We start from the raw sequence: 115,343 nt of genomic DNA on the forward strand, positions 1-115,343 counted from the left end.
TCAAATTATAAAAAAACGTCCCCCAGCCTTGCAACAGGGCAGGCATAAAGGACGTTTATTAAAGAAAACTCAGGGTTTCTTATTTTGCATTTGCGGAATTGCCCGACGAACGTGCGGCATTCGACGTAGAGTCCGGATTGAGACTCGAAGTAAAGCTTTCTTCCGTCGCCTGTTTAACGCGTTCGAGATAGCGGTTTACCTGCTTGTTGCCGAAGCGCTCCATTTCGATGGCTTGGCGTTTCTTTTCGCGCGCGCCGACAATGCCCCACAGATCTTCGTCGGCGATATCGCGTTCGGACGTCAACACGGCTTTGTCGTAGATGATTTTAACATCTTTGAAATAGCCGATATAGTCTCCGCCGATGTGAGCGGCGTCGCGCGTAATCTGGAAGCCTGCGAATTTTACGTATGGAATACCGCGCGGATAAATCGGGTACACGCGGATTTCGCGGTTACGGATATCGGCGATGTACTGCGGGTTATTCCACACAAGCTCTTTCCAGCCGTCGAATCCGAGATAGCCCATAAAATAGCGGCGTTCGATTCCGTCGTTGTCTTTGAGCAAAACGTACAGACCTTCGGGATAGTTCATGCCCATCGTCGTAACGGCGATCGATTTGATTGCGCCGACGTTTCTGACGACGCCGTAGCCGTCTTCAAAGAGGGTTTTGCCGCCCGCTTTTTCTTCAGCGGTCTGCGCCTGGCGGTTGCCGTCGGCATCCGCTCCCGCAAGCGGTTCAAACGCGGGAATGTCGAACGGCGGCTGAATACGCGCGTTTGCGTTCGAATTCCATTCGGGGAAAAGAATGCGCACGCCCATGACGTTCGAACCTGCGAACGGCACATCGGCTTCGCTGCGTACCGGAGCTGCGACGACCGTCGAAACTCCTACCGCTTCTACGTTCTGGGCCGAAGAATTGAGTATGACTTCCCATTCGGGGAGAGCGAGAGATGTTTTCATAAGATCCCGCTGCTCTGCGGTGAACGTAGCGCCTGCAGCCGCAGCGTAATTCATTACAGTACGGCTGTTCTGCGTCGGATTGCCGTTAGCATCGGCGACGATGTCCGCATCGAGCTGCGTAAAATCGATAACCATCGATTCGGCAGCAAAAAGCCCCGCGCCTCCTGCAAGCAGCATACCCGCCGCAATCACAAAAAAAGTCTTCTTCATTTTGGAAGCTCCTTATACTATTCGATGTAGCCTTGTACCGTTTATCACGATATTACAAAAAAATCCGTTTGTCAAGGATTTTCTTTACGCAAATCCCCGACGGCGTTTTTTTCGTACGCATGATTGCCGGCAACAAACACTTCGATAGTATGAATATTTTTAAAATTATACAGGATATTTTTCCTGAATAATTCCATCCCTTGTCGTATTTCGGATGCACCGTCCGCTTCGGAAATGAGCGCGTCCGAAAGATCGACATACAGAACGCCGCCGCGCACAAAACACGATTGCGCACGGGTACCCCGCGTAAACAGCGGGCGGTATTCCGCAGTCAAAGGCCCGAGCAAAAGTTCGTCCACGTAACAGTTCACCTTGCCCTGCACGGGATGCCGCGGTAAATACCTCGACTCCATGCAGATTTTGCCGGTTGCAGCCGACTTGAACATAAACACGTAGCGAATGCCCGGAAAGCGGATCATCCACAGCACAAGAGACAGAACGAAAGAAGCCGACACGATCGCGATAAACGCCGTTGTTTTTCTTTTCATAGCGCCATCGTACAAAATCATTTTGATGATGTAAAGCCTCTCGACCGCTCAAAGTGCGTGATAAAATCGCTTATACCGTTATATATGCCGAACGCGGCTTTTTGCAGATATTGCGTATCGCTTAAATTCCGCGCTTCGGTATAATTCGTTAAAAACCCCAGTTCGACGAGTACGCTCGGCATGTTCGCGTTTCGAACGACAAACCACTCTTCCGCCTTTATGCCGCGCGCTTTCGACTTGTCGCCTATCTGCGTCTGCAAGCCGTCCATGATAAATTTTGCGATGAGGACGCTTTCGGTCGTATACTCTTCTTCAGTCAGTGCGTTCAAAATCGGAAAGAGCGTTTTATCTTCTCCCGCAGCAGCCTTGTCGATAACGGTACGCCGATACCCCGGCGACAGATACCACACTTCATAGCCGCTCGCTTTTTTGTCCAAAGAAGCGTTTACATGAACGGAAACATACAGCACCGCTTCGTTTTTTTTCAGCTGCACGGAATTCGCGATATCGGTCCGCTCGCCGAGCGAAAGAAAGGTATCGCTGTTCCTCGTCAATATAATTTTTTTGTCGGGAAACGCCGTTTTGAGTTTTGCATACAGCATTTTTCCGACGGCAAGCGTTACGTCTTTTTCCCGAATGACGAGCGTCTCTCCGTTTTGCCGGAACACTTGGCTCGCCCCCGGATCTTTTCCGCCGTGTCCCGGATCGATTAAAATCGCGCCGACGCGGTAGTGCGCTTCTTCGCTTTCCGTTTTAAAAAACGATTCAGCCGTATCTATAAAAGCCTGCGACACGAAAAGGGCGCCCGACTTCGCGACGGGGGCATCGGTTACCGAAAGCTTTCGGTTATCGAGCAGCACGACGCTGTCGCCCGCACGGAAACTGATTTGGTGTCCGTTTTTTTCCATAAGGCCGGTTTCGGATAGGCTGTCCCAATACAGGAGAATGCCGGACGCTTCGGCTTTTTTCAGCAGTTCGATCGATTCCGCCGCATAGCTTTGCGCCGCCGCTGCAAAAAGCAAAACAAGAGAAGCGAATATAATCGTATGTCGTTTCGGCATGTTCATAGCCTTTTTCATTCTCCGATAATTTTTTTCCAACCGTTCCGCGAATCAAGTGAATAGCGGCTGGCGTATACTTTCAAAAGTCGGTATTTACCCTATCTATAGTATCGGCAAAATACAGCATTCCCTGCACCCCCCCCCGCAGTCCCGCGCGCCAAAATTTTTTCGCGTCGAGGTCGGGATGATCGGGACAGAGTTCGTCGAAAAGTGCACAGCTTTCGGCAAAGCTTCGATAATTCCAGTCGCGCTCATCCGATTCGTAAAGTCTGCGTAAAACTTGCGGCACGCGATCGGAAACGCGAACGCCTTTCGGTATGACGCCCCTTATGGACGCCGTATCGTCTAAAAGCGTTTTTCCGGCGATCGTATCGCCCGTATCTGAAAACGGTTTTTCGCCGAGGTCGGCCTCTGTCCCCTCTCGGTTTGCGGTACGTGCCGCATTATCCTGCCGCAAAAGTGCGGCGCATGCCGCTCCGTAAGCATCGGGCGGAAAGTGCGTATCGGCAAAAAACGCATCCGTTTCGGGGACGCAGGGTTCCAAGCGCAGCACGATTTCAGAAACCGCTTTTTCCGCGGCGGCGATCGAATCTTTACGCGACGGAGACGATGAAATCACATTGCCGCATTTTTGCACGTTGTTGTGCGGAAAGACGACCGCATCTCCCGCACCGCTTCGCGGAAATACGTCTTTGACGAAGGGAACGGAATGCGCCTTTTCCAAGCCCGATACTTCTTTAACGATTCCCGGAATTGAAATCCACGCGCGCTCCGCGCTCGTATCAACACACGGAAGTTCGTACAGTTCGTAGGGCGCTCGACAGTTTCCGCACGAAGGGGGCGGCGTAAACGGAATGCGTTTCCGATGCGCTTCGAGAAACAAAGGCTTTTTTCCGCACGCGATGAGGAGCGCTTCTTCGGTGAGATTGCAGTGCGACGCGTAAGGGTATGTCCAGCCCGACATAAAGCCGCCGGAAAGACGAGCGGCCACTTCGCCTATCATCGGCCCCTTTTCCGTATATTTGATGTCGGCCTTTGCCGCCCCGCAGCTGAGACCGAGCGCTTTTGCCGCAAGCGCAAAGACCGCAATGAGTTCGTTTTTTTTCGCATCGGATATCGCAGTCGGCATCGTGTGCCCCGTTTCGATAAAGTACGGCGGGAAAAAAATGTGTCGGTCGGCAAAGCCCGTGATCGTCATCGTCCCGTCATATATGAGCGCGTCGATCGAATATTCATCACCGCTCATGTATTCTTCGAGGATAGCGTTTTCAGTCCGTGAAGACGCAAGGGCCGTCTGCAAAGCACCTTCGGCTTCGGCTTCGCTCCTTATCATGCGGCAGCCACGGCCTCCCATATTGTCTACGGGTTTTACGACACACGGAAAGCCGAGTTCTCGCACGCATTTTTTAATAAAATCGAAATCGCTCTCTTTTTTCGTTACGCCGAAAAATTTCGGCGAGGGTACGCCCGCTTCCGAAAACTTTTGCCGCATACGCACTTTACCGCTCGCGTTGCACGCAGCTTCATAGGAGTGGCAGGAAAGTCCGAGCTTTTCTCCCGCGTATGAAACCGAAGCAGAAAAATCGGTTCCCGCCGTAAAGATTGCCCGAAGCTCTCCTTCCCTTTGCAATTTTTTTGCGAACTCGTAAATTCCTTCTTTATCTTTTAAATCGATGCGTTCGAATCTATCGGCAAGTCCGACACAGACGGCGCTTTCGTTACCGTCGACGACGACCGCGCGGCAGCCGATTTTTTTCGCCGCTTCGATTGCGGGTTTTTGCAAAAAGCCCGCGCCGAGTATAAGTATGTTTTTATCCATGCGATTTTTCTCCCTCTCCCGCCCCGCCCGTTTTTCTGCAGTACACTTCGAAAGTATCGCCGAGCCGCTCAATGCGGCTTCGGAAAGCGTAGAACGAATACATAAGCGAATCTTTTTTCCAGCCGTGTTTTTTCGCTTGCGGAAAACGCTCGGGATGATGTCCCGTCGAAATTATCTTTTCAACCGTAAAACCGAATCTTTTGAGTATGTGTTTTGCTTTGGACGGTTCCCACAAAGTATAGTGATCGGCGGGGCTTTGCGCGTAAAAATCGTCCGTATTCATAAGAGCGGAAACGCCTTCTGCTGACGGCGTCGAAAACGCAAAGATACCGCCGTCTTTTACCAAAGCGCGGGCGCTTTCGAGGACACGATCAAGATTTTGAAAGTGTTCTATAACATACCACATCGTAAGCGCGTCGAATTGCCGAACGCCGAATTCCGACGCGGGATCGAAATCGGGAAAAGAAGCGCAGGATGCGGGAAAGAGAAGCGAAGACTGCACATAGGATACTGCGTCTTTCGATATGTCGGTACCGAATGCCTGCCATCCGTCTTCCGATGCGGCCGCAAGGAAGGGACCGTAGGCACAGCCGACGTCGAGTACGGAAAGTTTCGATGCAAAGCGTTTTTTATTTTTGACCAGCGAATCGATTTCGCAGATGCGGCGCTCTCCTTGCGCCTTTATCGCATCGAAATCTTCGAGATAAGTTTTGCCGTACTGCGCTTTATACTCTTCGGCAAAATAAGTTTTGCCGTAATCGGGTGCCGCATTTGAATCCGTCCACGACATATAAATCATGCCGCACGAAGAGCATCTCCTGAAGGTCCGGTGCAGCGTGCGCGAAACGACGGCATTTTTTTCGGGATCGCTTTGTCCGCAGACGGGACAAGAAAAACGCTTGCCCTTTGCAAGGGATGAGATAAAAGCGCCGAGCGAAGCGTGCCGATTTACGCGTTCGATATGCGGATAGAGTTTTTCGCTTTCGCTTAAAACCGCATGCAGTTTTTTTCCCGCCGCATCTTTTTTTTCGAGACAGGTAAAGCCGTATTTTTTTGCAAGGGATGCGTGCAGCTTTGTCGGCGAAAACAAAAGCACGGCGCAACCTGCATAGGCGGCTTCGTATGCGGTAAGCCCGTAATGGGTTACGACGAGATCGTAGGATGAAAGCATTTCGCGCAAAACGGGAACGGGGCGCATACATATCACACCGGCTTCTTCCGCTTCAGACGAGTCGATGCCTTCGGGGACGACTGCGCTCACAGAGAGACCTTCGCGCCGAAGCGATATCGATACGGGAACGGTAAGGGATGCGGGATCTTCGCCTCCGAAACACACGAGGGCGGTTTTTATATCGGAGCGCGTTTTGCTTTCTTCCCCGCTCCTCGTACGGGAGGGCATCGTCATAAATGCGCTTTCGCTTATATTCGATTTCCGCGAAAGATTCGACGGAATGATATCGATGAGATAATCGCAAAAGCACGTATTGTCCGACCCTTCGTCGATCGCGGCAAGAGGGGCGGCGGCATACAGGGAAGATGCCGTATGTTTATCGAGCGAAAAAAAATCCGAAACGATGAGCGAATATTCTCCGGGAAGCGGGTATTCCGTGACGATCTGCCAATCCGAAAGCCCCCTTCCTTTCGCCTGTTCGATAAGTTCGCCGCATTCGCGAAGCGACGCATCTTTCGGAATATAGACGAGGGCGCCCGACTCGATCGCGGCGTCAAGACACCGCCTCACATGTCCCGTCCCTCCCCCTTCTTTTACCGACGGCATAAAAAGCACGGGATGCGTAACGCCCGGCTCGGAAAAGGCCGATAAAATCTGTTCCGTCGTATAGGGCTCATCTCCCGCTTTTCCCCTGGAAAGAAAGCGAAGGGCAGCGAGCGCTCTTCGATAATCTGAAGGCGTATCGATCGTCGTGCGGTAATCGGGATAATAAAAACGAGCAGGCGCTTTTTGCATCACAGCCGAAAAGCGATTTCGGTGATTATAGAGAGCAGGCGCCACGTGTTCACGGTCGTAGGGTATGCTTGTCGATTTTTCGGCCGCGACGAGAGCTTTGCCGCTGAACACTTCGACGCCCGAACCGTGCGGCAGCCCCGTCCACGTCATATAATCGCACGGAGAAAGCGCAATGCGGCGCATATATTCGTCGAGGAGAGATTCCGCCGCTTCGTAAAATAAAAAGGGATTGTCGGCGGTCGCACGCAGAACGACGTCGGCATCGATTTTTTCGATCAACAGGCAAAAGCGCTTTAAAACGTCGTCGAGCGGACCTGAAAAAATTTCCCAGCCGCACGAGCGCGCGACCGGCTCGAGTTCGGAAAAGGACGCTTCATCCGTTGCGACGTAATACGCGTCGGCTTTTACTTTTTTCATCGCCGAAAGCGTCCACGCGAGTACCGGTTTTCCGCCCAAATCTTTGAGCGCTTTTCCGGGAAAGCGAGTCGAAGACATTCTGCACTGAACGATTACCGCCGTCATCATTCTCTCCATTCTTCTATCAAATGCCTGACATCCGTGTGAAATCTCGCGCGGTTCGTATACACCCATTTTTTCGCATCCGAAAACCGCCGCTTCGCTTCGAAAAAGCCGCACGACGAATGTGCAAGAAAATTGAAAAACGAAAGAGGCGCGATAGCTCCTCCCGAATCGGATTTAAAACGCGGCGCCAGATTTTTGAGATAAAACTGCAGATAAGTTAAGTCCGCCGTCGTGTCTTCGATCGGAACACTCTCGTCGTAGGAAAAGAGCATCGACGTCGAAAGGCAGATCTCCTCTCCCCACAGCCACGAACGCAGCGCCAAATCGAGATTTTGATAATACGGCGACGTGATCGTATAGTCGAAGCCGCCGAGGCGGATGAATTTCATTTTATTGTACAGGCCGATATAATCGAAAGGATACAATGTATACATACCGTCTTTGACGACTGCGGATTGAGAAACGGAAAACTTTCCGCGAAAAGCTTCGGGCGTAAAGCGCACCGGAAGCGCTTTTTTTTCCGCATCCAAGAGACGCGGTACAATGCAGTATTTTTCGGTTTTTACGAGATTTTCGGCGAGGTGCGGCGGCAAAATCCCCTGCGGGATGTAAAGCGAATCGCGCAGCACGAGCACGTAAGAAGAAGGCGCTTCCCCGATGCCGATATTGATCATATCTCCGTCAGTCACCGATTCGAGGGGAACTACGAATTGCACGGACGGTATGCGCCTGGAAAGCTCTTCGATATTGCAGCTGCCCGAATTCGGTTCGATCGAAACGACGGAAGCGAAGCCGCATTTCGAAAGCGTTTCAAGCGTCTGCGCGTGAAAGCGGCTCGCGTTCGAATTGAGGAGGACGGCGGAAACGTCCATCTTTTTTTCCGACGGCGCTCTCCCGCCGATAACGGTGCGGTTGATCTGCCGTTCGTTAAAAATTAAAGGTATAGTATTCATCGCATTTCCTGCAGACTTCCCCGTATTCGCACTTCATATCCTTTTCGGCATAAGAGGTCATCCTCTCCCAAATCGACTCAAGGCTTTCCGTAAACGCATTGCCTATGATATTGTTAAAAACGTATTCGCGGCACGGCGGTACATTTCCGTCGGAGAGGATCGTCATGTCGCGCCGCAAATGCCAGCACGGATTGCGTTCGAGGGGCGAAAGGTCTGCGGGTTTACACTCGGGAAGAAGACCTGAAAACCAATCGTATTTTTGGATTATCACTTTGCCGCCGTTTTTATCGTCTCTCCAAAATCGGTAAAAGGCTTCGAGTTCCGCTTCGTTGTCGTTCGTCCGGACAAACTGCGGATAGGTCGTATCGGGAAAGGCGCGCTGCAAAAGAGCGACGGCTTTATGAGCTTTTGAAAGCGAGCCTTCAGAGCCGCGCATCTTTTTATACGCCGCTTCGCTTACCGCGTCGAGCAGCACGATCCAAATGATTTTCCCGCCTGAAGCCTTTTTGACTTTTTCACACAGTTCTTCGGTTAGGTGCAGACCGTTCGTTTCGACAAGGAGCGAAAGTCCGTCGTAAGAAGCGACCTCTTTAACAAAATCCGTAAAATCGGGATGTAAAAGCGGCTCACCCCACGCCGAAAGCGAAACGACGGCGCTTTCCGAAAGGGATGCCATTTGCGACACGAGAGGCCGGAATTCGGCGATCGTCATATCGCGCGGATTTTTTTCTCCGTACGTTTTTTTATATGCTTCACTATACGGCGAATAAATGCACTCCCCCTCTTCCCTGCCTGAAATCTGCACGTTGTAAAAGGCGGGTACGGTTTTCAAAACCGACACGAGGGTCACCGCTTTTTCAGAAAGGCTTGCCGCGTCTTTTCCCTCTCCGCACGCATCGTAGAGCGCACGAGAAGCGATATAGCCCGCCTTCGTCGAACATTCGAATGAAAGTCGGTAGAGACGCCAGTCCTTCGGCGCGAGTACGGTTTCGATTTCAAACGAATTGATATCGGTTTTTAAAATCTTCATGACGGCATCCCGTGTGACGGCTTCGTCTCCGAGATTTTTTTGCCGCGAAAGAGAAGCTATGATGGCGGCCGCTCCCGTATCGATCGCTTCGGGAGCCAAGCCGTAGGGATAGCCGTCGGCAAAAGTATATTCTGCGGCGTAGGTTTTATGCACGCGAAGAATTTCATCGCTGAGCGCTTTGTCGAAAAAAGGACAGTCGGCGGCGGCGTAGAGCGCGGTTTCCGCTTTTTCACTCATACCTGCAATTTCGTCGAGTACATCGGCCGCCGTCCACACTTCCTTTTCTTTTACGGAAACGGGAATGAAAACGGCTTCTCTTTTACACCTTTCGGCATTATCGGATGCGGCAAGGACGACGACGGGAGCACCTCCCGAAACGGAAGCCGCCCACGAAAGCGCCCTGTCGTATGCGGAACGTCCGCCGAAAACTTTTTCGAACATATACCGAGCGCCGAATGCGGCATTTAAAATAACGACGGTTTTCATCATTACAATATCGGCAGATTTTTATGCGGGTATAAACGGTTCGACCGAAACAGAATTAAGGGCTTGACAGATTTCCCTAAAGCGGGTATAAACATTAGTTTATTTTCGATATAAAATTATAATTGACTAAAAAAAATCCTTTTGTTATAATAAAACGTGCAGCTATGAAAATTCAAACGGAAGCCGGGCTCAAAAAAGTCATCGCCTGCATGGAACGCGCAGATCCCGCAGAAGCACAGAAAATACTTGAAAACCTGTTCGAAGACGAATTCGAATGCGGCGAGCTCGTATTTACCGCCGACTGCTGCAATTTTTGGATTCCGCACATACGGCAGATCGACGCGCTGGAAAACGCGTTTGAACGCGGTGAAAGCATCCTTGCCGATTGGAAACGCTTCCGCTCCTTTCTTTCGCGAAAAGCGAATGTGTATACCCCTGCAGTCGAAGCGATAGAGCGCGGCGTTTTTTTGCGCGCCCTTGAAAATTACCGGCAGCTGTTGGACGAGCGGGATACCGCACAAAAAGCGGAAATCTACCGCAAAGCGGGCTTGTGCTGTAAAAAGCTCGGCAAATTCGAAGAGGCCAAGGAATTTCTTACCGCCTCAAATACTGCGCAGCCGGGGATTCCTTCGGTGCTCGCCGAACTTGCCGACTGTTTTGCGCTGTGCGGACACGAGCGGAACGCAAAAGTCCTTTTCCGCGAAGCGTTTTTTATCGATCCGGCAAAAATCGACGCGAGCTTTCTCGACTCCGAACTGATTCGGGTATTATTCGAAAAGACGGCTGAAAAAGGCTACACGGGTATGACGCTCTTGCAGTGGCTTCCGGTATACGGAGTGCTTTACGGCGTTTTTAACGTGCGGCGCGAACTCAAGCTGCAGGAGATCAGCAAATTAAAACAGGAAATCTACGCGATCGAAACGGAGATGAAAGATCCTTCATGCGATTCGGTGAATCTTACGCCGCGTCTCATCAATCTGTATTTTTGGCTCATCGACTACTACCTCGCTTCGAACGACAATTCGAAACCGGTGAACGATACGCTGCTGAAGATAAAAATACTCGATTCGGCCGTTTACGAACAGTATATGAAGTGAGTGCAAAAGATGTAAATCCGTCGGAAAATAAAAATCGGCCGGAACAAGAGGCTGTAAACTTTATTTATAAATTAACAACAATTTACAATTATTAAACAAGGAGTATCGTATGGCAGATGAAAATCTCGTAACGCAGGTTCAAAGCATGCTCAAAGAGGAGACGTGGACACGCGCGGCGATCAGCAATTATACAAAGAACAATCTTACGGAGCTTGCCGACATCGTGGAAAAATCGCGGGAAGCCGGATGTGCCGACGAAGTCCAGCAAATCTGCGACGAACACCTCGCCCATACGAAAGACAGCATTATCGCGCTGTACCTGTCGGGCATGGTGTCGCTCGGCAAAGGCGCGCTCGACAATTCCGCGCTCGAAAACCTTGTCGATATTTTTCAAAAAAATCACAAAGAAAATATCGTCGTCTATCTCTGCGAAACGATTCTCGCCGACGATCCGAACAATAAATTCGCTCTCCGTACGCTTGCCGACTGCCTGCGTGCGGATAACAGCGATAAAGTGTGGGACCTTTACGAAAAGATCGTAAAGCTCGATTTTGAAGAAGCGGATTTGGCAAAACTGCTCGCCGAACACGCCGAAGCGGCAAACGACACGGAAACGGCAATCGACTATTATAAAAAAGCGCACTTGCGCTACATCACCGCAAAAAACATGAACGCGGTAAAAGAAACATGGTCCCGCCTCGTCGAACTCATCCCCGAAGAAATCGATTTTTTTATGCTCGCCAAACGGAAAATCGCAAAAACGATCAGCGAAGAGCGGAGCGCAGTCCTCATGCAGGAATTGTACACGTGGTACAAAGACAATAAAAAATGGGATACTTCGATCGATATCTTAAAGCAGATCCTCGAAATCGACCAGCACGATACGTGGGCGCGTAAAGAGCTCGTCGACTGCTATCGCGGAAAATACGAAGGGAGAGCGCATCTTGAAGATTATATCCGCTCGTCGAACCTGTCCCAGAGTTTCCGTAACGTATTCGAAGCGATAAACGATTTTGAAAAGCACATCGCATTCGATGCCAAAAGCTACGTATTTCACCGTTCGTGGGGCGTCGGCATAATCCGCTCGGTCGAAGACGATACGCTGAAAATCAATTTCGGAAAAAAATACGGCGTGCGTTCCATGTCGCTCAAAATGGCGGTAAGCGCGCTCCAGCCGCTTGCAAAAGATCACATTTGGGTACTGAAAGCGACGAAAAAGCGCGAAGATCTTGCAAAAGAAGTAAAGAGCGATAAAACGCAGGCGCTTAAAACGATCATCAAAAGTTTTGACAACAGCTGCGACCTCAAGCGCATCAAAGCCGAACTCGTTCCGGCCGTCCTCACTCCGGGCGAATGGACGTCGTGGAACAGTGCGGCAAAAAAGATTCTCGAATCGAATCCTCAATTCGGCGTGGACACGAACGACGTCAATATGTATACGGTGCGCGATCACGACGTAAGCAAAGATATAAAGCTCGCAAACGAATTCAAAGCGCAAAAGCAATTTTTCCCGCGAGTCGATATGTTTTTGCGTTTTATCGAAGACGACGAAACGGATAAAAGCGGCGAAACGTTCAACGAAATGCTCTCCTACTTTATCGGGTTCGTAAAATCGGTTTCGCACATAAACGAACAGGTTGTCGCTTCCTTTTTGACCGTTCAAAAGGTAAATATGCTCGTTCCGTCGTCCGCTTATCAAATCAAATTTACATTTAAAGAATTGTACGACAAAATCGAAGAGCCGCGCAAAATGTATCTTTCGCTCAAAGACACGAAAAACACGACGCTCCGTGAAGATTTTATTAAAAATGTAAAGCTCCTTCCCGATTGGGACAAACAATACGTACGTCTGTTTCCGACGGTACTGAACCGCGCCATGCTCACCTCTCTTATCAACGCCGGAAAAACGGATATGGTTCGGCGCCTTGCAGCCGATTCGTTCGACAATTTCAAAGACAACCGCCAAGCCGTTTTGTTTTTTTTCCGCGAATGCAAAGACGACGATTGGTTTAAAAACGCCGGCATCGCCTACGAAAAGCAGCTTATCGCGCTGATCAATATCGTCGAACTCACGTTCCGTGAAATCAGTAATCACGTAAATACGACGGAAAATAAAAAAATCAATAAAGCTGCAATCGATTTGCTGTTCACGGACGACACGCTCATAAGCTATATGCTCGAAAACAACGAAGATACGGTAAAACGTATGTATACGCTCGTCGCCGACATTGCGGATCTCGATCCGGCAAAAAAGGCGCAGCTGCGTAACAGAATTCTCGAAAAATATCCGGACTTCAAATTTCAAGCATCGGAAGAAAAATCTTCCATGCAGCAGCGCGGTATGCTCGTTACGGCGAAAATGCTTGAAGAAAAGAAAGCGCAGGAAGAGCAAATACGCACGGTCGAAATTCCGAAAAACGCCGAAGAAATCGGTGAAGCCCGCTCTCAGGGCGACTTGAAAGAAAACGCCGAATATAAAGCCGCGCGCGAACACCAGCACTTTTTAAACGAACGGCTTACAAAACTGCAGGAAGAGCTTTCACGGGCGGTCGTCTTCGATCCGACGACGATCACGACGGCCTTCATTTCGTTTTCGACGACGGCAACGCTGCACAACAACGACTCGAACGAAGACGAAACCTACACGATACTCGGTCCGTGGGAATCGGATCCCGACAACAATATCATCTCGTATATGTCGCCGTTCGGAAACGCGCTTATGGATAAAAAAATCGGCGAGCGCGTCGCCTTTACGATCAACGACCACAACTACGATTACACCGTAAAAGAGATAAAAGCCACAAAACCGTAAAAACTTGCGTTTGAAACTCGGCGGGCTGTCGAAAAAGCAACGGCTTTTGAGACGGCCGCTTCGAGCTTTTTAGAATTCGAAAGGCGCGGCGCTGTCGAAGAGCGCGTAAAAATCGTTTATTTTAAGCGTATGAAATATCGAAAAATACTTTTGACCTCCGCTATCCCCCTCGCGGGTGCGCTTATCTTTTTTTTATGCGGCAAAAAAATAATCGGAGCACACATGACGGAAAACACTTCTACGGCCAATACGGCGGACGCAAAAAGACGGGCGTTTTCGGAAAGCGATATAAACGGAAACCTTCCCAAGCACGTTTTCGTCGCTACGCTCACGCAGACTTTTTCGCGCGGCTGGGAGTTTTGCCTCTCGGACGGAAAAATCATGATAAAAAAAGCGGGCAGCGAAAATTGGGCGCTCTTTCAGGGGACGGGCCTTCCCTTTCCGAAAAAAAAGCGCATAGCCCCCGGCGACCGTTTCGACATACCGAAAAAGATCGTCGAAATCGCGGCCGACGACGATATGCTGCTCGTATTCGACGACGAAAAAAAAATGTTCGTCTGTCCGCTCGCATCGAACCGCGTCGACAAAAAATTCGTGTGGACGAACGGTTTCGGCTGGCCGGAAAAAAAGCAGCTCGTGCAAAACGATCTCGTCGCACATAAGCGCGGCTGGGCGACCGGCACGAGGAGAGCGAGCATCCAATGGTATACCGACCGCTTCGGCAACGAACACAATTGGGGAACGATGGGCGTTACGACCGTCTACTTTCTCACCGAAAACGGACGGGAAATACGCTTTACCGATTCGGGGCTTCCGACCGATTTGAGCGATACAATCCTCGGTCCCGAGCGCGGCGCCTTTAGCGCGCAAAACATCAGCGCAAGCGGTTCGACGCTTTTTCTCATCGGAGACGACGGCACGATGTACACGCGCCTCATCGATTACGACACGATGGGATGTGATCCGATGTTTTTCAAATACACCTATGTCGCCGAAAAACAGCGCTACAAAGGCAGCGACTATCGTTCCAATTTTACGCGCTGGGGACTGCCGAACGAAGATTGGTATAAACAGCCGGACATAGAGCTTTCGGGCAATGCACGCCTTTCAAAATACATCTGCATATTTCAAAACGGCAAAGGAAACGATGCCCGCGTCCTTCGCGTTGCAGGTACCGATCCCGCGGGAAAAACAGGTTTTTATTATAAAAACCTGATCGATACCGAATGGAGTTTCGAGCCTTATCACCTCGTCCTCTCGCCTTCGGCTTTTCTTTCAGGCGCAAAAGCGGAAGCCGAAAAGAAAAACGAATACGCCTATGTCGGCACCGTCGCGCTAAACGGAAAAACGATAAACGGCGTCACCTGTTCCGTAAGCGATATGACGCTCACAAGCGAAGGTTCCTGTACGCTCGCGCTGCACTGCGGAGATGAAACGAAATCGATTCCGCTCTACCTCGTCACGATGTGGACGTATATGACGCGTTACAATCCGGTATTCGACGGAACGCCGAAAAGTTTTTTTGCCACTCCTCATTTTTCCGAAGCCGATATTTCATCGCAAAACGAAACCTTCGATGCCCTCCTTCACGGCGCCTTCGGAGGAAAGAATCTCGATCTCTTTTCGGCGACCGCGACGGCATGGGGTCCCTACCTCATATTTACGTTCGGAAAAAAACCGAACGAATACACGATATCGCTCAGAGCGACAAAAGATTCCGAGTCAGAATTTAAAAAAGAAATGGCGGCAAGCTCCGTACAAAACGAAGCGCTCCGCACCCTCGATACGGCAAAAACGTATACGGCAAGCGACGTGTCGCTTCTCGACAATATCAGACAAGAAAACGAAAACGCAATCGCAGAAGCCGACGCTCAGATGAAAACCTATCTCAAAAACGCCGCGCGATCCGAGCTTTCCCGCTGGGGCTACAATATCTTCGATACGATTACAGCGGTGACGATGCTGAACCGCGTCGATGTGCCGAAAATCAAAACGATGACCTCGTTCGGCGGACAGCTTATGGCACAGAATGCGGACAATTTCAAATTCATTTCCATGTTCGAACTGTATGCCACCCCGTATAAAATCTCCGCGGCGAAAAACATCATCGACGAATGCGATTCGCTCAAAAACCGCATAGCGGAAACGGGCAGCGCGAAAACCGATGAGTTTTTCAAAAACACTTACGGCGAATATTTCGACGCGCTGCATATCCCCGACTTAACCTACGGTACCGTCACATATAAAAAGAAACGCTATGAAACGACGATCAGGAGGATAAGCGCATCGCTTCCCGCTTTGCGTATGGAATACGCCGACGAAACGAATGCACAATCCGTCATCATCGAATTCCCGTCGCTCATCGACGATATAAAAAAAGGACAGGATCCTTTTACCGCCTCCGTCGTATTCCGAACGATTTCCGGAAGCGGTTCGGCCTTTATTAAAACCGGTATCCGCTCATACATCATGAGCAGAACGGGCACCTATACGTGGGACGGAAAAGAAGCGAAAATCGAAGTCAATAAATCTTTAACAAAACGGCTCCCGCTCTTTGCAAGCGGAAAAGACAGATGATATCGCACGGCACAACGAACTATGTGCGATAAAAGCGCCGAATCCGAAAGAAAGCGGTTTCGAACATACTGACGCCGAATCTTTTATCTGATATACTTTTATGCGTTATGGCTGACATACAGGAACTCATCCCCGACGTCTACGTGATCCCCGGCGGAACGAACGTCGGCGTCGTACGCATAAAAAGCGAAAGCGGATGCGCTCTCTATCTTATCGATTCGGGCGGAAGCGAAAAAGACGCGCGCAAAATCGAAACGATTCTCAACGCTCATTTTACCGACTGGCAGCTCCGAGCGGTCATCAACACACATTCGCACGCCGATCATAGCGGCGGAAACGCCTATTTTGCCGAAAAAACGAAGTGCGGCATCTGGATGCCCTACCTTGAAAAAGGAAGCGTCGAAAACACGCTTTTGCAGCCTTCCATCGCATGGGGCGGCTTTCCGCTTCCCGAACTGCGCGTACCCTATTACGTGCCTGCGTATGCGGAACCTACGCACATCATACGCGCCGAAGACTGCGTCGAATTCTCCGACGGAAAAAAAATACGCTTTATCGCCCTGCCCGGCCACTATTTTGAAATGCTCGGCCTTATGTGTACACTCCCCGACGGGAAGTGCGCATTCTTTGCAGGAGACGCCGTATTCGGCAAAAAATTTATCGCGAAATTTTCGATCCCGTTTATGTTCGATGTCGCTTCTTTTTTGGATACGCTCAAAAAACTCTGTTCCATAAGCGCGGACTGGTATGTGCCGAGCCACGGGGACGCCGTCACGCGGATCGACGAAACGGCGGAGATGAATCAAATTGCCGTTTTACAGACGATAAGCTGCATTATAAAGATATTGAAAAAAAAGCCGCATACGGCCGAAGAATTGTTAACCGAAGTCGCAAACGCAAACGGCATTTCGATGAAGCTCGCTCAATACGTACTCATCGGCTGTACGCTGCGCTCTTTTCTCACCTGCTTGTATGAAAAAGGACACATAACGTACGAAATCGCCGATAACAAAATGCTTTGGAAAGCGGTTGACTGAAAAGTCGATTCTTTTTTCAGACAGCTGACGAGTTTAAAATTAAGTCTTTAGGTTCAATTTCGAGTTTTTTAAAACTCGAAATTTTCCATCAGTTTCGTGTAATACCGGAATGGCGAGTTTTGAAAAACGAATAAAAGTGTGCGAAGGCGGGGTTCCGGCTGCGTGCCGTTTCGAGCGTTAGGCTTGCGGAAGCCTGCTCTAAAAGCTCGACCGCGGCTAAGCGGACGGGTTCTCGCCGAAAGCATAGCTTTATTCACGCATACTTTCAAAACTCGACATTCGACTCTTTATATTACCGATGACTTAATTTTAAACATCGCCGCCATGCAATTTTTTACAAAACGCAGATCGGAACGAAAGTGTCGGCTTTCAGCGCCGCCCCTCCGATGAGCCCTCCGTCGATATCCTTTTGAGAAAGCAGTTCGGCTGCATTTGCCGCTTTCATCGAACCGCCGTACTGGATGATCGTTTCGTCGGCGACTTTTTTGTCGTAGAGCTTTTCGATATGAGCTCTGCAAAACGCGTGGATCGCCTCGGCGTCTTCGGGCGTCGCGGTTTTTCCCGTACCGATCGCCCACACCGGCTCGTATGCGATCGTAACGCGCGCCATTTCGGCGGCCGTTACGCCTGAAAGTCCCGCATCGAGCTGGAACGCGCACACGCTTTCCGCCTTTCCTTCTTCGCGTTCGAAAAGCAGCTCTCCGATACACAGAACGACATCGAGACCCGATGCGAGCGCTTTGCGCACTTTTGCGTTGATGAGCATATCGCTTTCGCCGATTTCATGCCGCCTCTCCGAATGCCCGATGATCACCGCTTGCACTCCGATGTCTTTGAGCATTTCCGCCGACACTTCGCCCGTGTGCGCTCCGTTTCCGGTAGCGGCGACATCCTGAGCACCTAAAATAATATTGCTCCCTTTTACAACCTGCGCGACCGCGTCGAGGTAAACGAAAGGCGGAGCGATCATATACTTATTCGGTTTTCCTTTCAGCTGCAGAACCAAATCCTTTGCGAGCGCGACCGCTTCGGCTTTGCTCGTATTCATTTTCCAGTTTCCCGCAATATAATGTGTCCGTGCCATAAAAACTCCTATAAAAACTTTTGCAGGAAGTTGCAACTTCCGAAAAAGTTTTTAGTCGTGCGCAAAAGCGCACACGTTCAATAATCGAGTTTGCGAAACTATACTGTATCGTATTCATTCGATTTTCATTAAAACAATACGTATACATAGATTCCGCAAACACCCGTGCAAACTCGAGATAAAAAGCGACGACGATATTTCAGACGGCGCTTTTTATCGTATCTCCTATAAAAAATTAATAATTTTCAAAACTCGCCGTTTATCGATAATTTATTTTTGCGCCAAAATCGCGATGCCCGGAAGCGTTTTTCCTTCAAGGAATTCGAGAGACGCGCCGCCGCCCGTGGAAACGTGGCTCATCTTATCGGCAAGGTGAAATTTGTTGACCGCAGCGACCGAATCGCCGCCGCCGACTACCGTCATAGCTCCGCGTGACGTTGCTTCGGCGACCATACGCGCAACCGCTTCCGTTCCTTTCGAAAAGGATTCGAATTCGAACACGCCGACAGGTCCGTTCCAAATGATCGACTTCGCTTCTCCGATCGCCTTTTTGTACAGTTCGAGGGTTTTCGGTCCCACGTCGAGCGCCATGAGATTGTCGGGGATATCGGTACCGTCGATCGAAACGGCAGAAGCGTTCGCATCGAAAGACTCGGCGCCTCTGTGATCGACCGGCAAAAGGATGTTTACGCCTTTTGCTTTCGCATCGTTTAATAATTTTTTCGCCGTATCGATAAAATCGTCTTCGACGAGCGATTTTCCGACGCTGTGTCCCTGCGCTTTCAAAAACGTGTACGACATACCGCCGCCGATGACGAGCGTCGATGCGTTTTTCAAAAGACTTTCGAGTACGGCGATTTTCGAAGAAACTTTCGCGCCTCCGATAATCGCAACCATCGGTTTCGGAGGATTGTGCAGCATCGGATCGAGATACTTCACTTCTTTTTCCATGAGAAAACCGCCGACGCATTCCGTTTTCATAAACTTTGCAATCGTCGCAGTCGATGCCTGATCGCGGTGCGCGGTGCCGAACGCATCGTTGACGAAGATGTCGCCGTAAGTCGAAAGCTCTTTGGCCATTCCCTCGCGCTCTTCGGCCGTCTTTGCCGTCTCTTCTTTATGAAAGCGGACGTTTTCAAGCATCATAACTCCGCCCTCAGGCAGAGCGTCGACGGCGGCTTTTTGACCGAGCGCATCGGGCGCAAACGCGACGTGCGTACCGAGCTTTTTTTCCAAATACGCGGCGACGGGTGCCATGCGGTTTTTCCCCGCGATGAATTTTTCTTTGTCCTCTTCGGTAAACGGCTTTCCCGCCTTTTCCGCTTTTTCGGCGGCTTTTTTTACGTCTTTCGCAGGATCGCCGAGATGGCTCATCAAAACGAGGCTCCGCGGTTTTTGTTCGAGGATATATTTGATCGTCGGCAGCGCCGCCATAATGCGCGTATCGTCCTGAACGACGCCGTCTTTCATCGGAACGTTGAAATCGACTCTCATGACGATGCGCTTGCCTTTTAAATCCACATCTTTTACGGTTTTAATCATAATGCCCCCTGCTGTATTGTTTCAAAAAAATTTTGCGATTCTATTTTTTTATTATATATTTTCCGACCGCAATATGCAATCGCAAAAACGCGGATTGTGGGGATTACGCAAAACGCATATTTGCATACCTTGTCTTTTTTCAGCCGATTCATTATTTTTTATATGAAATGAAACGAATTCGAATAACGCTTGTATGTATTTTAGCGCTGACGCTCCCCCTCCCCTTTCTTTTTTCGGAAGCGATTTCCGCCGAAGCGCAAAAGGAAATCGACGGCTTTATGACGCTGCGCATGAACCTCGCTTCCTGCGCTTCCCCCGAAACTGCGCTTTCGGAAATCGAAGCGTATACAGCGGAACATTTTTCAGAAAACGCGCTTGCATCTTTTACCGATGAAGAAAAATTGATTTTCGAGAATTTTAAAATCCTCGAACAGTATAATTATATGCGGCAAATTCCGTCTATGGAAGGTTCTCTCAAATCGCTCATACGTACTCAGTACGATAAAAACGACGCATATTTTTCGGCGCACAAAAACGGCGAGATAAACAAATGGCTGTGGTCTACGGCGGCCGATATGCTTTCGTGCAATTTGAGCTATGCGACGGTCGGCGTCATCATGCGAGACGGCATCGCCGTAAAAAAATATTATGAAAAAGCTCTAAACGAAGATCCCGCCATGTCGTATGCGCTCACGAACATCGCGCAATGGTATTATTTCGCACCGTCCATCGGCGGCGGGAGCAAAACGAAAGCGGGAGAGTATTTCGAACGCGCGGTAAGGGATGCGCGCACTGATGCGGAAACGTATTTTGCGAAGATTTTCCTTTCGCAGTTTTTGTTCGACGACAAAGCGCAAAAAGCCGAAAGCGCAAAGCTGCTCGACGAAGCGGACGCGCTTCAAAGAGGCGGAAGCTATATCGCGTGGATCAAAAAAGTCAATAAAGCCGGGTATTCGCTTTTGCAGTACAACGCCAAAAAAATGACACCCGACGATATCGAAAAAAAACTTGCAAAACAAAACGACAGTTTCTAAAAATAGAAGCTCTCAGAGATTTGAAAAAGCGTTTTTCAGCGGTATACAAAAAATTTTAAGGGACCGTCCTCCTTGCGGCCCCTTTTTTTTATTCGCGCGGAAAAGCATATCGATTGAAATCGTTTAAAACAAAAATCCGCTATCGTATCTTTGTAAGGCTCGCGTTGAATTCGGCACCCGACACTTTTCCTTCGGGACAAAAATTGACTCCGTCGCGGAGCGTCATAAGTTCGTTTTCAACGCAGCCGAGCACCGCATCGAAATCGGAAGAATCCAGCGGCACATCCCGTATGGGACTTGCAAGCATTCTGCTGCGGTAGCGCTCGGAATATCTCAGCGGATTCGGATTTTTTCCGGCAGCCGTCCGTAAGTTCCACAAAAAGCGCGCGCAAAGAATACGGCTCGCTTCCGAAGACGAGCGAAGCTGAGCGTCGTCCGAAGCGCCTGAAACGCTTTTCAGCAAACCCGTACCCCGTACAACGGAGAATAATTTTTCACCGCCGTACTTTTTTCCGCCCGTGTAGATATCCAATAGCTGCGTCGAGACTTGCGTTATTTCGATCATCTGCAAAAGCGAAAGCGACTCGAGCGGCAAAAATTTCGAAAGCGCTTTGTCGCCGGAAACGGCATCTTTAAGACGCCACGCTTTTTCGCGGAGCGGCGAGTACGCGCTTTTATAAAAAGGAGCAAGGAGCAAAAAAGCCGTATCGAAGAGACCCGCCGCTTCATCGTACTTTCCGGCTTTATATGCGCCGAGCGCGGATTCGAGGACGAGAACGCCGTCTCCGCTTCGAAGCGAAAGCGCTTCTTTTAAATTAACAATTCCCAAGCGATGACCGAGCACGATCGCTTCGCTGTCGTCGGCATAGCGGCGGACAGCCTGATCATAGCATTTTCTTGCTTCGTTCGTATTTCCGCCGATAAAATACGCACGGCCCAGAAGCGCATAGAGGCGGGAGGCCGTCCGTTTTTCAAGTTCGGGAAACGCGAGACGCTTTTGTATCTCCGAAATAATATGCGCCCTTTCAGCCGCATACGTTTCAGGATTGTCTCCGCTGAAAAAAGCGGCATCGAGAGGGACAAGACGTGACTGCATCGAAAGCGAAAAACCGCCGTCGGTCGTTTCATCCGAAGAGACGAGTACGTCTTTTTGAAACGTCATACAGGAAACAAGAGCTAACGTGAACGCCGCAAAAATAATAATTATTAATTTTTTCATTGTATATCCCAGGCATATAAGTTTTTATCGAACGAAAGAACGATACATTCGCCCTTTTTATCGCCGTTGACATCCGCTATGACGGGTACGCCCCTGCCCGCGACGGGAAATCCGGGTACGAGTTCGAGAGACTGCATAAAACCGTAGAGTACGTTTTCATCGGCGCACGCATACACGGCATCTCCCGAAGCGGAACGTACGGAAGCGATTTTCCCTTGCCGCGCAGAGGATGCGCCGGGAATCTTTACCGTCGTAAAGGTTCCGTCAAGGGCGAAGCGATACACTTCCGCATCCTCCGAAAGCGCAAAGAAAAAAGTTCCGCATGAAACGACGTTCGTATAAAATACGTCGTTCGTCTCTATCGGAAAACCTTCTTCGAGCTTTGCGTCTTTGAAAAGGTAAAACCTGCCCGATTGGGTTATAAAGGCCGTATAGAGCGATCCTCCCGTTTCCAACAGCGCAGGCGAATCAAAACCTATGCCGTCTATTTCCATCGGCTCGGAAGAATTAATAATTTTTTGATTTTTCATAAGATAGATCGAGCCTGCAAACGACTTTTCGTAGACTGCAGCCGTGTCGCCCGAAAGAGAAGGCGCAGAAAGGATTTCGCCGTCATCCGGAAACTGCACTTCATCGTAAGTACCGTCGTCTTTTACGACGACGATAACCGAACCTCGCGACGGAATCAAAAGCGTTTTACCGAATGCCGCAGGCCGCGCGGACGGAGCGGCGCCCGTGAGGATCGGAAAGTTTCCGACGTTTTCAAGAGTGCGGTTCAGCAAATGTACCGCACCGTTCGCACCGACGGCCCAAAGCACGCCTCCGTCTCTGCACTTTTCCGCAGCCGGAACGATCGACGCGGTTTCGGTCAAACCGAGCTCCGTCTTCTTCATGGACGCAAGTTCGAGAGAGCGTATCTTTTTTCCGTTTTCAAGCCAAAACACCGCACCGGGATTTTTTTCCGCTTCGGCGTGCAGCAAAAAGTCAGTCGCCCCTTCGATCGCGATCGGAAATCCCGGAACGAGACGCATATCCGATACGGAAGAAGCGACCGCATGCAGCTGACAGGTGAGCACGGAATTTTTTAAGCGGAAATCGCAGCGGCCGACCGTATATAATTTGAGCACGTCGGCAAGCAGCGTACCGTTTCGGATAAAAAACGGAATGCTCCGTTTCAAATCGTAATACACGCTCACCGTCGCTTCCGCCGACTGATTGCCGGACACCGTTTTCCAATTTTCGTTTCGCGCAAGCATTTTGCGATCTTTCAGATCATTGTACACTGTCGAAAGATTTTGCGGCGACTCGGAAAAATAAATATATTCTCCCTGCACGAAATAATACGGACGAGGCAGATCGACGCCGAACGACGAAAGCAGCTCGCGAAGCAGCGGCGGCATATCGATGCGGGGAAGGCGCACGCCCCCGATTATTAAATTCGTATTGTTTTCGATCGCAAACGACGAAAATATGGAATCGAATATTGTTTCTCTCTGACGCGCATCGCGTATTTGCAGCACAAAAACGGGATCGGTATTGCCTTCGATACCGAGGACTGCGCACTCGCTTCCCGTCCATGAAAAAACGATATCGTCGAGGGATACCGAAAAAAGCCGCTTACACCAAGCGTTCGCTCTTTGCCATGTGCGCTCGATATCGCTCGTCTTTTGCAAAAGCGGAAAAAGAGCATCTTTCAATTCAGTGAACTGTCCCGCATTCAGCAGCGTATAGTACTGCACGCTCTCTCCGAGCTGCGAAAGAAGCGCGGGCATTTTCGAATTTTTTATTAAAAGAGGCGCGAGCGGAGATACGCTCGTATCCGAAATCGCAAAAGGGAATTCGGCTTTGACCGTAATATCCGCATCGGTGATACCGAATGAAACGACGCTGAGAGCCGTTTCATCGAGCAGAGAGGAAAGAGCCTCAGTAACATCGTTTCCGGCGGTAAACTGTTCGGCAAGCCGCTTTCCGTTAGCAATAATGCGGATGGGATCGTTCGTTTTTTGCAGCAAAACCGCCTTTTCTTCTTTTTTGTACGCATGAGCGTTATCGTCCGAAATCGCACGGGAAAGAGAAGAAAGCGAATCGGATGCTACGACGAGATTTCGCTTTTGAGCGATATAATACGCGCTGTTCTTTTCGGCAGCGTATTTGAAATACGGAAAATCGTAATCTTTCACATACTCCAAATTATTAATATTCAAATGGGGCGCGACAAGAGGAGCAAGACGCGTAAGCGCGGAAAGAAAACTCATATCGATGAGGGCGATATACGACGAAGTCCCCTTCCCCGCATAAAACGCCGCATACACGCTTCGGGAAGCGGCGAAGCGCAGATATTTGTTGCCGCGCAGAGCCGACGAGCGGAACTCCATAAACGGGGCGCGGTAATTCGAAAGCAGCGGATCGGCAAGCAGCACGTCGGCGGCTTTCAAATCGATTATCGGAGAGACGGCATCCCACACGGAATCGGTATGTACGAAAACCGAATAATCGGACGGAATCACGTCGAGAGGCGACATTCTGTCGAGAGCGGAAAAACCGATCCATCCGAAGAGAGAGACGAGGATAATACAGAAAAAAATTAAAATTCCTTTGAAAAGCCGAATAATGAACGGCGATTTTTTCTTTTCATTCATAGCGTACAGTATAGCAGATATGTAATATTTTTTCAGTATCTGTTATAGTTATTTTTATATGAATGAAGAACGAAAACAATTTTTTATCGAACTCGAAAAAAAAATCGGCGACGCCGTCGAAGAGCTGGAATTCGTATGCATCAATGCCGATAAAAAAACATACGCGGCTCTCTCGCTTGTTTCTTCCCGCAGCGAACTTTGGGGGCTCCTCGTCTTTTGTGCACACGGACTGTATTTTTACGTTTCCCCGTCCGAAAATTTCATGGCTCAGATGTTTCGCGAAATGACGCACGGAAAAAAGCCTTCCGAACAGCTCATCGATTTCGGCCGAATCGAAGCGTTCGAAACCGAACTCCCTCCGAAAAAATGGTACAATATATTTTTTACCGATGTAAAACACCGCGTCGACGCATCGTTCGCTCTTGAAAAAAACCGATATTATTTTACGATGACGACGCTCGCTCCCGCCGCCGGCGTACAAGAGCGGATTCAAAAAAAACTGCGCGGAATATCGGCGTCTACATAAACAAACTCGCCGCAAAGCAGCAGACTTTCAAGCGGAATCGCGCATAAAAAAAACCGGCCGACATGCATCACGCACCGGCCGGTTTTTTTCGATTAATAATTATTAAAAATAATCGGAACGACAGACTAAGCCCTTACTTGCTGATCACGCGGATCATTTCGCAGAGCTTGTTCGAGTAGCCCCACTCGTTGTCGTACCCACGGTCGAAGCAAGTGCGTACGACCGTGCACAACACTTACTTGCTGATTACGCGGATCATTTCGCAGAGCTTGTTCGAGTAGCCCCACTCGTTGTCGTACCACGCGATCAGTTTTACGAAATCGTTTTCGAGCGCGAGACCCGCGTTCGCATCGAAGATCGACGTGCGGCTGTCGCCGGTAAAGTCGGTCGAAACGACTTGATCGTCGGTGTATGCAAGGATGCCCTTGAGCGCGCCGTCAGCGGCTTTTTTTATCGTTTCGCAGATATTTTTGTAGGCTTCGTCTTTGTCTTTGCCGGCAGGTTTTTCAAGCTGGCAGGTAAGATCGACGACCGATACGTCGGGAGACGGAATGCGCATAGAAATACCGGTGAGTTTGCCGTTGAGCGCGGGGATAACTTTACCGACCGCTTTTGCAGCGCCCGTCGTCGACGGAATGATATTGTTGTATACGGAGCGGCCGCCTCTCCAGTCCTTTCCGCCCTTTGACGGACCGTCGACCGTAAGCTGCGTACCCGTAGATGCGTGCACCGTCGTCATAAGACCGCGTTTAATGCCGTATTCGTCGTGAATCGCTTTTGCAAGGGGAGCAAGACAGTTCGTCGTGCAGGACGCATTCGAAATGATCGTCTGTCCCGCATAGGTCGTGTCGTTGACGCCGTAAACGAACATCGGCGTGTCGTCCTTTGAAGGCGCCGACATGACGACTTTTTTTGCGCCGCCTTTGATGTGCGCTTCGCACGCTTCTTTCGTAAGGAAAAAGCCGGTCGATTCAACGACGACATCGGCTCCGCATTCGCCCCATTTGATATTCGCGGGATCTTTTTCCGCGAAAACGCGGATTTTGTTGCCGTTTACGATGAGGTGCTGATCGTCGAATTCGACTTTGCCTTCAAAGCGGCCGTGAACCGAATCGTATTTGAGCAGATATGCAAGATAATCGATCAGCATTTTCGAAGGATCGGCTTTATTGAAAGCGAGCAAATCGTTAATGCCGACAATTTGAATGTCGTTAAAGTTTGAAACCGCAGCGCGGAATACCATGCGCCCGATGCGACCGAAACCGTTGATACCGACTTTAATCATACTAATAACCCCTTATTAATAAAAATCATTTTACGGCAATAATTTTACGCTTTATAAATGGCAGTGTCAAGGCGGCACATTATACGGTATCACATTCGGTTTTTCATATTCCTTGACAGCATGCGGTGAACCTGTTAAAATGTATTACTATATTCGATGCTTGAAATCGTTCGGGCGGTTAACTCAGGGGTAGAGTGCTACCTTCACACGGTAGAAGCCATTGGTTCAAATCCAATACCGCCTAATATGCCGGGACATACGCTTTCCGTCACTTTTCCGTCAGGCAAAACCTTGTGTGTGCCTTCCGGTACGCCGATCAACACGCTGCTTTCGCACTTTTCCGAAAAGAGCGAGCACATTCTTGCCGTAAAAGTGAATAACGGAATCGAGCCGTTCGACAAACCGCTCGAAATAAATTCCTATCTCGAACCCGTCCTCGACTCGAGCAAAGACGGCGCGCAAGTGTATCGACGCTCGCTCTGTCTCCTGCTCGCCGCAGCCGCGCACAAGCTCTTTCCGCTGTCGAGGCTTTTGTGCGGACACAGTCTCGGAAGCGGTTATTATTATACGCTCGAAACGGGAAATCCTATAAACAAAGAGCAGATCGCCGCGCTCGAAAAGGAGATGCTTCTCCTCGTCGCAAAAAATCTTCCGATAACCGTACAGTTTCTTTCCTACACCGACGCGGTTTCGCTTTTTGAAGCGCTCGGGCGCGTCGAAACCCGGCTGCAGCTGAACTATTTTTGTCCGCCGCGCGTTAAAATCAATTCTCTCGACAATTTTTCCGATCTCTATTTCGGTCCTCTCGTTCCGTCTACGGGCTTTTTGAAAACGTTCGGCCTCCTTCCCTACGGTAAAGGCTTTTTGCTGCGCTTTCCTCAGCCGTCGGATCCCGACGAGCTCCCCGAATTCGTCGATCAGCCGCAGCTTTTCGAAATCTACAGCCGCTACAAAGAATGGGGAAAACGCATCGGCGTAACATCGGCGGCAACTCTCAACAAACTCGTCAACGAACGCAAGATAAACGATTTTATCGATATAGCCGAAACCTTTCAGCAGCGGCAGTTCGCCGACGTCGCCGATCAGATCGCAAAACGCGAACAGGTGCGCGCCGTATTGATAGCAGGTCCGTCGAGTTCAGGCAAAACGACGTCTGCAAAAAAACTTGCGCTCGAACTCGAAGCGATCGGCTACTTGCCGCACGTGCTCAGTCTCGACAGCTATTACGTCGGCCGTGAAAAAAATCCGAAAGACGAAAACGGCGATTACGATTACGAATGCCTCGAAGCGCTCGACATCGATTTGCTCAACGACAATCTGCTCGATCTCTTTGCCGGAAAAGAAGTGCGCATCCCGTCGTATAACTTTATACGCGGAGAACGCTATTATGAAGACAAAAATACGATAAAGCTCGCCGACAACGAAATTTTAATAATCGAAGGAATCCACGGCTTAAACGATAAACTGACCTCTCGCATTCCGCACGAACTCAAATTTAAAATCTACCTGTCGGCGCTCACGCAGCTGAACCTCGACGACCATAACCGCATTTCGACGAGCGACAACCGTCTCATCCGCAGAATCGTGCGCGACTCGCAGTTCCGAGGCAAAAGCGCCGCCGAAACGATTTCCATGTGGCCGAGCGTTCAAGCGGGAGAACAAAAACACATATTCCCCTTTCAAATCAACGCCGACGCGATGCTCAACACCGCTCTTGACTACGAGCTTGCAGTTCTCAAAGTCTACGCCGATCCGCTTTTGAGATGCGTCAACCCGACGCAAAAAGAATACGGAGAAGCGTGCCGCCTTTTGAGCTTTTTATACAACTTTTCGCCGATTCCGCCGACTGCCGTTCCCGCGCGATCGATCATGCGCGAATTTATCGGCGGCAGCGCATTCCATTATTAATTAAACTCTTCCCCTAGCAGCGCGTGCGTTTGTCACGTCGTCGGCGATATCGTTCGCTTCGTTCATCTCCGCGTCTTTGTACTCATCGAACTGACGCTCGCGCAGCTTATGGAGGCCTTCTGTTTTTTGCATCGCATCCTGCATTTCTTTGCGCCTTTGCTCGGAAACAAGTTTCGCTTCCGCCATCTTTTCCAAAAGGTAATCTTTTTGCTGATCGAGGAGAACGTAAAAATCGTTTGCTCGCGCTATATCGTTGAAATCGGTAGAGCCGCGCATATTTTCGGCGAGAGCGGCATATTGAGAAGCGACTTCGTCGAGGCGCATTTGAATATCGTGTTCGACCGCCATCGCTTTACCGAGCGCGAGTTCCGCTTCGTTTTGCAGATACTCGCGGTATTTCATCACGTCTTCGAGAGGAAACGTAAATTTTTTCATTCGGACTCTTCGGCGATTTCCGCGGCACCGAGAGAAGGAACGACGGGAGCTTCTCCGTATTCTTCGGGCGGGATCGCAACCCCTGAAAGCTCAGAAAGTTTTTTAAGCGTTTCGTCGAGCGGACACTTTTCGTATTCTTCCTGCATTAAAAAATCTTCGATAGCGGCATGCTTTTCGAGAGCCGCATCGATTTCAGCCGAATTGCCTTTTTGGTAGATACCCGTCGTGATCATCATTTCGTTATTCGCATAAGAGGCCATAAGCGTGCGCAGTATGCCGACGGCTTTTTGCGTTTGGCGTCCGGTAACGCGTTTGGAGAGACGGCTTATCGACTGCAGTACGTCGATCGCGGGGTAATGGTAGACTTGAGCGAGGCGGCGGTTCAATATGATGTGCCCGTCGAGCGTTCCGCGCACTTTGTCGGTGATCGGTTCGTTGAGATCGTCTCCGTCGACGAGTACGGTGTAAAACGCCGTGATGGACCCCTTGTTGTTTGTACCGGCTCTTTCGAGCAGCTTCGGGATCATATCGAATACGCTCGGCGGATAGCCGCGCTGTGCCGGCGGTTCGCCGTTTGCAAGTCCTATTTCCCGCTGAGCTTGAGCAAATCGAGTGACGGAATCGAACATGAGCATGACGTCTTTGCCTTTGTCGCGGAAATATTCGGCGACGGCGGTCGTCACGTAAGCTGCGCGCAGGCGGCAGATCGACGGCTGATCGCTTGTCGCCATAACAACGACCGAACGAGCCAAACCTTCTTTTCCCAAATCGCGGTTTATAAAATCGAGCACTTCGCGGCCACGCTCTCCGATCAAACCGATAACGTTGATGTCGGCGTCGGTATTGCGCGCTATCATACTGATGAGCGTCGATTTTCCGACACCGCTTCCGGCAAAAATACCGAGCCGCTGCCCCTTACCGACGGTGAGCATCGCGTCGATCGCGCGCACTCCGGTCGCTACACGGCGCACGACGGGAAGACGCTTCATAGGATCGGGAGGAGATGCGACTGCAGGATAATAAGTTTCCGGCACGATTTCACCGAGCCCGTCGCAGGGTTTTCCCGTCGCATCGATGACGCGTCCCAAAAGCGATGAGCCGACGGGAACGCGCAGTACGGAACCCGAAGCGACGACTTCACAGCCGACTTCGAGCCCCTTCGTGTCGCCGTATGCGGTAAGCTTTACCGTCGTACCGTCAAGAGCGACGACTTCGGCCGCAAGCGTTTCGGCGGAATCGGGCATGCGGATCGTACACATTTCGCCGATGACCGAACGCGGACCCCGGCTTTCGATTTCGAGACCGTTGACCGCCGTCACGTGTCCGATGTATAAAATCGGATCGATCCCTTCCGCCGTTTTGAGGTATTTTGAAAAATCGAATTCTCCCGTATACGATGAACGCATGTCCCCACCCGTACCGATTTTATCAATTTAAGAAGACGGTTCGATCACGTCTGATTTTGCAAGCGTCTTTACCGGCGAGATTTCCATGACGCGGTTTTCGAGTTCGCTGAGTTGGCTCGAAATGCGCGCATCGATCGCGCCGAAGTCGGTTTCGACGATACAGCCGCCCTTTTCCACAGTCGAATCTTCGACGACCGTAATGCCTCGTATATTTTCGACCCGCTTGATAAAATCGTCTATGTGTTCCGTCGTGAGTTTGACGTCTTCGAGATTGACGCGCAGCGTCACTTCGCATCTGCCTTTTACCTTTTTCAGAGCAGCGAGCACGTTGCTCATGATGACGCTCTTTTGATTTTCGGAAATGATTTTGACCACTTTGCGCGTCATCAAAATGACGAGTTCTACGATCTGCGTTTCGGTATCGCGCAAAATCTCTTCGCGGCGGCGCATGACGGCTTCGAGCATCGCATGCATACGCTCGATGAGGCGGTTCGCTTCCGCTTCCCCGTCGCGGTAGCCGCTTTCGTGCCCTTCGTCAAAACCTTTTTTATACGCGTCCGATTCGACTTTTTGCTGCTGAGATTCGGCATCGCGGATAATTTCCTGTGCCGATTCCTGTGCTTTTTTTACGATCTCTTCCGCGTTTTTTTGAGCATCGGCTTTAATAATATTCGCTTCGTCGGTTTGACGCTTTACTTCGGCAAAAGCCGCCTGTTCCGCTTTCCGGACGATTTCATCCGCAGACGCCTGCGCTTCGTCGAGCATCCGCTTTTTTTCCGCTTCCCAGTTTTTTTTGTACTCTTCCGCTTCGCGCCGTAAATCGTCGGCCGTCGGCCCGTCGTATTCCGGTGCTTTTTCGACTTTTTTTTCTTCTACGGGCTTAAAGTCGTGGACGAGCTTCAACATAACTTCGCCCTTTTGAGCTTTGACTTCATTCGGGCGGAAAACGGTTTTTGCCATCTGCTTCCTCTATAGTGCCGTCAAGTTACGAGTTCGTCTTCACCGGAACGGGCGATGACGATTTCACCGGAATCTTCAAGACGGCGGATCGTCGAAACGATTTTTTGCTGCGATTCTTCAACGTCTTTGAGACGCACCGGCCCCATGAATTCCATATCCTCTTTTAACATACTCGCCGCGCGCTTGGACATATTGCGGAAAATTTTATCCTGCACTTCCGTATCGACGGATTTGAGCGCTTTTGCGAGTTCCTGCGTATCGACTTCGCGCAGCACTTTTTGAATGGCGCGGTCGTCGAGCATAACGATATCTTCGAAGACGAACATTTTCTTTTTGATCTCTTCGGCCAAATCGGGATCTTCTTCTTCAAGCGATTCGATGATCGCCTTTTCGGAAGAGCGGTCGACGAGGTTCAAAATTTCTACGATGCTGTCGACACCGCCGGCTGCAGTGTAATCTTCGCTTGAAAGCGTCGAAAGTTTTTTTTCGAGCACGCGTTCGACTTCGCGCAAAACATCGGGGGAAGTTCTGTCCATCGTCGCAAGACGCTTCGAAACTTCCGGCTGCATTTCTTCCGGCAGATTTTGGAGTATAACGGCGGCTTTGCCCGGTTCGAGATATGCGAGGATGAGCGCGATCGTCTGCGGGTATTCCTGCTGAATAAAGTTCAGCAAGTGCGCGGGATCGGTACGCCGTATAAAATCGAAGGGACGCACTTGGAGCGAACTCGTGAGACGGTTGATGATGTCGATCGCTTTTTGGCTTCCGAGCGATTTTTCGAGGAGTTCGCGCGCATAGTCGATACCGCCGGTCGTGATGAAATTCTGCGCGTTCATCAGCTCTTGGAATTCTTCAAGAACGGCGTCTTTAAATTCCGCATCGATCGTTTCCAAACGCGCTATTTCAAACGTCAGCGTTTCGACTTCGTCTTCGCGAAGATGCTTCATGATTTCGGCGGAAACGTCGCTGCCGAGCGATACGAGGAATATGGCGGCCTTTTGCCGTCCGGTTAAACTTTTGTAATCTTTTATGCCTTTTTTACCGCCCGCCGACGTCGGCGTTTTTAAACTGCCGGGCTTCGGAATGGGCTTGGGATTATTCGATTTTGCAGCTGCGCCCTTCGCTTCTTCTGCCATACTGTCACTCCTCCATCAGCCACGTGCGTATGAGCATCGCAACGTCTTCCGGATGCTCTTTTGCCATCGCGATCGCGTTTTCCTGAAGCTCCGCCCTACGCGACTCTTCGACGGACATCGTAACGCCCATGCCCTCCTCTTTCGCGTCCCACAGCGCCTGCTCGCGGGCAGCCTGCTGCTGGCGCAAAAGCTCTTCTTCGCGAAGACGGCGCCTCCGTTCGCGCTCCCGCATGATAAGACGGATGACGATGAACAGCACGAGAACAAGCGCGATCGCGCCGAGAGAAAGCATAAAGGCAAGACGCCGCCTGATGCCCGCAAAATACGCTTCGTCTTCTGCGGCAAACTGCGCGGTTCTGTCGTACGGAATATTCGTCACCGTTACGATATAATTTTTGCTGACATCGTAGCCGACAGCTCCTTGAATATAGTTCGCCGTCTGCACGAGCGTATCCGTCGGAACGGGCGTATACACGCGCCGGATCCTGCCCGTTTCCGGATCGATAACCGGCTGATGGGTTTTCGGGTCGAGCTGCGTCGTCCACGTACCATCGACGTTCGCCGCAACCGAAACACGATCTATCTGCGGACTCGTCTCTTTATGCTCCTGAGTAGTATTGACGACATTGTTTTGTATAACGCCCGTTTCTGTAGAACGCCCGATGACGTTCGACATATCCGAATACACGGGCGGCGTCTGGCCTTCGGTGCCCGCGGGCCCTTCGGGATTAAAGCCCGTACCCTGCCACTCTTTCGTAACGGTCTGCTGCGCAATCGTGAGCGAATCGCGGAGCTCGGAATCGTCCCAGGGAGTACGCGGATTGTCGGCGCGGATTTGAATCGGCGTGTAGATCGTGGAATCGCTTGTGCGCTTCGACATATCCATATCGATTTTGATATTCAAATCGCGCATGCGGTCTTCGGTATACGTGCTTTGCAGCGATTTTAAAATCTGCGCGCGGTAGTAGGCTTCGAGCTTTTGAATTTCTCGCTGCTGGCGTGCGACGAGATTGACGGTATCGATCGCGTCCATCGCGGCGAAATCGTTCAAGACATTGCCGTCGGCGTCGGTGATCGTGATGTTTTCGGGACGCAATCCTTCGACGGCCGTCTGCACGAGGCTTTGGATACCGCGTATGCGCCTGGGATCCTGCAGCAGAGAACTCATAGGTTTTACGCGCAAAATGATGCTCGCAGTTACCGGATTTTGTTCGGAGATAAACAGAGAGTTGTCGGGCAAAACGATGTTGACGTCGGCCTTCGTTATGTCGTCGATCGCTTCGAGGTGCTGTTTGACCGTCTGCGTGATCGCGTTTTTAAGGCGCACGTTTTGTTCGGCGTCCGTCGTCGACCAGCTTCGATTGTAAAACGATGCGAACGGATCGATATTCGACGGGACAAGCCCCTCGCCGATGAGCACGTCCCTCATGCACCGCGCGGTGCGTTCGTCTCCGACGGAAATATAACCGTCGTCGGTCACGTAGGCTTCGACGTTTTGTTCGCTCAGTTTGTCGAGGATTCTCGTCCGCGCCGTTTGATCGGTAACCGGCGAATTGAAAAGCCTGACCGTCGTCGGACGCGACGAAAGAGATGCCGCAAGTACGACGGCAACGATGACGAGCGCAACAAGGGCAAAGAACACGATCTTTTGCACGACCGTTCCTTTCGCCCACAAATTTCGTACGGATTCAGTAAGCTTTTTGAGCCATTCGTTCATCTACCCCTCCCGTGAACGAATACGTAAAACGGTAAATCGCACCGTTAAAGTATAGGGAATTATACCATATTATTATATTTTTGAAAAGCGAAAGTTTTATAAAACGGCCGATGCCTCATACCGCCTCACGGTATGCGAACCGATACGAGGAGCCTCAGCTTACCGCGTGGTCGTGATTTCGTTCCAACCGGAGACGATACGATCGATCACGTTTTGCGCAAGGCTGAGCGACATCCGCGCTTTCGCCATCGCGATCGTCACGTCCTGCGGATCGACCGATTCGGGTTCGGTAAGAATCTTTTGTTCGAGCACGTTGACGTCGAGCTGATCGGCGTTCATCGATTTTACCGCGTCGATGAGGTAGGATTCGAAATCGATTCGCTTTTTTTCAAACGCATTTTTTGCAGCGGACGGAATGTCGTTCAGCGGAGCACCCGCTATATCCGAAAGATTTACGCGGCCCGTGTGAGCGGAGAGCGTGCGGTTCATTTGCAATGTGCCGAATTCCGGTATTTTCATAATTTTCCCCTGCGCTCAAATCGTCCGAGCGCTTTTACCCGCCGTCATTATAAAGCTTTTACCGTCCTATTTCCAGTGCGGAAGCAAACATATCTTTTGCCCCTTCGATGACTGTCGAATTGGCTTCATAGGCGCGCGAAGCTGCGATCAAGTCTACCATTTCGTTGACGATGTTGACGTTCGGATATTCGACATATCCCTTGTTCGGACCAGACTGTATCGCATCGGGATGCGTCGGATCATAGACGAGACGGTTTTTAGTATCGGTATCTTTTACGATCTGCAAAACGCGCACGCCCTTTCCCGGACCCTCGTCCAAGTCTTCGGGACAAAACGGCATACGCCACTGCACCGACTTTTCACCGATCGCCTGAAGTATGACGCGCGAGCGTTTGAAAGGACCGCCTTCTTGCGTCCTCGTCGTAGAAGCGTTCGCGATATTGTTTGCGATGACATCGCTTCGAAGACGTTCGGCTGCCATCCCCGTCGCGGCAACATTTATACTTGAAAAAAGTCCCATACAATACTCCCGTAAAGTGCACGCCTTTTACGCGCAGTTTAAGCTATAGTTTAGAAATGCCTATCAGCCTTTTTGCATCGCAGTGTTCACTTGCGAAAATTCGAAATTGATGAGAGAAGCCATCATGCGATACTGCATCTGCGACTGCAAAACGATCATCGCTTCGGTTTCCGCATCGACGTTGTTGCCGTTCGGCTTCGCAGTCGTCGTATAATCGAGGACGCGCCTCGGCTCGACGTCGCGGTAATCGTAGAGCTCGTTGAGCGCAAAATGTCTCTCGTCGGTTCGCGTCAGCTGAAAACCGTTTTTCGCCTTTTCTTCCGATTCGAACGCGCGTTTGAGTTCGCTTTCAAAATTGACGACGCTGCGTTTGAAATTCGGAACGCCGCTTGCGGCCATATTGTTCGCCGACACTTGATAGCGCAGCGTATTGACATCCATGCCGCGGTGCAGTAAATCGACCGCCCTCGTAAAGGTACTCATACTACAAATTTCGGCAGATAGCGGAAAGGGGTTTAGCGGAAAAAGAGCGATTCGTACGCACGCGAAAGAGCTTTATAGCCTGCGACGGAAAAGGGCAAAGCGGAATCGTTTTCAATTTTTTTCAAAGCGTATACCGGATAATATTCGTCTGCAATCGCTTTCAAAATATCGTATTGAGAAGCCGAACCGCACACGAAAACATCGAAATGTGCGTCACCTATCGCCGCATGAAGTGCTTGCAGTACGCCGCCGTTCAACACGCCTTCAAGATAACTTCGCCGATCGACGTCCGTCGACTCGGTGAAAAGATGAAGCGCTCTCGTTATATAAATCGCACGGTTGAAACCGTAAGTGATGAGATTTTTATAACCCAGCCGTACCATGGACGCATCGATGCCGGAAGAACTTCCTTCAAGGCTCGCACTCAATATCGTCCCACTCTTTATCGCTTTAAAAAGCTCGCCCGTAATCGTCGAAACGATATTCGTAATTTCATGATTTTTAACAACGGCGATCTGCGTATGAGATCCGGGCAAAATAAAAACACAGGTATCGGGAACGGTAATGCGGCTCATGATCCCCATAATTTCGGTTTCTTCGCCGCGCATATTATTTATCGCATCGACGTTCGAAAAAGTGATTTCCGTTTCGAAAGGAACGCTCTTTACGCCGGGAATAAATAAAATCGTGCGTTTGAAAAATCGGTTTTCGTCGTACGCATAGACGTTCTCTGCGAGTTTTTGTACGCCTGCAGGCACACAGATGTGCGGAATCTCAACGATACCGCTCGGACATGAAACCATTCCCGACATCCACACATCTCGTATATCCGCATCGCTGAGTCCTTTTTCGGCAAGCATGGAGACGTAAAGCGCATAAAGCTCGCGAGCAAGCAGCGAGCGGTCGTTCGCTAAAGCCGCATCTTTGGAACCGACGGCTTTTTCGGTTTTAAAAACGACGCGTCCCGCTTCGTCGACAATATATACCCGCGTATTCGTCGTTCCCGAATCGAAATATACGTCATACATAGGCTTTACAGGATTTAACAAATTTTTCGGCAAGTAAAGTAAGCGCTTCGTATGAACCCGCTTCAATCAACGCATTTTTCATAATATTCGATCCGATACCGCAGCTGCAGTACCCCACTTCGAAAAAAGACGCGACATTCGTTTCGTCTATACCGCCGACCGCCATGAGCGGCACGTGATTGATCGGAGCACGTACGGCTTTATAATAATCGATACCGAGAAAACCTGCCGGAAACAATTTAACGATATCGGCACCCGAATTATAGGCACTCATTATTTCCGTCGGCGTCATCGCTCCCGGCACGGAAACCATACCGAGCTTTTTCGTTTCGGCAATGACAAGAGGATCGGTGTCCGGCGAAAGTATAAAGTCGGCGCCCGCCTCGTACGCGGCTTTTACCTGTTCGATCGTAACGACAGTCCCTGCGCCGACGCACACATCATCTCCGAGCGCCTTTTTTATCGATGCAATCGAAAATGAAGTATCTTCGATACACGACGGAGAAGCTTGGTCGAACGTGATTTCCAGACAGCGGATACCGCCCGTCCGTACCGCCTCCGCCGCACGGACGACAACATCCGGAGCGATTTTCCGCGCAATCGCAACGAGTTTATATTTTTTAATAAAATCGAGCGCATTCATATGGTCACCACTCCGCTATCGTTCCGTCATAATTGCGCCACACGGGATTCCGCCATGCGTGTCCTACAATATATAGCGCGACATATCGCCGTCAGTGACGATATCTTTAAGCTTATCGTCGACGTATGCCGCATCGATATCGATCGTTTCACCTGCGTGTTCATCCGCGGTGAACGAAATATCGTCGAGCACTTTTTCCATGATCGTGTGGAGCCGCCTCGCACCGATGTTTTCGCTCTTTGCGTTTACGTCTTCGGCGAGAAAACTCATACGGTCGATCGCATCCTCGGCAAAACGCACCGTAACTCCTTCCGTCTGGAGGAGCGCGACGTACTGTTTTGTGAGCGCGTTTTTCGGCTCGGTGAGGATTTTTTTGAAATCGTCTTTTTTGAGCGCGTCGAGTTCAACGCGCAGCGGAAAGCGTCCCTGCAGTTCGGGAATCAAATCGCTCGGAGCCGAAACGCTGAACGCTCCGGCCGCAATAAACAAAATATGAGAGGTATCGACGACGCCGTACTTCGTATTTACATTGCTGCCTTCGACGATCGGAAGGATATCGCGCTGCACGCCTTCGCGGGAAACGTCCTGTCCGCGGGACTCGCCGTTTTTCGTCGCAATCTTATCGATTTCGTCGATAAAGATGATGCCGTTTTGTTCGACCCTCTTTTTCGCTTCGGCTGCGACTTTATCGCGGTCGATCATCGTGTCGAGCACTTCTCCGCTTATGATTTTCCGCGCTTCGTGAATCGTCACGGTTCTCCGCTTTGCTTTGTTTCCGCCCGAAAACATACCGGCGATGCTCTGCATACTGTTTTCGAGATCTTCCATATTGCCGCCGGCAATGATCTCCATGCTCGGCATTTGAAACTGAGGATGCACCGTAAGCTCCACTTCTCTCTCTTCGAGCTTTCCTTCGCGCAGCATCGTGCGGAACTTTTCCCGCGTCGAGCTTTCTTTTTGCCGGCTTGCACTCTGCGCTTCCGCATCGGATACGGCACTCCCTTCCGATGACGCATTCTGCGCAGCATCTTTTTCCGAAGTGCTGAGCGACGGATCAGGAAGAGATGATATCTTCGATTCCGCATCGCCCGCTCTATTTCCGTTTATAAACGTAAAAATATTTCCGAGGACAGCCGCATCTTTTTTTTCGTTCGCTTTTGCAGCCCTGTCTTTTTCGGCGGAGCCGGGAAGCAGGAGATCGAGCAGACGGTCTTCGACGAGGGGCACGCTTTTTTCGCGCAAACGTTCTTCCATTTCCGCTTTGACATCGTTGAAGCCGACCGCCATCAAATCGCGTATCATCGATTCGACGTCGCGTCCGACATAGCCTACTTCGGTGTACTTCGTCGCTTCGACTTTTAAAAACGGTGCCGAACACAATTTTGCAAGCCGCCGCGCGATTTCCGTTTTGCCGACGCCGGTCGGTCCTATCATGAGGATATTTTTCGGCGCAACTTCGTCTCGGATATCTTCGGGAAGTTTCAAACGGCGGTAGCGGTTACGCAGCGCAATGGCGACCGCTCGCTTCGCCTTTTCCTGTCCGATGATGTATTGATCGAGCCTGAGGACTATTTCCTTCGGCGTCAAATCCGTGTGTACTTCTGCCGGTACGTCGCTCATGCGTTTATGCCTCCCATAAAAACTTTTGCAGGAAATATCAATTTCCGAAAAAGTTTTTAGCCGTGCGCGTGTGCGCACACGTTCAATAGTCGAGTTTGCAAAACAAAACGTATCGTATTCATGCGATTTTCATTGAAATAACACGTATACACGTCTTCTGCAAACATCCAAGCAAACTCGAGATAAAAAGTGTCGGCGATATTTCAGACGGCGCTTTTTATCGTACCTCCTCTACCGTCAAATTGCCGTTCGTATAGATGCAGATCTTACCCGCAATTTTAAGACTCTTTTCCGCAATTTCGACAGCGCTCATATCGGAGCTTTCGAGATAGGCGAGAGCCGCCGAATACGCATAGTTTCCTCCGCTTCCGATCGCGCACACGTCGTTTTCCGGTTCGATTACGTTGCCGTCGCCTGAAATGAGCAGTATTTTCGTTCCGTCGGCGACGAGGAGCTCGGCTTCGAGCTTTTGCAGAGAACGTTCGGTACGCCACATTTTGGCAAGCGCGACGGCGCTGCGCATGATATCGCCCGAATACTCTTTTAATTTTTCTTCGAATTTATCGAACAGCGTAAACGCGTCCGCAACGGAACCTGCGAATCCGGTGAGCACTTTGCCGTCGTATATTTTGCGCACTTTGCGCGCGTTGCCCTTTACGACCGTATTGCCTGCGGTCACCTGTCCGTCGCCCGCCATCGCAACCTTTCCGTTCCGGCGGACGGCGATAACCGTCGTACTGTGAATTTTTCTTGCAGCCATATACACTCCAATCAACACCCCGACGCAACCTCGCAGCGAAGCTTCAAGCGGCGTCGGGGTATGTTGTTCTCATAAGGTGGTTGCAGTCGGCTTTAATACCCTTTTTTACGACGCAAGCGTCGGAGTATTAAACCCTCCGCACGAATAAAAACAAAAAAATAAACGGCGATTCCGTTTTACACCGGCGCTTTTGCCGCCGCTTCACAATCGATTCGATTTCTACAATTAACAATTACACATCATCAATTATTAATTATCTCATCCTTTTCCGTGCGGATGCGCTTTTTCATACAATTCGATAAGGCGTTCCGTCGTGATATGCGTATAGCGCTGCGTCGTCGAAATGCTCGCGTGTCCCAAAAGCTCCTGCACGACGCGCACGTCCGCGCCTTGTGAAATCATCGCGGTCGCAAAGGTGTGGCGGAGCGCGTGCGGCGAAATATGGCGAGCCGTCCCCTCCGCACCCGAATAGCGCGACAGTATCCAGCGGATGCCGTGCGCGCCGAGAGCGGTGCCTCTCCTGTTGACGAATATTTCGATCACGTTGTCCGTCATGCGTTTTTTTGCAAAAAACTTTTTCCTGTCGGCAAGATACGCTTTGAACGCTTTTTGCGCATCTTCTCCGAAATACACGCGGCGGTCTTTACTGCCCTTTCCGGTGACGAGAGCGGAAGAAAAATCTTCCGACATATCGCTTAAGCGAACGGAAGCAAGCTCCGAAACGCGGCATCCCGACGAATAGAGCATTTCCAAAATAGCGCTGTCGCGAGCTGCCCACAGAATTTTTTTTTCTTTCGGCACGGCGCACAGCTCGTCGACTTCCGCGCCGGTTAAAAAACGCGGCACGTGGCGCGGCATCTTTACCGTTTTGATTTCCTCCGCGGGATCTGTATTAATATACTCAAATTTTTTGCAATAGGCAAAAAAAGTTCTGCACGCGGCGATAAAGCGGTTTACGGTTGCGCTTGATTTTTTTTCTTTTGAAAGGGCTCCGATACAGCTTCTGATATCTTCGGCACTCGCTTCCTTCACGTCTTTTTCCGCGCCTAAAAAAGCCGAAAGGCGTCGCAAATCGTTTCGATACGCACAAACGGAATTGAGCGAAAGTCCGCGCACGGCTTCGAGGTAGAGCAAAAATTCGTCTATCGCATCCGAAAGGCGCACCGGTTTACCCTGCGCTATTGCCGAGAGTCGGGAGCGTCTTCCGACTCTTTTTCGAAAGCCGCCGCGTCGTCTGCGGAGTGCAAAAAGGTGCAATCGGGATTGATGCACGATTTATACGTGCCGTTTTTTTTGTCGTATTTTTCGACGAGGAACCATCCGCACTTCGGACAATACTGATCGATCGGTTTGAAATGCGAAATAAAATTGCACTTCGGGTAATTCGTACAGCCGTAGAATTCTTTGCCTCTTCCCTTCGTTTTCCGCGCGACGATCTCTCCGTCACAGCCGGGCATCGGGCACTTCGCAAGCGGGATCGAACGCGTATTGCGGCATTCGGGAAATCCCGAACAGGCGAGAAAATATCCGAAGCGGCCGAGTTTTTTGACCATGGGCTTTCCGCATTTTTCGCACACGATATCGGTTTTTTCATCGAGAAAGCCTTTGACGCTTTCCTGCGTTTCCATCACGTCGTCGACGCGTTTTTTGAACGGGCCGTAAAAATCTTTTATCATCCCGTTCCACACGAGAGCGCCCTGCTCCACTTTATCGAGATCGTTTTCGACTTCCGCGGTAAAATGTTCGTTGATGACGTTCGGAAACGATTCGACGAGGATTTTGCATATCATGCGGCCGAGGACAGTCGGCACGAGCTGACGATTCGTCCGCGTCACATAATAGCGGTCGAGCAAAACCGAAATGATCGGCGCATAAGTCGAAGGTCTGCCTATCCCCTTTTCTTCGAGCGTTCGAACGATGGACGCATCGGTGTAGCGCGCGGGCCCTTGAGTAAAGTGCTGTTCGGGATAAAATTTTTCGCACGCGATTTTTTCGCCTTCTTTCAGCGACGGGAGATTTCCGGTTTTATCTTCTTTCGATGAAAGGAGTTTGATGACATGATAAAAACCCTTGTCGACTATTTTGCTTGCGGATGCGCGGAAAACCGCATCGCCCGAAGCAATTTCGACGCTCGTCGTCCGCGTCTTCGCGTTGTTCATCTGACTCGAAACGAAGCGCTCCCAAATGATCGAATAGAGGCGAAGCTGATCGCGCGTCAAATATTCTTTTATCGAATCGGGCGTATACGACACGTAGGTCGGGCGGATGCCTTCGTGCGCGTCCTGAGCCGCTTTTCCGACTTCATACTTTACGGGCTCTTCGGGAAGATCGTCGGGATAATTTTTTGAAAGCCACGAGCGCACTTCGTCGAGAGCGGTTTGCGAAATGCGCACGGAATCGGTACGCATATACGTAATGAGACCTACGCGGCTTTCGCCGACGTTGACGCCTTCGTAGAGCTGCTGCGCAATCTGCATGGTTTTCCTCGACGTGTAGCCGAGGCGGTTTGCGGCCGCCTGCTGCAATTTCGACGTCGTAAACGGCGCTTTCGGTTTTACCGTTTTGTCGGTCGTTTTTACGCTCGCGACAGTACAGTCGGAATTTTTTATCAAGTCGATGATTTTATTGACTTCGGTTTCGTTTTTCAATTCGGCCTTTTCGCCCTTGTAGGAAACGAGCTGAGCGGTAAACGTCGTTTTGCCTTTTACAAAATCCGCATCGAGCGTCCAATATTCTTCGGGCAGAAAATTTTCCACTTCTTCTTCGCGCTCGCAGATGAGACGAAGCGCAACCGACTGCACGCGGCCGGCCGAAAGACCGTTTTTCACTTTACTCCACAAAAGCGGACTTAAATTGTAGCCGACGAGACGGTCGAGCACGCGCCGCGCTTTTTGCGCATTCACTTTGCTTTCCACGATTTCGTCGGGATGCTTGACCGCTTCTTTGATCGCGATCGGCGTAATTTCGTTGAATACGATGCGGCTGATCGGAGCGCTCGTCTTTTCTTTCAGCGCCTTATTCAAATGCCATGCGATCGCTTCTCCTTCGCGGTCGTTATCGCTTGCAAGCAGAACGGCAGTCGATTTTTTCGCATCTTTTTGCAGCTCTTTTAATAATTTTGCCCTGCCGCGCACGGTGATGTATTCGGGCTGAAAATCGTGCTCGACGTCGATCGCGAGGCGCGACTTCGGTAAATCGATCAAATGCCCCATGGACGCTTTTACCGTATAGCCCGGGCCGAGATATTTTTCGATCGTATTCGCTTTTGCCGGAGATTCGACAATCACGAGCGTCGATTCTTTTGTTTTTGAAGCACGTTTTTTTGCTGCATCAGCCATAGCTTTCTCCCATAAAAATTTTAACGCGCCGGCACGGCGTTCCGCACCGCACTTGTATAAGGGCAGCTTAAAAAACTTGCCCTCGCAATTTTTCAAAATTCCGCCCTCTTAAAAAAGAGAGGGCTCGCCGCTTCGCGCACCGGGGGATTCCGAGCGGCAGCGGCGGTAATCGGCATAATCTTTTATAACCGGAGCGCCGTCGGCGACGTATTTTTCCGCCGTCCGCTCGGCTTTTCCTTTTGCGGCTTCTCCCCTCTCGATCTTTTTTTCAAGCTCGAGCCGCCCCTGCCGCGAAACCGCCTTAGCAGGAACTGAAAACGCCGCTTCGTGAATCATCACGTCGCGGTTATAATCGAGGGCGTACTGCGCCGTAATGAGCGCGCCGCTTCCCGGGGGCGATTCGACGACGACGGTCGCAGGCGACAGAGCCGCGATAATGCGGTTTCTGTGCACGAATCTCCACGCTTCGGCAGGGACTCCCGGAAGATATTCGCTTACGAGAACCCCGCCCGTTTTAATAATTTTTTCCGCAAGCCTTTTATGCGAAGACGGAACGATCATATCCGCTCCGCATGGAAGGATCGCCGCGGTCTTTCCGCAATTTTTTTCAGTCCCCGCTTCCATCGCATCGAAACAGGCATCGACGGCTCCCGCGTGAGCCGATGCGTCGATTCCGTACGCGAGACCCGACACGACCGTAACTCCGTTTCGAGCGGCATCGCGCGAAAACGAAAAAGCAGCTTCTTTTCCTTCTCTCGTCATGCGCCGCGTTCCGACGACGGAAACCGTTTCGCCTGAAAGACAGGATGCGTTCCCGCGGCAAAAAAGCATAAAGGGCGCATTTTCCGCTTCCGAAAGAAGGGCGGGATATGCGGCTTCCCCGTTTAAAATCGTTTCGATGCCGAACGCTTTAATAATTTTCTCGGCCTTTTCCGCTTCGCGCACGCACGAAGGGCCGTTCCACACGGCGGATCGAAAAGTTCTTCCGACAAGCATTGCGATATCGTCTATAGACAGTAGCGCAAGGGCGGCGGCGCTGTCAAGCTTCTTCAGTAAAATATTTTTTTCGCGCAGCGTCAAAAAGGATACGCCTGCGAGACACAGAGAAAGAAAATATTTTTCCCTCTCAACGCCCATAGGCCGCATCCAAAGCGACTTTTTTATTTTCTTCCGCGAGCGCTTTTTTCTCTTTATCTTTCGTCGTTTTAATAATCGAATCGTACATGGCCGCCGACGCTTGGAAATCTCCGATACGGTAATACGCGTTCGCAAGCACGGATTTCGCATCGGTATGTCCCGTGTCGATAGTCAAAAGCGTTTTGAGATAGGGGATCGCTTTTTTACTTTCGCCGAGTTCGAACACGTAGAGCACGCCGAGCCCGTAGAGCGCGCGGACATAGCGGCTTTCGATCGCTATCGCGCGGAGATATGCCGACTCCGACAATTTCAAATAATTATATTTTTTTGCCGTGCTGCCCGTCGCATCGTAATCGAGCGCCGAATGCGCCATATAACCTGCGCACACGCCGACATAGTAATAGAGGTTTTGATTTGTCGGATAATATTCGATAGCCTTTTGATAACACGAAAGCGCTTCGCCCCACATTTTCAAATCGATATAACGCGAGCCGAGTATCTTATACCAAATGCCGATCTGCTCGTTCGCAAGCGTTATATCCGCGACGCGCTTTTCGTATTTTGCGATAGCCTCTTTGTATTCGTCGATCGTCGTCGGAGACGAAACGCCTTCTTCCGTCTGCTGCAGACGTTTGACCGCCGCGTTAGACAATCCGCATGAAACGAACATTAAAATTAATAATAATAAACTTGCCGTTATATGTATTTTTTTCATAGCAACCTCTATTTTCGGATTCTTCCGTTTACTATATCAATATATACTAAAATTGCAAAAACAAGGCAATCGAAGAGCAAAGATACGCACATCGCGCACGGATGCGTTTTATTTTGCCGAACGCATGTACACCCGGCGGCAGACGCAGATTAGGGCGCGGATACGTCGTCTTTTACCGCATGGCCCGGAAAATATTTTTCGTGATTTTTCCGAAGCTGCTCGTCATCGACGTGCGTATAAATCTGTGTCGTCGAAAGATCCGCGTGTCCGAGCAATTCCTGAACGGAACGCAGATCAGCCCCGCCTGCGAGCAAGTGCGTCGCAAACGAATGACGCAGCGTGTGCACTTTTGCACGAACGCCGCTTTTCACTTCGTATCCGCAAAATCGCTTCCACAAACCCTTTCGCGAAAGAGGATTGCCGCGGTAATTGACAAAAACTTCGGCGACCGTTTTTTTTCCGACAAGAAGCGGGCGCGCTTCGGAAAGATATGCGGAAAGCTTTTCCTTCGCCGCATCTCCGAAGGGTACGATTCGCTCTTTATCGCCCTTGCCTCGCACGAGGATGATACGTTCGTTCAAATGCACGTTTTGCATGAGAAGAGAAGCCGCTTCGCTCGCGCGAAGTCCGCACGAATAGATAAGTTCGAACAGCGCGGCATCGCGAAGTCCCAAGGGATCCGACGTATCGATGGACGAAAGGAAGGATTCTATCTGCGTGACGGAAAGGACACGCGGCAGCGGACGGGCGGCTTTCGGACGGTCGAGCGCGAGCGCGAAATTCTCGCTCCATATACCGATTCTGACAAGGTAGGATCCGAAAGCGCGCAGAGCCGAAATATCTTTTGCGATCGTCAGCTCCGTATCGCCTTTGGTCTTTTTCCACACGAGATAATACGTAAGTTCGCGGGAAGCGACATCGTGCAGTTTTATTTTTTTTTCGACGCACCACGATAAAAACTCACCCGCAGAAAGCCGATAGGTTTCCGCCGTTTTCTGCGAGCGCCGCAAAACAAGCACGATGTCCGTATAAAAGCGGGAGAGTATGACCGGAATCGTCAACTTTTCAGCCATACGGGTCCCGCTCTAATCCTGCAGTCTGATCGTCCGCGACAATTCTCCCCGTCCGCTCGTCCGCCAGCACGCCGGCTGTGCGATGTCGTTGCTTCCGGTAAATCCCGCAGGCGGTTTTATGCCGCTCGCCGAATATCGGGGGACGGAAGCCGAAAGCGCTTTTCCGAGCGAGCCGATTTTTTGATTCGCCTGTTCGCGGACGGAAGGTGCGCCGACCGCAACGGGAACTTTTTCGGCATCCGCATCGACTGAATCGAAAAGGCTCGTTTCAGCGGCGGACGAAAGCTTTTTCCGCATGCTCTCGAAACCGCGTCCGCCGAGTATGTCCGAAAATTCATCGCTCGTAACGACGGACGAATCGCGCAAAACGGAAGCGGATGAAGATGCGTCTTCGTCGGCTCCTCTTTCAAAGCTTGTATGAAATCCGGTTGCAATGACGGTAACGCTGACGCTTTCGCCGAGAGAAGGATCGATGGCTTGTCCCCACAAAATATTGGCACCGGGATCGATGGAGGCTCTGACAACTTTCATGATTTCCGACACTTCGAGCATGGATATGTCGCCGCTTGAGCAGATATTGATGAGAACGCTCTTCGCTCCGTCTATGCTCGTATCTTCGAGCAGCGGATTTTTAATCGCCTTTGTCGCAGCGTCGACGGCGCGGTTTTCGCCAGTGGCATGACCGACGCCGAGAATCGCCTCTCCCTGTCCGAGCATCGTATTTTTGACGTCGGTAAAATCGCGGTTCACGTCGCCCGGCTTTGTGATGATATTCGAAATGCCTTCGACGCCCTGACGCAAAACGTCGTCCGCGACGAGGAAAGCTTGCCGTATGGGCATATTTTTATCGACGACTTTTAAAAGCTGCTGATTCGGAATGACGATGAGAGAATCGACGTTTTCATGCAAACGGTTGATGCCTTCGCGTGCTTGACGCATGCGTACCGGTCCTTCGAATTCGAAGGGAGTCGTAACGACGCCGACGGTGAGTACGCCGAGACTGCGCGCGATGCGTGCGACAACGGGAGCCGATCCCGTGCCCGTGCCTCCTCCCATACCGGCCGTGATAAAAACCATGTCGGTGCCTTGGAGCAAATTGGCGATCGCCTCTTTGTCTTCTTCTGCGGCTTCTTCCCCGACTTTCGGATTGCCTCCGGCGCCGAGTCCCTTTGCAATCTTCCGTCCGATAGCCAGCCGCGTCTCGGCTTTCGATCGGTTCAAATCCTGCACATCGGTATTCAGTACGATAAAGTCGACGTTCGCGATATCCGCATCGATCATACGGTTTACCGCATTCGATCCGCCGCCGCCGCAGCCGATGACTTTGATAACCGCGGGGCTCACCGCATCGAGGGCGGTACCGCTTTCATTGATCACCGAAAAATCCATCATGTTTTCCTCCCAACCCTTTTTCCCCTCAGAAAAATGATTTTTTCAACCTTGTCAACAGATTTTCTTTTTTTCCGCTCTCTTCCGACGAAAAAAGTTTTTTATTTTTACGGCTGTTCTTTTCCTGAACGGCATTTTTATTTGCAATCACAAGCCCTATCACCGTAGCGAATTCGGGGCGCCGGTATTCGGCTTCCGCGCCTCCGAGTTTTTCAGGCGTACCGATCCGCACCGCACTCGTTCCGAAAACCGCCTGCGCGCATTCGACCACGCCTTCCATCTGCGCGCCTCCTCCGGTCAGGATGATATTGCCCGAAAGACGGCGGATATTCGAATTGCTGATGACGGCGCTCCGCACCATTGAAAAAATTTCTTCGACGCGCGGCTGAATGATAGTACACAATTCGGTCTGCGTCGTAAGCTCGGGATCCCTTCCGCCGACGCCCGGGATTATCACTTCGCGGTCGATTTCGATATTGTCGATAAAGCAGCATCCCGATTCGATTTTGATCTTTTCCGCTGCCGACACCGGTATACCCTTTACGATCGCGATATCGTTTGTAACGAGGTTCCCGCCGACGGGGATGGATACCGTGCACACGGGCGCCCCTCCCAAAAGCACGAGTACGTCGGTCGTTCCCGCACCCATATCGATGAGGATCGAACCGAGATCCATTTCGTCGTCGTGAACGACCGCCTGCGTCGCTGCGAGCGTTTTCAGCATAATGCCCGACGATTCGTAGCCCGCGCGGTTCACGCAGCGTTTGATATTTTGTATCGTCGTCTTCGACGCCGTGATCACATGCACGTCCGCTTCGAGACGGGCACACATCATATTCGTCGGATCTTTAATATTTTTCAAATTGTCGACGGTAAAAGACTGCGCGACGACGTGCAGCAATTCTCTGTCTTGAGGAATAAAAACCGCGCGTGCATTATCGATCGCCCGCTCTATGTCGCCCCTCGTCACTTCCCTCGGAGGCCGCCCGGGTTCGGTCACAGGCGTTATGCCCCTCTGATTCAAACCTTCGATCTGCGTGCCGCCGATGCCGATCGCGCACTTGGTCACTTCGGCTCCGGCATTTTGTTCGGCGTTTTCAACCGCTTCTTTTATCGCGGCGGCGGCGTCTTCGATATTGACGATGACTCCGTTTCGGAGTCCCGCCGACTTTCTCGAAGCCGTCCCTGCGATTTCAATGCCGCCCGAATCGTTCAGTTCTCCGATCGCGACGCGTATATGGTTCGTACCGATATCAAGACCGACAATCATACCTGCTCATCCTCGCTTCAGCGCGTCCGGTAAGAAACGGAGCCGTAACGCAAATCGATTTCCGATACGTCAGGCTCGATCGAATTGACGACGTCGAGCACGACCATCATATACTGTAACGCGTCTTCGTTCAATGCGCGGTCGGTCAGTACGCGCATCCTCGTGTGCGCAGGAATGAGAGCGAGTTCGTAGTTTCCGTATTCTTTCGGAACGACGCAGATTTCCGCGAGCGCGGCGAAATAGCGTCTGTCGCGGTTTTGAATTTCCGAAATCTGTTCGATGAGCGTGCGGTACTTTGCAGGGATCCGCATACCTTCCGAAAGGTGTTCTATCGGAAGCCCTGAGATAATCGGAACGGCTCCGCTTTTTCTGTCGACTGCCGCATCGTCGAAGAGCACTCCGTTTTTATCGATGCACACGGGAATGCTTCTTCCCGCAGACGAAACGAAAGTCATCGCGACGCTTTCGCGTTCGGCGATGCGCACGAATATTTTGTCGGGAAAGCGCTTCGTCACGGTAACCGAATCGATCAGCGGCACCGACGATAAAATAGAAACAGCTTCTTCGGCGTTGAATGAAAACCAGTTGGCACCGTACATCGGCTGCAAGAGAGAGCGCACTTGTTCGTCGGAAAGCGATCGTTCCCCGCCGATGACGATCTTCGGAGCGTGCATGCTCGGAAGGGCGAATTTATAGACGGCGATTTCGATCAAAAAAATTACGCAAAAAACAAAAAAGAGTGTGACGACGATTTTCGTCTTTACATCGTTTTTCGTTTCGGTTTTTCCGGCGGCAAAACCCGCCATACTTACATCACTCATCGGTTCCCTCATAAACGGCATCTTCAAATTCGTTTTCGTCTTCTTCCGCCGTACAACGCGACGCGTTGACGATAAAGCCGCACATGCAAAACGTTACGATTATCGACGAACCGCCGAGCGAAAAAAACGGCAGCGGTATGCCGGTCGCCGGAAGTGCCCCGCAGACGACGGCGCAGTTCATCAGCGACTGCAGCGTTACTGCGGCGACGCAGCCGAACGACGCATAGGCGGCAAAACGGTTTTTACAGACGAACGACGACCTCAATCCTCGCCATGCGAAAGCTGCGAGCATGACAAAGTACAAAAGCACGCCGAAAAATCCCATCGCTTCCGCCCAGCCGGCGAATATATAGTCCGCCTGCACTTCGGGAATGCTGTTTATCCACACGAGGCCGCTCCCGATGCCGCTGCCCCAAAATCCGCCGGAACTGATCGCGCGCTTTGCCGCAATGCTTTGATAATTATACGTGCGCACGTGTTCTTCCGGCCGCAAAAATCCGATAATGCGTTCGATGCGGTACGGCTCCTGCAAAATCATAAAGACGAGAGCCGGAATGATGAGCAGGAGCGCAGGCGGAAGCCACGTAAGCTTTGCGCCCGACGCAAAAAACATCAACAGACCTATACAAAAAATAAAAACGCTCGTTGAAAAATCGCGCTGAAAAAACACAAGGAGCGAAAGGAAAGTCAAACCGATGACGGCCGGCAGTACCGATTTTTCATCGGGATTTTCGATACGCGCCTGCTTGTCAAAAAAATTCGCAAGAAAGAGGATGAGTGCAAATTTTGCGAATTCGGACGGCTGCAGGGTAAATGCAAAAGGCATACGTATCCACCGATGCGCGCCGTTCCTTTCAACGGAGATGCCGGGAATGAAAGTCAAAAGACAGAGCACGATCACACCGAGTACGAAAACGGGCAAAATCTTTTTAATAATTTTTATACGCACGCTCGCAAACAAAAAAAATCCCGCAAGAGAAGCGACGATGCTCACGAGCTGCCGCTTTACAAAATAAAACGGATTGCCGAACATACGCTCGGCATAGTTTTGCGAGCATACGAAAAGCGCAAAAATACCGAAACCGCACAAAAGGATAACGCATGCGATAAAAGCGGAATCACTTTTTCGGTACGGCGAAACGGGTCTGTCGGCGAGAAAAAGATAATCACGCATCGCACCCCTCCGCCGCAATGAGCGGAACGATCCGCTCGAGCGCCATACCGCGGGAACCCTTCAAAAGGAGCAAATCCCCGTCGGAAGCGTTTGCAAGGATAAACTCCGCCGCTTCATGCATCGCGTTTTCGGAAGCGCCTGCAATATACAGCGCGCCCGTAAAGCCCGAAGCGAGAGCGGCATCGTAAGCGTATTTCATCTCCGTGCCGATAAATACGATTTTATATGCATTCGCTTTGCACGCATCTCTGCCCGCTTTTTCGTGCACGTCGCGGGACGCCTCTCCGAGTTCGAGCATATCGCCGAGTACGTATATCCTCCGCTCGACGTCTTTTGCGGACGCACAAAACGAGAGAACGCCGGCTGTCGATTCGGCGTTCGCGTTATAGCAGTCTTTGACGAGCGTAACGCGCTTTCCGTTTTTCAATGCGACAACCCCGCTTTCGCTCCTTCCCGAAACGCCGCCGAAAGACGAAAGAGCCGTTTTGATTTCCGCATCGCTTACGCCGAAATATTTTCCGACGGCGACGGCTGCAAGAGCGTTTTCATAATTGTACATGCCCGGAAGCTTGAAATGTACGCGCTCCCCTCCGACGGAAAAAACCGTCCCTGCAAGACCCTCGTCGGACACGAGAGAGACGCCGCTTTTTTCGGCGCTCACGTCCTTTCCGAAATAGACGATTTGTCCTTTGCAGTTTTCGATTAAAAACGGTGCGAAAACGTCCGACGCGGGAACAAAGGCCGCGCCGCTTGAAGGAATATAATCGAATATTTTCCGCTTTTCGGCGGCGATATTTTTTTTGCTGCCGAGTATGCCTATGTGCGCGCTTCCGATATTCGTGATGAGGGCGTACTGCGGTTTTAAAACGCGCGCGATTTCCCCGATTTCGTTCGGTCGATTCATGCCCATTTCGAATACGCCGATTTCATCCGTATCCCTGATTTTAAAAACGGAAAGCGGCAGCCCCGTTTCGGAATTGAAATTGCCGTCGCTCGAAACGACTCGATATTTTTGTTTTAAGACCGCAACGACGAGTTCCTTTGTCGTCGTCTTTCCGCTCGATCCCGTAATGCCGATTTTTTTTAAGCGCGGAAATTTTGCAACGTAGGCTGCCGCCGCATCCTGCAGCGCGTACAGCGTATCGGAGACGATTACAAAAAACACGAGAGGATATTTTTCCGCCAAAAGCGAATACGCGCGTTCGTCGTCTGAATATTCGCTTTCGTTGATAAAGACAGCGGATGCTCCCTTTGCAAGAGACTCGGGAATATAGGCGTGGCCGTTTTGCACGGTACCGACGAGCGGAACGAAAAGACTGCCCGGGACGACGAAGCGGCTGTCGGTCGTAACTGAGGAAAAACAAAATCGGCTTTCGCTTGTGCCGCGTCCGACACTTTTACCTCGGACGGCAGCGACGAGCTCATTTCGTTCCATCAGACTTTGCACTGCCATTCCCCTTCATTTCGACTCGGACGATATCGTCCGTCTGCGCTTTATGCATACCCAGTTCGTTTTCGGCTATCTTTTCAATACGTTCCGTACTCGCCAAAAGGCTTATATCCGTGACGATTTTTTTATTTTCTTCGACGAGCGCTTCCTGTTTTTTTTCAAGCGCCGAAATTTCGTCGGACAAATCTTCGTATTTTCTCGACTGCATGCCGCCCGCGATAAGTAAAAGCGGAATCGAAAGAGCGATGAGGCAGACGACAAGAGTTTCGCGTACTCGGCCGTATTTTCGTTTCATACCCACTCCCATAAAACTTTTGCAGAAAATTGCAATTTCCGAAAAAGTTTTCGCATCGTGCGCAAATGCGCACATATTTATCGGCTCCAGATCATACGGCAGTGCTTAAGCGCCGCGCATCTTCGGCATCGCGCAGTTTTCGTACGACGCGAAGCTTCGCGCTCCGCGACGGCGAATTACTCGAAACTTCTTCCGCCGAGGGTCTTACGGGTTTTTTCGTAAGCACTTCGGCGCACGGCGTCCCTCCGCAGCGGCAAGCAGGTGCTTCCGGCGGACAGACGCAGGCCTTTCCGAGATTCCGGAAATAATTTTTTACGATGCGGTCTTCGAGAGAATGGAACGTAATCACGCCCATCTTTCCCCCCGCCTTCAAATCGTTGAACGCATCGTGCAGCGAGCGCGGAAGCCGCGCAAGCTCTCCGTTTACCGCAATGCGGAGCGCTTGAAAAGTGCGCGTCGCCGGATGTATCGATCCGTGCCGGTATTGCGGAGGCGCCGCATCGTAAATAATATCGGCAAGCGCTTTCGACGAACGGATTTCCCCGCTCGCCCTCGCCTTCACTATCGCACGCGCTATACTGCGGCTCAGTTTTTCTTCGCCCCAGCGGTATATCAAATCGGCAAGCGCCCCTTCTTCCGTACCGTTTACGATATCGGCGGCGCTTTTTCCTCCCGACGGCGTAAGACGCATATCGAGCGCTTCGTCGCAGCGGAACGAAAACCCTCTGCCCGACAGTTCGTAGTGATACATCGATATGCCCAAATCGAACAGAATGATATCGGGCTTCGGAAAATCCGCAGGGTAGGACGCATAAAAATCGTCGAACCAACCGTTGTAAAACATCGTCCGTTCCGCGAAGCATTCGAGCCGCTCTTTTGCGCGCGCTAAAATGCCCGCATCGGCGTCGATGCCGATTATCTTAATATTCGGGAATTGCGAAAGAAATGCGAATGAATGGCCGCCTTCACCGAGCGTCGAGTCGCACATGACCGCTTTTTCGGCGCCGCACGGGGCAAGCAGTTCAAGACATTCCTGCAGCAAAACAGGCGTATGAATCGCTTCCATGCGCTTTCCTCCCCTGCGCTAAAAAAAGATCGAGCCGAGCTCTTCCGCAGCCCCGCGGAACGACGCTTCGCTTTCCTCGATATAGTGCCGATAACTTTCCGCGTCCCACAGCTCGATGTATTTGCTGACGCCGAGCAAAATGCAGTCTTTGGAAAGCGCGGCATATTCGCGCAGACTTTGGGGGATCGAAAGCCGCCCCGATTTATCGAACTCAAGTTCCTGCGCCGGCGCGATAAACCTCCTGAGTACGAGGCGGTTTTTTTCGCTGAACGGAGACGCGGCTTCCATGAGTTTCGAAGAAACGGTTTTCCATTCTTCCGGAGTAAAAAGCCATAGGCAGCGGTCAAGAGCCTGCGTCACGATGAGCACGTTTCCTGCAAGTTCGGAACGCAGTTTGGCGGGAAAGAGAATTCTTCCCTTTTCGTCAAGCGTATTCCGAAATTCCCCTGTCAGCATACTCATGCCACTGCCTACCACTTTTCCCCAGTAATTCCCACTTAGCAACTATTTTATAATAAAAATACCGAATGTCAACGGATAAAACGCCCTTTTTTACAAAGAAATTTGCAATATTCGCCGATTAGCTATATAATTGTATTGTGGAATTCAATAAATAATGATAAATACGCTCAACGAAAGCTCGCTCCACCGCTCTTTAAAATTGCTGTATGCGCTCGAAAAAGGCTGTACAACGGAAGTGAATATCGACGGAAAAATTTACGATGTCGTCGACGCTCTCGGAAACATCACCGAAATACAGACGAAAAACCTTTCGTCGCTGCTCGTAAAAACGCTCGGCGCGATAAAAAGCGGGAGATGCGTTAAAATCGTCTATCCCGTCGTCAGAATCAAATATATCGAAGTGTATGACGAAAAAGGAGTGCTTCTCTCGAAGCGGAAAAGTCCCGTCCGCGCTTCGATCTACAGCATATTCCGCGAACTCACCGGCCTCTATCCCGTGCTTTTAAAAAAACGCTTTTCGCTCGATGTACTCGAAATCGCGATGAGCGAAATCCGCATGCAAAGCGAAACGCCGGTACAGTCGCCGAACGGGCGGCGCCGTTTTTTAAAAAATTGGAACAAAACCGACAAAAAACTCGAAACGATATTCGAAACGCACACATTTACAAAAGCGAGCGACTACCTTTCACTCATCCCCGAATCCTGCCTGCCGCGTTTTTGCACCCGCGATATCGCCTCTTCTCTTGCCGAAAACAAGGATCTTCCCGCTTCCGCAAAAGCGCAAGCCAATCTCATGCTGTGGGTGCTTTCACACATGAAGCTCATCGAAGCCGAAAACGACATTTCCCGCCCGAGATATTATAGAATCAGATAAATAAAAAAGCGGCACCCCGTAAGATGCCGCCGTATAAAAATCGGAATTATTGCACGCGAAAGCGCTTACCAGTTATCGGACATATCGTCTTCGTCGCGGTACTGCAAATCGTACAAGTCGGTGACGACGCGGAGCGCATCGAAATACACATAGTACGAACCTCGCGCTTGCATCGGATTGCAGTCGATTCTGAAACCGACGATGCGCAAACCCGGGCGGCTGTTGTAAAATGCGCTCTGCTGTACGATACCGTGTTCACCGTCCGGAGAAGGCGGAACGACGGCCGTCATCTTTTTCCAGCCGGCAAAACCGAGCGTTCCCATGTACAACTCGTAATTGCGTCCGAACATATCCTGCACGAGTACCGTCAGATGATGATCCTGATTTCGTCCGCACACCCACACGCTGATCGTTTTTGCAATGCCTTCGACCGGCAGCGGACGAACCGACGTGATGTAAAAAGAATTGACGCCGCGGCGGAAAAATTCGACTTTTACGCCGTATACGAACGAATCTTCGTCTTCCTTGCCCTTATCTTCTTCGAGCGTATCTTTCATCGCGGGATTTCCGTCGAAAAGGCGCGACGTAATGACACCGTAATCCGAAGAAATCGTAACGTCCCACGAACCTTCGCGTTCGAATTTGTCGACGTTTATTTCACGGAGCGCCATAGCGGCGGAATCCGCTCCGATCGTTTCGGGCGTCGGTTCCAAGAGGCTCGAATTCTGGGCAAAAACCAAACCGCCTGCAAGTACGGCACAAATCGCCAGTATATTTTTTTTCATTTATTTGCCCTCCGCAGAATTACCGAAATCCGCATCTTTGAGTTCGTAACCGTCAAATATATTCGCAAGCGCCCTCGTAACGTATTTCAACTGATCGAAGAAAATCGTATACGAATCGACGAATTCTTCGGGACTCGTGCGGATTCTGAAACCGAGAAACGACATCGCGTCCCGGCCGCTGCTCGACCTCGAATGCTGCCGTATCCAGCCCGGAACGGAAACGACCATGTTTTTCCATCCGTCGAATGCGAGGTTGCCTGCGGGAAGCGCGTGAACGCGGCCGTCGGCATCTCTGACAAGCAGGTCGAGGAAGTACATATAGTGCGCTCCCCACACCCAAAAATCGATCTGCGTCACCGTTCCGACAAAGGGGATTTCATACGCTTTGCCGTCTTTTACCGGATACACTTCAAACCAGTTGTCGCCCTTCCGTTTAAACGCGATCTGCACACCGAGTACTTTTTGATTGTCCTTGCCGTCTTTGAGCAAGTATTTGAGCGAATTCGGAATACCGTCAAAGTACCCCGTTTTCGGATAGCCGTCGGCGATATAGCGGCTCGCGCTGACGTCCCACGTCCATTCGTTTTCACCTTCGCTGTTGAATTTGTCGATCACAAACGATTCGGTGCTCTTTTGCGTCTGCAGCGTATCTTGGCTGAAAGCCGGCGCCGCAAACACCAAAAGCAGTCCGAAACACATACAGACTACCAAGCCCTTTTTCATGCAAAACTCCTATAAAAACTTTTGCAGGAAGCATCAGCTTCCGAAAACGTTTTAGCCGTGTGCGTACTCGCAACAAGCGCGTCAGCGCGAAGTTTCGAGCGGAGCGCGCACGTTAAATAACCGAGTTTGCAACGCAAACTCGCGGTAAAAAGTGCCGACGCTATTTTGGCGGCACTTTTTATACACTCCTATATCATTCCGTCGGAAATCGTCTGACAATACAGACTACCATACTCTATTATCGGACGATTTTGTAAATTTGATTATACCAGACGATATTATATTTTGAGATACGCGCTTTGTCAAATCGTCGTCAAACAGCGAGAGTCCGGTACATTTTACTTCAAAATCATCCGTGCATTCCAACACAGCCATGATATCCCTACACCCTATTCAATTCCTGCATCATTGCGGGGCGCCGCCGATAGGCGCTGCGGAATTCCGCGATAAGCGTTTGAACCAGGTCTTCGCCGCCCGGATAGCGCTTCATTCTTTTTAACAAATCGGCTATCTCCTGATAGACACCCCGATCCGAAGTATATGCGGCCTTTTTCCGTACGACCTCTTCATATCGCTTCATTCGTATACATTTATCTACATAATATTTTCGGATGTCGCTTAAATCGATATATTTTTTACAATGATCGTTTTTTACAAAAATTCCGACAGCTCGTTATAAAACCCGCGAGATTCATAATACGAAATATACCCGTATTTATCGGCATAACATTTACCAATCCTGTCGATTGCCTGTTTATATATTTTCAAATCATCGCTTGAAATTCCGCAGCGCATTTTTAATTTAAATTGCTGCAAAAGCATCGGATCGTCTGTCAACGCATTGATCAAAAACGCCCTGATATCCTCACTATCGGTATTGTCAACAAGTTCTTTTATCGAAAAAGCCGCACTGGATTCATTACTGCTCGCCGTCTTATTTTCATCATTTTTAAAAGCAGCATTTTCCGTCTTGTTCATAATACTCCTGTCCGCGATCCGATATTTCATCATCGAATAATTTTTTCCGCTCCATAATTACGGTATAGTATACAACAAAAGGAATCGTCAATATATCGTTTCGTTAATATGATCAAGATCGCAAAAACTTTATAAATCCGACAACCAACGAAATACAATAACAAATTATCGCAATGTAAATGGCGGTGTTTTTTTCTTTGATTCTTTTATAAGCCTTTTCATCCTTTACTATTACAAATAATATAAAAATCAATGCCGCCGGTATGATATTCATTTCAATATAGTTCATCAGCACTTTCATATTATTTCCCTAATCAAATATCTTACTGAAATTTCCTTAAATTATTAATAATTATTAATATTACGTACTATACAATCCGCCCTCTTAAAACGGTTCCAGAGGCACAAAACGCTTATACGGTTTTTCATCGGTTATCCTTGCTTCTTGAATAAATATTCTGTCTTTATTGCCGATTGAATCCATAAAAAATTCATATCGCGTATAGGTCTCACCTCCGTATCGGTAATCGTAGAATTCCATATATCTGCTGTATGTTCCGCGCTTATTGGTATAAAATACAAATCCTGCCGTCCCCGCTTGCGGTTTTACTGTCCTGTTATTCGGATACATTTTGTAGATATCAGAAATTTTATAATTATTCGGATCCCATATTATTCCGTTCTGTGCTTTAGGATCAAACCCGTTTTCAAGCGCAGCTTTCCCCGCATAAAAGCCGCATGTCGTATTTGCATCATAAAAAACAAGATTATAGAGCCGAGAAGCGAATATTCCATTGATAATCCATAAAATACAACCAACCGAAAAAATCAAGTCATTGTGATACATTCCACCGAGACACATGACCGACAACGTCGGCAGAGTTACAATAAAATATCCCCATTTTTCTCGTATTCTCATATTCATTTTTTTTATTATAATGGCGGGCGCTCTCTTTTTTTCATTTCCCTTGACAGCCGAGATTATACAGTATATACACTGAATATACGAAGGTACAGTATGCAGAGGATAGTTCAAAAATGGGCAACAGTCTCGGTTTTAGAATTCCTTCTCTTTGGGTAAAAGATAACAATGTAAAGAACGGCAGCAAAATTGAAGTAATTGCTGAAATAAGGAAAAACAGTCATTCTTTCTCAGAAAAAATCGCTTGATAGATGGATTACCTACATTTTATTATTATCATAGTAATTACTTTTTTCTTTTCTTTATATTTTTACAAAACAAACAAGAAAAATTCTAATGTGTATATACCACAGAATAAAAATGATGATGCCGTGAAAGATCAAACACAAAGAATACCTTTTGACGAGAATAAAGCTGAGAATACGGACAAGAAAGAAACTGATGATTATAAAATTGAAATAATATATTATTGGATAACACAAAAAGTTTTTCCAAATAAAAATATAGATTACAATATTTTAAAGGAAAAAATTCTCGAAACAATCGGTTTACTCCCGGAAATTTTAGAAGATAAAACTACATTCATCCAAAAGGAACAAGATGAATTTATAAAGGAAATATTAAGCAGAATAGATTATTCATCTTCATTTAAATATTTTATAATACATAAAGGGCGCAAATTATTTTCAATTTTAAAAAATCTTTTGATTATTATCGGAATCATGTTTTTTATTCTATTTCAGATCGAAATTAGAAAAGAATATGATAATTTTGGTCTTATATATTTTTTATTTTCGGTAATTTCTTTTATGTTCTCATTTTTATTCGGAAAATTTTCAAATAAATTTCTTTCTTCTCTTTTAAAAACATTAAAACCGGGAGACTATATAAAAATAATTTCCGAACCGGATGAACTGATTGAAAAGGAAATCAAAATAAATCAGTTGAGTAAAAACGAAACAATTTTTAATAAAACAACTGTTTTTTTAAGTAAGAAAAAACTGTTATGTGAGGATTTTTTATCTCACAGTTCAAAAATGCCGGACACAATTAATAATAAATTATGTTTATACATAGCTATGGATTATCTGAAAACTTTTTATTCTAAAGAAGCCTACAAAGATTATCTGCTTGAAAAAGAAATCGATGTTTTAGAGTTTATCTGCGGATTCAATCCGAAAGCCGTATCTGTTAATTTTGAACTTGCGCTATTATATTTTGAAAACAAAAGGTTTGACGATTTTTATGAAACATTGATAAAATGTCGAAATATAAACGGATACGATTGGATTATAGAATCATATATCAAATCATATGAATTCTATAAAGCGAATTGTAAAGCCTAACAAAACTTCATAGCCGACATGCGGTCAAGCTGATTTTCGGGTTAAAACAATGATAGACCTATGGCCCTGCAGGCTGGATAAAAGTATAGAAACCGAACGGAAATTAAAATTATGGAAAAAAAATATTTCCCAAAAAACACACACGGAATAATAAGTTTAATAACAGGCATTTTTATGATTTGTCTTGTCCCCTATGCCGTTTATGATTTGATAAAACAATTTTCGATCTTCTATTTTGGAGTTTGTATAGTATATACCGCATTTTCACTAATATTTATTTTTAATTTTTTCGGAAACAGGCTTTTTATAAAAGAAAATACTCTGTATGTAAAAGAATGGTTTAAAATTATATATGTAATTAAAATCGACATGATAAAAGAAGCTGAAATCGGACATTTTTGTAAAGGTTGGTGGAGCCGCGGTCGTACTGTATTATCAATGAAAATAAAAACTGAAAATACAATAATTAAATTTCCGATCGCTCTTTATTCAGGTAAACAGATAAGAGAGATCTTACATTTATTAAATCAACACCCCCGACGCAAGCGTCGGGGTATGTTGTTCTCATAAGGTGGTTGCAGTCGGCTTTAATACCCTTTGTTACGACGCAAGCGTCGGGGTGTTAAACCCTCCGCACGAATAAATAAGATTATGCCCAAGTCGAGGTTCAGGCGGCGATCCGTTTTGCGCGCGGTAACAACCGCATTGCGCTATACAATGCACTTTTTCCCTTGATATATCCTATTACCTGTGCAACCGAATATTTCGGCAGTATCTCGATTAATATACGTATGTGATCGTTCAGCATATGGCCTTCCAAAATTTTACTCTCCTTTTGTCCTGTCAAACGATGCAATTCTTCTAATTTTTTTCTTATCACTCCATACAATTTTTTTCTTCGGTACTTCGATATAAATACTACGTGATATTTATACTCTCCCATCTAAAAAATACAACGGTCAAGCCGGTCTCTTTTTATCTTGACAAATATTCACTTTAGTGCATATAATCAAATCATGTGGGATGTCGGTGCATCAGATGAATATGATGCTTGGTTTCTGACTCTGGACGAAAAATGTAAGGAAGCCGTATTACAGAGAGTGCTTTTACTCCGGCAGTACGGCCATAATCTTCCTCGTCCTTATGCAGATGTTCTTCGTGGTTCAAAAAAATATAAGAACCTCAAAAGAGCTTAGAAATCAAACTCAACAACACATATTACGAGTTTCCTATTATTTTGATTCCGGCAGAAAAGCATTTCTGCTGACTGGTGGAGACAAAAAGAGAAAAGATCAAGATAAATTTTACAAGGAATTTAATCGCTGAATCCGAAGTAATCATCGAAAAACATGAGAAGGAGTTGGAAAAATGAAAGACGCAATCAAAATGATGGAAAGTAATATGTCTCCGGAAGCAGTAAGACGTGCTCATATAAAAGCCGAGCAGGATATTATGTCTATCCGCCTTGCCCAGCTTCGAGAAGAACATAATATAAAACAATCAGAAATGGCAAATTTTACTCAATCTTCTATTTCAAAAATTGAAAAAAGAAAAGATATGAAAATTTCAACTTTAATAGATTATCTTGACAGCCTTGGAATGGGCTTGAAAATCATTACATATTCTAAACTTTCAGTACCAAAAAAACAGGAAAAAGTGTTGTTAAAAGTGTAAAAAAATCTAACAAAGCTTCGTAAGTCGACACGCGGTCAAGCCGTGTGCGACATAAGCAGTTGTTAAGTGAAAAACGAAATAAAGTTTATATTTCAGTTTTTGACTTTCCATTATTGAAAACGGATTTAATTCACTGTATGAAATTTTAGAATAAACACCCAGCACCGTGTTCAAAATCGACATTTTTGCGTATAAACAAAATTATAAGGTTCCGGCGGCAATCCGTTTCGCGCGCGGCAACAGCCGCATTGCGCTTTTAGCTTTCGGGTGCTACACTGTACGTATGAATTACGGATTTTTTCGTACGGCGGCCGCGAGTCCCGAAACCGTCGTTGCGGACTGCACGGCAAATGCAAATCGCATCATAGACGCATGCAAAAAAGCGGACGCACAGGGCGCATCTCTCATCGTATTTCCCGAACTCGCCGTAACGTCATATTCGTGCGGCGATCTCTTTTTGCAAACGACGCTCCAAGAGGCGGCTATCCGCGAAACGGAGCGCATCGCAAAAAAGACGGCTTCCCTTCCGATTCTCATCGCAGTCGGTCTTCCTTTCGCATCCGGCCGATCGCTGTACAACTGTGCGGCCTTTATCTTTGCCGGAAAAATCCTCGCGCTCGTACCGAAAACCTATCTTCCGAACAGCGGAGAATATTCCGAGCGGAGATGGTTTTCGCTCCCAAAAAATGCCGAAGCCGAAACGGTATATTTTTCGAAAGCACATCCGGCCGTTCCGTTCGGATGCGATATCCTCATCTCGGATACGGACGATGAACGCTGTGCGATTGCTTTGGAAATAGGCGAAGACCTTCGGGCGCCCGTCCCGCCCTCTTCATACCATGCGCTTTCGGGCGCCGCGATTATCGCAAATCTTTCGGCGAGCTCCGAAACGGTCGGCAAAGCCGAATACCGCAGGCTCCTCGTCAAAAGTCAGTCGGCACGTACGCTGTGCGCCTATGTCTATGCCGATGCGGGACACGGGGAATCCACGCAGGACGCAGTATTCGCTTCTCACAAGATCATCGCCGAAAACGGAACGATCATCGCCGAATCGAAATCGTTCGACGATACAATTTGTTTTGCCGATATCGACATCGAGCGGCTCGCTTTGGAGCGGCGGAGAGAGACGACGTTTTCTGATTGTGCGGAAAACGAAAATACGCGGCCATACCGGAAAATTTCCGTCGACCTTTTGTCGCGTGCAAAAGCTTTTTCGAAAAACGCACCTCTTTTCCGAACGATCGACGCTTCGCCCTTTGTTCCGAGCGACGAAAGCGGGCAAAGCGAACGGTGGAACGACATACTTACCGTACAGGCCGAAGGGCTTGCAAAACGGATGCGCCACACGGGCGTAAAAAATGCCGTGATCGGTCTTTCGGGAGGACTCGATTCGACGCTCGCCCTCCTCGTCACCGTCCGAGCTTTCGGTCTTTGCGGTTTAAATGCAAGCGGGATCCGCGCAGTTACGATGCCCTGCTTCGGCACGAGCGACAGAACTTACCGCAACGCATGCACACTTGCAAAGGAAACGGGAGTTGCCCTCACGGAGATCAACATCGCCGAAGCGGTGCGCGTCCACTTCCGCGACATCGGTCAGGACGAAAGCCTGCGCGATGCTGCGTACGAAAACGCTCAGGCGCGGGAGCGCACGCAAGTGCTCATGGACATCGCAAACAAAATAAACGGCATCGTCGTCGGCACGGGCGATCTGTCGGAACTCGCGCTCGGCTGGTGTACATACAACGGAGACCACATGTCGATGTACGGCGTCAACGGCTCGGTTCCGAAAACCCTCGTCCGTCGCTTGGTGCGATTTTGCGCGGACAGCACGGACAATAAAAATCTTTCGGCCGTATTGAACGACATCCTCGCAACCCCTGTAAGTCCCGAACTGCTTCCTTCCGAACGGGGCAAAGTTTCGCAAAAAACCGAAGACATACTCGGTCCCTATGAACTGCACGATTTCTTTTTGTACTATATGCTGCGCTTCGGTTTTTCACCTGCAAAAATTTTATTTCTCGCGGACAAAGCCTCTCTCCCGTACACGCACGAAGAAAAACTCCGCACGCTCCGCATATTTTACAGGCGCTTTTTTTCGCAGCAGTTCAAACGTTCCTGCATGCCCGACGGCGCAAAAGTCGGCTCGGTAAGTCTCTCCCCGCGGAGCGACTGGCGCATGCCGAGCGATGCGAGCGCTGCCTTATGGATTTCGGAAATCGATTCGCTGAAATAATATGCTGAGCTACCGGCACGCGTTTCATGCGGGAAATCACGCGGACGTTTTCAAGCATACGCTCCTCGTCATGCTGCTCGAACGCTTCAACGCAAAAGAAACGCCGTACACCGTCATCGACACCCACGCAGGATCCGCGCGCTACGATTTGAATGACGAGCGTGCACGAAAAACGCTCGACGCGCAAAGTGGAATTTTAAAATTGCTCGAATCGATTCCGTACGCAAAGGAATCGCGGCTGCCCGGCAAATCGTCCGACGAAGCGGCTCGATACGTGGAAGCACAGTCCCCCGATCGCGGGCAGCCTGTCCCTGAGTTATCCCTGATATCGCGCATCGATTTGCAGCCGTCACATAAATCGTCCGACGAAACGGCTTTACGGGAATTACGTTCGAAAGAGTGCCGAAACGATTATTTTATTAATTTAAAAAAATATCTTCGCTTTGCAAAAGCCTGCCTCGATGCGGGCTTTTATCCGGGCTCTCCGGAAATAGAACGCGCTTTTATGCGGACAAAAGACTGCCTCATACTCTCCGAACTGCACCCTGATGAAATCGGCGCGCTGCAGCGCAATATGCGCTTAAACGCCGCAACTGCCGAAAACGCACCCGCGGTGCACATTCATCATCGGGACGGATTCGAAGCGCTCCGCGCGCTCACGCCTCCGAAAACGAAGCGCGGCATAGTATTCTGCGATCCGAGTTACGAAGATGCATCCGACTGGGAGCGGACGGCCGCATCGTTTATAGAAACGCATAAACGCTGGGCAGGTGCGACGCTTGCGCTTTGGTATCCGCTCATCGCGGTAAAAAAAATCGAACGGGATGCCATGAAACAAAAGATAATAGCCGGAATAAAAGGCGGAAAAACCGAAAGAGGCGTACTCGATGCGATCTTATGCGTAAACACTGAAAACTCGCACAGGGAATCGGCGTTGAAAGACGTGAATCATTCCGAACCGCCGCGCCTCTACGGAAGCGGTATGCTCGTCGTCAATCCTCCGTGGAAGATAGACGACGAACTCGCAGCCGTACTGCCCCGCCTTGCCGAAGCGCTCGGATGTGGCGGCGCGGGATCATATAAAATTAATAATTATTAATTTAATGAGCTGTCGAAAAACCGCGGTTTTTTAACAGCTCATTGATTTTATATACGGCTTTGCTTTTGTTTAAAACCAAAAGCGCAAACCGACGCTGCTCGGAAAGTACACGGGAACGCCGAACAGACCGCTTGCTTTACCGTCCTCTCCGAACGCAAACTGCAGTTCGGGCTGGATCGCCTGCTGTACGTAGAGTTCCAAAAAACCGTCGGCAAAAAACCAGTTCATGCCGGCAACGGCTCTCGGACCGGTCGAAAAATAAAAGTTTTTCCCGTCGACGCTGAAATCCGTCCTCACCGCTCCTCCGAGACCCCAAAACCAATGCCACAATCCTATGATTTCAGGATTCATAAACCAATAGTCGGCGGTAAGCTGAAGACCGAGCCGCGCGGTCGCAACGGGGGTGCCGTCCGATTTTACGTAAGTATACGGGGCTATAATGTTGAAAGTGCCCGCAAAATAGAGCGGGATGTCGTCGAACTTTGCGGAACATGCAAGTCCCCATGCAGGCGGCGTAAAGCGAGGCGCGGCAACCGGATCGAAGTTCAGCTGCGGACCGATCCCCGTCGCAAACACTCCCGCGCTTGCGGATAAAAGTGCAGCTGCAAAAAGAGCAGTCAATTTCTTTTTCATAGGTTCCTCCATAATTTTTTTCGGAAAGATATATCTTCCGAAAGAGCTTTCGAAAATCATAACAGTTTTTATCAAGCGGGTCAAATATGCCGCTCCCCGTCTGCTTTCCTGCATTATAAATTTCCTCGGAGTATGCAGCCCCCTTTCGCCTGATTCCGGCCGAAGCGGTCTATTGATTTTTATTTTTCAGTTCATCGAACTTTGCGATCATCGTCGGATTTCCTTTTGTGAGTTTTTTTATGGACAGATCGTCGGCTTTGTCGTTTGCGAGACGCAAATTATTTTCACTGCCGATCAGCGCATCTTTAATTTTATTCAAATGCGCAATCGACTTATCAATTTCATCAATCGCGGTTTTGAATTTTTCGCTTGCCAAACGGTAATTTCTGCCGAAACTGTCTTTAAACTCCGTCAGCTGGTCTTCAAAATGAGTGATATCGAGCGATTGATTTTTTGCTATCTGAAGCTGCTTTTGATATTCCAACGAATGCTTCGCCGCATTGCACAAGAGCGTTATCAGAGGGATAAAAAACTGAGGCCTGATCACATACATTTTTTCAAATTTGTGCGAAACGTCAACGATGCCGTTATTATACAGATCGTTATCTTTTTCAAGCAATGACACGAGAACCGCATATTCGCATTTTTTTTCTTTTCTGTCCTTATCGAGTTCTTTAAAAAAGGCTTCGTTCGTGTGCTTTGTCGCAGTTTCATCGGCTTCGTTTTTCATCTCGAACATGATCGATATGTATTCAAAACCGTCCGCAAAATCGCGGAAAATAAAATCGCCTTTCGATCCGGACGATTTCGATACCGCATTGTCTTTTTCAAAATAAGCGCCGGACATGACGGGTCGGAGATATTGTTCGAAAGAATTTTTGCAATGCGCTTCGAGCGTTTCTCCGAGCATCTTCGTCGAAAGCTTCGCTTTCAAATCTTTATAATACGCGATCTGTTCGTCTTTATCTTTCAGCTGAGCTTCGAAAGTCTGCTTCATGCTGTCTTCTTTCAGTTTCGCTTTATCATTCGCTTTTTCAAGCTCATTCGATAATTTTTGAAGCGCGAGAGTTTTTTCGTTTTCAACCTTTTCGATCTTTAACTGATTTTGCGATTCGTTGCTCGCAATTTTTTGTTTCAGTTCGGCGATTTCCGAATCTTTTTTCGCAGTGATTTCGGTTATCGCCGATTTTTTCGACGCTTCGAACGATGAAAGTTTCATCTGTAAATCGGCAATTTGTTTGTTTAACGCGATCTCCAATTCGTGCCGCTCTTTTTGCGAATCCGAAACCGACTGCGCCCTCACCTTTTCAATTTGCGCTTGCAAATCGGCTTTTTCTTTTTGACTTTCAAGTTCGAATTCGGCTTTCGCCTGCCTGAGCTTTTCGAGGTATATTTTATCGGCTCCTTTCGAGAGAGCTTCTTCAAGCGAACTCGTATCGACCGAGTTTATATCCGAAAGATCGATAAAATCGCCTTTTTCAGCGTCTTCATCCAAAACCAATTTGTTTTTGCTTTCAGCCGTTACGCGAATCTTTTTCACCGCTCGCCTCCCTTAAAACCGCCACAGACAGTACGCAAATGTGAGTATATATTCAAAAGCAAATCGCGTCAAAAGAGTTGACCGCTTCGATTTTTTTCGATATAGTAGATAATCGTATCGGTTTTACCGGTACGTTTCGGGCTATAGCGCAGCTGGTTAGCGTACAAGTCTGGGGGACTTGGGGTCCCGGATTCGAATTCCGGTAGCCCGACAAAAAAGGCGGAATCGAAATTTTAACGAATTTCAGATTCCGCCTTTTTCTTTTTTATTGACCGTATTACTTCGTTATAAGCATTACCGAAACGGGAATGGATGATGCAACCTTTTCTCCGTTCATAAGTTTAACGGCAGTCTGGACGGCTGTTTTTCCCATTTTAGCGGGCATCTGCGCGACGGTCGCCGCCATGCGTCCTTCTTTTACGGCGGCAAGAGCATCGTCTATCGCATCGAATCCCACGATAACGATATCTTTACCGGCAGCCGAAACCGCATCGACTGCGCCGAGAGCCATTTCGTCGTTATGTGCGAAAATACCTTTTACATTCGGATTTGCGCGCAAAATATTTTCCGTCGCGATCCTTCCTTCCTCACGTTTGAAATTCGCCGTAACGCTTGCAACGACGTTCGCCTTTCCGTCAACGGCTTCGTGAAAACCTTTGCCGCGATCTGTTGCAGCGGACGTACCCTGGCTCCCCTGAAGCTCGGCGATATCGGCATTTTCACCGACGAGTTTTAAAAGATACGATCCGGCTATCTTTCCTCCGGCGACGTTGTCGGATGCGATCTGAGAAGCTACGCTTTCACCGATAACGCTACGGTCCAGCGAAATGACGGTAATTCCCGCTTTTTTCGCCGCTGCAACGGACGGTGCAATCCCCGCAGAGTCTACGGGATTGACGATAATAACGCTGACCTTTTTCGATATAAAATCTTTGATATCGCTTGCCTGTTTTGCTGCGCTATCACCTGCATCCGCAACGGTAAGCTTGACTCCCTGTGTCTTTGCTTCCTGCTCGGCACCTTGGATAAGCGCAGAGAAAAACGCATTTTGAGCCGATACGGCAAGACCTATCTCACCCTTTTTCATGGCCGACTGTTTCATACCCATCTGCTTTGTACATCCTCCCAGCAAAAGCACGGAAAGTACAGCAGCACTCATAACCTTGTTCATACAACCTCCTGAAGGATATCCGTAAAAATTCGACTTTTGGCAACTGCTTTTATTCTAATCGCTTTTCTCCGATTTTTCTAGTAGCGAAGTATGAAAGGCACGGAAAATTTTCAGTATATTTCGTATTTTGCTTTTCATACGGTTCGAGTACGCCGGAAAATCGCAGTCATACGAAACGATTTTATTTGACGATTTTAAAATATATCGATATAGTATAAGCAAGGGGCAGAGCAATCTGCAAGAATTTTATAAAGATGCGGTACAACGCAATCTTAAGGAGTGTAGCTATGGACAAATACGAATGCACCGTATGCGGGTACGTGTACGACCCGGCAAAAGGCGATCCCGACGGCGGCATAGCGCCGGGTACAAAGTGGGAAGACATCCCCGACGATTGGGTATGCCCGCTGTGCGGAGTCGGAAAAGATTCATTTCAAAAACAATAAATCGCTTTGAAAATCACTGCACGAGAGTATAACGTGCCCGCTCTCCGCCGATAAGACGCGGACGAGTACGCGCGCATACGATGTGTGCGGATCCTATGCTTTTTTGTTCGATGCGGACGGGAACGGCCACATCGCGCAAATGCATACCGATAAGCGTATCGCCGATGTCGATTCCGGCATCGGCTTTTATATGCTCGGTGACGGCGGGCCTTTCAAACATACGGTACGCCGCCGACGCAAACGAGCCGCCGGCGTGAATCCACGGAACGACGGAAACCCTCTCATAACCGTATTTTTCGAGGCAAGCTTCTTCAATGACAAGCGCACGGTTCAAATGTTCACAGCACTGCGCGGCAAGGAATATGCCGCACGGCCGAACTATATCGTATATCGCTTTAAAGACTTCCCTTCCCGTATCTTCGCTCGAAGCCGTTCCGATTTTGTTTCCGAGAATTTCGCTCGAAGAGCATCCGACGACAAGGATACTTCCGGTTTTCAATTCCGCCGCCGAAAGCAATTGATTGACGGTATTTTTTACATCTTCGATAATTCGACTCATATTCATCTTTTTATCCTTGAACTTTTTTTACGGCATACTTGTCCATAAATTCGATTATCTTTTTTTCGTACTCCCTTTGACCGAGTACATAATTGGCCGCGTGAGGAGAACCTTTTACTATGAGCAGCTCTTTCGGAGCCGAGCACGCTTCGTAATTTTTTTCCGACATATACGGAGGCACGAAAGTATCCGCATCCCCGTGTATAAAAAGCACGGGAATTTTATTTTCGGCAAGCGCATCAAGCGTCGAATATTCGCTCAAGCCGAAACCTGCGATCGAGCGGGCAAGCATATCGGAAATCGCGAGCGTCGGAGAAATCGGCAAGCGGTACGAAGTTTTGAGCACGTGAGCGATTTCATCGCGCGCAGAAGTATAGCCGCAGTCTGCGATGATAAACGCAACGTTTTCGGAAAGCTCCGTACCGGAAGCCATGAGTACCGTAGATGCTCCCATTGAAACGCCGTAAAGAATGATCGGCAGCGCCCCGCCGTTTTTTCGATCGGCTGCCGCAGTCCAATCGCGGCAATCGAAGCGCTCTTTTATGCCGAACGTAAGATATGTTCCGCCGCTCTCCCCGTGCGCCCTCTGATACGGGAGCAAAACATTCCAGCCGCGCTCATGAAAAAATCGTACGGCAAGAGAAAAGTTTCCCGAAGGGCTTCCGTGATAGCCGTGCATGCAGACGACCGTTCCTTTCGCATTTTCGGCGCTCACGTAGAGGGCTGCAAGCTTTATACCGTCATAGGACGTGATACACACGGATTCCTTTTCCATCAGGGAAAACGAATCGACGGCGGCACGGAGTTCGCTAAGATACGGTGCAAGTTTTCTCTCGCCTTCAAAAAACTCGGGCGCTTTTTGTTTACGGCGAGAAACCGTCGGGCGGAAAAGCAATGCGTATACGAGCAGCGTCAGAACGGCGAACAAAGCCGCACAGACGCCCAAAGCGATACAAAACATACGTACAGCGCGAGTATACCGCTTTTTTAAAATCATCGCACCACCCCTTAGCGTTTTTCCGCATTACGCCGAACGTTTTCGAAAGCCGAGAGAAAAGCGTATTTTCAAAAAAGACTTCCGAAATTCCACATTTCGATTAACGGTTGAATTTATCGGAAAGTGCAAGGGCGGCCTTTTTTTTCCAATAATCGTCGGGCGCGGATTTTGCCATCGCAGTATAGAGGTCGAATGCAAATCGGTCATTTCCCGCTTTTTGTACGCAGTCGGCAAAATCAGAAAATCCTTTCCACAGCTGCCTCTCGGATGCCCAATCGACTATATCGGAAAATCGCGCAATCTCCGTAAAAAGGGATTCAAGGTTTTGATATTCGAATTCGGGATCCCTCGCTTTTACGGTATTGTGCATTTTCGTAAAAGCGGTAAGAGTTCCGAGCGCGAAGGCTTTCAGCGCTTTATCGGCAAAACCGCGCTCGCCGTAGTACGATGCGAGTTTAAAATACGCATCGAGCGCCGTATAATCTTCGGATCGGAAAAGCGTAAAGAATTTTTCCATCGAACCGGCATCCCCGTTTTGCACGATGAGCATAAAAGCTCTTTCGAAACTTTTATTTTTCAATAAACTCTCACCGCTTACGATGAGAAGCAGATCTTTTTCATAGCCGTCGAAATCTTTTTCAATAAGCGCGATATCGGAAAGCGCGTATAAAATATCGCAGCGTTCGTCGGGAACGTCGAGAAGCGAGGCGCTCTGCCACGCATTTAAAAGATATTGTTTTGCAAGCGCGTACTCGCCTTCCAAAAAGTAAATGCAGCCGATAAGTCTGTCGGCTTCGGGAAAAACGCGGCGCGTCGAAACGTAGGAGACGAGGGCGTCCGCCGAATTATAAAAAAATGCGCTCGTCTTTTTTCCGACATAGCGTTCGACAATTTCGACGGTGTCGTAGTCTTCACGTTTTTTGAGAACTGCGAGCACGTCGGAAAGTACGCCGTTCGCCCTTTGTACTTCCTTTTGCACTTCGCGAGGTTTTAAAGCATACGCAAGCGTATCGGCTTCCCACGCGACCAGTTCCCGCCGAGCGATTTTCGCTTCGTTTGCGAGACGGAGCGCTTCTCCGTACTTTCCGTTATCGAATTCGACGCGCGAAGAACGAAGCAGTTTTATATCGCTCTCAAGATCGCGCGGCTTTTTGGGCCGCACTTGCGCGCACAAAGAGGAATACGAGAGCAATAATACGGAAAAAACAATAACAATCTTTTTCATAGGTCAACCGGTTAGGAATTGAGAAAAACGGTTAAACGAAACACGCTATTTCAGTGTTTCGTTTAATGACCGCACGATCAGTACAACCGATACGTTTTACAGCGTGTCCAATTCTTCTCTGAATACTTTATCGGCATCTTTTGCGTCGACGGTGCGCACTATTTTTCCTTTTTTAAATATGACGACTTTATTGCCCGACCCCGCTATCCCCAAGTCCGCGTGCTTTCCCTCTCCCGGGCCGTTTACGACACAGCCCATAACAGCGACGCTTATGTTTTTATCGAGCGATAAAAGTTCTCTTTGCCATTTTTCGACGAAGGCGTGTACGTCGAATCCGATCCTCCCGCATCTCGGACAGGAAATGAGCTTTACGCCGCCCTCTCTTTTTCCGCATTCTACAAGTATTTCGCGGCCGGCTATCACTTCGTTTTCCGGAGATGATGAAAGGCTTACGCGGATCGTATCTCCTATGCCTTTCGAAAGCAGAGCGCCGAAAGCGAGCGTGCTCTTTACGATGCCGGTGATGAGAGGACCGGCTTCCGTCACTCCGATATGAAGAGGTATATCGTATTTTTTTGCAAATACTTCGTTCGCTTCGATCGTTTCACTTACCGAAGAGGCTTTCATGCTGACGACAAACTGGTTAAAGCCGAGTTCGTCCAATACGGCGGCTTCGCGCGATGCCGTTTCGGAAAGCGCTTCCGCCCTCGACATGGAAGCGGTCTCGACTTTCGCCGCAAGGTCTTTCGGAAAACTTCCCGCATTGACACCGATTCTGATCGCGGCGTTTTTTTCGCGGCACGAGGCGACGACCTTTTCGACGTTTTCACGAGAGCCTATATTGCCGGGGTTTATTCTGATCGCGGCGACGTTGCCGCGGAGACATTCGAGGGCAAGGCGGTAGTCGAAGTGGATATCGGCGACGAGGGGCACCGTGCATTCGGCGGCTATCGCGCAGAGTGCACGCGCGCTTTCCATATCGGGAACGGCAAAACGCACGATATCGCAGCCTATCCCTTTGAGTGCGTGTATTTCTTCTACGAGTAAAGTGCGCTTTTCGGAATCGGCATCCAAACCGACGATGGATTTTTTCCACATCGTCTGTACCGAAACGGGAGCATCGCCTCCGACGGCAATGCGCTCCGTTTTACCGTTTCCGCCGAGGTAAACTTTTTTCGTCATGCGCGCTTTTCGAAAGAACGCTTATCGGCAAAAACCGATGCCGAAGGCCATGACAAAGAGAGCGACCGTTTCGCAAAGACCGACGACCATGATATAGCTCGCAAAGCCTTTGCCCGTTTCCCCGAGCGCATCCGAACCGGCTGCTCCCGCCTGTCCCTGAGCGACGGCAGACGCGCCCATCGCAAGTCCTGCGGCAACGCCGAGTCCGAGTAAAAACAGCGGATTTTTACCCGAATTGAGGATGCTCCTCGTCAAAAGAAATCCGTAAATCGTCTGCGTCAGCGGCGCGCCTGCAAAAACGGTGAGGATAAAAGGTGCGGGCTTATTATTTACGTAACAGCGTTTCCATGCACCGATTGCACCCTGTCCTGCGATACCGATTCCGAACGCGCTTCCGATAGCGGCAAGTCCCATCACGACACCTGCACCAAGCATTCCCAAATTCATAATATCTCCTGATACGCCGCTTCTCTGAACGGCTCATATTTATATCCCGACCACGACATACCGAGGTGGCTCGAAAATTCAAGCGTATTCAATCGCACTCCGTGAACGATAACCGAAAGCACGTTCAATGCGACGTTGAGTCCGTGCCCCGTTACGAGCAGGACGAGGGCGGCGACAAAGAAAATCGCGTGTCCCAAAAGCGGACCCGCCATAGTGTTGACCGTACTCGAAATCGCGCTGCCGGCCAAAGCGACCGCCCACAGACGGATATACGACACGATATCCGAAAACACGTTTACGACACCGAGCACTACCGAAATGATATTTTTACAGCTTTCGAGCACCGCCCTTGCGACGCTGCCGTCGTAATTCGAAAACACGAAGCTCATCAAAAAGCCGCCTCCGACGAGCGCAAGAGAAACGCTGCCGACGGGAACGCCGTACACGACTTTATCGAGCGAAAAGATTTCCCCGCTGATGACGAGCATGAGCACGATGTAAAACATACCCCACAGCATGAGCATGGAACCCAAGTCTCCTATGCACTTCGGAGAGCGTATGTCGTTTATAAAGCACTTGATGTGCGCGACCGTCAGCTGCACGAGCGCGAGCGTAAAGCAAAACACTTGCAGATTTTGATCGGTCGTAAGGAGACTCCGCACGCCGTCGTAGCGGGAAGCGTATGCCGAAGAAATCGGCGGAATCGAAAGAGAAGTAAGCCACGAGGGAAGTTTGTCGGCTGCGATACCGAACCACGTACAAGTGAGCGTTCCCCACACGACCGTCGAAAAAGAAAGGAGTGCAAGGAGGCTCATCATCGGATTCGTTTTTTTACCCGCGGCCTTCGATTTGAGCGTTAGGATGAGCGCAAGAGCGAGCATGATGAGGCCGTAGCCTGCATCGCCGAAAATCATGCCGAAAAAGATCGTAAAGAAAAACAAAAACCATCCGGAAATATCGAATTCGCGGTAGCCGGGAACGGTACCGAGAAAATCGGTGAGCGGATAGATGATGCTTACGAGCGGATTGTTTTTAAGCTTTGTCGGCGGATCGTCGGTCTCTTCGACTTCACTCGAAGAAAGCGCCCAGCCGTTTTGTTTTGCCGCCTCTTCCAAAGCGGAAAAGCCGTCCGACGGAACATAGCCTGAAAGCCACGCGAGATCGCTCGCTTTGCCTTCGCTTTCTTTTCCCATACCCGCATACACGTTTTCGAATTCGATTTCTTTTGCGAGCTTTTTCGCATACGAATCGATCTGACGGCCATACACCGCCTGTGCCGAAAGTTCGGTTTCGATTTCACGGATGCGCTTTATATTGTCTTCGATTTGCACGGAAAGTTTTTCAGTAGCGATTTTCGGAAGCGGCACTTCAAAAGCTTCGGGCGGAAGATTTTCAGGCCGCTCTTTTCCGATAAGCAAAAAGCGCACGTCGCGCTTTCCGGTATTGACGAGCACCGTATCGATGGAATCGTCCAGGGCGGTGTATAAATCGGCCGGCATTTCGTACATCGAAAGCGCTATTCCTTTTTCGGAAAGATATGCGAAATCGTCAGGATCGACGCTGCCCCACTTTGCAAAGCGTTCGAGTTCGACGGTGTCGGCGCCGAGCGCATCGATGAGGGATTTTTTTTCGTCGAAAAGCGATGTAACCGTTTTGCTTTTTTCGGCGATTCCGGCTTCATCGAGATTTTCGGCGCGAACAGACTTAGGCGCTTTTATCTCGGAAAGGATCGCGTATGCGTTTTGCGCGCATGAAAAATCTTCTTTCAAAGCGGAAAGCTTTTCGCTTTCGCCTTCAAGGCTTTCCAAGTGCATGACGCCGAGCTTCCGCAATTTTTCGAGCGCGTCTTTTTTTTCTTTTTCGAGAATGACGACGGAAACTTTTTTCATCGCTACGATCATTTCGCTTCAGCCTCCAGTTTCCGCTTCGATATCTTACTGCGCACGACTGCGGCGACTCTTTCATCGCCGAGGAACACGGATATCTTTCTGATATTTTCTTTCGCTTCGGGAATCTTCACTTTTTCGAAAAGGTTTACGCGCTGCGTCGTCGTGCGAAGCTCTTTCGAAAGGAGACGCACTTGTTCGTCGAGCACTTCCGCTTCCAAATCGAGTTCGAGCGCTCTTTCCATGCGATCGGCCGCCATATCGATCCACACGGGCGTTTCGTAGAGATCGTACTCGGCTCGCGTAAAATCGGCGCCTTCGTAAATCGGAATCTTTACGCCCGCGATATTGCCTGTGCCTTTTCGTATATTGCTCACACGCACCGTATCGCGTCCGAAGGATTCGGCATCGGCGAATACGGCGATCCATTCGTCGAATTCCTTTTCGAGCGCTTTACGCGCATCGCGCACTTCACGCGCTTTTGCATCGATGGCGCGGATTTCGGTTTGGAGCTGCTGCTTTTTGAGCGTAAGCGTCGGAAGATAGCGCTGATACATTTTCAGCGCATCTTTTTGAATCTTTTGCTCGTTTTTCGTCAGCTTGATCTTCGCCATACGTTAATCCCTTTTCGGCCAATACTTATCGAGCAGTCCCGTTTTTATACCCGTTTCCTCTTTTTCGAAACAGTCGGCGAGAATCTTCCAACCCGAATCGAGGGCGTCTTCGAGCGATATGTTTTTAGACAGATCCATCATTTCGTCTTCGAATTCTTTGCCGTATTTGATGAGCTTGTTGTCCCACGCGCTCATCATAAAGCCCATCGATTTTTTTTCAAGCGTATCTTTATACGAAGAATACAGACGTATCATGCCGTCCATGAGAGAACGATGATCGTCCCTCGTCTTTCCGTTGACGTTTTGCTTTAAGCGCGAAAGGCTTCCGAACGGTTCGATGCGGCCGCCTTTGAGATAATACTGCCCTTCGGTGATATAGCCCGTATTGTCGGGCACGGGATGCGTTACGTCGTCTCCGGGCATCGTCGTCACGGCGAGGACGGTTACCGAGCCCGCGCCTTCGAAGTCGACGGCTTTTTCATAGCGGGAAGCGAGCTGACTGTACAAGTCGCCGGGATAACCGCGGTTCGACGGAACCTGTTCCTGTGTGATCGCGATTTCTTTCATCGCATCGGCGAAGTTCGTCATATCGGTCAAAAGGACGAGCACGTCTTTGCCCTGCAGCGCAAACTGTTCGGCGACGGCAAGGCTCAAATCGGGCACTTTCATGCATTCGACCGTCGGGTCGGCGGCCGTGTGGATAAACATAACGGTGCGGCTCATAGCTCCGCCGTTTTCGAGCGTGTTTTTAAAGTACAGGTAATCGTCGTACTTTAAGCCCATACCGCCGAGCACGATGACGTCGACTTCCGCCTGCATCGCAATGCGCGCGAGCAGCTGGTTGTACGGTTCTCCCGAAATGCTGAATATCGGCAGCTTTTGCGAAACGACAAGCGTATTGAACATATCGATCATCGGGATGCCCGTGCGGATCATGCGGTTTGCCATAATGCGCTTGGAAGGATTGACCGAAGGCCCGCCTATCGTTACGAGGTTGTCCGAAAGAGAAGGTCCCGAGTCGCGGGGAGATGCGGATCCGTTGAAAATGCGGCCGAGCAGATTTTCACTGAAACTCACTTCCATCTGGTGACCGAGAAATTTAACGTGATCGCCGGTGGAAATACCGCGGCCGCCTGCGAAAACCTGCAGCGACACGACTTCTCCGTCGATTTTATTGACTTCCGCGAGCGATTTTCCGAACCTCGTTTCGATTTCCGCGAGTTCTCCGTAGCGGACATTGTCGGCTTTTACCGTGATGACGTTGCCGGTGATCGATTCGATTCGCGAATATATTTTATTCATATCATTCACCGTCCTTGAGCAGCGCCGCCGCTTCTTTTTGCAGTTTGCCGTTTTTTTGCGCGTAAAGCTCGTCGATCTTTTTTTCGAGAGAAACGAATGCGTCGTCCTTCCACGTCGAATAGTTCCAGTCGATAAAGAGCTGGCGCAAAGAGTTGAAATAAGAGCGCGCGTCGTCTTTCGAATTCAAATCGAAATCGGATCCGAGTATGCGAAGCACTTTTTCGAGCGTATAGGTTTGGCGCTCGACGCTGACCGAATTGTCGATTTCGTCGAAAGAGTTTTGCTGAAAATACACCGAATCGAGAAAATCGCTTTTCAGATATTCGATATAATCTTCGGTCGTCGTTCCTTCTTCGCCGATGACTTTCATCATCTGGTTGACTTCCTGTCCGCTCTTAAAAAGCGTACGCGCGAAATCCACCCAGTCTTCGCGGATAACGCTTTTGTATTTCGACCACGAATTGAGCGGGTCGATCGCGGGGTATTTTCGGGCGTCGCTCCGCTCGCGTGCAAGACCGTGGAAAGCGCCGACGACTTTGAGCGTCGCCTGCGTAACCGGTTCGTCGAAGTTGCCGCCGGCGGGAGAAACCGTACCGCCGATCGTAACAGAACCCGTTTTCCCGTCGCGCAGGCGCACGATACCCGCACGTTCGTAAAAGGCTGCGATATAGGATTCGAGATAGGCGGGGAACGCTTCTTCGCCCGGAATCTCTTCGAGACGGCCGCTCATTTCGCGCAGCGCCTGCGCCCAGCGAGAAGTGGAATCGGCAAGCAAAAGCACGTTGAGTCCCATCTGGCGATAGTATTCGGCAAGCGTGACGCTCGTGTAAACCGACGCTTCGCGGGAAGCGACGGGCATGGACGATGTATTGCAGATGATGATCGTCCGCTTCATAAGCGATTCTCCGGTGCGCGGATCGATGAGTTTCGGAAAGTCTTTGATCGTTTCGACGACTTCGCCCGCACGCTCGCCGCAAGCCGCGATGATGACGATATCGACTTCGGCGTTGCGGCTCGTCGTATGCTGGATAACCGTTTTACCCGCGCCGAAAGGACCGGGTATGCAATAGGTTCCGCCGAGCGCAACAGGAAAAAACGTATCGATGAGACGTATCTTCGTAACCATCGCGTCAGACGGTGCAAGGCGTTCGGCATAGCAGTCGACGGCGCGTTTTACCGGCCACTTGAACGTCATCGTAATCGTATGCGCTTCGCCCTTTTCGTCTTCGAGGACTGCGATTTCATCTTGAATCGTGTACGATCCCGCAGCTGCGATTTTCTTTACGGTATAGGAGCCGTACATATCGAAGGGTACGAGGATCTTATGCGTAAAGGGACCTTCGGGAACCGAGCCGACGGCATCTCCGCGGTATACGACATCGCCGAGTTTTGCCGACGGCGTAAAGTCCCACTTCGTCGCTTTGGAAAGAGGCGCGACATAGACGCCCCGCTCGAGAAAAAAGCCCGCCTGTTCCGCGACAAGCGGCAGCGGATTTTGCAAACCGTCGTACACTTGACCCAGCAAACCGGGACCGAGTTCGGCACACAAAAGGTCGCCGTCGAATTCGACGGTATCGCCCGAACGTATGCCGTTCGTCATTTCGTAAATCTGCATTTGAGCGCCGTCGCCGCGTATACGGATGACTTCGCCTTTGAGCCGTTTGCCTTCGACGTTTACGTAGCCGACTTCGTTCATCGAAACGTTGCCGTCAAAGGCTATCGAAACCATATTGCCGTTGACGCCGACTACTTTCGCTTTAGTACCCGTCATATTGTTTCTCCCAGTATAGAATCGTACATATTGCGGTATGCCAGAGTACCCGCTTCTTTATTGAATTTTTTCATGCGCACAGTAAGCAAAAGCCGTATGCCGTACTCGTAGACGGCATCGACGGAAAAGTTATCCAAAGGGCGAAGATTATCGAGCACTCCGGTGCGGTATTCGTATAAAAACTTTTCCGCGGAAAGAGGACTGTCCATACCGACTGCGGTGCGGGCAGCCTGCATGATGTCGGCCGTACACGACGGCGGCACTTGCTGCGCATCGCGCTTCATCCTTTGCGCGCGGACTTGCGCAAGTGCAAAGCGGAGACTCCGCTCTCTGTCGTACCACGCATCGAGAAATTTCGAGCCGGTCGGAAAAGGCTCTTTCGGCGGAACAAGCGAAAGAGCGTTTAAAACTTCGACTTCCGCTTTCGAGAGAAAGCGCGAACACAGATCGCGGTAATAGCTTTCCGTTATCGCAAGCGATCGCTCGGCGTTTGAAATGTCGGGCAGCTGCGAAACGAGATAATACTGCTTCACTCGTTTGTCCCTTGAACGGCGCCTTTTAAGATGGCTGCAGTGCGCGGATTGACGTAGGCTGCGAACAATTCGGCAAGGGAATCGGAAGAATAATCGTAAAACGCTCTGCCGTCTTTAACTCCGATCCTGAAACCGGCCGCGAGCGTTTTATCGCTTTTGAGCACGAGCCCCTTTGCGATTTCGTCTTTGAGCGCGGACGTAAGAGCGGATTCGAGTTCTTTCAAATCCTTTTCGGAAAGCAAAACGGAAAGCTCTTTCGCATCGGTATGCTTTGTCCACGCTTTTACCGTTTCGGGAATAAGATTTGCGAGCATATCTTTCGAATATGCTTTCGCCGTTTCAGTCTTAATAATTCTGTCGAGTTCGGCGGTGAGGGAATCGCGGAACGATAAAATCATATTGCGTCCCGCCTGTGCTATAGCGTCTTCGCTCGCTTTTTCCATGCGCTCCGTTTCGGCTTTCGCATTTTTGATGATGCCGTCGGCTTTTTGCTCCGCATCGGAAACGACGGCTCGCGCTTTTTTTTCGGCGTCGGCGAGTATCTCGGCCGCAGAAGCTTCCGCGCTCGCCACTCCGTCTTTTTTTATTTTGTCGATCAATTCCTGCAACTGGACATCCATACAACCCTCGCTGTCTCGGTAAAATAAACGATATATAATCATACCGTCAAAAGCAATTTAATACAATGCCCCGCCCGAGACTTTTGTTCATCATTTCATTTTTATTCGTGCGGAACGTTTACAACCCTCGTTCCGTCCTTTTACCATCGAAATCCGTATACGGTAACCGATTCGTATTTTTTTCCGGGAAGCAAAACGCAGGACGGAAAATGAGCGATGTTCGGCGAATCGGGAAAGCACTCGGTTTCGAGGCAGAGAGCTGCGTGCTTGCCGTAGATGCGCCCGTTTTTGCCGCGCACGGCTTTCAGCATATTGCCGGTATAAAGCTGTATGCCTTTCGCATTCGTGTCGACCGTCACCGTCCTGCCCGATTCGGGATCGCACAATTGTGCAACTCGGATGATTTTTTCAGCAGATTCGGGAACGCCGGAGCTTCCGTTTTTTTCGTCGTAGATCTTCGTAACAAAGCAGTCGTCGTAACCCGTTACCGTTTTTTCGATATCGCGTCCGATGCGTTTTTCTTTCAAAAAATCGTAAGGCGTATCCTTTACGGAAAGAATTTTTCCGGTCGGGATCAAAGCGCTCGTAGTTTCAAGATAAGAGGGGCAGTCGAGTTTTAAAACATGATTTTCGATCGTACCTTTTCCCGCAAGATTAAAATACGAATGATTGGTGAGGTTTACGGGACAGGCTTTATCGCTCGATGCCGTATAACGGCACGTAAGGTTATTTTTTTCGTCGAGGATGTAGCGCACTTTTATGCGCATATTTCCGGGAAAGCCCTGCTCGCCGTCTTTTGAAACGCGCGTAAACTCGACTCCCGCACCTCTTTCGGTCGAAACGATTTTCGCTTTCCACACTTTTTTGTCCCAGCCGTCAAAACCTCCGTGCAGCATATTGCGCCCGTCGTTTTTATCGAGCGTGAAGCGTTTGCCATCAAGCGTAAATGAAGCATTTTTAATTCTGTTTGCAAAACGCCCAACAAAAGCGCCGAAATAGCTCGTATCGTAAATATAGCCTTCGAGCGTCGAATACCCCAGTACGACGTCGGTTTCGATGCCGTCCGAATCGCGCAGCACGATACTCGTAATCCTGCAGCCGTAATCCGTAACGGAAAAGGACATGCGCTTGTTTTTAACGGTAAAAAGCGAAACCTTCGTTCCGTCGGAAAGTACGCCGAAATTTTGCACCGTTGTTTTCATAACTTCTCCCATAAAAACTTTCAGAAGTTCACTATTGCATATCGAGTATCATCTGCACTTCGGTTTTCGAACATGAAAGCTGCTTTGCAATTTGTTCGATCGTAAGTCCCATTTCCGACATTTCGAGCACTTGCTTCGTAAAATTCTTTTTCGGCACCACGGGCGTTTCCGAAAAATATACATCGGGTTTTATAACCGGCACTTTCGCGTACGACGTTCCGTCGCCCATCACGTTCATCTCGGCCTTTGTACTCACTTCTTTTTGTTTGTCATCGAAAAGCGAATGCTGCATTTCCGCAAGCGCTTCCCCTTCTCCCGTTACTGCATAGGACGCGTCGGGGGAAGGCCTGGAGCGAGGAACATTTTTTTTGTAAGTATTCGCGGCGCGGCGGGAAAATTCGGGAACCGTCTTTTTTTCAAGCGTATCGCGGAGAGCGGACAGCGATTCTTTTTTCGCTTCTTCGCTTTGCGCAAGCGCAATTCTTCTGTCGGCTTCTTCGATGAGGCACTTCAGCTGCTTTGTTCTGTCGTCGATGATATCGATCGCGCGGACGGTATGATTGTTGATGTCGCGGATCATTCTGTCCATTTCGGTTCTCGCTTTTTCGATGACGTCGTCAGCCGAAAAGAGACGCTTAAAGCGGACTGTAAAAACGATCCACAGAGCGATATTGATCGCAACGATAGCAAATAATACTGCCGGCACGTTTACCTCGTAATATCTATGTGCTGGCCGATATAGGATTCCCGTACGGCACGCTCGCGCCCTTCGTGTTTTTTTTCGCGCTCTCCGCCTTTACCCTTCTCTTCACTCTCACCGTGAGAAGGAGAAGAGCCGTCGTTTTTTACGGCGCGCGATTGGGCTTCCGATTCGTCTGATGCGGGACGGGAGACGCGTTCGGCTTCTTCCAAATTCTCGCGCACGATATTTTGCTGCTGCATCGCTTCGGCGAATTTACCGCCGTCTTGGGCTTGCGCGGCGTTTTGCGCGATATTCGCCATTTGAGAATACATCGTCTGAAGGTCAATTGGTTGTATAGCCATCGGGCCCCTTTAGTTTGGAAGCGGCTTCGTATTTGCCGCGCTTGACGAAATTGTTATCGAAATAGAACGTTACGCCCGATACTTCGTTATGCACTTCGTCGAGTACGTCGCGCACGTAGATTTTTACACCCGAGTACACCGTTCCCGACGCTTTCACTTTTCCGACCGCTTTCAATTCGCGCAAGTGTTCCTGCAGCGACTGAATCTCTTCGGTCATATCCGCCGATTCCGAATCGATCTGCGCTTTGCGGTCTTTGAGTTTCGTAAGGTTGTCTTCTTTTTCTTTCGGAAGCGAGCGGCGAATCTTTTTTTGATTTTCGAGCGTCGAAATATCGAGTTCGAGATTTTCAAGCTCTTTGACAAGCGCGCTCTGCTTTTCCTGCAGACTGTCGAGGCGCTGCTTTGCCCGCGGATCGAATCCCACTTCGAGTATCGTTTCCGCTCCCCCTCCCGGAGAACCGATGCTCTTTGCGGAAATCTCTTCCGTCGCAAACAAATGTCCGCCCATGATCTGCGCTTTTTTTCCGGTCAAAACGATGTTTTTCATCGCCATAACTTCCGAATTCATAATGCTGTCGATAACGATGACGGATTCGTCGACTTCGACTTTCGCCGCTTGTATGAATTTCGCCCACAGCGATTTTTTACTTTTAAGCGTTCCGCCGTTTTTACCGAATATACCCTGCTGTACGATGATATTGCCGCCTGCGTTGATTTTGCAGTTGCCGACCGTACCGCCGACTTCGATATTGCCCGATGCGTCGACGTTGAAGCCGTCTTCGACGCTCCCGCGGATGATGACGGAGCCGAGGAATTTGATGTTTCCCGTTTTGATGTTGACGCTCATAAGCTGAAGTACGGGTTCCACCGTAATCTTGCCGGCAAAGAGCATAACCTGTCCGTCGGTATCGGCAATGACCGTCATACCGTCGGGAGCGAGAGAAACGTTTTGTCCGAGCGGGATCGGTATATCCTTTCCGTTTTTCGCTTCGGTATAGCGTCCCAAAAGCGTTTTGCCGGGCTTGCCTCGCTCGGCGGGAATTTTTTGTGCAAGGCGTCCGCCTTTGATGACGTTTTGAATGAGGTTCAGCTCTTTAAAATCGACCTGCCCCGTCGCAGATTCCGTCGCACGCAGCTTTTTCGGATCCGTTTCAAAATCGTACGCTATATACGCGTCCCTTCCGTCCTGAGCGGGAGTACCTGCAGCAACTTCGTACGGAGTTTCGTAGACGGGATCGTCGACAAAAGCTTCGATTTTATCTTCTTCAAATCCCGTGACGACGCCTTGAGCGCGGAGCGCACGTTCGATCATCGAATAAGAAACGTCGGCGCCGCTCATCGAAGGGGCGGACGCGACGATTTCCGCTTTCATCTCATCGCTTGAAATGCTCACCGAAACGCTCGCGTCTCCGGCGGCTATGTGCTTGTAGGTGCCGACTTCTTCATAGCGACCGGCCGTACCCTGTCTGATATATTTTTTTACAAGATCGTCTTCCACGGAAACCGTATCCGGCCGCGTAAGCGCCAACATCACGTCTTTGCCGTCGACGGCTTTTCCCGTTCCCGAAGGAAGGAGCACTTTGAGCATGATCCTGTCGCCGAAGTGACGGACATAATACGCGCCGTCTCTGTCGATTATTTTTTCTGCAGCCGATTCCTCATCCTCTCCGAAAAGATCGTCCTTTGCCGACTTCCGTTTTACGTGAACGGTATTCGGATTTTCATAGATGCGAAGCCGCCACGGTTTTTTTCCGAAACCGAGAAAACCGCTGCTTCCCTTTTCGATGACTTCGTATTCGAGATCGGCGGCTTTCGTGTCGAGCTGGACGGCGGCATCGGCGAGCGCTTCATCGATGCTTTCGGCATGGACGTCGACGTTGTGCAGCTGCTTGTCGCGTTCCAAGAGATGCTGCATATCCGCACGTATTTTCTCGAGCGATACCATCACATGATTCCTTTCCTGAGATTCGTCAACTTCGCGCGCATTCTGAGATTCGCTTTCGTATGCAGCTGGGAAATGCGCGATTCGCTTACGTTGAGCACTTGTCCGATTTCTTTAAATGTCAAATCTTCGTGATAATACAAAACGATGACCATCTTTTCTTTTTCCGGCAATTCGTTGATGGCCTGTACGATAACTCTTTTAATCTCTTCGCGTTCGACGATCGCATCGGGGTTCATGCTCGACGGAGATTCGATACTGTCTCCGATCGACGTGTTCGCGGAATCGTCTCCGCCGTGCCATACGTCGCTCAAAGAGAGGACGCTCGTTCCCGATACTTTCATGATGATGCGGTGATAATCGTCTTCACTTACGCCGAGCGATTCCGCGATTTCCGCATCGCTTGCCGTCCGTCCGAGCCGCGCTTCGAGCGTATTGATAGCATCTTCTATTTCACGAGATTTTTGCCGGACGGAACGCGGCACCCAATCGATTTGTCTGAGCTCGTCGAAGATTGCGCCGCGAATCCGGGTGACGGCGTATGTTTTAAATTTGACGTTTTTCGACGGATCGTATTTTTCGATCGCGTCGAGCAGACCGAATTGCCCGAAACCGACGAGATCGTCGAATTCGACGCTGCCGGGCATACCGACGGACACCTTTCCCGCAACGTATTTTACAAGCGGCATATACTGCCGTATAAAAGCGTCGCGCAGTGCCTGCGATTTCGTCTTTCGGTATTCTTCCCAGAGTCTGTCTTCTTCTTTTTCGTCGTTTACCGGGTCTGCCATAGTATGCACCTTATATTAAGTTTCGTTATCCTTTGCAAGCGCAGTGCTTATCGCCTTAGCCATAAGCGTCGTATCCTTTTCACTGTATTTACTCGCCTTATCGGATTTTTTCACTTTGTCCGAAGTGGCTGAAAAAACGGTGTCTTCGACGATTTCTCCGGACGGAGTCAAATCTTCAATATCGGGAAGATCGTCGAGCGTATCGTCTTTCAGCGAAAAACCGCCGTCCGAATCGCTGCCCGCTTCTTTTCCCGAAATCGTCCGGGCATTTTCATACAGCTGAACCGGAACAAAACCGTCATCCGACTGATCCGCTCGGCCGTTCGGCGAAACCCCGCCGTCCGACGTATAGATCGTATCGATACTCCCGTCTGAAGCGCCGGAAAAACGCCCTTCTTTTTCTCCGCCCGAATAATCCTCTTTGTTCAACATCTGATGATTTTCACCGACATAAAATTCAGGAGAACCGTCTTCGGTCGGAAGCTCTTCATCCTGCACGACGATATCGACATTGCCTCCCGTTGTGCCGTGCGCCGCCTCCGCACCGCCGGCCGGCGCGTCGATATTCAAAAACGTCGTACCGATAAACTGCACGACAAATCCCACGAGGGCAAACACCGCGGCAAATATAAAAGCAAAGAGCAGTATGCGTCCGATACCGCCGCGAGAAAAAAAGCCGAAGAAAAAAGAGACGAGGAAGCCTGCAAGCGCAAAACCTGCGATAAACCGAACCTGCTTCACCACACCTCCCTAAAAACTTTTGCAGGATGTTTCGACATTCATACTATTATATACTATAAAATAATAAAAATACAATGCCGCTTTTTAATGACCGCGCACGCCGTACATTCTCCGTTTTCAAAGCTGCATGCTCAGTGCTTTCTTCGCAAAAACTTTTTCAAAAAGTTCGATACGCCTTCATTTTCAGCCGGTTCCGTTTTTTCGATACGGCCGACGATGTGCTTGATGCACATTGCGGGCTTTGACGTCGGATTGATGACGATAAAGGGCTTTTGCCGGATGACGGAAGCCTGCACGACCGGATCGTCATACACAAAACCGATATAATCGACTTTGTAATTCAAAAACTGACTGACGATCGTGATGATGCGCTCGGAAATGCGCTTGCCCTCGTCCGCAGAGTGCGCTCGGTTTACGAGCAGCTTTAAGTTGACCGGATGTTCGACGATTTCCGTCGTGATGATTTTAATAATGCCGTATGCATCGGTGATCGCCGTCGGTTCGGGCGTCGTAACGACGTACACTTCATCGGCGGCGGCGACGAACTGCAAAACATTGTTCGTGATGCCCGCGCCCGTGTCGATGATGATGATATCGGCGGAACCCAGAGAGGCGAACTGTTTTGCAAAATCCTCGAGCTCTTTGATGGAAAGGTTTGCGATTTTTGAAAGCCCGTTTGCACCTGCGATGAATTTGATATTGAATTCGGTATCGAGGATGATCTCCTTCATCGTCTTTTTTTTGTCGATGACGTGCATGAGATTATACGGCGGCACTTGATTGAGCAATACGTTGATATTCGCCATACCGAGATCCCCGTCAATCAAAATGACGCGCTTGCCGATCTGAGCGTAGGCTATAGCCATATTTACGGCTATGTTCGATTTACCGACGCCGCCTTTGCCGCTCGTGATCGCAAGGATGCGCGTTTTGTGCGCATCTTTTGCCGAAGATGTCCGTTTTTTTTCATGAGCGCTGTCTTTCATCAATTCACGCAAACCTTCTGCCTGTTCTTCCATATCCTATTCTCCAAATTCATCTTCTATATGCACGCGATCCACATCGAAGCCCGAAAGCCTGATGAGAAACTGAATAACGTCCGCACGGTGGATGTCCCGCACGACCTTTTGTCCGTCGGCGATGTATGAAATCTTTTTGTTTTTTTCGTGAAGTACGCTGATGATATTTCCGTATTGCTTCGATTCGTCGCACTTCGTCACGATGACGGAATTGTATCCGAACTGCTCGTAATTTTGCATGATATTCGCAAGATCCGATGCTTTCGTAGAAGCGGCGACGGCGAGGTGTATGTCCGGTTTCATACCGCGCACGTCGAGAACGGCTTTCATCTTGCCGATGTTTTCGGTATCGTTCGGACTGTAGCCGCTCGTGTCGATAAAAATCGCGTCGAGATTTTCGCGCTTTTCGTCGTAGAGCTTTTTCAAGTCTTCGACCGTTTCCGCTTTTTCGAGTTCCGTTTCAAAAATCGTACTGTACGAAGCGAGCTGTTCATAGGCTCCGACGCGCATCGTATCGGTCGTGATAAATGCGAACGACGGTATTCTCCGCCCTTCTCTCTTCGCTTCGCTCACCATCTTCGTCGCAAGTTTTACGAGCGTCGTCGTTTTTCCGACTCCCGTGGGGCCTACGATAACGACGACGTGCGGCGGCCGCTGGATTTTTTCCGGCGCGATAGAAATCGTCTTTCCGATCCAGTCGACTACTTTGCGTTCTACGGCTTTAAAATCGTCGAGCGCATCGAGCGTAAAACTCGATTGCAGTTTTTCTGTTATCTCGCTGATGTACGAAAACGTAAATTCGTTTTCTTCCAAAAGGCTTTCGATTTTTTTGATCGACGGATGTTTTTCCGAAGCGGCGAATGACATATTTTTCAACTGCTTCGAAATAGTATCTTCCATTTGGGAGAGGCGGGTATTCATCGCGGCATTGATCGCCGTCACCTGAGCCGCGCGTAAAAGATCGTCTTTGGTTTTATTGAACGCGGCAGCCGCATCGAGCGCATCCGTTCCGTCCCTGGATGAAAGCTTTGTCGTATATGCGGCCGCATTTTTTTGCACATCCTCTTCGCGGTCTACCGTATAAGAAACTTCGACGACTTCTTTTTGCCCGATGCCGAAAAATCCGCCTTTGAGCATCGTGCGTTTTCCGCAGATCGTATACTCGTTATTGAATTTTTCAAACAGCTTCGCTTTGCATTCGTCGAGCGTTCGTCCCGTTATTTTCAATACGGGCATGTCCCGTCTTTCCGCGCTATACATTCTGTATCGTCACTCCTGCTTTATCTTCTGCGATTTCCCCGAGCACTTCGACTTTTATGCTTCTGCCGGCGGCGATTATTTCTCTGTCGGAAATGACGATGATGTCGGGCATTTCCCGATTCGTCATATTCCACACAAGGCGGCGCACCATAGACGAACACATAACAATCGGAAGCCAGCCCTTGCTTCGAAGCGCGTTATAACCGCCGTGTATCGCGCGCTCCCATATCCGCAAATCGACCGGATCGAGGGCGACAAAGGGCTCCGTGCCCCCGCCCTTTGCCGTGTGATCGAGCAGGAGCTGCGACAAATCCTGCGACAAGCTCATAACACGAAGCGTATTGTCTTCGTCGGCATACTGTTTGCATATCTGGAGCCCCAGCGCTTCGCGCACTTTTTCCGCAAGATCCCACGCATTGTGCGTGATCGGTCCGAAGTTTGCGAGCGTTTCGAGGATGACGACGATGTTGCGTATGGACACGCGCTCCTGCAAAAGCATCTTCAAAACCTTTTCGATATCGCCGTAGGTGAATTTGCATTTTTCGCTGTTGAGCACTTCGTCGACGACGACAGGATTCGTTTCTTTGATATTGTTTATGATCCTCGACACTTCCTGCCGTCCGATGATTTCCGACGCATGCGCTTTGATGATTTCCGTCAAATGCGTCGCAATGATCGTCGGAGGATCGACGACGGTATAGCCGTTCCGTTCGGCTTCCGCCCGCTTTTCTTCCGGCAGCCAAATCGCGTTCATACCGAAAGCGGGATCTTTCGTTTTTTCTCCCTGCAGCTCTTCGGTTACCGTACCGGTATTCATGCACATATAGTAACCGAGTCTGATCGTGCTCCTCCCCGCTTCGATGCCGCGGATTTTAAAACTGTATTCGTTCGGATCGAGCGTCATGTTGTCGACGATGCGGATCGGAGGAACGATAAGTCCCATATCGAGAGCGGCTTCGTGCCGTATGCGCGTGATCCGTTCGAGAAGTTCCGCGCCTTTTTCTTTATCGACGAGCGGGATGAGCGCATAGCCGAGTTCGAGCGACAAGGTATCGAGAGGTGCTATCGCCGCCGCATCCGCGGGGCTCGTGCCGCCCGTCTTTTCTTTTGCCGTAGCGGCGGCAGCCTGCGCTTTTTCGCGCACTTGAGAAGCTGCAATACGGTATCCCATAAAAAAGAAAAAAGCTCCGAGCAAAATCAAAAGCACCGTCGCTCCCGCACCGTTTCCGATAAACGCAATCCCCATAAACGCGAGAGCCGCTCCGACGATTTCGTAGATGTGCCCGTCGATCGTAAAGTTTTTCGAAAGCTGTTTATCGAAAGCTTCGTCGGTGCTGCTTCCCGTAACGATGAGACCGGTCGCAAACGAAAGCATGAGAGAAGGGATCTGCGACATAAGACCGTCGCCGATCGTAAGCTTCGCATAAGATAAAAGCGCGTCTCCCGCCGACATGCGGTTGATCGCCATACCGACGGCGAATCCGCCGAATATGTTTATCGCCGTGATAAAGATGCCTGCTTTGACGTTGCCCGAAACGAATTTCGAAGCGCCGTCCATCGTCGAATAAAAATCGACCGAACGATCGAGCTCTTCCTGTTCTTTTTGCGCTTCTTCTTCCGTTATGATGCCGCTGTTAAGACGATTGCCGATGTCGAATTTTTTCGTGCTCATGGAATCGAGCGAAAACCGCGCGGCGACTTCCGATACGCGAGTGGCCCCTTTTGTGATAACGACGACCTGCACGACGATCAAAATAATAAAAATCACAAAGCCGATGACGACAGGCGTCGCTCCCGCGCCTCCGCCGGTGACGATATTCGCAAATGCCTGCACCATAGCGCTTTGACTTTTCGAAAGACCTGCGGGGTTTACGGGATTCGCGAGGATGAGACGCGTCGATGAAATATTGATACCGAGCCCGAAAAGCGTCATAAACAAAAGCACGCGCGGGAATGTTATGAAATTCGTCGCGCGGGGCGTATACATGACGATGAGCAGAACGACGATCGAAAACGCGATATTGAGCGCCATCGAAAAATCGATGAGAATGCGAGGCATCGGTATGACGAGAAAAAGCGCTACGACGACAACTGCGACGCCGACGATATTGCGCTGCAAAAAATTTAAAATGCTTTGATTTGAAATTCGTCTTGCTTCATCAGGCATCAGTCCCCACCCGCCTACTAAAGCCGCTTATGCAAATTCATAACGTGAGCATAGATATCGGCAATAATTCTAAAGTATTCTTCCGGTATTATATCACCAACATCCGTGTTTGCATAGAGACCGCGCGCAACGGGACGGTTTTCCACGACGGGCACGCCGTTTTCTTCGGCTATCCTGCGCATGGAAAAAGCGACTTCATCCTCTCCCTTCGCCGTAACGCGCGGGGCTTCGTAGCCGGCAGCCGCATCGTATTTCAGCGCGACGGCAAAGTGGGTCGGGTTTGTAATGACGACGTCGGATTCTCTGACGGCCTGCGGCATATTTTGCTGAAGGATGGCGCGCTGGGCCTGCTGCAGCCTGTTTTTTGTTTCGGAATCGCCTTCCAATTCTTTGTATTCTTCTTTTACTTCCTGCTTCGTCATCTTCATCTGTTCCATGAATTCGTGCCGCTGCACGAAATAATCGGGAATCGCGATGATAAGAAAGACAACGCTCGCCATTATTAAAATTTCCGCGCTCATAACGCCGATGCGGCGGATCGCCATGCCGATGCTTCCGTTTTGAATTTCGAGCATAAGAATCGGAACGTCGCGCTTGAGCAGCATAAAAGCGAGTATCGAAATGACGAACACTTTGCCGAGCGATTTCGCGACATTAAAAAGCCCGCGCAGCGAAAAAAGCGTATTGCGGAAATACTGAACGAAGTTCGGAACGATTTTTTGAAACTTGGGTTCTATCGTCTTCGTCGTAAAGATAAAGCTGCGGTTTTGGATGATATTTCCCGCAACCCCGCCTACAATGCCGATAATGCCGATCGGCAGAACGAGACGCAAAAAAAAATAATAAAACGCGCGCGCGATCGCGGGATCGTTTACGCTCGATGAAGCGCAGCGCGAAAAATAAAAACGAAAAATCGCCGCACATTCTTTCAGCATCGAGGGTGCAAAGACGATGAGGAGTACGACGCACAAAAGCATGACGAAAGCGCTGTTGAGTTCGGCGCTTTTTGCGACGCGGCCTTCCTTTCTCGCTTTTTCAAGCTTGTATTCCGACGCCTCTTCGGTTCTGCCTTCGTCTTCCGCGGCGAACCACTGAAGGTCGATATACAGATACGCCGGTACGGGAAGTACATCGTTCACGAAGCGCCTCCCGAAATGATCGTAATAAGAGATGTGATGCCCGCATTGAACGAGCGTTCGAAAAAATCGCAAAGCTGAGGCATAAGCACAGCGATGACGAAAAACGACGTGAGCAAAAGAAGCGCAAACCCTTCGGACAAAAGATTCATCTGAGGAGCCGCACGCGCAAGGATCCCCATGCAGATATTGATGAGCAAAAGCGTTCCCATAAGCGGAAGGGCGATGACGAGCGAAGCCGAAAAAAGCTCGGTAAGACTTCCGACCAAAAATCGCACGATGCGCTCTTTCGCTTCGAGGAGGGCAAACACGTTCATCGATGCAAAGCTTGAAACGAGTCCTCGCAAAAACAGTTTTTGGAACCACTTGCTCTGCAAAAAAATCAGCATCGCGACGAGATTCAAATACTGCCCCATAAGCGGGTTTTCGATTTGCGCAAGTGCGTCGTACACTTCGGATGCGCTCAAGCCCATTTGAAATGCAAAAAATTGACCGGCAGTGCTGAACGCGGAAAAAAGGATCGTGATAAAAAAACCGATGATGAGTCCGATCATCGCTTCTCCCGCAAGTAAAAACGCGTATGACAGATCGAAAAGACCGCTCGATGAAATATACGGAGCGTAAGACGAAAAATCGACGTGCGGAACGAGAGCGTATGCCATATAACCTGCAAGCGCTATCTTCGCCGTCCTCGGCACCGAGCGCATCGAAAAGAGCGGCAGCGTCATTAAAAGCGCAAAACAGCGCACGGCAATGAGCAAAAATATCGGCGCATGACTTACGATACGATCGATCACCGCTTTCGTCCTTATCTCTAACGCGCCATAAGCGGTATGAGATTAAAAAGAGAAACCGTATAATTCCTGAGATGCGTAAACATCCAACCGCCGAGGAGCGCCAAAGCCGCAAGGATCGTCAAAACCTTCGGCAAAAACGTCAGCGTCTGCTCCTGAATCGACGTCGTCGCTTGAAAGATCGCAACGACAAGTCCGACCAGGAGAGCTGCTCCGAGCACGGGTGATGCGAGGATAAAAATTTCAAATACGCCGCCGCGGATTAAATTGACAAGCTGACCGATCGACATAACTACCATCCTTAACGCAAAACGGAAACGAAAAGCTGCTGCGTCAAAAGTCCCCATCCGTCGACGAGGACGAAGAGCATCAGTTTAAAGGGCATCGAAATCTGCACCGGCGGCAGCATCATCATACCCATGGACATGAGGATGCTCGCGACGACCATATCGATGATGATAAACGGAATGTAAAGCAGCACGCCTATTTTAAACGCGACGGTAAGCTCGTGTAAAATGTAAGCGGGTACCAGGATATGCGTCGGAACGTCGGCGAGCGTATTCGGCCGATCCATTCTCGCCATAGACATAAAAAGGGAAATGGAACTCGTATCTTCGGCCATCTGCGTATACATAAAAATGCGCATCGGAGCTTCGGCTTCACGGTACGCTTCTTCGACGCCGATTTCCCCGCTCGAAAGCGGACGGAACGAATTGTCGTACACCTTCGTAAAAGTCGGCCACATGACAAAAATCGTCATAAAAAACGCGATTCCGTTGAGGACTGCCGTCGGAGGCACTTGCTGCAGAGAGAGGGCTCGTTTAATAAAATCGAGGACGATCGAAAAACGCAAAAAGCACGTCGTCAAAATCAAAATGCTCGGCGCAAGCGTGAGCACCGTAAGCAAAAGGAGTACTTGTACCGAAAACGCGACTTCTCCGCCCGTTTGAGGCTGCGTAAGGGTTATACCGACGTTCGGCACGACAGGATTCCGCACATTGCGATTCATCTCCGTCGTACCCCTCGCAGACCGTTCGGGAAAATTATTATTTTGCTGAGCGGAAAGCTCCGCACCGCATAAAAGGCAAGCAAGGATGACTGCCGCACGGACGATGCGCACCGTCCGCATCCGATATATTTTTTTTCCTGAACCGATGCCGGACTTCGCCTGCACGAAGCGCGGTTTCCGCTCGGCGCAAGAAGGCGTCGGTTTGCCGCCGAAATCTTTGAGAAATCTCATATCAGTTTTCCGAATCGAGACGGCTTCTCTGCGCCCGAAGCATATCGCGCGCTTTATCGCCGTCGCCGCTGAAAACGCTTTCGCCTTTTTTCGCTCCCTGCGGCATAAAAATCGAAAGGATATCGCCGAAGTTCCGCGGCCTCTTTACGTTTTGTCGAGTATCCGCATAGAGATTCATCGCGTGAATCGTCTCTTTATCGGTAACCTCACCGATGAGGTTGACCGCATTGTCGGTAACTCCGATCAAATACGCTTTATCGTCGAGGAGCGAAACGACGTGCACCGATTTTCCGGGCGCGATCGATACGGAAGATACGACGCGCAAAAATTGGTCGCCTTCCCCGACGTCTTTGTTCATACTGCGCTTCATGAGATAGACGACCGCATACACGCACGCGACGACGACGGCGAGAACAAGGATCATGCGGATAAAAAGCCAAAGCGTCGAAGACGGCCGTTCGGCTGCGGACGGCGAAAGCGCGGGATCCGTTATAGGCAAAGAAGATTCGTCGACGGGCGCACTTTCAGCCCGCTCGATGCGCGTATCTTCGGTCACCTGTGCTTGCGCATACGGCGGAAAAGATACGGCGACCAGCAAAAACGAAAACACCGCCGTTTTTAATAATTTTGAGTATTGCAACTGTTCCCCCACCCTGTAAAATTATCAGCGCAGTTCCGTCACCCTCTCAAGCGAAGACAGGATTTCGGTAACGCGCACGCCGAAGTTTTCGTCGATGACGACGACTTCGCCCTTTGCAATCGGCTTGTGATTGACAAGGATATCGACCGGCTCACCTGCAAGCTTATCGAGCTCTATGATCGTACCTTCTCCCATACCGAGAATGTCTTTGATCTGTTTTTTCGTACGGCCGAGCTCTACGGTCATCTCCATGTATACGTCCATGATAAGACCGATATTGCCCTGCTCGCCGCTTCCGGCGATATTGCCTTGGAGCATCGGGTATTGCAACGATTGTACGTTCGGAATGCCGCTTCCCATCTGGCCCATCATGGGCATCGACTGTCCCATATTCATACTCTGCCCCATACTTCCCATATTGATACCGGGCGAAGCCATCGTTCCCACGGATGCGATATCGGCGGCGCTGAGCGTTCCGCCCATACTCATCTCGGGAACCGAGTTTCCGCTTCCGAGCGCTCTGATCATCTGTTCGGCAGCCGTTGCTCCGACCGCTTCCCATAACGTATAGCCCTGCCCGTCGAGCGAAAGCGGATAATTGAAAAGGACAAATTGATTTTGCGGAACTCTTATCATCGCTTTCGGATCGTTGCGCGCAGTGGGCGGATTGCATGAAATGCCGGAAATCTTGCCCGTCTTTTCGAGGGCTTGGATTTCATCGTTCGTATGCGTCGACACGGTTTCGGCGATAACGGAAAGCGCCATATCGTCGATGTCCGCGTTATCCTCTTTGTTCATAAGACCGACGATCTTTTGCGCAAACTCGGGTGCGAGGATGTAAAGGTGATCGCCTGAGAGCCCGCTCGAAAAGTCGGCGAGAATATTGACGACGACTTCAGGCAGCTTTGCCAAAAGGCGGTCGCGGTCGAGCTGCTCGACGACGGGAGTATCGGCCGAAAAATTCGCGCCGGTCATTTTGTTGAGATTTTCTGCGAGCGGCGTTTTGAGTTCATCCGCAAATTTCTGCAGAACGGCGGTATCCAGCTGTACGGAAGGCATTCCTCCGACCGTGCCGGATGAATTGAGGCCGTCTACGGACACACCCGAAAGCAGAGCATCAATCTCATCCTGCGATATTGCACCATCACTCATACGAATCATCTCCTTCTACAGAAAGTTCTTCAAAATCATCCGCCGAAATATCTTCCAATTTGCCGGTTACCTGCACGGCCATCTTTTTGCCGACGACGCCCGGCTGACAATAAAATTTCTTTTTGCTTCCCACGCTGAGCGTAAGCGGATCTCCGACGCGGATATTCGACAAGCGCACGACGTCTCCGGCACGGAGAGCGAGCACTTCGCGTATCGGCAAATCGATGGAACCGACTTCGGCGACGACGTCCATTTCCACCGATGAGAGTTTTTCTTTCAATGTTCCCAGATACTGCGTCGTCGAACTTCTGCGCACGGAGCTGAACCAAAACTGCGAGGACAGCTTTGAAATGATCGGTTCGATCGTCAAATACGGGATGCAGAAATTCATCATGCCTTCTTCTTCGCCGACTTTCATTTCAAGCGTCACGAGGACGACCATTTCCGACGGAGGAACGATCTGCGCAAACTGCGGATTCGTTTCGATCTGTCCGAGCCGGGGGCGCAAATCGATAACCTGCGTCCACGCTTCCCGCATATTCGCGAGGATGCGCACGATGATGCCTTCCATAACCGACTGTTCGATATCGGTCAAATCTCGGTTTTTATTTCCGGTCGTCGAACCGCGGCCGCCGAACAGACGGTCGATCATGCAAAACGTGATCGTCGGATCGATTTCGAGTACCGCGTTTCCTTTCAGCGGATCCATATTGACGACGGCAAGCGTCGTCGGCGTCGGAATGGATCGGATAAACTCTTCGTACGTAAGCTGATCGACGGAAGCGACGTGAACGTGTACGAGGCTCCGCAGCTGAGCGGAAAGACTTGTCGTCGTCAAACGCGCAAAGGTTTCGTGCATGTTCGACACGGTGCGCAGCTGTTCTTTCGAAAATTTGTCGGGACGCTTAAAATCGTAAATCTTGATTTTACGCGTATCGCTGACCGGCTTAAAATCGTCGGTATCGGAATCGCCCGAGCTTATCGCGGTGAGCAGCTGATCTATTTCATCCTGTGACAGAACTTCGTTCATGCTTTTTCCTAATCAAACCGCCGTGCTATTGCTCGATGACGTCGAGCTGTTGAAACGAAACGTCGCGGATCTTCGAACCGCTTAAAATTTCGTCGTTGATCGCGTTGCGCAATTCTATTTTCAATTTCTGTTCGTTTTGCGGCTTCAACTCGTCGATCGTCTTCTGTGTAAAATATCGGCGCAAATAATCGGTGAGTTCAACTCTCCGTTCGGTTATCTCCGTCGCCGCAACTCTGTCGTCTTTTTTATAACCGAGGAACACGTTGACGACGACGCTCGCGGGAACGTCGTCGCTCGTTCTCGTTCTGATGGCTCCGAGCGATGAGTACCAGTCGAGCACTTCCCGCTGGGCTTGGTATTCTTCGCTCATGGGGATAGCCGTCTGCGCCGACGTATTGCTCGAAACGATGCGTACCGTAACGAATACGACGACGACGATAAGGATCACCGCACCGAGCGCTATGAGTATCCATTTTAATAATCCGGGAACGAGTCCGCCGATTCCTTTTCCTTTCGCACCGCTTCCGCCGTCGGACGCGCTTTCATCGAAATTAATATCGTTGTCTGCCATGATCCCCACCTATACAAACGCACGGTTTACATTCTAAGGAATATTTAATTATACATTGTACCATCAAAAGTGTCCTTCGTCTAGGATAATTATATCGACCCGCCGATTGTACGCCCTGCCTTCGGGCGTATTGTCGGAAAACATCGGGCGCGTATCGGCATAGCCCGCTATCGAAAACTGCTTTTCGTTTACGCCGAAGCCGGCAAGGTAGTGGAGCACGTTCATTGCACGGGCGGCGGAAAGCTCCCAGTTGCTTGCATAAGGAGAAGACGAGGAAACGGGCGTATTATCGGTGTGGCCTTCTATACGGAATCTCCTCGCTTTCAGTTCGGGATCCCTGAAAAACTCCGAAAGGCGCAAGAGCGTTTCGCGCGTTTCGTCGATGTCGAGGGCGGCGCTTCCTTCGGCGAAAAAACTGTCGGATGCGAGCGAGATGACAAGTCCCCTCTCGTCGCTCGTTATCGTTATCTTTTTCGATTTGACTTCGGGCGCAAAGAGGCTTACCGCTTTTTTTCGCGCGTTTGCGAGAGAGCGACCCTTTTCCATAGCCGGCAGAGAATTGATATTGTTTCCCAAATCCGCAAGCCGTCCCGTCGAAAGCGACAAACCGCCTGCCGTCGTTTCCGTTTCGCGCATTTGGAGCGACTGCGTAATCGTCGCAAGCTGCGTTATATCGACTTCCGTCGGATTGTACAGCATGACGAAAAAACAGAGCATGAGCGTAATCATATCGCCGTAGGTCGCTTGCCAAGCGGTTGACGGCTTTTCAGGCTGTTTGCTTTTCCTCGCCATACTCAATCCTTCAAAACGTCGGCTTCGATCGCGTGCCGTGCGACGGGATCGAGATACGTAAGCAGTTTTTGCGCCATGATGCGCGGGTTTTCTCCCGCTTGGATCGCAAGTACGCCTTCGATAACCATTTCTTTCGTCCGCATTTCAGCTGCGTTGTGGCCGATGAGTTTTTGCGCGATAGGACCGATAATCCAGTTCGCAAGCAAAGAACCGTAGAGCGTCGTAATAAGAGCGACCGCCATGTTCGGACCGATAGCCGATTTGTCTTCCATGTTGCGCAACATACCGATAAGACCGACGACGGTTCCCATCATTCCGAAGCCCGGAGCGAAACCGGCCCACTGGTTTACAAGTCCTATCCACGTCATGTGGCGCGCTTCGCACTGGTTCATTTCGTTTTCCATAATCGCGCGGATAACCTGTCCGTCAGTGCCGTCGACGACAAGCCGGAGTCCGCTTCTCATAAACGCGTCTTCGATATCGTCGAGTCCGTCTTCGAGTGCGAGGATACCTTCGCGGCGGGCTTTTTCGGAAAGCGCGACCATATTTTGTATGATCTGCTTTTCGCCGAAATCATATATCCTAAAGGCGCGTCCCATAATGCGGAAAAGGCCGATACACTGCGAAATCGGAGCGCAGAGCCATAACGAAAAATACGAACCGCCTATCGTCATAAAAATAGAGGGCACATCGAAAATCCCTCCCAGAGAACCGCCGGAAAAGATAACCGACACCATGATACACGCGCCGCCGCCTATGATTCCGATTATTGTCGCTATATCCATACTTCCTCACACCTCTTGCGTATTGATGCCGATCTTTTTCCGATAGGCTATGATCTTTTCGATGATATCTTCGGGTTTGTCTTTTACGACGATTTTTCTGCCGGACAGCATCGCAAGCGTCAAGTCCGGATTTTCTTCCATGCTTTCTATCATGTGCGGATTGATCCAATACTTTTTTCCGTTTAAACGCATCACTTCGATCATCGTTATATAATGCTCCGATTGCTTCGAGCCGTCAAGTATTTCAACGCATCGGCAGACTGCCCCTTCGTCGAATAAAAAAATCGCGTCATTTCATTATCGGTTGAGCCGACATACTTGTTTACGGATAATTTTCCGTTTTTTGCGCATAAAAAACTGTTATTACCCCGTGAGGCCGTGCGCTTCCGTTGCGTGTTTTTCCGTTTTATATTAAATTAATAAAAGGTCGAATGCCGAGTTGCAGTAAACTTGAAACCGGAGAAGGAAATTTTATGGGCGCCCGTATTTTTATCATAGAAGATGTTTCCGAAATTGCCAATCTCATCGCGATGTATCTGTCAAAAGCGGGCATGGACGCATTATCGTTCGGTACGGCTGAAGACGCGCTCGAAAAACTGAAATCGGATGCGGCGCCCGACCTCGTCATCCTCGATTTGAATCTTCCGGGCATGAGCGGTTTCGAATTCCTCAAAAAATTCCGCGCCGAATACAAAACGACGATACCCGTCGTCATCGTCTCCGCGCGCGACGCCGACGAAGACATCATAAAAACGCTCGGCTTCGGAGCCGACGAATTCGTCACAAAGCCTTTTTCTCCGCGCGTTCTCGTCGCGCGCGTTCAGGCGAACTTGCGGAGACAGGCCGCAACCGAAGCCGCCGCCGAAGAGACGATTTCGTTCGGGCCGTACACGCTCCTTTTAAACAGCTGCGTGCTTAAAGAAGGCGCTCAAAAAATCGCCCTGTCGGCAAAAGAATATGCAGTCCTCGAATACCTGGTCAAACACGCGGGGGAAACGCTTTCGCCTGAAAAAATTTACGCGGACGTATGGAAAGCGCAGTACGGCGACATAACCGCCGTCGCAGTATACATCCAGCGGCTTCGAAAAAAAATCGAAAAAGATCCGTCGAATCCGGAATTTATTAAAACGGTGTTCGGACTCGGCTATTGCTTTTCAAAAGAATCGATCGCCTCGAAGCAGGGAGCGAAAAAAGACGCATGACGATCAGGCGCCAATTCCATATCCTGCTTGCAGCGATCATCGTCATTCCGATATGCTGCGCGCTTTTTCTTCCGTCGTATCACTACTTTACGTCGCCGGGACGAGCACTCATCCACGATTACAAAGAACTGCGAAAAAGCGATGCGTTCAAACTTTCCATGCGCGAATGGAGTAAGCTCCACGAATATATCCGCCGTATGCCGCCGGATGTGGAAGTCGCCGTTTTTTCGCTTTCAGGATCGGCGGATATTTTAATTTCATCGATCGCAGAACTCAAAGCGGGCACTTCTCTCTCTCCGCTCGTGCTGTGGGGATTTGCATCTTCGACAAGCGATACGTATTTTTATCAATTTACGAGTTTTCGTTTTGCGGGGCGAAGCGATACGATCATTATTTTAAGCCGCGTCAATAAATTCACAAAGCGCGGAAAGCGCGGCATGGATTACGTCAATTATCTGGTCGGCATTCTGCTGTGCTTTGCAGTCCTCGTACTCATCATCATCGCAAAAATTTCCCGTGACATATTTACGTCGATCACGATCCTCGAACAGAGAACACAAAAGATTGCCGACGGAGATTTGAGCGTTCCGATCGCCGACGACGCGAAACAGTCGAAAACGAAAAGCAACGAAATCATTTCGCTCACCGAAAATCTTGAAAAGATGAGGAACGCGCTTCTCGACGCGCACGAGCGGCGTACGCGCTTTATCATGGGGATCAGCCACGATCTCCGTACGCCCGTCGCCGTCATCAAAGGCTACACGGAAGCGATTTCGGACGACGTCATCACCGATAAAAACGAAATCAAAAAATCGCTTGAAATAATCGCGTCGAAGACGAACCGGCTCGAAAGCATGATCGATACGCTCATCAATTTTGTAAAACTCGACAGCGCGGATTGGCGGCAAAAGCTCGTTCCCGAAAGCGTCTTTGCAGTCGTTTCCGAATTCGCAAAAAGCGCCGAAATGACCGGAGCGGTTTTTAAACGCAAAATAACGTCGGCGATCGCACTCTCTCCCGAATGCAAAGTGCCGATGGACAAACAGCTTTTTTCCCGAGCGCTTGAAAACCTTTTGAGCAACGCGATACGCTATTCGAAAGACGGAGACGAAATCGCGATTTCAGCGGCGGAAACCGCTGACGCATGTACCGTGAGCGTCAGCGATACGGGAATCGGCATAGCGAAAAAAGATCTCGATCACATATTCGATATGTTTTACCGCGCGACCGATTCGCGCAGGGAAGAAGGCATGGGGATCGGGCTTTCCGTCGTAAAGAGCATCGTCGACACGCACGGCTGGACAATCGGCGTCGCATCGGAAGCGGGCAAAGGTTCGACGTTTACGATAAGGATCCCGAAATGACCCGAGAAGCGCACTCACTGTTTTTCATAGAGAGAGTCGACTCTGCAGCTCAGCCTCAGTGCGGCACTCTTTTGCCTGTCATATCCGGCGGAAGCGGATAGATCAGCGATACGCACGTGTCGTCGTATTTTTCACCTTTATACACCGATCTGATTTCAAAGCGCAGCGTTACCGGACACGAAAGCTCTTTCGGCAATGCGATTTCCTGCAAGTCGGGCGTGTCTTCAAGCTCGCCTTCAATCGGAGCATTCAGTTTATCCGACGTGATGCGATACCCTTTGACGCGGTTATTCTTCGCATAAAGCGATGAATTATTAAATGAAATATAACCGTTAGCAACCAACAGGCTCTTGACAGGCCGCAGATCGAATTCTCCGATATCCATTTCTATCCACTCACCCTCTCCGCTGCCGGATGCAGATTCTACCCATGGAAGAAGACGTATTTTAAGACTCGGATCTCTGATAAAAGTTTCACCGTTATAAACGATATCGTTTTCTGTAAGATAAGAACTGGTACGAATATTTTTTATGCTCGGGGTAAAGTCCATCCATTCAAAACTTTCTTCCGGCTCAAACCATATCGCATTATTGTCGTACAAAAAAAGTCTGCGTTTGGAAAAAAGGAGTCCTAATCGCTGCCTAACGGCCGTACCTTTATCTGCCTGAAAATTTATTTACATATAAAAGTCTATCTTTACGATCCAATGCAAATGTTCCTTTTTCTACTCCTCCGTCAGGAATAACAATCGCTTCAAACTCATACCGTTCATTTTTAAATAAATACCATGCAGGATCGGAATAATTATGGATTTCTTTCTCCCGTACATTTCCATAGTAGTCTCCTTCAACCAACGACGGAACTCCTATAACTTGCGATGTTGATGCCGCAATTGAAGTATTTTTGTTTTCCGATGACGTCTTTGCATACTTTGTGCAGCTTTGCATAAAACAACAAAACATTACCAAAACAATCATTCCTATTATCGTCTTTTTCATACCATACCTCCGTACCGGTTTCAAAACCGTTAAAATTAATTTTTATCTTTTCTGATACGCAATCCGTAGCTGTCCCCTATGCCGACACTGAACGCATCAAGCATATCGTTATATTTTTTTAATGCCTCGTCAGGCAGCACTTGACAGCCGAGGCTCCAGCCTTTCTTTTGTGGTTCTTTACTTTCTTTACGTGAATACGAATGAAGATAAAATACCCATTTTGCAATATACCTTTTTTACCGAAGCCCGGAAGTAGTACCGTATCACTTGTAATTAGACTCGGTTTATCATAATTGTTTAGATTCATCTATGGTAGTTTCATTATCTAATTTTTTTTCATAATCACCTAAAAAGCTCCCCGTATGATATTCAAATCCTCCGTTCAGCCGTCTCACAAAAGCGCTTCCAACAATTCGTTGAGAAACAAAAGCCCTTCTTTCGTGAGCGCGTAAAAGCGCTCGCCGTTTTTTTCCCGCCGTAAAGCCAAACCCCGTCCTTCCCACGATTTAAAAAGCGTTTCCGCCTTTTCGGGAAAAGTGCCGAATCGCTTTTCGTAGGTTTCACGGCAGATGCCGCGCGTCATCCGAAGTCCCATCATAAAGAATTCGAAAGCTTCCGTTTTTTTATCGATGTATTCGACGGAAAAAGGAAGTTTTCCGAATCTGCGCTCCGCAGCCCCTTGCACCGTGCGGAAATCGTCCGAAAAAAAGATACGTGAGCGCAAATCCTCCGCATCGATTTTTTTGCTTTTCCAAAATCGCACATACGATCCGATATCGCGCGTGTTCGTAAATCTCACGGACATATTTTTCCCGTAAAACGTTCCCACAGCTCCGGCGCCAATCCCCGCATAGCTTTCGAGATTCCAATACGCGAGATTGTGCAGGCATTCGCCTCCCCTGCGGCAAAAATTCGACACTTCGTACAGTTCGTACCCCGCATTGCACAAAAAATCGCGCCCCGAAATCCAAAGCGCATCGGACGCATCGATATTGTGCCGAATTTTCCCGCTTTCGATTTCCGTGCAAAGAGGCGTGCCCTCTTCGACGGTGAGCGAATAAAGGGAAATATGATCGGGCGCATACGAGAGAAGCGTTTTTAAACCCGAAGCGAACGATGCATCGGTTTCTTCGGGAAGACGGGCAATCATATCGACCGACAGCGCTTTCGGCCGGTTTTTATCAAAAAGCGAAAGTGCGCGGTACACATCGTCCGCACGGCTCCGTCTCCGCACGCGGCGAAGAGACGAGTCGTTGAACGATTGAATGCCGCACGAAATGCGTGTTACGCCTGAAGCGGATGCCGCATGGAGAAGACTTTCCGTTACGTCGGATGGGTTCACTTCCATCGTCACTTCAAGCGGCGCCTTTCGGGACATTTTTAATAATCCTGAAAAAAGAAAATCGATCTGTTTTTCGGAAAGCAGACTCGGCGTGCCGCCTCCGACATAGATCGTTTTCCACGAATCGATATCGCAGAGCGAAGCTGCAAAAGCCGCTTCGTTCAAAACGGCATCGATATATTCGTCGCCGATTTTTTCGGCGCAAGGTATGCTGAAAAAATCGCAATAGGAGCATTTCGAAGTGCAAAAAGGAATGTGTACGTACAGCGGAAAAGATGCGCTCACTGCTCTACAAAAGGCGGAATTTTGCAAACGGAAAATATACGGCAAGTCCCTTTGCTTTTATGTCGTCAAGACGCACCGCACCCCACAAGCGGGAATCGAGGGCACCCGTGCGGTTGTCGCCGAGTACGAAGTATTCACCGGAGCCGAGCGTGCGCGCTTCAAAGCTGCCGCTTACGCCGATCGCGCTGTCCCAATCGGAGGACACGGAAACGATGTGTACGTTATAAGATTTTTCGGAGCGTTCGAATTCGGTGAGAAAATGGCTGTCCCCCGCAGGCCGCACAAAAACGACGTACCCCTTCATATAGAGGGTATCGCCGGGCAAAGCGACGACGCGGCGGATTTCGGGCTGTTCGCTTGCCGTTTCGCTTCGAAAAAACGAATACTGCTGCGCGGTAAAAAATCTCACAACCGCGTCGGCAGCCGCCATAAAAACGGACGGAGATGATGCGCGGCGCGGTTTAAGCATAACGACATCTCCGCGCAAAAGATTTTTCACGATCGGCGTAAATACGGCACACGAATCGGAAGGGATGTCGGGCTGCATTGAAACCGAGCGGGAGCGGACGGTAAAGAGTGCAAAATTGCGCACGAATGAAACGCCGGCAAAGACGATCAGAAAAAAAAGAATCACCGAAACAATGGTGCGCCGGCGCTGCTTTTTTACATCGAAAGAATAGTCGTACAGCTTTTGCTTCATGCGTGTAACATAACACAAACGCCTCGAGTTTACAATATACAGGCGATTTCATATAATGGGAAAGATATGGCTGACGGAAAAAAGATCATCGCGGAAAACAGAAAAGCCCGCTTCAATTATTTTATCGAAGACTCGATCGAATGCGGAATCGAACTGCGCAAACTTTTTTATCAAAATAGTTTGCTTGCCATCGGTCTGAGCGGCTCGGTGGCAGTTCCGCTGCCTTGCGTTCCGCCTTTTTTATTTATCCGTATACAATTTTTGTGTATATTTCCGGTGCCCTTGTCCCGACTGCTGAATTGAAACCTTTGCGACGATTTCATATAATGGGAAAGGTATGGCTGACGGAAAAAAGATCATCGCGGAAAACAGAAAAGCCCGCTTCAATTATTTTATCGAAGACTCGATCGAATGCGGAATCGAACTGCGCGGTTCCGAAGTCAAATCGATAAAAGCGGGCAATCTTTCGTTCCCCGACGGCTTTGCGGAAATTAAAGGAGGCGAAGTGTGGGTGCAAAATCTGCACATTTCCGAATATTCCTATTCGTCGGCGTTTACCCCTTCTCCCGATCGGCCGAAGCGGCTTTTACTGCACAAAGACGAGATAAAGCGGCTCGCGCGGAAAACCGAAGAAAAAGGCTATACGCTCGTTCCGCTCGAATTTTATTTGAAAAACGGTCGCGTCAAAGTAAAGCTCGGCGTCTGCAAAGGCAAAAAACAGTATGATAAACGCGATACGATCCGCGCTCGGGACATGGACCGGGAAGCCGCGCGCGAATTCCGCAGGGAGATAAACGGCTGATGAAGGAAGCCTTTCGCCGTGCGGCGGCGGTCTTCGCTCTGTCGCTCGCCGCATTCGGAGCTCAAAGCCAAACTTCCCGCAATGTCGATTTTTTCGGCGTCATATCTTCCGATGCCGACGGCAATATGATTCAAATGACGGAAACCCTCTACCTTACGCAGCTCGGCGAAGTGCAGGGCATTTCGGTTACCGACAGGCGGCAAAGCGGTTTTGCCGAAGCGTACAAAGCGCAAGGCGCTCCCGACTTTTCAAAAGCCGCTTCCCCCCTTGCGTTTTACGCGCTCATCGGCAAAAAAGATTCGGCCGGCGGAAAGTGGGACTGTACTATCTGCATCGCCGACGTACGGACAAAGGATATCCATTCGTACACTCAAACCTACGATTCGTATTATAAAATTCTCATGGAATCGAAAAGCTCTCTGCAATCGATATTCGAAAGCCTTTTGAATAACCGAAGCCCGAAAGAAACCGAGCGAACGAACGACACAAATATACCCGACAACCGGAGTCCCGCTCTCTCGACCGATTCGATCGCGGGAACATGGGGCGGCGAAGATTATATCGATAAAATTGTCATTCTCCGTGGCGGACGCGGATTTATCATCTACAAAAACGGCGCAACGATGAATATTTCCGTTTCGGTTGCGGGAAAAGAAGTAAGCGTAACGCAGGCGGGAAAATCGAACGCATCTTTTTTTCCGGAACTGCCGCGCGAAGCCGCCCTTCTCGCAGCGACGGACGCACCGCCCCTTTCGTGGAAACTCACCGTACAAAACAGTTCGACGCTGTCGGGTATAAAAACGACCCTCGTGGAATCGAACGGAAGCCTCGTCCCGGGCAAAGTGCGGATCGAGTGGAAACGAAAGTGATTGCGCGAATGTACGACAGGGGTGCGGGGAAATTTTGATAAAAAATTTTATGCCCCATAGAGTTACATAGTTTGAGAATAAAACAGTCGGCTCGTTTAGAACGTACAATGACCGTAAAATACATCTTGCGGTATTAAGCGCCTATCAGAAAGTAAAAAAGCACGAGGATAAAATCAGTTCTAGATGTCTCACCAATAATGCCCGTAATAGTAAGACAATAGCTTTTTATTGTTTAGCAAGATTGTCTTGAAAAAATCTTTACCTCACCATAACGCAAAATCTTCGAATCTCTTAAAATAACATATCCGTGCTCTTTGTTTTTTTGCGTAAAATGATTATAATAGAGCCATTAAGAGGATTTAAAGCATAGGCACATGATAACCAAAACAAGCTTTCGGCAAGTATAAAAAAACTTCTATTACTAAAGTAAAAGGAAAAGACATTGGGTAAAGCAACAAACGCCGGGGTACATGCAGGTACTGGATTTGAATTTCAGAAACACTGTGCCTTATTCATATATTTAGATAGGTATTTTCAAGATATTGATAAAAGTTTTTTTATCTGCTTTGAGCATTATGATGATTTTTTATTTGCATATCTCAATGATGTTGGTGAACTTAAAGATATTGAAATATATCAAGCAAAAAAAAGTACATCGCAATGGGGATTAAATAAAAAGCTAATAGAACCATTATTGAAAATATTAGATACAATTGATCAAGTAGAAAAAGATGAAATTCAGAAAGAAAAAGATTATAAAGCGTTGTTATTTTTTATTACAAACGGATATATTAAACTAACAAAAAACAAGATAACAGAACTAATAAATGCAGCAAACTTAAAAGTCCCTTTTCTCCAATTACCTGAAATAATACAAGAAGATATAAAAGAGCAAATATTATCATTAAATAAGAGTGCAGCAATTAGTGAATTGACTAAATTGAATTTCCAATACATTGATATTGCCAATACCGCTGAATCACAGAGAGATCAATTAATCGGTATGTTTGGCAGGTTGTTCGGTGAAAAAGTCCATGATCACAAAGCGGCGGTAGACATTCTGCTATCTAAATTTCGCTCAGTTGAATTGACTTTCAACCAAGGAAATCAATCCCGTTTACTGGACGAAAAGAAAAGAATAACTTCTGGTGAACTGTCTGATTGTATGTCAATTATTACTGAAAAAACTATGGCATTTGAACTTTGGCGTACGTATGCCAATAATATAGCCAGAAGTCTTGATATTTCAATGAAGGAACGTAATTCATTTCAATTTTATTTACAAAGCAGCTTTGATCTTTTTAAGGATAAAAAACAGGTACAACACCAAAGAATTAAAGAATTTGTATTTGCTAATGATTTTGTTCTTGAAAAAAATTATAATGATCTTGAAGCCATTAATGATCTTGTTGAACAGTATAAAAAAGAGCATCATGGTTCTTTACCAGATATTCAGCTTCGCGCAGCAATAATTGCTGCTTATATAGAAATGAGGGAACAAAATGTCTAAATACCTTTTTTTTCATCAATTATTTGTATGCAAAAAGAATGGAGAAAAATCTTTTCATTCTACATTCTCAGAAAATGTGAATATTGTTTGCGGCAAAAACACAAGCGGTAAGAGTACTGTTTTTCAATCCATATTATATACTTTGGGTATAAATGATGTTAAAGAAAAGTTAGATGAAATAATTTCGGAAGACGTACTTTTTAGACTTGATTTTTCCGTTTTAGATAAAGAAAGTAAAACAGATTATATCTTTATTCGGGATGATGAGTTTTTATTTGTAATTAACAATGATAACATACTCCGCTTTAATGGTATTAGTGCTGATAATTCAGCAGAACATATAAAACTTAAAGAATATATTCATAGCATACTTGGTTGTAATTTTATGCTCCAAGACAAGAATGATTTTGTATTAGCACCTATAGAAGCATTATTTCTGCCGTACTATGTTTCACAAGACTTCGGTTGGATTTATATCAGAAAATCTTTCAGAAAGCTTGAATTCTATAAATCTTTTAAGGACGATTATCTCGATTATTATCTTGGTATTGATAGCCAAATTGATAGGAAAGAGAAAAATGATCTTCAAAAGAGAATAGATGACTTAAAACAAAAAATAGAGATATATAAAAAGATAAAGGATTCTAGCGAAGTTCAAACAGCAAAAACAAATGATATCAAAGATCCGGGATTTATAAAGGAATATATTGATAAGTTAAATAAAATAAATGGGGATATCTTAGAAGATGAGAAAAATCTGGTTTTACAGCATAATAAATTTGAATATTGGAGAGAAAGAAAATCTGTATTATTAAAAATTAAAGATAACCATGCACATCAATTTAAAGATAATCAGTGTCCGGTTTGCAAACAAATGTTACCTAATAACACTGAAACGATATATCAATATTATCAGGAAACAAATGATACGGTAAACGAACTGAATATATGTAAAAAAAATATGAAAGGAATACAGTCAGAGATTAATTCGATTGAAAAACGCATTAAAAACAATCGAGAATCAGCAAAAGAAAGAGAGCTAATACTGGGAAATAGAAAAATTAATTATTCAACAACATCGGAATGGATAGAAGAAAAAGCATATATTAAACTTAACGATACTATTAATGAAAATATTGGTGAAACAACAATTGAGCTTGATGAACTACGAAAAGAAAAGAAAGAGAAATATAGTGATGAAGCTATAAAGGAAATAAGAAATAGCAAAGAAAAAGAATTTAGGAAAATATTTATTAATAAACTACATGAGCTTGGAGTTACCAGATTTGATAATACTAAGTACCTTAATCTTTATGATATAAATGAATTTCCTGCTCAAGGAGTTGAATTACATAAAATGATGCTTGCCTATTATTTATCATTTTATGAACTGACAGAAATAACAAGCTATGCCCATATTATGTCTTTACTGCTTGATGCAATTTTCAAAGAGGATATTGATGATGATAACAAACTTTTATTAATTAACGTGCTATCGAAATCGATAAAGAATAACAAGCAACTCATTGTATCAATTGCTGAAACAGAAGAATCGCAATACAATGCAGAGTATTATAATGAGAATTATTTTAATAACAATGCTAAAATTGTAAGAATTGGATATTCAAAAAATGAACGAAGTTTTCTTACTAGTAATACTATCACCGATAATAAGGATATATTCGAAGAAACTTTAAGATATGTAAATGAAAATTAACGAAACACTCCTTCTACGAAGAAAAATAAGTGTATCTTTTTCACTGCAATAAAAAAACACTTATAGTACAGAATCCATTTTTTCATTTCACACGCCGTTGTATATTCAAACGCAGCCCGCTTTACCTAAAAAAATCTTCCCACTCTTTTTCTTTAAATCCGACGAGGACTTTATCGCCGGCAATAACGAGCGGCCGTTTGACAAGCATACCGTCAGACGATAAAAGACGGTACATTTCCTCTTCGGTCATGCCGGGAAGTTTTTCTTTAAGATGCAAAGATTTATACAGCAAACCGCTCGTATTAAAAAATTTTTTAAGCGGCAGTCCGCTTTGTCCGTGCCATTTTTTCAACTCGGCAGCAGACGGATTATCTTCTTTGATATGCCGCTCGGTATAATCGATGTGATGATCGTCGAGCCATTTTTTTGCTTTGATGCACGTAGTGCATTTGGGATAATAAATAAAAATCATGGATGCTTCCTCTATTTTTATCGCAGCCGCAACTTCGAAAAACTTGAGTTTTTACGGCTTTCGTTAAATTTAACATACGACACTTTTAATAAATTATCGATATAAAAAATCACAATAGAAAATCACAGCTGTGATAAAAGATATCAAAAACTACCTGTTTCCTTTCGCCCGATTATGCGTCTTGCAGAGCATTTGGCAATTTGCGCTGTCGGTTTTTCCGCGAACATATCTAATCCGGCATACGGAACAGCTTTTTCGCCATTAGAGTATATTTTGCACTATTGTTCAATGATTATTTCACGCGTTCTTCAAGTCCATCCGATCGCTCACCTCTTGACAATCTATATACCGTTTGGTATATTGTATACCGAACGGTATATGACAATAAACGATAACAGCAGAGATGCAATTCTCAACACGGCAATACGTCTTTTTGCACAAAAGGGATACGAGGGAACGGGCGTGCAGGAAATTTGCGAAAACGCAAATATCACAAAACCGACCTTATATTATTTTTTCAAAAGCAAGCAGGGGCTTTTGCAGGCAATAGCTGATTCAAAAGGTGCGGAGCTTTTGCAAAAGTTCGAGCATGCGGCAGCGTACGAACACGATTTTTTGAAAAGTCTGACACGCATCCTGACCGCTGCAATCGATTTTGCGCTTGCGCATCCCGATTTTTTTAATCTGCACAGCGTGCTTTTAAACGCGCCCGGTAATGCGGAAACCGAAGCGGTCTACGCGCCGTTAAAAAAACGCTTCGATTCGGTGTTTTCGGAATTTTTTATTAAATCCGCGCACGAGTTCGGAAATATGCGCGGAAAAGAAGCACTATATGCCGCACTCTACCACAACAACGTTATTTCGGTTTCGCTTTTGTGCGTACATCAAAAATTGTCCGGAGACGATCAAACGATTTACCGCATCGTACACGGCTTTGTCTACGGCGTAGCAAACTGATGCCGGGAGATTTATATGTCAAATTTATTTTCGGATAAAATTTTTTATCACATCTATGCACTGGGAATGGGGAATTGCCCGAAGCGGAATGATTTTGCGTGTCCCGCAGGGGATTTTTTTGAAAAGCTTTCGGAGCAGTTGGACAGGATTCGATCTTTGGGCTGTAACGCGCTCCTCGTCGGACCGATTTTTGAGTCGAGCGCGCACGGATACGATACGGTCGATTATTATCATGTGGATCGCCGCTTGGGGAACAACGAGCGCTTTAAGCGGTTTTGCCGTCTGTGCCGTGAAAAGGGATTCGCAATCGTGCTGGATGCGGTATTCAATCATACGGGGCGGGATTTTTTTGCGTTTAAGGATATGCGGCAAAATGGCCAATGCAGCGCTTACAAAGATTGGTATGTCAATATTGATTTTTCCCGGCGGAGTGCCATGGGCGATTGCTTTGAATATGAAGGCTGGGCGGGCTGTAAGGATTTGGTAAAGCTGAATGTCGATAACGGCGCCGTACGGGAACATCTTTTCGGCGCGATAAAAATGTGGATCGAAGAATTCGCAATAGACGGCCTGCGTCTCGATGCGGCGGATGTGCTGAGCAAAACCTTCCTCGATGCGCTGGCTTCCTTTTGTCGAAGTATAAAGAGCAATTTTTGGCTGATGGGCGAAGTCGTGCACGGCGACTATTCGGAATGGGCGCGGAACGGCAGGCTCGATTCGGTAACGAACTACCAGATGTACAAAGCGCTTTGGTCGTGTCTGAACGATCAGAATATGTATGAGCTTTCGTATAATTTGAACAGAGAATATAACGGCGAAAGCGGTATGTATAAAGACATCACATTGTACAATTTTGCGGACAACCACGATGTAAATCGAGCGGTCAGTGCGCTCACCTCTCCGGAGCGGCATCTGCATCTGTTATACGGGCTGCTCTTTACCGTTCCCGGCATCCCTTCCGTTTACTACGGCAGTGAATACGGTATCAGAGGAATACGGAAAGTCGATTGCGATTACGAACTGCGCCCTCCTCTTCCGCCTTTCGCTCAGCTTCCGGATTTTACGCAGCCGGGTTTCGACGCGGGCTTTGTCCGTACGTCCATCGAAACATTTGCAAAAATACGACGAAGTCATCCCGCTTTGCAGCGCGGTTCATACCGGCAGGAGTTTATTGCAAACCGGCAATTCGGATTTTGGCGCGAATGTTCCGAAGAGAAAATTTTGATCATCGTAAATTCGGATTTTGTGCAGGCCTGTGTTTTTTTACATTCGATTCCGGAGGGCGAATATGAAAATCTGACGGACGGAAGGATATGTCATTCCGACGATTTGAAAGAGCTGCAAACGGCTCCGTGTTCAATACTGATATTGCGTAAAAACGAATGATCGGAAAATCATTTTATTAAATTTATCCGAAAATCATTCCGAGCATCACACCCGCACGGCACCTTGACGCAATATGCGGATCATGCCCGAACTTATATCGACGATGGTCGACGGAAGGGCGCCCGACGTGTCGCCCGATGAAATTATTAAATCGACATCGCTTTCAAACGTTTCGATAATGTCGCTTATTTTTTCAAGCGCGGGTTTTCCGCTTTTGTTGACGCTCGTCGAATAAATAGGGGAAGCGCAGCCGAAAATGACAGTTCTCAGCCATGCGTCTCCGGGGCATCGGTACGCGGCAGTCCCCCCCGCTCTGTCGTTTACGATGATCGTAAGCGCACCCGGCCATTTTGCAAGGAGCAAGTCCGGTACGGCATCCTTTGCATAACGGCGGATTTCGTCGGGATGCGCGATGAGGCGGATAAAAGGTTTTCTTTCATCCCTGCCCTTTATCGCCCGTATTTTTTCTTCGGTTCGAAATGTTTTTTCGCCGCTTTCGACGATACCCGAAAAACCGTATACGGTGTCCGTCGGTAAAATGACGATTTTCCCGCACTTTAAAAAATCGATACAGAGGGAAGACGCTTTTTCGTCGGTTTTCTGCAATATCACCGCGTACCGCCGCCGAAAGAAGCTATGCGCATATTGCCCGCAGCATCGGGAACGCTCTTACGCATTGCCGAAGGAATCCGCTTTTCTTCCGCAAATACTTGCGTTTTTTTTCGCTTCGCCATAACTTCACCGCTTCCGCCCGTAAGCGCCAAAAGCACGAATGTAAGCGCAAAAAACGCGATGCCGCACGCTTTACATGTCCGTTCGCTCATAAACGCTATCGGCTCACGCCGAACGACGGTTCCCGTATCATAGAGCGTCGCTTCGTGAGGACGCAGTCCCGTTATTTTAACGAGTTTTTCCCCTTCGCTCACATAATCGAGCTTACGTGCATAGGCTGCGATAACGTCTTTATCTTTTTCGAGCGCCGTACGTTCGAGCAAAAGTTCTTCGTTTATTTTTTGGATGAGAGCCGTTTGTCTGCTTATCGCGCGTTTTTGTTTTTGCAGCCGATTGTATACGATGATGCCGTCCCTGCCGGCAAAAAACGAAAGGAGCACATATACAAGGGTGCCGATAAAAACGGCCGAAAGAATTTTTGTGCGTGTCATATTTTTTTTATCGGCCGTGCGCCCTATTTTCTGAAACGGAAATATATGTTATACTGTACCGATAGTATAGGCGGAATTTTCCCGTCGGCGTACTGTTTTTTTGAAGCTTTTATGCCGATACTATAACGGATAAACTATGTATCTCTGCATACAGAGGGGAATGATATGGCAAATACCGATAACAAAAACGAACTCGACAGTTACGGTGTCTGGGTAAAAAAAGCTCCGGAATCCGACTCTCAAAAATCCGAGAGCATCGACGATTTTAATTTCGACGTCGATTTGCCCGATTTTTCGGAAATTAATTCACCCGTAAATGAACAAACGCAAAACGATGCGTTTGCCGTCGAAGACGTTTCCATCGAGGATTTTCTCGAAAACGGTTTTTCGGAACCGCCGGTTCCCGAAGATACGCTCGGCACGGGCGATATGCCCGATTTTTTCGGCGCTGCGGAAGAAATGCAAAACGATCCGGTATCTTTTCCCGTATCTTCCGAAATCGAAGATGCTTCCGTGCTCCCCGAACTGCCCGAATCCATGGATGCAATGTTTACCGCTGCCGAAACTTCAGCACCGGCAGAAGCGCCCGTCACAGAAGACGTCGATCTTTCCGATTTCGGAGTCGACTTCAGCGACGACGAAGCGCCCACCGATATCGAATCGGGCGGAAGCGCTTCTTCTGCAAAAAAGGAAGCCTCGCACATCGATTACGACCTTTCCGTTTCTCCGGACGACGGCGCTCTTTCTTCGGCTCAAGCTCAAGCCATACCCGACAGTTTTGACGAAGAAGCAAAATCGCTCGTGGACAATATTTCAGCTCCGCGTACGGAAAGCAACGATCTCCTGCGGCAAATCGTCGAAGATCTTTCCGGATTGAAAAACGAAATCTCCTCACTTAAAACGCAATTTGCGGAATTGAAATCGCGCGGAGGCGCTCCGGCAGCCGAAGTGCAAGCCGGAGGATTTTTCAGCAATCTGGACGAAGATGAAACGATTTCGCTTTCGGGCGACGAACTCGACAATATCATGAGCAGCGCCGATTTTTTAAATAACGAAAGCAAAGTCGACGAACTTGCAGAAGAAAACAAAATTACCGAAGACACGCAAGCCGAAGATCTTTCCGTCGTTCCCGGTATTTCCGAAGAAAATAAAGCGGCCGACGATTTTTCCGTCGACAATTTTTTCTTACAGGAAACAAAAACCGATACGGCCGATGAATTGCCTATCGCGCCCGTCGAAGAAGAACTTGAAGAACTGCCCGAAGAAGCCGAACTCGAAGAACTTTCGGATGCCGAACCGTTCGAAGATATTTCCATTCCGAGCGTCGACGATATTTTGCGCGATGTCGCTCCCGCTTCGCAAAGCGGGCCGAACTTATCCGTCAACGCTCATCAAGGCGATATCGCCGATGACTTTTTCAAAAACGACTCGGCTCCCGAAACGGATGATTTTTTCCAAACGAACGTGCCCGCCGAAGATATCTCATCGCAAAGCGCTGCCTTTACCGACGCGGAATTGACTGCGGCAAAACCCGCATTGAAAACAACTTCACAAAACACATCTTCGAGTCTGCCCGCAAATTTGACGGAAGAAATCAAATCCGTCCTTTTGTATATGGATCAGCTGCTCGAAGATTTGCCCGAAGAAAAAATCGTCGAATTCGCACGTTCCGAACAATTCGCAACGTATAAAAAACTTTTTTCGGATTTGGGATTGTCATAACATGGGTTTGCTCAACCGCGTGTCGGGCGGACAGTCGAAAAAGACTTCGGGACTTTTGTCCCGTGCCGCTCCCCGTATGGAAAAACCCGCTTACGCTTCCTTTTCGGATCTGTGCCGCAATTTCGATATTTTGCACGGATCGCTTTTTGAAATAACGGACGGCTCTTTTACCGTAAGCGCATGCACCGGTCTCGACGCTCAAAGCATTGCGCTTTCCGTTTCATCTCCCGATTTTTGGAACGGAACGATAGGCGTCGATACATCGATAAAAACTTTTTCGAATTCGCTCGGAAATCTTGCGGCATTTTACCAGCTCTTTTCTCCGCGCATAAAAGACCGTCTTTCCTCCGTCCATTTTTTTCGTCTTTCATCCGATATCGTTTTTATGAAAGCCGATTTTACCGGCGAAAACTCTGCTCCTCCGTCCGAAGCGATAAAAATCGCCCTTGAGGAATTTATTAAAAAATCAGGGCATACCGGACGCTCAAAAAACGGCAATACGATTTTTTCAGATATCGCTTCTCTCCCGAACGATAAAAGCGCGCTGTTTTTTTTGCTTTCGACGAAAATCGCGATAAGCCGCACGCTCGTTTCGGTTTCGCCGAAAAGCGATGCCGTCAAAGAGAGACTGTTCAATGTCATCTACAGCGAAATAACCGATATGCTTACCCATTCGTTCTCCGCTCCGAATATGTGCGTACAGGGAAAAAACGGAGAGCTGCATATCGTCCTTTTTTCTCACGACGATTTCGATGAAGCCGTTTTACAGTTTCACATAAGCCGTTTTCTTTCTCCCTTCCTTTCCGAAGCCGCCGATTCTCTCATGCTCATTAAAGCCGGAAGCTCGCGCAGTGCGGAAGAAATCGAACGCTTTGCCGCCGAAGGTTAATTTGGACATTCGTTTTTTTACGGCAAAAAACGGCAGCCTTTCGTGCAGCGCAAACGGCACATCCCTTCATTCATCATATGATCCGGAAAAAGAAGGCGAGCGTTTTGCCGCATCCCTCGGCGCATCTTTCTATCCCGAATATATAATCGTAACCGAACCGGCATTATCCTATTGCGAAGTTTTTCTCCGTAAGCGATTTCCGTCCGCAAAGCTGTGCGCCGTCCGCTACAGCGAAGATTTTTCGGAATCGGATAAACGATGGGATATCGTATTCAATGCGGCAAAAAAGGAGGACGGGCTTTCGGAAAATCTTTTTGCCGCTCTCGGCGAAGAAGGCTTATGCAGCTCTCTCTTTGCGTCATGGCA

111 protein-coding genes, 2 tRNA genes and 2 pseudogenes (1 of these 115 only partly in view) are annotated in these 115,343 nt (G+C 49.0%); 31 read left to right on the forward strand and 84 right to left on the reverse strand.

Going from position 1 to position 115,343, the window contains the following annotated elements:
• Positions 1 to 79: 79 nt before the first annotated feature.
• The 7 genes from H9I35_RS02415 to H9I35_RS02445 form a co-directional block, all read right to left on the reverse strand.
• The gene (locus H9I35_RS02415; RefSeq protein ID WP_187420057.1) at positions 80 to 1,171 is read right to left on the reverse strand and encodes a flagellar filament outer layer protein FlaA; all 1,092 of its coding nucleotides are present in this window, start codon (positions 1,169 to 1,171) and stop codon (positions 80 to 82) included.
• A gap of 71 nt (positions 1,172 to 1,242) precedes the next feature.
• Complete coding sequence (locus H9I35_RS02420; protein WP_187420058.1) at positions 1,243 to 1,719, reverse strand: GerMN domain-containing protein; 477 nt, start codon at positions 1,717 to 1,719, stop codon at positions 1,243 to 1,245.
• 17 nt (positions 1,720 to 1,736) lie between these two features.
• Complete coding sequence (locus H9I35_RS02425) at positions 1,737 to 2,786, reverse strand: N-acetylmuramoyl-L-alanine amidase (protein WP_252722697.1); 1,050 nt, start codon at positions 2,784 to 2,786, stop codon at positions 1,737 to 1,739.
• A gap of 73 nt (positions 2,787 to 2,859) precedes the next feature.
• Positions 2,860 to 4,599: an ATP-grasp domain-containing protein gene (locus H9I35_RS02430; RefSeq protein WP_187420059.1), complete on the reverse strand. Its 1,740-nt coding sequence runs from the start codon at positions 4,597 to 4,599 to the stop codon at positions 2,860 to 2,862.
• On the reverse strand, positions 4,592 to 7,099 hold the full coding sequence (locus H9I35_RS02435) for a cytidylyltransferase domain-containing protein (RefSeq protein ID WP_252722698.1): 2,508 nt from the start codon (positions 7,097 to 7,099) through the stop codon (positions 4,592 to 4,594). The genes H9I35_RS02430 and H9I35_RS02435 overlap by 8 nt, the downstream gene beginning before the upstream one ends.
• Complete coding sequence (locus tag H9I35_RS02440; protein WP_187420060.1) at positions 7,087 to 8,040, reverse strand: hypothetical protein; 954 nt, start codon at positions 8,038 to 8,040, stop codon at positions 7,087 to 7,089. The genes H9I35_RS02435 and H9I35_RS02440 overlap by 13 nt, the downstream gene beginning before the upstream one ends.
• Positions 8,015 to 9,556 carry a spiro-SPASM protein gene (locus tag H9I35_RS02445; protein WP_187420061.1) on the reverse strand — a complete coding sequence of 514 codons (1,542 nt, stop codon included), beginning with the start codon at positions 9,554 to 9,556 and terminating at the stop codon, positions 8,015 to 8,017. Before H9I35_RS02445 ends, H9I35_RS02440 begins: the two co-directional genes overlap by 26 nt.
• Before the next feature lie 164 nt (positions 9,557 to 9,720).
• On the opposite strand from H9I35_RS02445, the gene H9I35_RS02450 reads away from it, so the two are divergent.
• The 4 genes from H9I35_RS02450 (at position 9,721) to H9I35_RS02465 (ending at position 17,079) form a co-directional block, all read left to right on the forward strand.
• Positions 9,721 to 10,653 (forward strand): tetratricopeptide repeat protein, encoded by a 933-nt coding sequence (locus H9I35_RS02450; protein ID WP_187420062.1) that lies wholly within the window; start codon positions 9,721 to 9,723, stop codon positions 10,651 to 10,653.
• 109 nt (positions 10,654 to 10,762) lie between these two features.
• Positions 10,763 to 13,465 carry a transcription elongation factor GreA gene (gene greA / locus H9I35_RS02455; RefSeq protein WP_187420063.1) on the forward strand — a complete coding sequence of 901 codons (2,703 nt, stop codon included), beginning with the start codon at positions 10,763 to 10,765 and terminating at the stop codon, positions 13,463 to 13,465.
• 129 nt (positions 13,466 to 13,594) lie between these two features.
• Positions 13,595 to 16,042, forward strand: coding sequence for a hypothetical protein (locus H9I35_RS02460; protein WP_187420064.1), 2,448 nt, complete (start codon positions 13,595 to 13,597; stop codon positions 16,040 to 16,042).
• Positions 16,043 to 16,149: 107 nt separating this feature from the next.
• A complete protein-coding gene (locus tag H9I35_RS02465) occupies positions 16,150 to 17,079 on the forward strand; it encodes an MBL fold metallo-hydrolase (RefSeq protein ID WP_187420065.1) in 930 nt (309 codons plus the stop codon).
• A 334-nt stretch (positions 17,080 to 17,413) separates the two neighbouring features.
• Here H9I35_RS02465 and tpiA read toward each other — a convergent pair whose 3' ends face one another.
• Together tpiA and pgk are read right to left on the reverse strand one after the other, a co-directional pair.
• The gene (gene tpiA, locus H9I35_RS02470; protein WP_187420066.1) at positions 17,414 to 18,163 is read right to left on the reverse strand and encodes a triose-phosphate isomerase; all 750 of its coding nucleotides are present in this window, start codon (positions 18,161 to 18,163) and stop codon (positions 17,414 to 17,416) included.
• A 270-nt stretch (positions 18,164 to 18,433) separates the two neighbouring features.
• On the reverse strand, positions 18,434 to 19,705 hold the full coding sequence (gene pgk / locus H9I35_RS02475) for a phosphoglycerate kinase (protein ID WP_187420067.1): 1,272 nt from the start codon (positions 19,703 to 19,705) through the stop codon (positions 18,434 to 18,436).
• Between the two features lie 167 nt (positions 19,706 to 19,872).
• On the opposite strand from pgk, the gene H9I35_RS02480 reads away from it, so the two are divergent.
• Positions 19,873 to 20,739 (forward strand): hypothetical protein, encoded by an 867-nt coding sequence (locus H9I35_RS02480; protein WP_187420068.1) that lies wholly within the window; start codon positions 19,873 to 19,875, stop codon positions 20,737 to 20,739.
• Positions 20,740 to 20,878: 139 nt separating this feature from the next.
• On the opposite strand, the gene H9I35_RS02485 is transcribed toward H9I35_RS02480, so the two are convergent.
• Both H9I35_RS02485 and H9I35_RS02490 read right to left on the reverse strand, forming a co-directional pair.
• Positions 20,879 to 21,958: a tetratricopeptide repeat protein gene (locus tag H9I35_RS02485; protein ID WP_187420069.1), complete on the reverse strand. Its 1,080-nt coding sequence runs from the start codon at positions 21,956 to 21,958 to the stop codon at positions 20,879 to 20,881.
• On the reverse strand, positions 21,955 to 24,597 hold the full coding sequence (locus H9I35_RS02490) for a hypothetical protein (protein ID WP_187420070.1): 2,643 nt from the start codon (positions 24,595 to 24,597) through the stop codon (positions 21,955 to 21,957). The genes H9I35_RS02485 and H9I35_RS02490 overlap by 4 nt, the downstream gene beginning before the upstream one ends.
• Positions 24,598 to 24,655: 58 nt before the next feature.
• Between H9I35_RS02490 and H9I35_RS02495 the strand changes: the two genes are divergently transcribed.
• A complete protein-coding gene (locus H9I35_RS02495) occupies positions 24,656 to 25,123 on the forward strand; it encodes a hypothetical protein (RefSeq protein WP_016520250.1) in 468 nt (155 codons plus the stop codon).
• A 235-nt stretch (positions 25,124 to 25,358) separates the two neighbouring features.
• Here H9I35_RS02495 and gap read toward each other — a convergent pair whose 3' ends face one another.
• Positions 25,359 to 26,408 carry a type I glyceraldehyde-3-phosphate dehydrogenase gene (gene gap, locus H9I35_RS02500; protein ID WP_016520251.1) on the reverse strand — a complete coding sequence of 350 codons (1,050 nt, stop codon included), beginning with the start codon at positions 26,406 to 26,408 and terminating at the stop codon, positions 25,359 to 25,361.
• Positions 26,409 to 26,580: 172 nt separating this feature from the next.
• Here gap and H9I35_RS02505 point away from each other — a divergent pair.
• A tRNA-Val gene (locus H9I35_RS02505) sits at positions 26,581 to 26,652 on the forward strand.
• A 2-nt stretch (positions 26,653 to 26,654) separates the two neighbouring features.
• Complete coding sequence (locus tag H9I35_RS02510; protein WP_187420071.1) at positions 26,655 to 28,316, forward strand: nucleoside kinase; 1,662 nt, start codon at positions 26,655 to 26,657, stop codon at positions 28,314 to 28,316.
• Here the strand turns inward: H9I35_RS02510 and fliJ are convergent, their stop codons facing one another.
• From fliJ to mraZ, 25 genes are all read right to left on the reverse strand, one after another.
• Positions 28,317 to 28,751: a flagellar export protein FliJ gene (gene fliJ / locus H9I35_RS02515; protein ID WP_187420072.1), complete on the reverse strand. Its 435-nt coding sequence runs from the start codon at positions 28,749 to 28,751 to the stop codon at positions 28,317 to 28,319.
• Positions 28,748 to 30,157 (reverse strand): FliI/YscN family ATPase, encoded by a 1,410-nt coding sequence (locus H9I35_RS02520; RefSeq protein WP_187420073.1) that lies wholly within the window; start codon positions 30,155 to 30,157, stop codon positions 28,748 to 28,750. Before H9I35_RS02520 ends, fliJ begins: the two co-directional genes overlap by 4 nt.
• Before the next feature lie 27 nt (positions 30,158 to 30,184).
• Positions 30,185 to 31,117, reverse strand: a complete 933-nt coding sequence (gene fliH / locus H9I35_RS02525; RefSeq protein WP_187420074.1) for a flagellar assembly protein FliH — start codon at positions 31,115 to 31,117, stop codon at positions 30,185 to 30,187.
• A gap of 20 nt (positions 31,118 to 31,137) precedes the next feature.
• Complete coding sequence (gene fliG / locus H9I35_RS02530) at positions 31,138 to 32,253, reverse strand: flagellar motor switch protein FliG (RefSeq protein WP_252722699.1); 1,116 nt, start codon at positions 32,251 to 32,253, stop codon at positions 31,138 to 31,140.
• Between the two features lie 4 nt (positions 32,254 to 32,257).
• Positions 32,258 to 33,970, reverse strand: coding sequence for a flagellar basal-body MS-ring/collar protein FliF (gene fliF / locus H9I35_RS02535; protein ID WP_187420075.1), 1,713 nt, complete (start codon positions 33,968 to 33,970; stop codon positions 32,258 to 32,260).
• A gap of 159 nt (positions 33,971 to 34,129) precedes the next feature.
• A complete protein-coding gene (fliE, locus tag H9I35_RS02540; RefSeq protein ID WP_187420076.1) occupies positions 34,130 to 34,489 on the reverse strand; it encodes a flagellar hook-basal body complex protein FliE in 360 nt (119 codons plus the stop codon).
• A gap of 58 nt (positions 34,490 to 34,547) precedes the next feature.
• On the reverse strand, positions 34,548 to 35,009 hold the full coding sequence (gene flgC / locus H9I35_RS02545; RefSeq protein ID WP_016520258.1) for a flagellar basal body rod protein FlgC: 462 nt from the start codon (positions 35,007 to 35,009) through the stop codon (positions 34,548 to 34,550).
• Between the two features lie 63 nt (positions 35,010 to 35,072).
• Positions 35,073 to 35,492 (reverse strand): flagellar basal body rod protein FlgB, encoded by a 420-nt coding sequence (gene flgB / locus H9I35_RS02550; RefSeq protein ID WP_187420077.1) that lies wholly within the window; start codon positions 35,490 to 35,492, stop codon positions 35,073 to 35,075.
• A 32-nt stretch (positions 35,493 to 35,524) separates the two neighbouring features.
• A complete protein-coding gene (locus H9I35_RS02555) occupies positions 35,525 to 36,520 on the reverse strand; it encodes a 2-dehydro-3-deoxygalactonokinase (protein WP_187420078.1) in 996 nt (331 codons plus the stop codon).
• A complete protein-coding gene (locus H9I35_RS02560; RefSeq protein WP_187420079.1) occupies positions 36,513 to 37,163 on the reverse strand; it encodes a bifunctional 4-hydroxy-2-oxoglutarate aldolase/2-dehydro-3-deoxy-phosphogluconate aldolase in 651 nt (216 codons plus the stop codon). The genes H9I35_RS02555 and H9I35_RS02560 overlap by 8 nt, the downstream gene beginning before the upstream one ends.
• A gap of 63 nt (positions 37,164 to 37,226) precedes the next feature.
• On the reverse strand, positions 37,227 to 38,783 hold the full coding sequence (hslU, locus tag H9I35_RS02565) for an ATP-dependent protease ATPase subunit HslU (RefSeq protein ID WP_187420080.1): 1,557 nt from the start codon (positions 38,781 to 38,783) through the stop codon (positions 37,227 to 37,229).
• Between the two features lie 217 nt (positions 38,784 to 39,000).
• Positions 39,001 to 39,543, reverse strand: coding sequence for an ATP-dependent protease subunit HslV (hslV, locus tag H9I35_RS02570; protein ID WP_187420081.1), 543 nt, complete (start codon positions 39,541 to 39,543; stop codon positions 39,001 to 39,003).
• A 258-nt stretch (positions 39,544 to 39,801) separates the two neighbouring features.
• Entirely contained in the window at positions 39,802 to 40,707 is a 906-nt protein-coding gene (locus H9I35_RS02575; protein ID WP_187420082.1) for a tyrosine-type recombinase/integrase, read from the reverse strand.
• Between the two features lie 14 nt (positions 40,708 to 40,721).
• A complete protein-coding gene (topA, locus tag H9I35_RS02580) occupies positions 40,722 to 42,881 on the reverse strand; it encodes a type I DNA topoisomerase (protein ID WP_187420083.1) in 2,160 nt (719 codons plus the stop codon).
• Positions 42,882 to 42,989: 108 nt separating this feature from the next.
• Positions 42,990 to 44,018, reverse strand: a complete 1,029-nt coding sequence (gene dprA, locus H9I35_RS02585; protein WP_187420084.1) for a DNA-processing protein DprA — start codon at positions 44,016 to 44,018, stop codon at positions 42,990 to 42,992.
• Positions 44,008 to 44,733, reverse strand: coding sequence for a tetratricopeptide repeat protein (locus H9I35_RS02590; protein WP_187420085.1), 726 nt, complete (start codon positions 44,731 to 44,733; stop codon positions 44,008 to 44,010). The genes dprA and H9I35_RS02590 overlap by 11 nt, the downstream gene beginning before the upstream one ends.
• Positions 44,734 to 44,882: 149 nt before the next feature.
• The gene (locus H9I35_RS02595; protein WP_187420086.1) at positions 44,883 to 45,806 is read right to left on the reverse strand and encodes a tyrosine recombinase; all 924 of its coding nucleotides are present in this window, start codon (positions 45,804 to 45,806) and stop codon (positions 44,883 to 44,885) included.
• A 12-nt stretch (positions 45,807 to 45,818) separates the two neighbouring features.
• On the reverse strand, positions 45,819 to 47,198 hold the full coding sequence (gene ftsZ, locus H9I35_RS02600; RefSeq protein WP_187420087.1) for a cell division protein FtsZ: 1,380 nt from the start codon (positions 47,196 to 47,198) through the stop codon (positions 45,819 to 45,821).
• Between the two features lie 25 nt (positions 47,199 to 47,223).
• On the reverse strand, positions 47,224 to 48,465 hold the full coding sequence (ftsA, locus tag H9I35_RS02605; protein WP_187420088.1) for a cell division protein FtsA: 1,242 nt from the start codon (positions 48,463 to 48,465) through the stop codon (positions 47,224 to 47,226).
• Positions 48,466 to 48,482: 17 nt separating this feature from the next.
• Positions 48,483 to 49,286, reverse strand: a complete 804-nt coding sequence (locus H9I35_RS02610) for a cell division protein FtsQ/DivIB (RefSeq protein ID WP_187420089.1) — start codon at positions 49,284 to 49,286, stop codon at positions 48,483 to 48,485.
• Positions 49,279 to 50,460 carry an FtsW/RodA/SpoVE family cell cycle protein gene (locus H9I35_RS02615; RefSeq protein WP_187420090.1) on the reverse strand — a complete coding sequence of 394 codons (1,182 nt, stop codon included), beginning with the start codon at positions 50,458 to 50,460 and terminating at the stop codon, positions 49,279 to 49,281. The genes H9I35_RS02610 and H9I35_RS02615 overlap by 8 nt, the downstream gene beginning before the upstream one ends.
• On the reverse strand, positions 50,453 to 51,913 hold the full coding sequence (gene murF, locus H9I35_RS02620) for a UDP-N-acetylmuramoyl-tripeptide--D-alanyl-D-alanine ligase (RefSeq protein ID WP_187420091.1): 1,461 nt from the start codon (positions 51,911 to 51,913) through the stop codon (positions 50,453 to 50,455). Before murF ends, H9I35_RS02615 begins: the two co-directional genes overlap by 8 nt.
• Positions 51,882 to 52,205 carry an FtsB family cell division protein gene (locus tag H9I35_RS02625; RefSeq protein ID WP_187420092.1) on the reverse strand — a complete coding sequence of 108 codons (324 nt, stop codon included), beginning with the start codon at positions 52,203 to 52,205 and terminating at the stop codon, positions 51,882 to 51,884. The genes murF and H9I35_RS02625 overlap by 32 nt, the downstream gene beginning before the upstream one ends.
• 91 nt (positions 52,206 to 52,296) lie before the next feature.
• Complete coding sequence (rsmH, locus tag H9I35_RS02630; RefSeq protein ID WP_187420093.1) at positions 52,297 to 53,271, reverse strand: 16S rRNA (cytosine(1402)-N(4))-methyltransferase RsmH; 975 nt, start codon at positions 53,269 to 53,271, stop codon at positions 52,297 to 52,299.
• Between the two features lie 18 nt (positions 53,272 to 53,289).
• The gene (mraZ, locus tag H9I35_RS02635) at positions 53,290 to 53,733 is read right to left on the reverse strand and encodes a division/cell wall cluster transcriptional repressor MraZ (RefSeq protein WP_187420094.1); all 444 of its coding nucleotides are present in this window, start codon (positions 53,731 to 53,733) and stop codon (positions 53,290 to 53,292) included.
• A gap of 154 nt (positions 53,734 to 53,887) precedes the next feature.
• Between mraZ and H9I35_RS02640 the strand changes: the two genes are divergently transcribed.
• Positions 53,888 to 54,607: a DUF8091 domain-containing protein gene (locus H9I35_RS02640; RefSeq protein ID WP_187420095.1), complete on the forward strand. Its 720-nt coding sequence runs from the start codon at positions 53,888 to 53,890 to the stop codon at positions 54,605 to 54,607.
• A 65-nt stretch (positions 54,608 to 54,672) separates the two neighbouring features.
• Here H9I35_RS02640 and H9I35_RS02645 read toward each other — a convergent pair whose 3' ends face one another.
• The 5 genes from H9I35_RS02645 to H9I35_RS02665 form a co-directional block, all read right to left on the reverse strand.
• Positions 54,673 to 55,392: a flagellar filament outer layer protein FlaA gene (locus H9I35_RS02645; protein WP_016520278.1), complete on the reverse strand. Its 720-nt coding sequence runs from the start codon at positions 55,390 to 55,392 to the stop codon at positions 54,673 to 54,675.
• Positions 55,393 to 56,115: a flagellar filament outer layer protein FlaA gene (locus H9I35_RS02650; protein ID WP_187420096.1), complete on the reverse strand. Its 723-nt coding sequence runs from the start codon at positions 56,113 to 56,115 to the stop codon at positions 55,393 to 55,395. It abuts the gene before it with no gap.
• 382 nt (positions 56,116 to 56,497) lie between these two features.
• Complete coding sequence (locus H9I35_RS02655) at positions 56,498 to 56,695, reverse strand: hypothetical protein (protein ID WP_187420097.1); 198 nt, start codon at positions 56,693 to 56,695, stop codon at positions 56,498 to 56,500.
• Positions 56,696 to 56,766: 71 nt separating this feature from the next.
• The gene (locus tag H9I35_RS02660) at positions 56,767 to 57,093 is read right to left on the reverse strand and encodes a hypothetical protein (RefSeq protein WP_187420098.1); all 327 of its coding nucleotides are present in this window, start codon (positions 57,091 to 57,093) and stop codon (positions 56,767 to 56,769) included.
• Positions 57,094 to 57,478: 385 nt separating this feature from the next.
• Positions 57,479 to 58,018, reverse strand: a complete 540-nt coding sequence (locus H9I35_RS02665; protein ID WP_252722700.1) for a hypothetical protein — start codon at positions 58,016 to 58,018, stop codon at positions 57,479 to 57,481.
• 93 nt (positions 58,019 to 58,111) lie between these two features.
• Between H9I35_RS02665 and H9I35_RS02670 the strand changes: the two are divergent.
• From H9I35_RS02670 to H9I35_RS02680, 3 genes and pseudogenes are all read left to right on the forward strand, one after another.
• A pseudogene (locus H9I35_RS02670) lies at positions 58,112 to 58,264 on the forward strand (AbrB/MazE/SpoVT family DNA-binding domain-containing protein); the annotation flags it as partial.
• Positions 58,265 to 58,386: 122 nt separating this feature from the next.
• Positions 58,387 to 59,361, forward strand: coding sequence for a hypothetical protein (locus H9I35_RS02675; protein WP_187420099.1), 975 nt, complete (start codon positions 58,387 to 58,389; stop codon positions 59,359 to 59,361).
• A 111-nt stretch (positions 59,362 to 59,472) separates the two neighbouring features.
• Complete coding sequence (locus H9I35_RS02680; protein ID WP_187420100.1) at positions 59,473 to 59,931, forward strand: hypothetical protein; 459 nt, start codon at positions 59,473 to 59,475, stop codon at positions 59,929 to 59,931.
• Positions 59,932 to 60,067: 136 nt separating this feature from the next.
• On the opposite strand, the pseudogene tnpA reads toward H9I35_RS02680, so the two are convergent.
• Positions 60,068 to 60,304 (reverse strand): annotated as a pseudogene (gene tnpA / locus H9I35_RS02685) (IS200/IS605 family transposase); the annotation flags it as partial.
• A 73-nt stretch (positions 60,305 to 60,377) separates the two neighbouring features.
• Between tnpA and H9I35_RS12430 the strand changes: the two are divergent.
• The 5 genes from H9I35_RS12430 to H9I35_RS02705 all read left to right on the forward strand — a co-directional run bounded on the left by H9I35_RS12430 (position 60,378) and on the right by H9I35_RS02705 (position 64,367).
• Positions 60,378 to 60,557: a hypothetical protein gene (locus H9I35_RS12430; RefSeq protein ID WP_252722769.1), complete on the forward strand. Its 180-nt coding sequence runs from the start codon at positions 60,378 to 60,380 to the stop codon at positions 60,555 to 60,557.
• On the forward strand, positions 60,511 to 60,687 hold the full coding sequence (locus H9I35_RS12435; protein ID WP_252722745.1) for a type II toxin-antitoxin system RelE/ParE family toxin: 177 nt from the start codon (positions 60,511 to 60,513) through the stop codon (positions 60,685 to 60,687). The genes H9I35_RS12430 and H9I35_RS12435 overlap by 47 nt, the downstream gene beginning before the upstream one ends.
• 42 nt (positions 60,688 to 60,729) lie before the next feature.
• Positions 60,730 to 61,035, forward strand: coding sequence for a helix-turn-helix domain-containing protein (locus H9I35_RS02695; protein WP_180486499.1), 306 nt, complete (start codon positions 60,730 to 60,732; stop codon positions 61,033 to 61,035).
• 283 nt (positions 61,036 to 61,318) lie between these two features.
• Positions 61,319 to 63,268 (forward strand): NAD(+) synthase, encoded by a 1,950-nt coding sequence (locus tag H9I35_RS02700; protein WP_187420102.1) that lies wholly within the window; start codon positions 61,319 to 61,321, stop codon positions 63,266 to 63,268.
• A gap of 1 nt (position 63,269) precedes the next feature.
• Positions 63,270 to 64,367 carry a 23S rRNA (adenine(2030)-N(6))-methyltransferase RlmJ gene (locus H9I35_RS02705; RefSeq protein ID WP_187420103.1) on the forward strand — a complete coding sequence of 366 codons (1,098 nt, stop codon included), beginning with the start codon at positions 63,270 to 63,272 and terminating at the stop codon, positions 64,365 to 64,367.
• Between the two features lie 69 nt (positions 64,368 to 64,436).
• Here H9I35_RS02705 and H9I35_RS02710 read toward each other — a convergent pair whose 3' ends face one another.
• Together H9I35_RS02710 and H9I35_RS02715 are read right to left on the reverse strand one after the other, a co-directional pair.
• Positions 64,437 to 65,000, reverse strand: a complete 564-nt coding sequence (locus H9I35_RS02710; protein WP_187420104.1) for a hypothetical protein — start codon at positions 64,998 to 65,000, stop codon at positions 64,437 to 64,439.
• A 169-nt stretch (positions 65,001 to 65,169) separates the two neighbouring features.
• Positions 65,170 to 66,540: a DUF2130 domain-containing protein gene (locus H9I35_RS02715; protein WP_187420105.1), complete on the reverse strand. Its 1,371-nt coding sequence runs from the start codon at positions 66,538 to 66,540 to the stop codon at positions 65,170 to 65,172.
• Positions 66,541 to 66,677: 137 nt separating this feature from the next.
• Between H9I35_RS02715 and H9I35_RS02720 the strand changes: the two genes are divergently transcribed.
• Positions 66,678 to 66,751: transfer RNA gene (locus H9I35_RS02720), tRNA-Pro, on the forward strand.
• 66 nt (positions 66,752 to 66,817) lie between these two features.
• On the opposite strand, the gene H9I35_RS02725 is transcribed toward H9I35_RS02720, so the two are convergent.
• Complete coding sequence (locus H9I35_RS02725; RefSeq protein WP_187420106.1) at positions 66,818 to 67,711, reverse strand: substrate-binding domain-containing protein; 894 nt, start codon at positions 67,709 to 67,711, stop codon at positions 66,818 to 66,820.
• A gap of 287 nt (positions 67,712 to 67,998) precedes the next feature.
• Here H9I35_RS02725 and rd point away from each other — a divergent pair, with 287 nt between their 5' ends.
• A complete protein-coding gene (gene rd / locus H9I35_RS02730) occupies positions 67,999 to 68,157 on the forward strand; it encodes a rubredoxin (RefSeq protein ID WP_016520291.1) in 159 nt (52 codons plus the stop codon).
• Positions 68,158 to 68,170: 13 nt separating this feature from the next.
• Here rd and H9I35_RS02735 read toward each other — a convergent pair whose 3' ends face one another.
• The 31 genes from H9I35_RS02735 to H9I35_RS02885 form a co-directional block, all read right to left on the reverse strand.
• On the reverse strand, positions 68,171 to 68,722 hold the full coding sequence (locus H9I35_RS02735; protein WP_187420107.1) for a TIGR01440 family protein: 552 nt from the start codon (positions 68,720 to 68,722) through the stop codon (positions 68,171 to 68,173).
• A gap of 4 nt (positions 68,723 to 68,726) precedes the next feature.
• Complete coding sequence (locus H9I35_RS02740; protein WP_187420108.1) at positions 68,727 to 69,677, reverse strand: alpha/beta hydrolase; 951 nt, start codon at positions 69,675 to 69,677, stop codon at positions 68,727 to 68,729.
• Positions 69,678 to 69,813: 136 nt separating this feature from the next.
• Positions 69,814 to 70,938, reverse strand: a complete 1,125-nt coding sequence (locus H9I35_RS02745) for a hypothetical protein (RefSeq protein WP_187420109.1) — start codon at positions 70,936 to 70,938, stop codon at positions 69,814 to 69,816.
• Positions 70,939 to 71,034: 96 nt separating this feature from the next.
• Positions 71,035 to 72,120, reverse strand: a complete 1,086-nt coding sequence (gene ispG / locus H9I35_RS02750) for a flavodoxin-dependent (E)-4-hydroxy-3-methylbut-2-enyl-diphosphate synthase (protein ID WP_187420110.1) — start codon at positions 72,118 to 72,120, stop codon at positions 71,035 to 71,037.
• A 21-nt stretch (positions 72,121 to 72,141) separates the two neighbouring features.
• A complete protein-coding gene (locus H9I35_RS02755; RefSeq protein WP_016520296.1) occupies positions 72,142 to 72,567 on the reverse strand; it encodes a V-type ATP synthase subunit K in 426 nt (141 codons plus the stop codon).
• A complete protein-coding gene (locus tag H9I35_RS02760; protein ID WP_187420111.1) occupies positions 72,564 to 74,468 on the reverse strand; it encodes a V-type ATP synthase subunit I in 1,905 nt (634 codons plus the stop codon). The genes H9I35_RS02755 and H9I35_RS02760 overlap by 4 nt, the downstream gene beginning before the upstream one ends.
• Positions 74,465 to 75,067 carry a V-type ATP synthase subunit D gene (locus H9I35_RS02765; RefSeq protein ID WP_016520298.1) on the reverse strand — a complete coding sequence of 201 codons (603 nt, stop codon included), beginning with the start codon at positions 75,065 to 75,067 and terminating at the stop codon, positions 74,465 to 74,467. The genes H9I35_RS02760 and H9I35_RS02765 overlap by 4 nt, the downstream gene beginning before the upstream one ends.
• A 3-nt stretch (positions 75,068 to 75,070) precedes the next feature.
• Positions 75,071 to 76,369, reverse strand: a complete 1,299-nt coding sequence (locus tag H9I35_RS02770; RefSeq protein ID WP_187420112.1) for a V-type ATP synthase subunit B — start codon at positions 76,367 to 76,369, stop codon at positions 75,071 to 75,073.
• A gap of 1 nt (position 76,370) precedes the next feature.
• Positions 76,371 to 78,140, reverse strand: coding sequence for a V-type ATP synthase subunit A (locus H9I35_RS02775; protein ID WP_187420113.1), 1,770 nt, complete (start codon positions 78,138 to 78,140; stop codon positions 76,371 to 76,373).
• Positions 78,137 to 78,673 (reverse strand): hypothetical protein, encoded by a 537-nt coding sequence (locus H9I35_RS02780; protein WP_187420114.1) that lies wholly within the window; start codon positions 78,671 to 78,673, stop codon positions 78,137 to 78,139. Before H9I35_RS02780 ends, H9I35_RS02775 begins: the two co-directional genes overlap by 4 nt.
• Positions 78,670 to 79,293 (reverse strand): V-type ATP synthase subunit E, encoded by a 624-nt coding sequence (locus H9I35_RS02785; protein WP_187420115.1) that lies wholly within the window; start codon positions 79,291 to 79,293, stop codon positions 78,670 to 78,672. Before H9I35_RS02785 ends, H9I35_RS02780 begins: the two co-directional genes overlap by 4 nt.
• Before the next feature lie 140 nt (positions 79,294 to 79,433).
• Positions 79,434 to 80,495: an aldose epimerase family protein gene (locus tag H9I35_RS02790; RefSeq protein ID WP_187420116.1), complete on the reverse strand. Its 1,062-nt coding sequence runs from the start codon at positions 80,493 to 80,495 to the stop codon at positions 79,434 to 79,436.
• Positions 80,496 to 80,526: 31 nt separating this feature from the next.
• Positions 80,527 to 81,201 (reverse strand): hypothetical protein, encoded by a 675-nt coding sequence (locus H9I35_RS02795; protein ID WP_187420117.1) that lies wholly within the window; start codon positions 81,199 to 81,201, stop codon positions 80,527 to 80,529.
• A gap of 2 nt (positions 81,202 to 81,203) precedes the next feature.
• On the reverse strand, positions 81,204 to 81,539 hold the full coding sequence (locus tag H9I35_RS02800; protein ID WP_187420118.1) for a hypothetical protein: 336 nt from the start codon (positions 81,537 to 81,539) through the stop codon (positions 81,204 to 81,206).
• A complete protein-coding gene (locus H9I35_RS02805; RefSeq protein ID WP_187420119.1) occupies positions 81,520 to 83,484 on the reverse strand; it encodes a FapA family protein in 1,965 nt (654 codons plus the stop codon). Before H9I35_RS02805 ends, H9I35_RS02800 begins: the two co-directional genes overlap by 20 nt.
• Positions 83,484 to 84,272, reverse strand: coding sequence for an RNA polymerase sigma factor WhiG (gene whiG, locus H9I35_RS02810; RefSeq protein ID WP_016520307.1), 789 nt, complete (start codon positions 84,270 to 84,272; stop codon positions 83,484 to 83,486). The genes H9I35_RS02805 and whiG overlap by 1 nt, the downstream gene beginning before the upstream one ends.
• 15 nt (positions 84,273 to 84,287) lie before the next feature.
• Positions 84,288 to 85,013 carry a hypothetical protein gene (locus H9I35_RS02815; protein ID WP_187420120.1) on the reverse strand — a complete coding sequence of 242 codons (726 nt, stop codon included), beginning with the start codon at positions 85,011 to 85,013 and terminating at the stop codon, positions 84,288 to 84,290.
• A gap of 131 nt (positions 85,014 to 85,144) precedes the next feature.
• Positions 85,145 to 86,032, reverse strand: a complete 888-nt coding sequence (locus H9I35_RS02820) for a MinD/ParA family protein (protein WP_187420121.1) — start codon at positions 86,030 to 86,032, stop codon at positions 85,145 to 85,147.
• 3 nt (positions 86,033 to 86,035) lie between these two features.
• The gene (locus H9I35_RS02825; RefSeq protein ID WP_187420122.1) at positions 86,036 to 87,292 is read right to left on the reverse strand and encodes a flagellar biosynthesis protein FlhF; all 1,257 of its coding nucleotides are present in this window, start codon (positions 87,290 to 87,292) and stop codon (positions 86,036 to 86,038) included.
• A complete protein-coding gene (locus H9I35_RS02830) occupies positions 87,285 to 89,459 on the reverse strand; it encodes a flagellar biosynthesis protein FlhA (RefSeq protein WP_187420123.1) in 2,175 nt (724 codons plus the stop codon). Before H9I35_RS02830 ends, H9I35_RS02825 begins: the two co-directional genes overlap by 8 nt.
• A 17-nt stretch (positions 89,460 to 89,476) precedes the next feature.
• Positions 89,477 to 90,598 carry an EscU/YscU/HrcU family type III secretion system export apparatus switch protein gene (locus H9I35_RS02835; RefSeq protein WP_187420124.1) on the reverse strand — a complete coding sequence of 374 codons (1,122 nt, stop codon included), beginning with the start codon at positions 90,596 to 90,598 and terminating at the stop codon, positions 89,477 to 89,479.
• Positions 90,595 to 91,392, reverse strand: a complete 798-nt coding sequence (gene fliR, locus H9I35_RS02840) for a flagellar biosynthetic protein FliR (RefSeq protein WP_187420125.1) — start codon at positions 91,390 to 91,392, stop codon at positions 90,595 to 90,597. The genes H9I35_RS02835 and fliR overlap by 4 nt, the downstream gene beginning before the upstream one ends.
• 17 nt (positions 91,393 to 91,409) lie before the next feature.
• On the reverse strand, positions 91,410 to 91,679 hold the full coding sequence (fliQ, locus tag H9I35_RS02845) for a flagellar biosynthesis protein FliQ (protein WP_016520314.1): 270 nt from the start codon (positions 91,677 to 91,679) through the stop codon (positions 91,410 to 91,412).
• 11 nt (positions 91,680 to 91,690) lie between these two features.
• Positions 91,691 to 92,518, reverse strand: coding sequence for a flagellar type III secretion system pore protein FliP (gene fliP, locus H9I35_RS02850; protein WP_187420718.1), 828 nt, complete (start codon positions 92,516 to 92,518; stop codon positions 91,691 to 91,693).
• Positions 92,519 to 92,630: 112 nt separating this feature from the next.
• Positions 92,631 to 93,281, reverse strand: coding sequence for a flagellar biosynthetic protein FliO (locus H9I35_RS02855; protein ID WP_187420126.1), 651 nt, complete (start codon positions 93,279 to 93,281; stop codon positions 92,631 to 92,633).
• A 12-nt stretch (positions 93,282 to 93,293) separates the two neighbouring features.
• Positions 93,294 to 94,421, reverse strand: a complete 1,128-nt coding sequence (gene fliN, locus H9I35_RS02860; protein ID WP_187420127.1) for a flagellar motor switch protein FliN — start codon at positions 94,419 to 94,421, stop codon at positions 93,294 to 93,296.
• Positions 94,414 to 95,451: a flagellar motor switch protein FliM gene (fliM, locus tag H9I35_RS02865; protein WP_016520318.1), complete on the reverse strand. Its 1,038-nt coding sequence runs from the start codon at positions 95,449 to 95,451 to the stop codon at positions 94,414 to 94,416. Before fliM ends, fliN begins: the two co-directional genes overlap by 8 nt.
• Before the next feature lie 25 nt (positions 95,452 to 95,476).
• Positions 95,477 to 96,022, reverse strand: a complete 546-nt coding sequence (locus H9I35_RS02870; RefSeq protein ID WP_187420128.1) for a flagellar basal body-associated FliL family protein — start codon at positions 96,020 to 96,022, stop codon at positions 95,477 to 95,479.
• Positions 96,023 to 96,085: 63 nt separating this feature from the next.
• The gene (motB, locus tag H9I35_RS02875) at positions 96,086 to 96,814 is read right to left on the reverse strand and encodes a flagellar motor protein MotB (protein WP_187420129.1); all 729 of its coding nucleotides are present in this window, start codon (positions 96,812 to 96,814) and stop codon (positions 96,086 to 96,088) included.
• Between the two features lie 2 nt (positions 96,815 to 96,816).
• Positions 96,817 to 97,599, reverse strand: a complete 783-nt coding sequence (locus H9I35_RS02880; protein WP_187420130.1) for a motility protein A — start codon at positions 97,597 to 97,599, stop codon at positions 96,817 to 96,819.
• A 6-nt stretch (positions 97,600 to 97,605) separates the two neighbouring features.
• Positions 97,606 to 97,803: a flagellar FlbD family protein gene (locus tag H9I35_RS02885; protein ID WP_021331023.1), complete on the reverse strand. Its 198-nt coding sequence runs from the start codon at positions 97,801 to 97,803 to the stop codon at positions 97,606 to 97,608.
• Between the two features lie 269 nt (positions 97,804 to 98,072).
• On the opposite strand from H9I35_RS02885, the gene H9I35_RS02890 reads away from it, so the two are divergent.
• Positions 98,073 to 98,801, forward strand: a complete 729-nt coding sequence (locus H9I35_RS02890; RefSeq protein ID WP_187420131.1) for a response regulator transcription factor — start codon at positions 98,073 to 98,075, stop codon at positions 98,799 to 98,801.
• Positions 98,798 to 100,165: a HAMP domain-containing sensor histidine kinase gene (locus H9I35_RS02895; protein ID WP_187420132.1), complete on the forward strand. Its 1,368-nt coding sequence runs from the start codon at positions 98,798 to 98,800 to the stop codon at positions 100,163 to 100,165. Before H9I35_RS02890 ends, H9I35_RS02895 begins: the two co-directional genes overlap by 4 nt.
• 55 nt (positions 100,166 to 100,220) lie before the next feature.
• Here the strand turns inward: H9I35_RS02895 and H9I35_RS02900 are convergent, their stop codons facing one another.
• The 4 genes from H9I35_RS02900 to lepB all read right to left on the reverse strand — a co-directional run bounded on the left by H9I35_RS02900 (position 100,221) and on the right by lepB (position 103,490).
• Positions 100,221 to 100,766: an NADase-type glycan-binding domain-containing protein gene (locus tag H9I35_RS02900; RefSeq protein ID WP_187420133.1), complete on the reverse strand. Its 546-nt coding sequence runs from the start codon at positions 100,764 to 100,766 to the stop codon at positions 100,221 to 100,223.
• A gap of 55 nt (positions 100,767 to 100,821) precedes the next feature.
• Positions 100,822 to 101,163: a hypothetical protein gene (locus H9I35_RS02905; RefSeq protein ID WP_187420134.1), complete on the reverse strand. Its 342-nt coding sequence runs from the start codon at positions 101,161 to 101,163 to the stop codon at positions 100,822 to 100,824.
• Between the two features lie 391 nt (positions 101,164 to 101,554).
• On the reverse strand, positions 101,555 to 102,790 hold the full coding sequence (hemW, locus tag H9I35_RS02910) for a radical SAM family heme chaperone HemW (protein WP_187420135.1): 1,236 nt from the start codon (positions 102,788 to 102,790) through the stop codon (positions 101,555 to 101,557).
• Positions 102,791 to 102,794: 4 nt separating this feature from the next.
• On the reverse strand, positions 102,795 to 103,490 hold the full coding sequence (gene lepB / locus H9I35_RS02915) for a signal peptidase I (RefSeq protein WP_187420136.1): 696 nt from the start codon (positions 103,488 to 103,490) through the stop codon (positions 102,795 to 102,797).
• Between the two features lie 66 nt (positions 103,491 to 103,556).
• Here lepB and H9I35_RS02920 point away from each other — a divergent pair, with 66 nt between their 5' ends.
• The 5 genes from H9I35_RS02920 to H9I35_RS02940 all read left to right on the forward strand — a co-directional run bounded on the left by H9I35_RS02920 (position 103,557) and on the right by H9I35_RS02940 (position 108,388).
• On the forward strand, positions 103,557 to 103,793 hold the full coding sequence (locus H9I35_RS02920; protein WP_187420137.1) for an SsrA-binding protein: 237 nt from the start codon (positions 103,557 to 103,559) through the stop codon (positions 103,791 to 103,793).
• A 34-nt stretch (positions 103,794 to 103,827) separates the two neighbouring features.
• Positions 103,828 to 104,292, forward strand: coding sequence for an SsrA-binding protein SmpB (gene smpB, locus H9I35_RS02925; RefSeq protein WP_187420138.1), 465 nt, complete (start codon positions 103,828 to 103,830; stop codon positions 104,290 to 104,292).
• The gene (locus H9I35_RS02930; protein WP_187420139.1) at positions 104,292 to 105,161 is read left to right on the forward strand and encodes a TP0183 family DNA metabolism protein; all 870 of its coding nucleotides are present in this window, start codon (positions 104,292 to 104,294) and stop codon (positions 105,159 to 105,161) included. Before smpB ends, H9I35_RS02930 begins: the two co-directional genes overlap by 1 nt.
• Before the next feature lie 442 nt (positions 105,162 to 105,603).
• Positions 105,604 to 106,671 carry a dsDNA nuclease domain-containing protein gene (locus H9I35_RS02935; RefSeq protein ID WP_187420140.1) on the forward strand — a complete coding sequence of 356 codons (1,068 nt, stop codon included), beginning with the start codon at positions 105,604 to 105,606 and terminating at the stop codon, positions 106,669 to 106,671.
• Positions 106,664 to 108,388 carry a hypothetical protein gene (locus H9I35_RS02940; protein WP_187420141.1) on the forward strand — a complete coding sequence of 575 codons (1,725 nt, stop codon included), beginning with the start codon at positions 106,664 to 106,666 and terminating at the stop codon, positions 108,386 to 108,388. Before H9I35_RS02935 ends, H9I35_RS02940 begins: the two co-directional genes overlap by 8 nt.
• Before the next feature lie 121 nt (positions 108,389 to 108,509).
• Here the strand turns inward: H9I35_RS02940 and H9I35_RS02945 are convergent, their stop codons facing one another.
• Positions 108,510 to 108,860 (reverse strand): arsenate reductase family protein, encoded by a 351-nt coding sequence (locus H9I35_RS02945; RefSeq protein WP_187420142.1) that lies wholly within the window; start codon positions 108,858 to 108,860, stop codon positions 108,510 to 108,512.
• Positions 108,861 to 109,238: 378 nt separating this feature from the next.
• On the opposite strand from H9I35_RS02945, the gene H9I35_RS02950 reads away from it, so the two are divergent.
• Positions 109,239 to 109,817, forward strand: coding sequence for a TetR/AcrR family transcriptional regulator (locus tag H9I35_RS02950; RefSeq protein WP_187420143.1), 579 nt, complete (start codon positions 109,239 to 109,241; stop codon positions 109,815 to 109,817).
• A gap of 15 nt (positions 109,818 to 109,832) precedes the next feature.
• Positions 109,833 to 111,203: an alpha-amylase family glycosyl hydrolase gene (locus H9I35_RS02955; protein ID WP_187420144.1), complete on the forward strand. Its 1,371-nt coding sequence runs from the start codon at positions 109,833 to 109,835 to the stop codon at positions 111,201 to 111,203.
• Positions 111,204 to 111,248: 45 nt separating this feature from the next.
• On the opposite strand, the gene H9I35_RS02960 is transcribed toward H9I35_RS02955, so the two are convergent.
• Both H9I35_RS02960 and H9I35_RS02965 read right to left on the reverse strand, forming a co-directional pair.
• Positions 111,249 to 111,815, reverse strand: coding sequence for an L-threonylcarbamoyladenylate synthase (locus tag H9I35_RS02960; protein ID WP_187420145.1), 567 nt, complete (start codon positions 111,813 to 111,815; stop codon positions 111,249 to 111,251).
• The gene (locus H9I35_RS02965) at positions 111,812 to 112,366 is read right to left on the reverse strand and encodes an FtsB family cell division protein (protein WP_187420146.1); all 555 of its coding nucleotides are present in this window, start codon (positions 112,364 to 112,366) and stop codon (positions 111,812 to 111,814) included. Before H9I35_RS02965 ends, H9I35_RS02960 begins: the two co-directional genes overlap by 4 nt.
• 165 nt (positions 112,367 to 112,531) lie before the next feature.
• On the opposite strand from H9I35_RS02965, the gene H9I35_RS02970 reads away from it, so the two are divergent.
• The 3 genes in view from H9I35_RS02970 to H9I35_RS02980 are tightly spaced (at most 1 nt apart) and all read left to right on the forward strand, a layout consistent with a single transcriptional unit that may run on beyond the window.
• Positions 112,532 to 114,088 carry a hypothetical protein gene (locus H9I35_RS02970; RefSeq protein ID WP_187420147.1) on the forward strand — a complete coding sequence of 519 codons (1,557 nt, stop codon included), beginning with the start codon at positions 112,532 to 112,534 and terminating at the stop codon, positions 114,086 to 114,088.
• 1 nt (position 114,089) lies between these two features.
• Positions 114,090 to 114,977: a hypothetical protein gene (locus H9I35_RS02975; RefSeq protein ID WP_187420148.1), complete on the forward strand. Its 888-nt coding sequence runs from the start codon at positions 114,090 to 114,092 to the stop codon at positions 114,975 to 114,977.
• Between the two features lies 1 nt (position 114,978).
• Positions 114,979 to 115,343, forward strand: partial view of a 6-hydroxymethylpterin diphosphokinase MptE-like protein gene (locus H9I35_RS02980; RefSeq protein ID WP_187420149.1) — the 5' portion only. Its footprint extends 1,117 nt past the window's final position; the window shows 365 of its 1,482 coding nt (coding positions 1–365); it begins with the start codon at positions 114,979 to 114,981; the stop codon falls past the right edge of the window.

This window comes from Treponema sp. Marseille-Q4132, assembly GCF_014334835.1.
In the GTDB taxonomy this organism is placed as follows: Bacteria; Spirochaetota; Spirochaetia; order Treponematales; family Treponemataceae; genus Treponema_D; species Treponema_D paredis.

Coding starts and splice junctions, on each gene's coding strand:
- H9I35_RS02975 (WP_187420148.1), top strand. CDS start 114,090: ATGGGTTTGCTCAACCGCGTGTCGGGCGGACAGTCGAAAAAGACTTCG.
- fliE (WP_187420076.1), bottom strand. CDS start 34,489: ATGAAAATACCGGAATTCGGCACATTGCAAATGAACCGCACGCTCTCC.
- H9I35_RS02770 (WP_187420112.1), bottom strand. CDS start 76,369: ATGAATAAAATATATTCGCGAATCGAATCGATCACCGGCAACGTCATC.
- H9I35_RS02905 (WP_187420134.1), bottom strand. CDS start 101,163: ATGAAAAAGACGATAATAGGAATGATTGTTTTGGTAATGTTTTGTTGT.
- H9I35_RS02880 (WP_187420130.1), bottom strand. CDS start 97,599: ATGGATATAGCGACAATAATCGGAATCATAGGCGGCGGCGCGTGTATC.
- H9I35_RS02645 (WP_016520278.1), bottom strand. CDS start 55,392: ATGAAAAAAAATATACTGGCGATTTGTGCCGTACTTGCAGGCGGTTTG.
- H9I35_RS02700 (WP_187420102.1), top strand. CDS start 61,319: ATGAATTACGGATTTTTTCGTACGGCGGCCGCGAGTCCCGAAACCGTC.
- H9I35_RS02480 (WP_187420068.1), top strand. CDS start 19,873: ATGAAACGAATTCGAATAACGCTTGTATGTATTTTAGCGCTGACGCTC.
- hslV (WP_187420081.1), bottom strand. CDS start 39,543: ATGGCTGCAAGAAAAATTCACAGTACGACGGTTATCGCCGTCCGCCGG.
- lepB (WP_187420136.1), bottom strand. CDS start 103,490: ATGAAGCAAAAGCTGTACGACTATTCTTTCGATGTAAAAAAGCAGCGC.
- H9I35_RS02870 (WP_187420128.1), bottom strand. CDS start 96,022: ATGGCAGACAACGATATTAATTTCGATGAAAGCGCGTCCGACGGCGGA.
- fliN (WP_187420127.1), bottom strand. CDS start 94,421: ATGAGTGATGGTGCAATATCGCAGGATGAGATTGATGCTCTGCTTTCG.
- H9I35_RS12430 (WP_252722769.1), top strand. CDS start 60,378: ATGTGGGATGTCGGTGCATCAGATGAATATGATGCTTGGTTTCTGACT.
- flgC (WP_016520258.1), bottom strand. CDS start 35,009: ATGGGACTTTTTTCAAGTATAAATGTTGCCGCGACGGGGATGGCAGCC.
- fliP (WP_187420718.1), bottom strand. CDS start 92,518: ATGCGGACGGTGCGCATCGTCCGTGCGGCAGTCATCCTTGCTTGCCTT.
- motB (WP_187420129.1), bottom strand. CDS start 96,814: ATGGCGAGGAAAAGCAAACAGCCTGAAAAGCCGTCAACCGCTTGGCAA.
- fliF (WP_187420075.1), bottom strand. CDS start 33,970: ATGAACGAATGGCTCAAAAAGCTTACTGAATCCGTACGAAATTTGTGG.
- greA (WP_187420063.1), top strand. CDS start 10,763: ATGGCAGATGAAAATCTCGTAACGCAGGTTCAAAGCATGCTCAAAGAG.
- murF (WP_187420091.1), bottom strand. CDS start 51,913: ATGGCAGTGCAAAGTCTGATGGAACGAAATGAGCTCGTCGCTGCCGTC.
- H9I35_RS02420 (WP_187420058.1), bottom strand. CDS start 1,719: ATGAAAAGAAAAACAACGGCGTTTATCGCGATCGTGTCGGCTTCTTTC.
- gap (WP_016520251.1), bottom strand. CDS start 26,408: ATGATTAAAGTCGGTATCAACGGTTTCGGTCGCATCGGGCGCATGGTA.
- H9I35_RS02590 (WP_187420085.1), bottom strand. CDS start 44,733: ATGAAAAAAATACATATAACGGCAAGTTTATTATTATTAATTTTAATG.
- H9I35_RS02805 (WP_187420119.1), bottom strand. CDS start 83,484: ATGGTATCGCTCGAGAAAATACGTGCGGATATGCAGCATCTCTTGGAA.
- H9I35_RS02955 (WP_187420144.1), top strand. CDS start 109,833: ATGTCAAATTTATTTTCGGATAAAATTTTTTATCACATCTATGCACTG.
- H9I35_RS02920 (WP_187420137.1), top strand. CDS start 103,557: ATGGCTGACGGAAAAAAGATCATCGCGGAAAACAGAAAAGCCCGCTTC.
- smpB (WP_187420138.1), top strand. CDS start 103,828: ATGGCTGACGGAAAAAAGATCATCGCGGAAAACAGAAAAGCCCGCTTC.
- H9I35_RS02725 (WP_187420106.1), bottom strand. CDS start 67,711: ATGAACAAGGTTATGAGTGCTGCTGTACTTTCCGTGCTTTTGCTGGGA.
- H9I35_RS02440 (WP_187420060.1), bottom strand. CDS start 8,040: ATGAATACTATACCTTTAATTTTTAACGAACGGCAGATCAACCGCACC.
- H9I35_RS02460 (WP_187420064.1), top strand. CDS start 13,595: ATGAAATATCGAAAAATACTTTTGACCTCCGCTATCCCCCTCGCGGGT.
- H9I35_RS02940 (WP_187420141.1), top strand. CDS start 106,664: ATGTCTAAATACCTTTTTTTTCATCAATTATTTGTATGCAAAAAGAAT.
- hslU (WP_187420080.1), bottom strand. CDS start 38,783: ATGAGCGACGTACCGGCAGAAGTACACACGGATTTGACGCCGAAGGAA.
- H9I35_RS02765 (WP_016520298.1), bottom strand. CDS start 75,067: ATGGCGAAGATCAAGCTGACGAAAAACGAGCAAAAGATTCAAAAAGAT.
- H9I35_RS02560 (WP_187420079.1), bottom strand. CDS start 37,163: ATGAATGCGCTCGATTTTATTAAAAAATATAAACTCGTTGCGATTGCG.
- H9I35_RS02740 (WP_187420108.1), bottom strand. CDS start 69,677: ATGTTTTGTATCGCTTTGGGCGTCTGTGCGGCTTTGTTCGCCGTTCTG.
- H9I35_RS02705 (WP_187420103.1), top strand. CDS start 63,270: ATGCTGAGCTACCGGCACGCGTTTCATGCGGGAAATCACGCGGACGTT.
- H9I35_RS02745 (WP_187420109.1), bottom strand. CDS start 70,938: ATGAAAAAGATTGTTATTGTTTTTTCCGTATTATTGCTCTCGTATTCC.
- H9I35_RS02660 (WP_187420098.1), bottom strand. CDS start 57,093: ATGAACAAGACGGAAAATGCTGCTTTTAAAAATGATGAAAATAAGACG.
- H9I35_RS12435 (WP_252722745.1), top strand. CDS start 60,511: ATGTTCTTCGTGGTTCAAAAAAATATAAGAACCTCAAAAGAGCTTAGA.
- H9I35_RS02695 (WP_180486499.1), top strand. CDS start 60,730: ATGAAAGACGCAATCAAAATGATGGAAAGTAATATGTCTCCGGAAGCA.
- H9I35_RS02680 (WP_187420100.1), top strand. CDS start 59,473: ATGGAAAAAAAATATTTCCCAAAAAACACACACGGAATAATAAGTTTA.
- rd (WP_016520291.1), top strand. CDS start 67,999: ATGGACAAATACGAATGCACCGTATGCGGGTACGTGTACGACCCGGCA.
- mraZ (WP_187420094.1), bottom strand. CDS start 53,733: ATGAGTATGCTGACAGGGGAATTTCGGAATACGCTTGACGAAAAGGGA.
- topA (WP_187420083.1), bottom strand. CDS start 42,881: ATGGCTGATGCAGCAAAAAAACGTGCTTCAAAAACAAAAGAATCGACG.
- pgk (WP_187420067.1), bottom strand. CDS start 19,705: ATGATTAAAACCGTAAAAGATGTGGATTTAAAAGGCAAGCGCATCGTC.
- H9I35_RS02760 (WP_187420111.1), bottom strand. CDS start 74,468: ATGATCGTAGCGATGAAAAAAGTTTCCGTCGTCATTCTCGAAAAAGAA.
- H9I35_RS02885 (WP_021331023.1), bottom strand. CDS start 97,803: ATGATCGAAGTGATGCGTTTAAACGGAAAAAAGTATTGGATCAATCCG.
- H9I35_RS02430 (WP_187420059.1), bottom strand. CDS start 4,599: ATGGATAAAAACATACTTATACTCGGCGCGGGCTTTTTGCAAAAACCC.
- H9I35_RS02435 (WP_252722698.1), bottom strand. CDS start 7,099: ATGGAGAGAATGATGACGGCGGTAATCGTTCAGTGCAGAATGTCTTCG.
- H9I35_RS02930 (WP_187420139.1), top strand. CDS start 104,292: ATGAAGGAAGCCTTTCGCCGTGCGGCGGCGGTCTTCGCTCTGTCGCTC.
- H9I35_RS02415 (WP_187420057.1), bottom strand. CDS start 1,171: ATGAAGAAGACTTTTTTTGTGATTGCGGCGGGTATGCTGCTTGCAGGA.
- H9I35_RS02555 (WP_187420078.1), bottom strand. CDS start 36,520: ATGTATGACGTATATTTCGATTCGGGAACGACGAATACGCGGGTATAT.
- fliG (WP_252722699.1), bottom strand. CDS start 32,253: ATGGCAGAAGAAGCGAAGGGCGCAGCTGCAAAATCGAATAATCCCAAG.
- H9I35_RS02610 (WP_187420089.1), bottom strand. CDS start 49,286: ATGAGTGATGTAAGTATGGCGGGTTTTGCCGCCGGAAAAACCGAAACG.
- H9I35_RS02945 (WP_187420142.1), bottom strand. CDS start 108,860: ATGATTTTTATTTATTATCCCAAATGCACTACGTGCATCAAAGCAAAA.
- H9I35_RS02445 (WP_187420061.1), bottom strand. CDS start 9,556: ATGAAAACCGTCGTTATTTTAAATGCCGCATTCGGCGCTCGGTATATG.
- H9I35_RS02655 (WP_187420097.1), bottom strand. CDS start 56,695: ATGAAGCGATATGAAGAGGTCGTACGGAAAAAGGCCGCATATACTTCG.
- ftsA (WP_187420088.1), bottom strand. CDS start 48,465: ATGATTGTCGGTCTTGATATCGGTACGAACCATATACGCGTCGCGATC.
- H9I35_RS02485 (WP_187420069.1), bottom strand. CDS start 21,958: ATGAAAAAATTAATAATTATTATTTTTGCGGCGTTCACGTTAGCTCTT.
- H9I35_RS02895 (WP_187420132.1), top strand. CDS start 98,798: ATGACGATCAGGCGCCAATTCCATATCCTGCTTGCAGCGATCATCGTC.
- H9I35_RS02710 (WP_187420104.1), bottom strand. CDS start 65,000: ATGAAAAAGAAATTGACTGCTCTTTTTGCAGCTGCACTTTTATCCGCA.
- H9I35_RS02970 (WP_187420147.1), top strand. CDS start 112,532: ATGGCAAATACCGATAACAAAAACGAACTCGACAGTTACGGTGTCTGG.
- H9I35_RS02785 (WP_187420115.1), bottom strand. CDS start 79,293: ATGGATGTCCAGTTGCAGGAATTGATCGACAAAATAAAAAAAGACGGA.
- H9I35_RS02510 (WP_187420071.1), top strand. CDS start 26,655: ATGCCGGGACATACGCTTTCCGTCACTTTTCCGTCAGGCAAAACCTTG.
- H9I35_RS02495 (WP_016520250.1), top strand. CDS start 24,656: ATGAATGAAGAACGAAAACAATTTTTTATCGAACTCGAAAAAAAAATC.
- H9I35_RS02950 (WP_187420143.1), top strand. CDS start 109,239: ATGACAATAAACGATAACAGCAGAGATGCAATTCTCAACACGGCAATA.
- H9I35_RS02665 (WP_252722700.1), bottom strand. CDS start 58,018: ATGAATATGAGAATACGAGAAAAATGGGGATATTTTATTGTAACTCTG.
- H9I35_RS02640 (WP_187420095.1), top strand. CDS start 53,888: ATGATAAATACGCTCAACGAAAGCTCGCTCCACCGCTCTTTAAAATTG.
- H9I35_RS02425 (WP_252722697.1), bottom strand. CDS start 2,786: ATGAACATGCCGAAACGACATACGATTATATTCGCTTCTCTTGTTTTG.
- H9I35_RS02890 (WP_187420131.1), top strand. CDS start 98,073: ATGGGCGCCCGTATTTTTATCATAGAAGATGTTTCCGAAATTGCCAAT.
- H9I35_RS02830 (WP_187420123.1), bottom strand. CDS start 89,459: ATGCCTGATGAAGCAAGACGAATTTCAAATCAAAGCATTTTAAATTTT.
- fliJ (WP_187420072.1), bottom strand. CDS start 28,751: ATGAAAAAATTTACGTTTCCTCTCGAAGACGTGATGAAATACCGCGAG.
- H9I35_RS02595 (WP_187420086.1), bottom strand. CDS start 45,806: ATGGCTGAAAAGTTGACGATTCCGGTCATACTCTCCCGCTTTTATACG.
- flgB (WP_187420077.1), bottom strand. CDS start 35,492: ATGAGTACCTTTACGAGGGCGGTCGATTTACTGCACCGCGGCATGGAT.
- H9I35_RS02755 (WP_016520296.1), bottom strand. CDS start 72,567: ATGAATTTGGGAATGCTTGGTGCAGGTGTCGTGATGGGACTTGCCGCT.
- H9I35_RS02825 (WP_187420122.1), bottom strand. CDS start 87,292: ATGTATAGCGCGGAAAGACGGGACATGCCCGTATTGAAAATAACGGGA.
- rsmH (WP_187420093.1), bottom strand. CDS start 53,271: ATGGAAGCGATTCATACGCCTGTTTTGCTGCAGGAATGTCTTGAACTG.
- tpiA (WP_187420066.1), bottom strand. CDS start 18,163: ATGGCACGGACACATTATATTGCGGGAAACTGGAAAATGAATACGAGC.
- whiG (WP_016520307.1), bottom strand. CDS start 84,272: ATGGCAGACCCGGTAAACGACGAAAAAGAAGAAGACAGACTCTGGGAA.
- H9I35_RS02650 (WP_187420096.1), bottom strand. CDS start 56,115: ATGAAAAAGGGCTTGGTAGTCTGTATGTGTTTCGGACTGCTTTTGGTG.
- H9I35_RS02465 (WP_187420065.1), top strand. CDS start 16,150: ATGGCTGACATACAGGAACTCATCCCCGACGTCTACGTGATCCCCGGC.
- H9I35_RS02615 (WP_187420090.1), bottom strand. CDS start 50,460: ATGCGTGATTATCTTTTTCTCGCCGACAGACCCGTTTCGCCGTACCGA.
- dprA (WP_187420084.1), bottom strand. CDS start 44,018: ATGGGCGTTGAGAGGGAAAAATATTTTCTTTCTCTGTGTCTCGCAGGC.
- H9I35_RS02965 (WP_187420146.1), bottom strand. CDS start 112,366: ATGACACGCACAAAAATTCTTTCGGCCGTTTTTATCGGCACCCTTGTA.
- ftsZ (WP_187420087.1), bottom strand. CDS start 47,198: ATGATGGATTTTTCGGTGATCAATGAAAGCGGTACCGCCCTCGATGCG.
- H9I35_RS02790 (WP_187420116.1), bottom strand. CDS start 80,495: ATGAAAACAACGGTGCAAAATTTCGGCGTACTTTCCGACGGAACGAAG.
- fliM (WP_016520318.1), bottom strand. CDS start 95,451: ATGAACGAAGTTCTGTCACAGGATGAAATAGATCAGCTGCTCACCGCG.
- H9I35_RS02490 (WP_187420070.1), bottom strand. CDS start 24,597: ATGAATGAAAAGAAAAAATCGCCGTTCATTATTCGGCTTTTCAAAGGA.
- H9I35_RS02520 (WP_187420073.1), bottom strand. CDS start 30,157: ATGCGTTCATCGTATACGGGAGAATTCGATTTTTCAAAATACCTCAAA.
- ispG (WP_187420110.1), bottom strand. CDS start 72,120: ATGACGAAAAAAGTTTACCTCGGCGGAAACGGTAAAACGGAGCGCATT.
- H9I35_RS02775 (WP_187420113.1), bottom strand. CDS start 78,140: ATGACGGGTACTAAAGCGAAAGTAGTCGGCGTCAACGGCAATATGGTT.
- H9I35_RS02625 (WP_187420092.1), bottom strand. CDS start 52,205: ATGAAACGAAAATACGGCCGAGTACGCGAAACTCTTGTCGTCTGCCTC.
- H9I35_RS02450 (WP_187420062.1), top strand. CDS start 9,721: ATGAAAATTCAAACGGAAGCCGGGCTCAAAAAAGTCATCGCCTGCATG.
- H9I35_RS02820 (WP_187420121.1), bottom strand. CDS start 86,032: ATGGAAGAACAGGCAGAAGGTTTGCGTGAATTGATGAAAGACAGCGCT.
- H9I35_RS02735 (WP_187420107.1), bottom strand. CDS start 68,722: ATGAATATGAGTCGAATTATCGAAGATGTAAAAAATACCGTCAATCAA.
- H9I35_RS02800 (WP_187420118.1), bottom strand. CDS start 81,539: ATGGCTATACAACCAATTGACCTTCAGACGATGTATTCTCAAATGGCG.
- fliH (WP_187420074.1), bottom strand. CDS start 31,117: ATGGCAAAAACCGTTTTCCGCCCGAATGAAGTCAAAGCTCAAAAGGGC.
- fliQ (WP_016520314.1), bottom strand. CDS start 91,679: ATGTCGATCGGTCAGCTTGTCAATTTAATCCGCGGCGGCGTATTTGAA.